This is a genomic window from Bacillus sp. LH1, assembly GCF_057924895.1.
On sequence record NZ_CM175007.1, the window covers coordinates 4,666,292 to 4,775,000 of the forward strand.

The window sequence follows — 108,709 nt, forward strand, 5'->3', positions numbered from 1 at the left end:
GAAGAAAACTTTTCTTGTTTCAAGAAAATCGCAAATGCAGTTGTAAAAATAGGTGAAATAGAAATGAGTAAAGAGGCATTTGTAGCGGATGTATATTTGACAGTTTCCATAAATAACGTTTGATACAGTACAATACCTACAACGCTAACGATAATTAATCTAGGTATATCCGTTCGCTCCATATAAACCGACTTTTCAATACAAAAGGTAAGGAGTAACAGAAGCGGTGCCGCCGCCATCATACGAAGTGCAGTAAACTCAATTGCTGTAAATTCTAAAAGTCCATACTTCGCAATTGTATAGTTAATCCCCCAAATAATAACAACACTTAAAATTAATAACTCAATTCCCCATCTTCTCATGCGTATCCCCTCCGCAAAGAAGATTATACAGAAAATTCAATCACATGTACATTTCATTATGTGAAAAAATCTTTTTATTATATGAAACGTTTTGGTAAATGAAATTATATCGGCGATTTTCTGAATATATCGGCGCAACTCCATTTATATCGGCGATTTCCCAAATATATCAGCGCAACTCCATTTATATCGGCGATTTCCCAAATATATCAGCGCAACTCCATTTATATCAGCGATTTTTTCAATATATCGACTTATCGACAATAATAGCGACTTATAAAATAAAAAAAGTGAGTCCAAAATACATTTTGGACTCACTCTTCCTTTACTATACTCGAACGTGTAATTTCATATTTGGATTATAAAACTGGCTTGGGCTCTTCAACTGAAAAGTTCCTCCACCTTCATGCCAATCAACCGTTAACTTATCGTCCATAAATACAAGCTTTGTACGATCAGCGATAAAATTCATTGTGCTTGATTCAATATCCACATCGCGCTCATCTTTCTCTGCTACAGCTACTAAATCGATGATTCCGCTCATAACACAACCGCAACCTTCATTATCATAAAATAACTTTATATATTTCGCTTCACTTGGAATCGTATCCATAATCTTTTTATATGCTGCTTCTGTTACAGTAACGTACATATGTTAATCTTCATCCTCTCTTCTCTTATCATTCATATATTGTATCACCATTTTTCTTAAAAGTTATATACAGAAAATTAAGACTAATATACAATGTATGTGATAAAGTTTCAGCAATCGAGCTTTTATGAGTAGTTCATGCAGGAGAAAGGATGTTTACTATCTGTGTTCAAACTACAACGATATCCCATGTTATTAGGTGTATTTAGTAGTTTCTTCATTTCTAGCGGAATGCTATTACAGCATGTACTTCCCTATTCTCCTTCTATTAGCTGGATTCTAGGTTTTATTTGTTTCCTATCCGCTTCTTATTTTGCTACGAAGAATACAAACAACTCATAAAGCAAGAATCATCTTAAGGAGGATTATCAAACATGCCAGCCTTAAAAAAAATAGAGCAATCACTCGATCACTTATTCCAAATTGAAAAATACGGAAAAGATAGTGCCTTTAGTCGATTTATCCCAGCCGTATATGATCCTATCAAATTTCCTTGGCAACAATTTTTCGAAGCAAATTTTGTAGATTTATTTAACGGCCTTATGATGCACGGATCTGAAAATGTAAACAAAGTATTTTTAGCTGTATTCCCTACAGATGACGTTCTTGAAACATTCATTTCACAATCCACACCCGGTGATTTACTCTTTATGCACCATCCCCTTGTAATGGAGTGCGGTGATCCGCTTGGAAGATCAGGCCGCGGTTTCATACCAATTCCTGAAAAATATTTGCAAGGAATGAAAGAAAAACAACTTTCTATATATACATGTCACGTACCAATGGATTTTCATCAAACAAATGGAACGAGTATTTCAATTGCAAAAGCATTAAACGCTACTGTAGTGGACGACTTTGCATATGGAGGTCCAGAACAAGAACCAGTTGGCCTTATTTGTGAAATAGATGAAACATCAACAGAAGCACTCCAAAAACATCTAAAACAACTCTTCCAGATTCCTTACACAGACTTCGAAGGTAAACGGCATGATTCCATCAAAAAAATCGCAATTATCGCTGGATGTGGCGATGTTGTATCTTTAATGAAGGAAGCAGAAGAAAAAGGTGCTGAAGCATATATTACAGGAGAAATCCATTGCCATATCGACAATGATTACGGCAGACATAAATACTCGCTCATTATGGATTATGTAAAAGAAACGAATATGTCTCTAATTGGTGTGTCACACTCTGCCTCTGAATATTTAGTGAAAGAGACATTGATGTATGATTGGTTTAAAGAGAATTTTGATGTGGATGTTATTTTACTTCCTCAGGAAAAATGGTGGCTCTAACACTACTTAATTCTCCTCCCGCTATCTTTTGAAATCTAGACACAAAAGACGATCTGCCACACAAAATTATAGAATTCATAATATATATATATTAGTTCTATTTTAAAAACTAGATTTTGAAAATATAGAAAGGAGAACATATATGTACCCACGTAATTTTTTTAGTTGCGATGGCAGACGCAACAGCGGTTCTAACGGAAATACTGGACCCACGGGGAACACCGGACCTACGGGGAACACCGGACCCACGGGGAACACCGGACCCACGGGGAACACCGGACCCACGGGGAACACCGGACCTACGGGTAATGCTGGACCTTCCGGAGCTGGTTTCCAAAGTACTACCACCTTTAGTCTAGCAGCGGCTCCCAACTATAAAAAAGGACAAGTTGTCACTTATACGGGCAGTGGCTATGTTGTAAAAAAAGATGCACCTCAAGGGTTTCCTAATATATCTCCAGATTATATCGTATTAGTAGAAAGTGGACCTACCGGTAGTACCGGGCCTACCGGCATCACTGGGCCTACGGGGAACACTGGACCTACGGGCATTACTGGACCTACGGGATCTGCCGATAGTGCTTCAGCAAAAAGTATTGTTTTTCAAGGAACAAATGCTGGTTTTCAACGTATAGCGGGTTCTCCTGGAATTGACTCCAATGTTATTCCATATGTCACTGCTGGAGCCGGTAGTATTGTCGGCTTTTCTGCGTCTATAAATATAAATAATTTACCTGCTGCTATTTATACGATTAATATTTGCAGAAATGTCCCAACAAACCTCACAACCCCTTCTTCTAGCTACATCCTATCTACTATTACCTTAACTACTACTGACAAAATTACCGGAACTATGGTATTTTCCATTAAACCAACGGATAGCGGAGCAGGACAAATTCAAGTATTTAATCCTACTCCGGCAGTAGGTCCCGCTACTGTAACTTGGACTAGTATTACAACTGGAAACCCAGTTGCAAGAGGAGATGCTATATCCCTTTATATTACCCCTGGAATTACTGCAAGTGCTGTATATTCTATTTTTCTAATTACCGATATATAGCAATTCATTTCATAAAAAAAGACCCGAGATTCGGGTCAACAAATAGAAATATAAATGAACTACAACAAATAACAGACAAAGCCATTATATATTTTTCATAGTAAAACATCCATTATTTTCTTTTTACACTATCAATATATTATTTTTCGTTATCGTCCTCTTTTTTAGAACGTCTACCTAAGAAGAACACAAAAACATCACTTCCAAATAAGTGATGTTTTTTGTAGTTAATGCAGTGGTAACATAACTTCAACCGTCGTTCCAACCCCAACTTCACTTTCAAAACTTATTTTACCGTTGTGGTCTTTAATAATTTTTTCTGTAACTACTAAACCTAGACCAGTTCCTGTTTCTTTCGTTGTATAAAAGGCTTCATTTAACTTTGGAATTTTATCTTTCGGAATGCCGCATCCCTCATCTTTCACTTGAACGATGATTCCATCTTTTACAGTAACTTTAATCGTAATTGTTCCGCCAACTGACATTGCTTCAATTGCATTTTTGATTAAATTAAAAAAGACCTGTTTTAATCGTTTTTCATCACATGTAATTGATGGTAAGTCTTTACTGTAAATACCTTGTATGTAAACTCCTTGTTTTAAAGCAGGCTTTTCCATAACTCGAATAACATAAGAGATAATTTCTTGTATGTTATGAGTTTCTGATTCTAGTGATTTAGATTTCTCAAATCCACTAAGTTCTGTAGCAATTATATGAATCCGATCTACTTCTTGTTTCATAATATCACTATAAATTTTATCCTCTGGATGCTTGTCTGCTTGTTTATTCACAAGTTTTTTTAAGTTTGCTAAAGGTCTTCTAATCTTATAACCAATAACCGTTGCCATCTTTCCAACAGCTGCTAGTTTTTCTGTCTGTTTTATTTCTTTGTCCATCATCTCAAGCGTACGAACGTAAGACTGAACCCTTAAAAATATAATCCAACATATGATAGTAAATACGCTATATAATGCCATTGGGATTAAAACGAGAGAAGATTGAATAATGATTCCTGTAAGAGCATACTTTCCGATAAGTATCGCTGGAACTAACCAGAAATATCTTTTATTCACAAAGATTGGTGCAAACAAAATAAAAAATCCTTCTACTATATTTCCACCGTCAAATTCTGCATCGCTACCATAATAAATCATAATGTTATGGATACAATCTAATACATTATAGCCAATTAGAATAATATACTTTACCGCAAAAGCATTCTTCCATTTCATAAAGTATATTCCAATGCAAAACAATACCACCATCAAAAAGTAAAGCCATAAACCTAAACCATCTTCAAACTCTCCTACACCTTCTTGCTCTCCACCGATTAACGGTACGATAAATTCATAGGCAAGATCATATACGAAAAATATAATAAAAAATAAACTTAAAAATGCTTTCAGCGCCTTTATTTCTTCATTTTTAAATATATAGCCTTTATTCATATGGTAACTCCTAGCTTTTCTTCCACTTGGATTTCAGTATTTCCACACTTCCTTGGGAGAATGATGTCTATTCTCGTTCCAGTATCTTTTTCACTTGAAATATGCAACTCACCAAGGTGCTCGGCGACAATTCGATTCGCTACCGTCAGTCCCAGACCAATTTTATCTTGTTTCGTTGTATAAAAGGCCTCTGTAACACGGGGTAAGTTTTCTTGCTTAATACCATGACCATTATCGATCACACTGATCATTACATATTCTTTCCCTTTATTTTCTAATTGTAAATGTAATATACCACCTTGTCCCATTGCCTCTAAAGCATTTTTTATCGTATATAAAAAGACTCCTCTTATTTTTCGTTCATCACATTCAACTTCTATTGTTTTTTCTTCCACATTAGAAATAAACTGAATGTTTAATTCATCTATTTTTTCACGAAGACTTGTTATTACTTGTAATACAATTTTTCCTACATCATGTTTCTTATAAATAGAAGGTTTGCATGTAGCAACTTCCATTAACTCACTTATCATATTATTCATATTTTCTATTTCAAAAATCATACGTTTATAAATAGGATCCTCTTCATGCTTCTCTCGTTGTAATTGCGTAAATCCTTTTAATGAAGCAAGTGGATTTTTAATTTCATGTCCAACCGTCGCTGCCATTTTTCCGATTACTGCTAATTTCTGTGATTCACTAGCAATCGCAATACTTTCCTTTACAGCTGAAAGATATTGTAAAAATCGGTTTAAAATGATATATGCAGCTATTAACATAAGTGTATACATAATAAGGAACATAAATGCTTTTACTTCCTCTAATACAAATAAATAAATTAAATATTTTCCTACAATAGAGGAAAGTAACAACACATAGAATTTTTTATTTAAAAATATAGGTACAAAGAAAATGAGAATAATTTCTATTATATTTGTCGCATCAAACGCCGCCTTATTATAAAAAACATACGAAAATATATTAGCGAGTTCTATCCCTATGTATGCAAATATCCATGCATATTTAACAAGATTTGCCTTCTCTTTTTTCATTAAATATATATTCACGCACAGTATTGCTACTCCGCAAATAACTTGCCATATTATATTGTATCCCTTATCCATTATTGATTTATCTTCTAATACGATTGCATAGAAAATTTGATATACAATAACAATGACATATAACACCCATAAAAGGATTTTTGCATTTCTTTCTTCTTCTTTATATGATAGAAAACTTTCTTTCACTTCAACACCCCTTCAAAATAATATCTCGAAGAATACCATTTATTATAATAAATGATTTTCATAGACAAACAAAGATAAATCGAACATTTGAGGAAAATCATGCCAACTACGCAATATCTTCATGCTATATACAAGCATAAAAAACATAAACAATAATACGTATATTATGGGAGGTGTTTTTTATGGATGGCAAAAAAAATAAAAAGACCGAACAACTCCAATCTTTCATGCGTGAAAATGAAGGAAAGGAGATGACAACAAATACAGGTATTAAAATTTCAAACGATGAAAACTCTTGAACTGCCAGTGATCGTTTCAGAACGATTAGGCATAGTGCAGGGAACGCCAAATGGACAGTGGGAAGTAAATGATACTTTCTTAACAGGCTCACCACTCCTTTATGATGGATTACTTCTTATCGGCGGAGAGATGGATGATCATTTTCTTAACAAAGCAAGTTCATTTGTCGTAGAATCATATAATCACTTTAAGCCGATTGGCTCCTTCCAAAACGGCTCTTCTATTATTCAATCTTTAAATATCGAAGGAAAGCCTGGTGTTCTAATAGAACAAGACCCTACGAGGCTAGCAAATGAATTTATTAAAGCTATGACAAAACAACGCTTTTGGGATAGAGCATATTCATAAAACAGGGGGAAATTTATGTTTGTTACTGTCGAGAAAGATGTGCATATTTTTGTGCAAGACGTTAATCCTGGTCCAGGTAGTAAGACTGTTTTCTTCGTTCACGGATGGCCTTTAAATCATCAAATGTATCAATATCAACTCAATGTTTTACCAGAGCATGGCTTTCGCTGTATCGCCATGGATATACGAGGGAATGGGCAATCTGATAAGCCATGGACTGGTTACACGTATGATCGATTAGCCGATGATATCGCAATTGTTCTGGAAGCACTTCAAGTAGAGAACGCTACATTAGTCGGTTTCTCAGTTGGTGGTGCTCTTTCTATTCGCTATATGTCTCGCTATAATGGGCGCCGCATTTCTAAGCTCGCATTAATTGACGCTGTCTCCCCCTCTTTCATTAAAAATCAAGAGTCCCCTTACGGTGTACCGAAAGAACAAGCAGATGCTCTCATTAATCAAATGTATGCTAATTTACCAAAATTTTTAAATGATGTATCTTTATCCTTTTTTAATAGAAACTTAGGGGCTGCAACCCTTGAATGGTTTTCTTATCTCGGTATGCAGTCCGCTTCTTATGCCCTTATAAAAATTTTACAAGCAGCTGCAAATGAAGATGTAACGAAAGATTTAAATAAAATTAACGTCCCAACAAAAATCTTCCACGGCGTTCACGACCAACTAATTCCTTACAAAAGTGCCGAGCTTACGCAACAACGAATTAAAAATTCTCAGTTACATGCTCTTACAAATAGTGGTCATGGTTCACCAATCGATCAAGCGGATGAATTAAATAAAGAACTGATAAAATTTTTACATGCATAACAACTGCAATACAAGAACGAAAGTTAATACAATCGATTTTTCACAAAACATAAAATTCACATATTTCTCACAAATACACAAATAAAACGATTACATTTTCATATATACTAAATGTACAGGTAATACTCCCTAAACCCAGCTTGTCTGGTTACCCCGTTAAATACTATGAAAAAAGAACTTGTATCGTTATACAAGTTCTTTTTGTTTCTTTTATTTAAAGAGGATATCTTTACTATATTGATTTCCAACGAGTAAATCATATTGAAGCATTTTATATTGCTCTAACATTTCTTTTTGTTTCTTTGTTAAATCATTGATTACTTCTCCATTTTTATCAACTTTTAATTCATCTCTAAGCACTGGTATTTCCTTGTAAAGTTCCGATAAAAATTGATAAAATAAGGATTTATTTAATCCTGCATAATCAAAAATAAGATTAGAAAAATGAATTGGGCTTACTAAACCTAAATTATCATTTGGCATATCAAAGTTTGCATACATTAATAGCGGTGTTTGCGCCATGGCTAAACGTTCATTCGGTGTTTTTTCATTCGTTATATACCCATTTTCTTTATAAAAAGATTTATTTGTTCCTAATGATGGAAGATGATCTCCAAAGAATACTAATAATGTAGGTCTATCAAAATTATCTAGTTGCTCTATTAAATATTGAAGAGCCTCATCTGAACGTCTTAATCCTTCTGTATACGTCTCTAATTCTCCCTTTGAGTCTTCATTTTCTAGACCGCTAATTTCGATTAGGTTTTCACCAAATCGGCCCTCTGTAAATGGAAAATGATTTTGCATCGTAACTGCATGAATAAATGTAGGTTGTTTTTGTTTCTCTAACTCAGCAATTATCTCTTTACTCATCGCTAAATCACTAATATAATCTCCATCAATATCCACATTTTCCATCGTGTCCTCTGCATTAAACTTATCAAACCCTAACACCTTATATACATCATCACGTTTAAAGAATGTGCGACCAAATGAATGAATTGCACTTGTATAATAACCTTCTTTTTTCAACGCCGTAGGGATTGATGGAATTTCTTTCTTATTTGTAATAACCTGCTGATATGGTATAGAACCTGGCTTTAACAAACTCATTGAATAACTTGTTAATGCCTCAAATTCAACGTTCGCCGTATTTCCCCCAAATGTAGGAGAAATAGTTTGTCCACCAGGAAAGTTTTCTATATAATGATGTAAATTTGGTACAGGATCTTCACTAAAAGAAAGGTTAGTTACTTTCGTCGGATCCCAAAACGATTCACTCATTACAAAAATAATATTCGGTTTCTCTTTTTTCTTTTGGCTCCCTATATTTCCACTATATTGTTTTTTTATATCGTTTGCTATTTGAAGCATATTTTCTTTAGAATAATTTTTTGGTTTTTCCATAACTGTTGTATCTAAATTGCTAATAAACCCAAGTACAAAACCATTTGAAGCATAGTTCTCATTTTGATTCCACAAAACAAAATCTACACCTGATTTTTGAAATACTTTATTCATAAATGTATTCGCAAAATTACCGTACGCATATAGAACAAAAATAGATCCTACTACTAATAAGGCTCTTATTCCTAGATGAATCTTTACATTTTGAATATACCTTCTCATATATATCCCTGCTACAATACAAGCTACGATACTTAAGATAATGACAAAAATATAACTCCAACTAAAATAGTCCATCACCATCGGTATAACAGATTGCATATGCGTAATTTGTGTAAAATCAGAAGGATATAACGGATCACCTCTGAAAATAAGCTTCAAATAATTCACAATACATAAAATGACTAACGTACAGCTCGTTAAAACCATACTTAGAAAAACCTTACCTATTAAATTATATACAAGAATATATATTGCATAAATTACTACAAAACTTAATATAAACTGCATATTATAAAAGTAAATCCAATTCATTGCCTCTATGAAACTCATATTAACTTGCATGACAATATAAAATAACGCTACTGTATGAGCTAGCAAAAATAATATAAAATGCACTCGTAGGGATGCTCTAAGTATAGACATCTCTTTTTTATTGAAATGCGTAATATAAAACGTTATGCCCCATATGAAAATCATCATAACACTTAAAACAAGCTTTTGATTTAAATGATCTTTCATCATGTCTAAATTGAAAACCTTTAAAATCATAAACAGCATAGTTATTACTAATAAAGTCACCATACTACTTATAATGCTAGAAATTAATATATTTCTTTTTGGAAGATGAAAAAGTGTAGAACCATACTTCAATTCATTCCCTCGTTTCTATGTCTTAATTTCCCCCGCATCGAAAGAACTATTTCTATTAAAATAACATATATTACATATTTCGTCTGCATACTTGTTTCTATCATAAATGTATTGTCTTAATATTCCCTTAATCAACAGTTAAATTGTGGCATACAAATTACTCATTCTTGAAAAACTTAATTTCAGCATTCCACTTTATGATATAATAACTATGTTTTGGAAATCCTTAATACTATTAAAGATTTCACATAAAAATACGAAAGAATTAATAAAAAAGGAGTTGCTCATTTTTGCTTACTAAGTTTAAGAGTTTGCCTAAAGCGGTATATGTAATTTTGGCGCTTTCTTTCCTGTTGCACGTTTTTTGTTTAGTAAAACAGCCAGGATTAGATGGAGAGTTAGTCAAAGTAACATATGGTGCAAATGATGCCTTTAACTATTCGTTAACAGCTGAACAACTATTAAAACATGGTGTATTTGGTTATGTGTATTTAGAACCTAGTGAAGTTCCAGGAAAAAATGCATATATTACACCAGGTCAGCCATTACTATTAGCTGGCGCTATGATTATTTCTGATATTACATCAATTCCTTACTATTACGTAGCAACTGTTATTAACATGATCATGAACCTTTGCACAGTGCTATTAGTATTCTTAATAGGAAAAGAATTGTTCGAAAAAAACATTTATGGAATTGTTGCAAGTATTTTATATGCTATTTATCCAAGTAACTATACATACTTCCGTACATTGCTAACAGAAGTTCCATCCATATTCTTATTGGCGTTATGTGTATATGTATTTGTTCTCGCATGGAAATACAATAAAGTGAAATTCCATATATGGTTTGGAATTGTCGTTTCAATTTTACTTATGTTCCGTCCAAATCCAGCTCCAATGATGCTCATTCCTGTTCTTGTTGTGTTATTTACATATGGATTTAAAGACTCCATTCGAATCGGATTGTTATGGTTTATCGGACCTTTCTTTATTATTGGCGCATGGGTTGTTCGTAACTACTTAGCACTCAACCAATTTATTTTATTCTCAACCCAAGGTGCAGATCCACTAATTGCCGGTGCAGATCCATTTAATAAAATTGGATATGAAAATATAGTAAATGAAATGAGAGCTAAAGGCTTAGATGACAAAGGTGCATACGCAAAAGAATTAATCAAGAACGGATTTAAGACGGACTTCACTTATTGGTTCTCTTGGTTCACTGTCGGTAAAACAATTGAATTATTCAAAACAGCTCCTGCTGTAGACCAATACCGTATTCACAACTTTATGCAACTATGTCATAGAGTGTTTATCATCGGTACATTCTTGAGCAGCTTCTGCTTCATGCTAAATTCATTTAAACATAAACGCGTTATGATGCTAGTAGCAAGTTCTATTATTTACATTATCTTCTCAAACTTATTCTTAGCAATTAATCGCTATGGATTTTTCATTAATCCTCTTATGTGCTTAATTCTTGCATACGGATTAATTCACATTGTGCAGAAACTTCCATTCTTTCGCACTAACCAAGCATAATAAGAAAGAGGTCGTCCACCGTTGGACGACCTCTTTCTTATTCCCTACACTTTACACACGGCCAATTTGTCCATTCTGTAATTACACTTTAATTCCGTATGTATGTGTTTCTGTATTTGTCAAAATATCTTTCACAACACTACTCACTGTTTTATGTATAAATGCAAGTTTTTTACAACTATTACTATAACGAAAAGAACCCGCCACAAGACAGGTTCTTTTCGTTATTTTATGATAAAAGAGAAGATGATTAGCATGTGTATTATATAAAAGGAAGCAGCCATATTTTCCATACGATACATACGAGTACTGTAACTACAAAATCAAAAAAAATCTAATCTCGGGCCTTTTTTCATATTCATATGTAGCCACATATGAAATCATTTTATTTTTGTATATTTATGGATGTTTTTCTTTGCAAATTGGTAAATAAGCATTTGCATGATAAAAAATCCGGCCACAAAAATAAATAATAAGATGAGAAATCCAATCACAAAATTCCTCCTATTTTTGTAGCGTTTTTTCTACTATCCGATTTTTCAAAACCCACTCTTCAAACTGGGCACTTCCAAATTCCCAGCTAAGATCGCGAGCATGTACAGAAAAAACGTAATGACCAGCATATTCGTCCATAAATCTCCCTAACTCTACATCGTCTTTCTGAATACCGTATACTCCAAAATTAAAATACACATCCCATACGTCTTCATTCTTTCTCTTATAAGCAATCGATTCCATATCACATTCTGTCCCGAAATAATCAAGATGTAAATGTACGCTATCATCGTATTCGTACTCCATTTTATCACCCCTTATATTTGTACTTCTTTACCACCAAAAAAATTCCTGCTATCTACACTCACATATGGGCGATTACCTACATATCATGCTTGTAGAGTGACTTCTAGGAGGTGTTATATAGTGAAAAAATTAATCGCGATTTTTTGCATCATGTTACTAGCTGTTTTTACTTTTGCTGCTTGTAGTAGTAAAAAAGAAGGTACGAAAGAACAAACTCAAAACATTCGCGTCGGCGAAGTTACCCATTCTCTCTTCTATGCCCCATTATATGTTGGGGTTGAAAAAGGATTTTTTAAAGATGAAGGACTAAATATTGACCTACAAACAACAGCTGGTGGCGATAAAACGATGACCGCCCTATTATCTGGCGGAATTGATATTGCTCTCGTCGGTTCTGAAACGTCTATTTACGTTCATCAACAAGGAGCGAAAGACCCTGTCATTAACTTTGCACAGCTTACACAAACAGATGGGACATTTTTAGTTTCACGTAAAAAACTAGACTCTTTTAATTGGAATGACGTAAAAGGTGTTACATTTTTAGGACAGCGTAAAGGCGGCATGCCGCAAATGGTTGGGGAATACGTTTTAAAGAAAAATGGCATTGATCCTCGTAAAGATACGAACTTAATTCAAAATATCGAGTTTGCTAATATTGCAAATGCCTTCGCATCTGGTACTGGAGAGTTTGTCCAGCTCTTTGAACCGACTGCAAGCATATTCGAAAAAGAAGGTAAAGGTTATATCGTCGCTTCATTCGGAAATGAATCTGGTACTGTTCCTTATACAACATTCATGGCAAAAGAAAGTTTCTTAAAGAAAGATAAAGCTGCTGCTGAAAAGTTCACACGTGCGCTCTATAAAGCACAGCAATGGGTTGATACACATAGTCCAGAAGAGATTGCTGATGCTGTTTCCCCGCTATTTAAAGACACTTCAAAAGACATTACAGTAAAAGTAATTGAACGGTATAAAAAGCAACATTCTTATGCGACAAATCCACTACTAGATGCGGAAGAATGGAAACAGCTCCAAACGATTATGAAAGACGCTGGTGAATTACAAAAAGAAGTCCCACATGAAGCGCTCGTCAATACAAAAATTGCCGAAAGCGTTATTAAGAAATAGAGGCGAAGTGTATGAGTTTTTTACAAATACGTAACGTTTCTCACTGCTTTTTTGCAAAAGAGAATGCCAAACTTATTCTTGAAGATATGAGCTTACAAGTGGAAGAAGGCGAATTTATTTCTATACTCGGCCCAAGTGGTTGCGGTAAAACAACGCTCCTCTCAATCATTGCTGGGTTACTTGATCCAATTGATGGTATTGTCTTTTTAGATGGTGAACCAATTACAACGAAAACATCATCTATGGGATATATGTTGCAGCAAGATTACTTATTCCCGTGGAAAACGATTGAAGAAAATATTATGCTTGGACTTCATATTCGAAGGATTTATGATGAACAAATGAAAGAACATACTTTAAATCTTTTAAAGCAAGTCGGTCTACATGGGGTAGAAAGACAATATCCTCGTGAACTATCCGGCGGTATGCGTCAACGTGCTGCTCTCGTTCGAACGTTAGCAACTGATCCGAAAATTTTATTACTAGATGAACCATTCTCCGCACTCGATTATCAAACGAAATTAAAACTAGAAGAACTCGTTTTCAACTTACTAAATAAATATAAGAAAACATCACTACTTGTTACTCACGATATTGAAGAGGCGATTGCGATGAGTGATCGTATTTATTTACTTCAAGCGAATCCTGGAAAAATCGCGAAAACCTTTATCGTCCCGGAAAGTATCCGTTCTTTATCACCGTTAGAAGCACGCCATCACTACGATTTCCCAGCCCTCTTTCAAGATATATGGAAGGAGCTGGAACGACTTGGATAATATAAAACAACTACATGAACAATTTCGAAAGAAAGAACGCAGGCGTGCTTGGATTGCTCGCTCACTACAGCTTTTACTACTTATTCTTTTCTTTGCACTATGGGAAATAGCTAGCAAAAAAGAATGGATTGATCCTTTACTCTTTAGCTCTCCTTCGAGTATTTGGGATCTCTTCTTAACGAAATGGATCGACGGTTCACTTTGGGTCCACATATGGACGACATTGCTGGAAACAGGAGTAGGCTTCATTCTCGGAACGGTACTCGGTGCTATTATTGCCACGTTTCTTTGGTGGATGCCACTTCTAGCCCGCGTACTTGATCCTTACCTCGTCGTCCTAAATGCAATGCCAAAAGTTGCACTCGGTCCAATCATCATCGTTATTTTCGGTCCAAACATTTCATCTTCTATCGCAATGGGAGTAATCATTTCCATCATCATTACCATTCTCGTTATTTACAGTGCATTTCAAGAAGTCGATTCTAACTATATAAAAGTGATGGACACATTTGGCGCAAATAAATGGCAATGTTATAAGCAAGTCGTTCTCCCTGCATCCTTTCCAGCAATTATCTCAACGTTAAAAGTAAATGTTGGTTTATCCTGGGTTGGTGTTATTTTCGGAGAACTTCTCGTTTCCAAACAAGGACTTGGCTACTTAATTAGCTACGGATTCCAAGTCTTTAACTTCACACTCGTCTTACTTAGCGTACTACTCACATGTGTTCTTGCAACTCTTATGTATGTATTTGTTGAGGCATTTGAAAAAATTCTAATTGGAAAAAGAAAAAGAAGCTGACTCAAAACAGTGCGCTATAGTCAGCTTCTTTCTTTTACCTTTTATCACACATTTTCGTTTCATTTGTAATGTTTCCATCCGCAACCGTAACTGTATGGAAACAGTCTTTCACACGTACTGTAACGACATTATCTTTTCGATCTATCACATGATAATCATTAAACTTTTCATTCAAAGCACTACGAATTTGCTCCCCTTCAAAAATCGGAAAACCGTGAGACATTACCCAAATGAGACCAGCAACAGCAAGAATCGTTTTCATACGTTTCATTACCTCCTCGAGAGTAAACTTATAGTCCCTACAACACGCGCATTATAATTGTGTCTAAATTGTGACATTTTTATACTAATTCTCTTTTGTGCCTCCAGTTCCTTCTTCTTTTTGATAAAAATACAGAATTTTCAATTTTATCAACATAAGAAAAAACGCAAAGAATTAAAAATTCTTCACGCTTTTCTTTAACGAAACTATATCGAAAGCATAACTCACATTAGTCTCCACTTTGTTGTTCTATCGTTTTCGAAACATCATATAATCCTGACAGCACTTCCGCTCTCATTTTTACAAGCTCAGGGAACTGATAGAAGAAAGCAATTTTCTTATATTTTAACTCTGTTCCTTCTTTCACTTTTTTTGAATCTTGTAAAATGAACGCTGTAAATGTATCTGCGATATCTTCCGTTACATTTGTTGTTCCATATAGCGATACAAAATCATCATGCTTTTCTTTATAAAATTCAATTTGTGCCTCTTCACTTTCTTCTACTTTCTTTTCTGTCCACTCTTGCTCAATTGGTTTCCAAAATTCATTATAAAATTGGTTAATATACGAACTTTTTCTCACACATCCATTTTTCACGAACACCGTTTTACATTTATTTCGATATGATGAAATGTCTTTCTCTTCATCAAACGCCTCTAAATACTTTCTATCCACTGGTACTTGTTTATGTCCAATCGTTAATAGGTGAGCCGTTTCATGAATTAATGTTTTCATCACTTCATCTATATTCACCCCAGAATCAAGCACGTCTAAACTAAGCACCCAATCTCTCGGGTCATCTATACTTGGCATGACATGGGCAACAACGCCATCATAACCATCCGTTATTAGACCAAATCCTGTTATATTCTCACGATATTTCACTGGGACGAGAGTGCGATACATGTCCCATAAAGTTTCATGATACTCTCTATCTTGTCGCTGACTTAACAAATCATCTTTTGCTACTTCGTCATCTGCAAAAACTTTATTCAATCTCTTACGATCCAATCTCTCAAAATAAGGATCTACAATTTCATCATCATCGATATAATAAGAAGCTAAAAAGAAGTAATTGTCATCCTCTTCTTTTTTCTGTTCCGCCTCTTTCATATTCATACTTTCATACTCTTCTATGTCATAATCCTCTACTTTTTCAAGTTCTGAAAGTTCCTCTATCTTTTTATATACTTTTTGTAATGTTTTATCTCCTATTTGCGTGCACTCTTCTTCTGTTTTACAAATTTCTTTTTCTTTCGTAACCTCGATAGCACTATCGCATCCTGCAACTAAACTGCTTGCTATAATACAACACACTAACTTGCCATACAGTTTCTTCATACAATCCCCCATTATTCCATTCTACAAAATATCATAATCATTTTTTTGCGAATATGCGATAATTAATTATAAAAACTCCAAGGAGGCTTCTCATGATTCGTGCAATCTTATTCGACTTAGATGGAACACTATTAGATCGGCGCCAATCTTTAGAACAATTTATTTATGAGCAATATAATCGCTTCTCCTCACATTTGATGAGTATAGAGAAATCAGAGTATTGTTCTCGATTTCTTGAACTCGATAATAATGGCTATACGTGGAAGGATAAAGTATATGCTACTCTCCTTTCCGAATACAACATTACTACTTTAACGCAAGAGCAACTACTACACGACTATATTACAAACTTCCAACATCATTGTATTCCTTTCAAAAACACGCATGAACTACTTCAACAGTTAAAACAGTGAAACATTAAAATTGGTATTATCACAAACGGTTTTACTGAATTTCAGATGAGCAACCTTCGAGCACTACATATACATACGTATACAAACACCATTCTCGTTTCAGAAGCTGAAGGAATTAAAAAACCTCATCCTGAAATTTTCGAACGTGCTTTGCAAAGACTAGATGTGAAGGCAGAAGAATGTCTTTATATTGGAGATCATCCAGAAAACGATGTGCTTGGTTCTGAACAAGTAGGGATTCTTGGTGTTTGGAAAAAAGATTCGTTTTGGGGTGATTTTAAGCATTCACGTATCGTAGATGATTTGTTGGAGGTGCTTTCGTTTTTAGAGGTGGAGGTGGAGATAAAAATACAATAATAGTAATTAAATTATATCAACAATTTTCACAATATATTGATTTACCGACAAAAAATAATAAGAGGAGGCAGTTGTTCAAAAACGCCTCCTCTTATTATTCATATACTGTAAACTGCGGTTTACTCGGATGATCTTTTACTAGCGCATCATCTGGAAACTTTGAAACTTTTTGATATACGGCAATGTCGCCGATACACCCTGCTGTTAGTAGAATTCCTAAAAATGAGAGTGGCTCCAGATTCATAGCTAATCCCAATACAATTGGCAAAATTCCAGTTGGTAAAAACGGAAGCATTAACACTTTCTTCATTTGCTTTACTGTAACCGCCTGTTTAGAATGAGCATATGCAACACCTAATTTCCAATTAACGCCCCATTTTAGTTCACTCCACGGAACACCTCCGATATAGCGAAAGCCAATTAAATGTATCGCTTCATGAATACAAACGAGAACAATCATTGCGATAATAAAAAGAAACATCGTTAATAATGTAACTTCGACTTGAACCCCACCTGAAAGAAATATATGCAAATAACCAATTCCAACCGACAAAGCAATTATTATAAAAAATAAAGAAAAGTTTAATTTAACCATCGAAACAGTAACAGTCGTTTCTTTTCTTTTATCCATCTTCCCCCTCCTAAAATGTAAATATATCTTTACAAAATTGTATAATATCCCCAAAATAATGTAAAGATATGTTTACATTTATTCTTACATACAAAAAAAAACCGGCTACTTTACTTTGTAAAACAGCCGATTTCTTCTATATGTTTCATCGTACGCGCTAATACGTCATCGCGCATTATAAAGCTAAATTTTCTATTCGTTTTAATGTTGTCAGGAATGTCTTTTAATAAAACAGACCCTTTCGTTTCTTCGTAATGCGTATGTTCTTCTACCGCACTAATTGTTGCAAAATAAATGTTTTTAATGATTATTTTGTCTTTTCCAGATACTTTGTATTGTCCTAAGTAAGTTAAATCAGAAACTATGCCGCCGGTTTCTTCATGAACCTCTCGAACTGCCGCTTCTTCCGGTGTTTCCCCTAGTTCTACTTTACCACCTGGAAATTCAAGACCGCGACGTAAATGATGCGTTAATAACCATTGATCCCCGTACCGGCATACAACCCAAACATGCTTTGGCTCAGGAGAAAATGGATAACGTTCAAACGATAATTGTACAGTGTTGTGGTAATAATCTTTAAATTTGTACATGCCATTACTCCCCTATTGATGGTTACAAGTTTTTCCTACCACAAATTGTAGCATATTCTCGCTTTTCTGCATAATATTATCCAATTACAATCCATTGATTATTCCCATTTGTGCGACTAATTCTTTCGTCTCATGATTTCCTAAATCGTAAATCATTTTATATGCTTTTTGTAGTTGTTCATCATATCGGTCATTATTTGAATCGTGATGATACTCAACAAATGGAACGTGGGAGCGTACAAATGACCCTAAATCTTCTACATATGCTTGATCAAAGTGCTCTCTTAATTCCGTAATTTCCTCATCATTTGCGGAAATCTCAAAATTATACGTATCCGCCGTCTTCACTTGTGAAATTTGACCGTTTCCTATTGATATATAATATGTTTTTTTCGTCTCCATGTAACACCCTTCTTTCATCCTTTTATTTTCTATTGTTTTCATCAATTACAAAATTATGTAAAATAAAGAAAAGGAGGGATTTTATGTTCAAAATATTAATTATCGGTATTATCATCGTCCTAATCATCCTCGTACTCTCCGTCATGACAATTAATAAAGGCTATGCTTATAAACATTCCGTCGATAAACTAGAAGACAATCCTTATACAAAAAAGAATAAGGAGAATTCCTAATATGCTTCGTATACTTCGCATCATAGTAGCACTCACTGTGATCGTTATGTCGGCAATTGGATTATATACAGGTCAAAATAATTCTTTACCTCTTTCACAATTTCTATTAGGGGCTTTAATGTTTCTCATCGCATTTGAACAAATAAAGAAAAGGGAATCAGCAACTGGACTTATTTGTATTATTGCCGGTGCTTTCATTTGGATTGTTCTCATTATTACCTACATAAAATAGAGGAGGTCTTTTATGCTAAAATGGGGACGGATTACTTTATCACTTATTGCCTTATCTATAGCAATCTATGGATTTTTTACTGGTAATAGAGAAATAATCCCTTATATGTTCATCTTTTTAGGAGGTATGGCCCTCACCATAAGTTTAGAGGAAATATTAAAACAGCAAACAGGAGGTAGTGTGCTCGCTCTACTAGCAGGAGCCGCTGCTTTATTTATTGGTTTCACAGAAATATTCTAGTAAATGGTCTAAAGGGGGCTATACGATGCTAACTCTAACTATATTACGGATTTTTTTAGCATTTTTCATGCTTCTCTTACTCACTCTAAGCACTTATGTCCATTTTACCGATAATTTTTCACTTCTCCCATACGTACAATTTATTCTCAGTTGTTCCTTTATTCTTCTAGGAATTAATGAGTATCCCGTATTTTTTCGTTTCTAGTCTCATATTCTTCTTTTTAATATCAAACTCTTTCGCTACATGTAGAATAAAATTTCGATCAATTTAGCATTTATAATTATTTTCTCTCAGTAACTATTTCTTTCTACTTAAGGGGGATTCCATGTTAAAAAACATTCAAATTATAATCGCCACTATCGCTCTTTCTCTCGCCCTATTTAGCTTCTTTGCAAACTTCACTATTCTTTTACCTTACGTGTTTATCCTTTTAAGTATTATGTTTATCCTTTTTGGAATTGATGAAATGAAGAAACGGGAAAAAGCAAAAGCATTTGTTTATTTTCTCGGTTCTGCCTTTGTTTTATATGTTGGAGTATCTAATATATTTTCATAAAAAAGAAGAGTATGTTCGCTCTTAGTACAATAAAAAAACTGCCCTTTCACAGGCAGTTTTCCTTTTTATCCAAACACTTTCTCAAGTTCATCTTTATCTTGGCTTAACCAGAAGTTCATTAAGCGTTGCGCTCCTTCTAAGTCGTGAAGCTTCGCTTGACCACATTGTGTTTCATTTGCAGCTGGAATTTCTGTAATTTGAACCGCATCTTTTAATGTTAGTTCTAATAAATCAATGATTTCTCGTACTGTCGGTGTTCCGCTTACTACAAGATAATATCCTGTTTGGCAGCCCATCGGTGAAATATCGATAATATCAAAATGCGGATAACGATCAATATATTTACGTAAATTAAATGCTAATAAATGCTCTAACGTATGAATAACATCTGGTTTCATTGCTTGTTTATTCGGTTGGCAGAAACGAATATCAAATTTATTTACAATACCGTCACTACCTACATTGTGAACTCCGCAATGTCTTACATAAGGTGCCTTTACAATCGTATGATCTAATTCAAAGCTTTCTACTGATGGCATACAACATCTCTCCCGCTTTTAATTTAATTCCGTTATATCCAATATGATATAACGGAAATGCACATTAGTAAAGTATTATGTACAGTCGTGCTATAATACTTTAAGAATATGCTGAAAAGGAGACCGTTATGAAACAGATTTTTATTGGGATTATACGCTTTTATCAAAAATTCATTTCTCCGATGACACCACCAACATGCCGTTTTTATCCGACTTGTTCTCATTACGGATTAGAGGCGTTTCAAAAACATGGTGCACTCAAAGGTTTTTGGCTTACTTGTAAGCGTATATTAAAATGTCACCCTTTCCACCCGGGAGGATTTGATCCTGTCCCAGATAAAAAGGATGACAAAGTAAATTCTTAATTGTCGTAACCATTCACAACTAAATCTAATTTTCCTGTTTCAGGATCGATAACAAGACCGTGAACAGGTACTTCTTCTGGAAGTAACGGATGGTTGCGAAGTATCGATACGCTATGTTCTACACTTTCTTCTACACTAGAGAACCCTTGTAGGAATCTTTCTAAATCGATTCCAGAATAACGGAGTGTATCTAATTTCTCATTTGTTATACCGCGCTCTTTCATCTTCTCAATTGTACTGCTTGCCTGAATTTTTGCCATACCGCAATCGTGGTGACCAACTACACAAACTTCATCAGCACCAAGTTCATATACAGCAACTAAAATACTACGCATAATACTTCCGAATGGATGTGAGATAACAGCTCCTGCTACCTTAATAATTTTCACATCACCGTTACGCATATTCATTGCTTTTGGTAATAATTCAACAAGACGAGTATCCATACAAGAGATAATTACCATTTTTTTATTCGGGAATTTTCCTGTTTCATACTCTTCGTATTTTTTCTCTTCAACAAATTTCTCATTGTACTGCAAAATCTCTTCTAATGACTTCATAGTAAGGAACCCTCTTTTCTCTCATTTACACTACATAAATAGTGTACCAAAATATGAAAAACTCAAAAAGGATATCGCTTTATAGTAAAAATAAGATATTTTCAGATAATCGACATAATTCTTTCAAAATATACACACAGCTTTGTAACAAGTTTCACATACTTTAAACGTATTTTCACTATAAACTGATTGTAGATAATGTAAAAAAGGAGTGAATATTTATTATGTCCGACGTTCTGTTACTGAGTCGTTTTCAATTTGCAATTACTATTTTTTATCACTTTTTATTTGTACCTTTGACAATCGGACTTGTCATTTTAGTAGCATGTATGGAAACTCAATACGCCCGCACATTGAATCCAACATACCGCAAAATGGCAAATTTCTGGGGTAAATTATTTACAATTAACTTCGTAATGGGGATTATAACCGGGATTACAATGGAATTCCAATTTGGAACAAACTGGTCTGAGTACTCCAAATATATGGGAGACATTTTCGGATCACCTCTCGCAATCGAAGCACTTGTTGCCTTCTTCTTAGAATCTACTTTCATGGGAATATGGTTATTCGGTAAAGACAAAATTTCACCAAAGTTCCGTGCCTTCTGCATGTGGATGGTTGCACTTGGAACAAATATTTCCGCCCTTTGGATTATTACAGCAAACGGCTTTATGCAAAACCCTGTTGGCTACGTAGTACGTAACGGCCGCGCTGAATTAAATGATTTCTGGGCACTCGTTACGAATCCATACGCTTGGAATATGTTCTTCCATACTGTAGTTGGTTGTTATATTGTTGGTGCTTTCTTCGTTATGGCAATTAGTGCCTATCACTTATTACGTAAAAATGAAGTTGAATTCTTCAAAAAATCATTTAAGTTCGGCTTAATGTTAGGCTTATTCGCCGCAACAATTACACCGTTTATGGGACATCAATCTGGTGTATCAGCGGCTAAATATCAACCCGCAAAAGGAGCTGCGATGGAAGCAGTTTGGGAAACCGGAAAAGGACAAGGCTTCTCAATTGTTCAAATTCCTGATGTGAAAAACGAGAAGAATTTTGAATTCCTTACGATTCCAAAACTCGGAAGCTTCTTCTATACAAACTCATTTGATGGCGAAATTGTTGGTTTAAAGGATATTCCGAAAGATGAACGTCCAAATGTTAACCTCGTGTATTATAGCTTCCGCTTAATGGTTGCACTCGGTATGTTCTTTATGGCATTAACTTGGTATGGCTTCTATTTAAACCGAAAAGGAAAACTAGAAAACTCAAAACGTTATTTAAAAATTACAATATGGTCTGTCTTACTTCCTTATATTGCGATTAACGCAGGATGGATTGTCGCTGAAGTAGGTCGCCAACCATGGACAGTATATAAACTAATGCGTACAGCAGAATCTGTATCGCCTATATCTGTCCCGCAAATTTGGTTCTCATTAATTAGTTTAATTTTATTCTACACTTTACTTTTAATCGCAGATGTATACTTAATGCTGAAGTTCGCGAAAAAAGGACCTGCCGCATTAGAAGAACCTGCTACTGAGGGAGGTGTGGCTCATGTCTCATGATATGCTTGCAATCATCTGGTTCGGTTTATGGGGCGTGATTTGGACAGTTTACTTCATTCTTGACGGGTATGCACTTGGTAACGGAATGATTTTTCCTTTCGTTACGAAAGATCGACAAGAACGAAATCAATTACAAGAAGCAATTGGCCCGTTCTGGGGCGGTAATGAAGTATGGTTAATTACAGCTGGTGGCGCAACATTTGCTGCCTTCCCAGTCACATATGCTAATATGTTTAGTTATTTATATACACCGTTATTCTTAGTATTACTTGCACTATTTGCTCGTGCCGCTGGACTGGAATTCATGCATAAAGATGATTCACCAATTTGGCAAAAAACTTGTAAATGGGCATTTGCAATTGGCAGTTTCTTAATCGCCTTTTTATTCGGTGTTACATTTGCTAACTTGTATTACGGACTACAAATCGGAAAAAATGGCTATGAAGGAAATTTACTTAGCTTACTAAACCATTACGGTATTTTAGGAGGGTTGTTCTTCACTGCTATATTTGTCGTATCCGGTGCCCTTTGGGTCATGATTAAAACGACTGGTGAAGTATCTGATCGTGCTTATAAAATCGCAAGGCCATTTTCAATGGCAGCTGCTATCATTTTAGCTATCTTCTATGTAGCGACTGCTAATCGAACAAACTTATTCCAAAACTTTACGGAATATCCGGTACTATTCATTCTTCCAGTACTTGCAATGCTAATGAGTGTACTCGCACTAATTATGGTGTACAAACATAAAATTGGCCTTGCCTTCACATTCGTTTGCCTAACAATCGCAATGTTTATGACAACTGGCTTTGCAGGTATGTTCCCAAGAATGTTACCATCTCGTATTAACGATGCATACAGTACAACGTTATACAACGCAGCCGGTAGTCAATTAAACTTAAAAATTATGTTCTTCGTTGCAATGGTCATGGTACCAATCGTTATTGGATATCAGCTTTGGAGCTACAGTATATTTAAAAATAAAATTCATAAAGACTCTGCTAAAGGGTATCACTAAGGTAAAAAAAGACACTTCATTTGAAGTGTCTTTTTTATACGTATGATTTTCGATAAGATGTTATATTTCTAATCTAACAACTATACTACAGAAGAATCATTAACAGCTCACAGCTAGATTGTATCATAGGGCAATTTCATCATTTTATGCAATTTTACATACTGTACTATAAAGTAAACTGTATCCCCTGATCATTCGCATCATTATCCCATACATCAGCTGTACTAATCCCGCTAAACGTTTGTACTTTCATTCCTGTATTTGATGATCCCGATCCATTATAAGCCTTCGTCTTTTCAATCGGCTGTACGTTATATTTGTCACCTACATTAATTGTTCCATTGCAGTTTTCAATAATAACACCTTCCACAACTGCCGGCATTTTGTCACCCACTTTCATTTCTTTACTTTTATTTTATGAAAATCGCCTAGAAAAATAGCATGTTTCAATAAGAAAAAGCACTCAATTTGAGTGCTTTTTCTTTAAGCATAAAGACAAGTTTGGAGACAGTTGACTTCTTCAAAATTTTATTAGGGGTAATATTTTGAAAAAGAAAGCCTTTCATATGTAGGTTAACACCACTGGAATATATAGTAAATTGATAATATTTATACGGAAGATTGCTAATGTTTAGTATAGATAGTTTACACTATGCTAACAGTGTAAACTATCTATACTAATAAAAAAAGGTGCCTTCAAAAAAGACACCTTTCAAAAACAGACACTATAAAACAGAATTATTTATTGTTATACGATTGTTAGATACAAAAAGTAGAGGGAAATGTTTGTATGAAATTCTGCTTTATAAAGTCTGTCTACAACTTATATTGTAATCCTCTTCATTTGAAAAAAAATATAATATGCACAATTGCATACAAAAAGAAAAAGCACTCTACTGAGTGCCTTTTCAACCATTTTACTTTTAATATATCGCTTTGAATATATTGTAACATACGTATCTATATATTTTATTGAGAAAATTCAAAATCCTTTTTCTTTCATTTTCACTTATAAAATCATGTAATATAAAAGGTATGTCAAATTCTTATACAAGTTGAGGTGTACTATATTTATGATGTATTTCGGAATTATTCCTCTTATATTATTTATTATTTTTCTTATCTCATATTTAAAAGATCCGCGAAAAATAATAAACGGCTTTTTATTTAATGCCTTTATCTGTTTTTTCCTTCTTTTTTGTGTGATTGTATCATTGAACTCAGATAGTGATGTCCTACGCTACATTATATTTTTACCTTTTTTAGCACTTCTCATTATGCTTCCTTTCGGTATTGTTGCTTTAATGTTTGGGCTATTTCTTAATGCTAGAATTTTAATGAAGCGAGAAGGACGACGGTTCACTAACTGTTTAACACTCCTTGCTGCTTTAGGGATGTTATTCTTTATGTTACTCCCTATTATAAATCCAGCAAGTTTGGTTTCATCGCATTTAGAGCCTATTTTTGCAGCTATTTCTCTTATAAGCATATATTTCTTTATACACTTATCTAACTTCTTAAGTGCATATTTTTTATACCAATTCAACAGACCAAGACGTAATCAAGATTTCATCATCGTTCTTGGTAGCGGCTTAATTAATGATAAAGTACCACCTTTACTTGCAAGCCGCATTAATAAAGCGATTGACTTCTATTGGAAACAAGCCGCTGTTAATACACCACCAACAATTATTTTTTCTGGTGGACAAGGTCCAGATGAAGGTCTTCCAGAAGCGGAAGCGATGCAAAGTTACGCTGTTGAAAAAGGAATTCCTCTTGAACATACAGTCCAGGAAAATCGCTCTGTAAACACATATCAAAATATGCTGTTCTCTAAAGAAATTATGGATTCTTTAAAACCAGAAGGTAAATATAAAAGTATTTTTACAACGAATAATTTCCACCTTTTCCGTGCTGGTATATATGCAAGACAAGCCGGTCTTAATAGCCAAGGAATCGGATCAAAAACTGCATTTTATTACTGGCCTAACGCAATGATCCGTGAATATGTTGCGATTGTCGTAATGGGACGCAAGCGCCATATGAAAATATGTGGAACTATTTTAGGTTTCGCTTTATTCGTATCAGTACTTAGTTTTATATTTTCTTAATAGCATCCCATCCTTTGAAAGGATGGGATTTCTTATACTGATTTCAAAAATATTTTAAAGATAATATGGTGATAATATTCCCTGCATACATCCATTAAAGGAGAATTTTTTCAAATTAAATGTTAAAATAAAATTTAGGTGTGAATTACGTAACAAATAAGAAACTAGTTTGAAACGAGGAAATTACATGGAGAAAATTATCAAAAACAAGCCCAATAAGCTAAGAATTGCTTCAAAAGCTTTGATGATTATTATTGGGGCATTTATCACAGCGTACGGATTAGAAGCAGTATTAATTCCAAATAACGTATCAGACGGTGGTGTAACTGGTTTAAGTATCGTTAGTTCAAGATTATTTGGATTGCCATTAGGAGCTCTAATCGCAGTTATTAACATTCCTTTCGTTTGGTTAGGGTATAAGCAAATCGGTAAAAGCTTTGCGATTTATTCTATTATCGGAATTGCTTCATTAGCAGTAGGTACCGTTGTCATGCACGGAATACCAGCTATTATTGAAGGCGATACATTATTAGTTACAGTTGTTGGTGGTATTATCATCGGTTTTGGTATGGGACTAGCATTACGTAACGGTGGGGCATTAGATGGAATCGATATGCTTGCTGTATTGCTTTCTCGTAAGTTACCATTTGGAACGAGTGACCTTATTTTATTCTTAAACATGTTCGTATTTATTTTCGTATCAACGGTATTCGGCCTGCAAGGAGCTATCCTTTCGGCAATTGCTTACTTTATCGCTTCGAAAGTGATTCATATCGTTGAAGTTGGTTTAAGTGGTTCAAAAGCATTTAAAATTATTACAAAAGAGCCTGAATTAATGGTAGAAACAATTCGCGATCGTTTAGGCCGAAGTGCAACATATAACGAAGTATACGGTGGTTATTCAAGAGAGAAGTTTAAAGAAATTTCATGTGTAATTAACCGTTTAGAAGAAAGTAAAATGAAAGAACTTATTAATGAAATCGATCCACACGCCTTTATTACAGTTTATGACGTAGCAGAAGTAAAAGGCGGTAACTTTAAGAAACGTGATATTCATTAATCGTTATGAAAAAGAGGGTGTGCCAAAATTTTGGCACACCCTCTTTTTATTATTAAGTTGCTATCGTTGTCAGTTTTTGTCGGTAAGTCGATATATTTCAATAATCGCTGATATATTTTTACTTCCTCCCTTATGCCTAAATCGTACCACATGAGAGGAATTAATTCCCATAACAAAAAAAGACCAAAAAGCAAATTCCACTTTTCGGTCTCTACACTATCTTCTCTTCGTAATTTTTCCTGAACCACCGACCCTCGTTTTCGGAGGAGATGTATTCCTTGGCGGCGTTTTAATAGATGATTTTGGCTTCACATCTGATCCGCTTGAACCGCCTGGTGTTTTTGTAATTTTACCCTTGCTTCCAGTAGAAGGTGGGGGCGTCGTATTACTTCCTTTTTCAGTAATACTTCCCTTATCACCTACTGATGGTTTCGAATCTACATTATCGCCTCGCTTAATGATAGACCCTTTCCCTTCCTTCGTAATTGGAGGTGGGGTTTTCTTTTCTTCTTTTGTAGGTGGTCTCTCTGGAATAACTGGTTTATGATTTTGTCTATCGTTATATCCTCGATAATCACCGTATGATGATTTTCGTGAGCCGAATATATCGTTTAATATGCTACCCATAATATATCCTTGCAAGAAGGACGGTTGGTAATTTTGACGGACAAATTCTTTATTACTTATTTCAATTAACGTATCAGATGGTTTCTCTTTATCCTTTTGCAGGTTATAAATCTTATCAGAATAAACGAGGAACATTTGATTTTCGTCTTCTTTAGATGCTTGCTGCGGTTCTCTTTCATTAATGAGTTCCTTTGCGACTTCAGGAACTGACCGATTGGCGGCCCTATACACGTAAGATTCTTGTTTACCTTCCTTGGCAACAGATTCAAGTGGATAACGGTCTTGAATCGACTTTGTCTGCCCGCCTTGACAACCTGATAAGGCATAACCAGCAACAACAAGTAATATAACGATAGCAAGTATAGGGATCACAAACGATTTAATCATGGTAAACAATCGGTTTGACATGATTACGCCCCCTTACGTTGCTCTTATAATTTGTACATCAGCAGGAATGATTGCTTCTCCCTCATACATCATTGTGCGACCATTTTGCCATTCAATACGCAATAATTTTCGATTATCTGATTGGAATTCCCATATATACTGTTCTTCTGAAGCTGAGAATGGAGTTTTTCCCATCACAACAACACGTCCGTTATATTGTTCTTCCATATGATACTCGGTATCATCCATTTCAATTGTCGTCGGAATTTCATCAATTGAATCTAAGCGACCATCAATTGGAGTATATAATTTGTAATACGTATTTTCTCGGTCTTCAATTTTTAAATAACGAATATCTTTTCCATCTTGCAATGTCAAAACAATTTCCTTACGCGAATGCATACTCGTTTTCCCAATTAATTCATACATAACTAATGAAACTTCAATCATATCGCCAGGAGCTAACGTTAAAAGACTCTTTTCCGGCTTCGGTGGCTCTGGGCTTTTCATTATATTTTTAATTCGTTTAAATAAACTCATGATCTACCCCTCCTTTTCTCTTTATAAACAAGCACCTAAAATTAGTGCACCAACAATATGTAATGATCCGGCTAACATCGCATGTGCAACGCTACCTTCTTTCGTACCTTCTTCTAAATCAAGACCAGACATTTTCTTTAATACGAATTCGATAAACATTTCTACCACTAATAAAATAACGAAAGAAACTGCTGATGCAAGAAGTGCTTGCCATAAATCATTTGCTTTCGTTATCGATTGAGATAAAATGTACCCTTGTGCAAATAATTTCATAATAAAACGAGTTGTTACAGCTGTATTTCCATTTTTGATTTCTTTTAAATCATTGTATTTTGTAAAAATTGAATCAACCCACATAATTGCAAATAAAAGTACTGCACTCGCTCCAGTCCATACAAGCATGGCAACTACATTCATCCATGTCATTGCAAAACCTCCTCTAAAATATAATAGAAAACCGACATGAATATATTTAGACATGTCGGTTCATTTGTCTTTATTCTATATTATTTCTCATACTGCTTCATAATACGAGCTAATTCATCGTCAACAGCAGAATTTTTGTTTAAGCTTGCGAATTCATCATCTAATGATTTTTCTTTCTTATAAACTTCACCGCTTGCTTCCGCTTCAGCCTCTAATTGAAGGGCTTTCTCTTCCATACGGCTTAAACCAGCTTTTGCTGAATTTGAATCAAATCCAGACATCGCCTGATTAATATTTTTCTGTGCTTTCGCAGCATTTACACGTGCTACAAGTGTTTCACGTTTATTTTTCAGCTCTGTTAATTGCTTACGCATTTCTTCTAGCTTTAGGCGCAGGTTATCAGCAGCAGCTTTATTTTGCTCGTAGCTTGCTTTATACTCATTCATTTTTTGCTCTGCATTTTGTTTTTCTTCTAATGCACGACGCGCAAGATCTAAGTTATTAGCTTGAACAGCCATATGAGCCTGCTCTTCACGTTTTTTCACAAGTGCTTCTTGCTCTTCAAATAATATTTTGAATTTCTTCTCAAGTGCGATTTGAGCTGCTACACTTTTCTCAGCCTCTTGTACATCGGCTTGCATATCGCGTAAATATTGATCAGTCATCTTAACTGGATCTTCCGCTTTTTCAATTAACGAATACACATTCGACATTGTTAAATCTCTTAATCGTTTAAATACAGACATCTAAATTCCTCCTATGATATACCTCATATTTCAAATTCACTACTTGGAAAACTGAAAAATCTCCCTTTACAGTAAAGAATATTCATTTTACAGCCTATGTGTTTATTATAACAAAACTAATATGTCCTTACATGTTATTTCCAAAATACATCCATTATAATATGACATTCTATATACAATATTGTATTTCTAATATATTCTCATTATCCCTCTTTGAAATTAACTTACTTTTGTGCAATTTCACTAAATTACATAAGTGTAATGTTACTGTAAGCTAACTCGATAGTTGCATTCCGATATTTCTTATACACTAATACCAGAAGCAACAAACAAGCTTCTTCACATGTAAGCACTAATACAAAAATTGTATTTACTATAAAACATATAAAAGGAGAAATCATCATGAAAAAATTAATAGGAATCGGATTAGCAGCAGCAATTTCACTTGGAGCATTATCAGGTTGTTCTTTATTAGGAGAGAAAGCGAACGGCTTTGTACTGTACGGATCAGAAGAACAAGTTCAGCAAATTACAGATAAAAACAAAAAAGAAGTGAAAGAAAAAGACTTCTATAAAATGAAAATGACAACATTAGATGGTAAAAAAGTTCTTGTAATGGATAAGAAAACTGGTGAAGAACTAGTGAAAAAAGAGTTACTTAGCAAAATTGATGAAAAAGACAACACGAAACCACTTGATAAATTACCAGCTGTAACAACAGAACAAGGTGTATTATTTGCAAAAGAAAAAGTAGAAAATGCTGCACTTGATGGGGCAAAATTAAAATATGAAGGCAACACAATTATCGGAAGTGGTCGTGCATATACAGATATGTATGCGATTGTCGATGACGCAACTTACAGCAATGTAAAAGGTGATGAAAAATCTGTAGGTGTATTAAAATTTGATAAAGACCCAAGTAAAGAATTCCCTGGTTACAAAGGCGTAGAAGCTTCTCAACTTGTAAAAATTAAAAAGTAAAACAAAAAAGCTTTGCGAAATTCGCAAAGCTTTTTTCTATTTATTATGAGCAATTTGCTCCATATCCGGGCTACAAGTTTGCGACTGACATGACTTATTTAAAGAACATGCCGCGCATTTTCCTTTTTTACTTCTCTTTACAAAATTAACTAACGTATATGCTGCATAACCAAAAATGATAGCTCCAATTATAATATTGACCATCATCACAATACATCTCCTTCTAGAATCCGAGTAAGGATCCAACTTGGTATATAATGAGCGTTAATACATAAGCAACTACGAGTGGATAAACGACTGAGAAAATCGTCCACTTCGCTGATCCTGTTTCACGTTTAATAACAGCTACCGTCGCTAAACACGGAACATATAATAAAATAAAGAACATAAATGCATAAGCTGATAATGCTGTATAATGTGCTCCCATTACATTTCCAAGCACATCTTCTTTAACTGCATAAATAATTGCCATTGTAGAAACGACAACTTCCTTCGCTAAAAATCCTGTTAAAAGGGATGCTGCAGCTTGCCACGTTCCGAAGCCGAGCGGTGCAAATAGTGGTGCGATAAATCCACCAATCATCGCTAAGTAACTGTCTCCCATATCAACGCCAAATCCTGATGGACCTGCATAGTTTAATAACCAAATGACAACCGAACCACCAAAGATGAATGTACCAGCTTTACGAACAAATCCTTTTCCTTTCTCCCACGTGCTTAGCCATAATGTTTTTGCTTGTGGCACACGGTAAGGCGGTAATTCAATTACGAAAATAGACTTTTCCGCTTTCAAAATTGTAAGAGACATAATTTTTGTAACTAATAACGCAAGAACAATCCCTGCAACATATAAAGAAAATACAACAGTCGCCTGACTATGCGGGAAAAATACGCCCGCAAATAATGCATATACAGGTAATCGTGCTGAACAAGACATAAATGGTGTTACTAAAATGGTAAGTAAACGTTCTTTTTCCTGTTCAATCGTTCTCGCAGCCATGATACCTGGAACGTTACATCCAAAACCGATAATCATCGGAATAAAAGCTTTTCCGTTTAAGCCGAAAAACTCCATAATTCTATCCATAACAACTGCAATTCGCGCCATATACCCTGAGTCTTCTAATAATGAAATAAAAAAGAATAGTGCAAAGATTTGTGGTACGAATACTAATACAGCACCAACACCGGCAATAATACCTTCTGTAACTAGTGCTTGAATAAAATCAGAAGCTCCAATACTTGTAAGTCCAGCCGTCACCCAATCCGTAAGCTGGCCACCAAAAAACTCATCTAACATATCCGATAAAGGTGTACCAATCCACGTAAACGTAACCTGAAAAATAAAAAACATAACTGCTAAAAAGATTGGAAGTCCTAAAATTTTATGTGTAATTAATCTATCAATTTTTTCTGAAAAAGGAATTTTTCCTTCTTTCTCATGCTTCATAACATTTGTTTTTAACTTTTCAATATACGCTTCACGAGTTTTGTAAATGTGCTCTTCTAACGTACAATCAAGTCTTCCTTCTAAGCGAGATCGAATGGCTATGAGTTCCTTATAAATTGGTAATGCTTTCATTTCTTTTTCTACTACTTCGTTATTGCTTAAAAATTGAAGTGCTAACCATCTCGGATGCTCGTAATTCGCTGTCTCTAAAAGAGCAATTACTTCTCCAATTCCTTCATCCATTTGTACACCATATGAAATAAGGAATGGCTTTTTCTCTTTTTTGTCATTTTCTTTAAGAGTCGTAAGCAGTTCTTCACAGCCTTTTCCACTTCTTGCAACAACAGGAACGACTGTTACACCTAATAGCTCTGATAATCGTTTTACATCAATGACAATTCCTCTTTGCTTCGCCACATCAACCATGTTTAAACCAATTGAGACTGGCTTACCAAATTCAAGTAACTGCAACGTTAAATGCATATTTCTTTCAAACTGCGAGGAATCTACGATATTTAACATATGATTAAATTCTTCTGTTAATAGAAAGTTTGTTACAACACCTTCATCACGTGAAACTGGATTTAAATCATAAACACCTGGTAAATCAATTAATGTTCCTTGTCTATCTTTTAATTTACCAACCTTTTTTTCTACTGTTACACCGCTCCAGTTTCCTACGTATTCATAAGAACCAGTAAGTGCATTAAATAATGATGTCTTCCCTGTATTCGGATTCCCTAGCAAAGCTACCTTATTCACGCTAATTCCACCTTTATCATTTTCGCGTCACAATGACGAATACTAATTAACTGTCCACGACACTCCAATGTACAAGGACCTTTGAACATCGCTTTCTGTTTCAGGCGAAGTTCGCTTCCTTCAGCAAGACCGAAAGCAGCTAGTCTACGCTTTAATAGCTGATCTAAAGACTGAATACTTTTTACTAACACTTTCTCTCCAATTTTAATATCTACTAAGCTCATAACCTTCCCCCTCAGAAGAGAATGATAATTATTTTCAAAAAAATTATACCACACCCAATTTCTCTTGTACTATACCCTTTTGCTTCATATTTATTAACATTTCGCTACAATTCTATTTCAATTATTGTCATACTGTATTCGTTTGCCATTCTCATCCATTTCGCTTACAATAAACAATAACAAATAAAGAATTTCGTTATCACTGGGGGAGCCATGCCGCTGAGAGGGAACACTTCGTTCCGACCCTTCGAACCTGTTAGTTAATGCTAACGCAGGGATTGTGCAAACGTCCGAAATACATACCTCATTTTTATTTACGTATTTCGTATCCTCCTATGATATCTATTCTTTTTTGTACAACTTGGATTTAGGGGGAGACAACATGCGTAACACCAATTTACAAGCGATGATCGAATCTGCTATTCTTGCAGCCTTCGCCATGATTATCGATATTTTACCATTATCACTTAAACTTCCAACAGGCGGTTCTATCTCATTCGCTATGATTCCTATTTTTATTATTGCTTACCGCTGGGGCTTTAAATCAGCTTTCTTAGGCGGTTTAGTTTGGGGACTATTACAAATTGTCGTGGGAGATGCTTATATTTTAACACCTGTTCAAGCATTCATTGAGTACTTCATTGCCTTTGCTTTTATCGGATTTGCTGGCTTATTCTATCGTCCAATTCAAAAAGCACTTTTAACATCCAATGAAAATAGCTTAGAACAATCAAATTTAGGTAACCGTAAAGACAAACATTCATCAAAACAAAATCAGGGTAAGAAAGTCCTTGCTTATATTATCCTTGCTACATTTATCGGTAGCTTTGCTCGCTATTTCTGCCACTTTATTGCCGGCATTATTTTCTGGGGACAATATGCGCCGAAAGGTCAATCAGCTGTGTTATATTCATTAATCGTAAATGGAAGTACAATGCTTGGTTCTTTTATTTTATGTACCGTTTTACTTATATTTTTATTTATCACTTCACCACGATTATTCAAAAGCATCAGTGCTTATCAAATGAATACACAAAAAAAGGGCGCTTAATGAGCGCTCTTTTTTCATATCGTAATATCAATTAAAAATACAATAAATGCGCAAAAGAAAATAAATACCATTATACTTAGCCAATTGCTATGCACGGTTCATCGACTCCTTACATAACCTCATATTCTAAACAAATTATACTGATTAAAAATAAAGATTAGGTAAAGATAATATGAAAATAAATTAAAAAAGCATAGATCATATTGTCTACGCTTTTTTCGGTAAATAGAAATAAAATAATACACCATCTTCTGTATTTTCTGCCCCATATTCAGCATCATGTAGTTCTAAAATATTCTTTGAAATAGCAAGCCCAAGCCCCGTCCCACCTTGTGAACGCTGACGAGCTGTATCCACGCGATAAAAACGATCCCAAATTTTATCTAATTGCTCTTCTTCAATATGAGTACCTTTATTTTCAATGCACACTTTTATACGATTCTTCTCATCTATTGTAGAAATAATAATATCCTCTTTATTTGGTGTATATCGTATAGCATTCGTAATGAAGTTCACGATGACTTGTTCAATCCGGCCTTGATTTGCAATCACTTCAAATGAACTTATATTTTTATGAATATGAAGTTCTTTTTTCTCTATTTCCACAGATAGATGTTCACATATACCTTCAATTACTGTATCAATATAAAACGAATCTTTTTTCATTTTATATGTACCAGATTCAAATTTAGCTAACTCAAGCATATCCAAAATTAACGTATCCATTTTGTCTACTTCTCTCTCCATTGCCTGAAAATAATACTCTTTTTTATGTTCAGCTACCCCATCTTTTAAAATAGAAATACAGCTTTTCATAATACTTAGCGGTGTTTTTAATTCATGTGAAACACCAGAAATGAATTCTTTTCGCGTCTTTTCTAACTTTCTTTCCTTTTCAATATCTTCTTCTAACTGTCCAATATGCGAATGGAGTTTATTTGATAGCACATTAATATTTTTCGATAAATCTCCAATTTCATCTTTCGAAGTAATCGGTATTTTTTCTGTGAAGTCTAAATGCGCTATTTTCTTTGTTGTATCATTTATTTTCAATAATGGCTTTGCAATTTGTTTTGAGTAATAGAACGAAGCTAGAAAAATAAGAACGACTACAAATGCAATGATATAGATATAATAATCTTGCACCATTTGTACAGCTTCATCTACCGGCTGTAAAGAAGCCATCGCATAAATATATGTTACCGATCCGTCTTTTTCTTTTATTGGTTTCATTAATAATTTATATTTTATATCATTCTTTTCGTAGTCTATTGTCTTTGTTGAATACTCTATTTGATTACTCTCTTTTAGTAACACATCCGTTTGAAATTCTTTTATACTATCCAAAAATAAAGTGTTTTTATAAATTGGATTTACGGGGCCTTTTACATCTGGAAACTGTACTTTCGTAACACGCCCTCCTATGTAAACATCTGGTTCTTGAGCAGCTTGCTCCCGAACAGCCGGCTTCTTTTCCTTACCAACTTGTTCCACAGCTGCTTTCTTTTTCTCCTCATTTAATTTACTCATTTTCTCATTAAATGCTTTTTCTAACGGTTTATTAGATCCGCTTAAATTCTGCTTAGATAAAGAAAAAGAGAATGGAATAAAACTATCTTCTTTTCTCACTCCAGAAAAATAAATTTCTTGCCCTAAAAAATGCTCCGATAATTTATTATCAATCTCCTCTATATTGACGAGATTGCCTAAAGGAATTTTAAATATTTGTTGTCCAAAGCTCTTTTGTTGCCTACGATCTATCGTTACCTCAAAATAAAAATCATCTGCATGTTTTAAATTCCCGTTCTTATCTAATGTCGTAATCCACGTATTATTTTCTCTTAAAAAGTCTTGCTCTAGTTTCTGAATTTCTTCTGCATTTCCTGCATGATTTAAATAGTTCTTCTCAAAGGAATTTAAATTCACTTTAATATCTTCCACTTTTCGATTCGCATAATATTGTTTAAAAAATATCGTTTGTCCAATAAATATCGTCGCTAAAATTAACATGCATAATGCTGTTGTAAGAGTAAATAATTTTAGAACAATCCCTTTTCTCATATATTCCCCTCAAATTTATAACCAGTTCGTACTACAGTTGTAATATACTTTGCTTTCTCTCCTAATTTATTTCTTAAATTACGAATATGGCTATTCACCGTTCGATCATCGCCAGCAAATTCATATCCCCAAATTCTTGAAATGAGTTGCTCTCGCGTTAAAACAATTCCTTGATTTTTCATGAAATACGCTAATATTTCAAATTCTGTATGCGTTAAATTAATATCGGTTCTATCTACCGTAACAGTGCGAGACGGAAAATGAACGTGAATACCGTGAATTGATAATGTATCATCTTCATTCTCTAAAAGTTGCTTTGTCACTTTTCTGCTTTCTAATAACCTTTTCGCTCTTGCTAATAAAATTGGCGGACTATACGGCTTCGTCACATAGTCATCTGCCCCAAGTTCAAAACCGAGTAACGTATCGTCTTCATCTACGCGCGCCGTCAGCATAATAATAGGCACCTCGGACGTCTTTCGAATTCTTCGGCAAACAGACCATCCATCGAGTTCTGGCAACATAATATCTAAAATAACTAAATCAACCTCTTCTTCTTCAAATACAACTAAAGCCTCTTTCCCGTCCCTCGCTTCAAACACTACATATTGCTCACTTAAAAAATAATCTTTTAATATTTCACGTAATATGTCTTCATCTTCAACAATTAAAATATTTTTTGACATAATTTATATATCCCCCTCCCGCTTTCAGAAACTATAATTTCACTTTGAATAACTGCCAGTTAACTTCGCCTCGATAATATATCTATCTGGTGCATTCCCTATATAATTAAATGGGTAACAAGTTGTCAGTGTTAATATCGGTTCTTCTTTTTTTATAATAACAGTACGATCATCCGCATGAGTAATCCATGTCTTTTGAATTTCATATGTGTACGTTTTATTATCATACTCTAAAACAAGGGTATCCTTTTCTTTCAACTCTCCTAAATCTGTAAATACAGTATCTCGATGTCCACTTAGTACAGTATGTCCCCCTCCAGATGGAGTTGTCGTTAAATCACTAACGAACATACCCACTCCTTTTTTCAAAGTCGTATCATCCGCTCCCCAATATATAGAAAACTTCTTCTTTATTTTTGGTATGTTTAACATCGCTACCTTTTCTCCTTCTTTATGTTCTGTTTGAGAAGAAGGCACTTGAGAAGTTACAGGTGTTTCACGAGAAAGTTGAGTATCTTGTATATTTTTAAGACTCTTTATTTCTTCTGCAGTTAATTGCCCGGCAGAGCTTCTTCCTTTATACCATTCCACAGCATAATAGGATCCCATGAATAGCCCTATAGCCATCAATATGATACCGATATAATTGAGTAACTTCATTCTTCATTCCTCCATGCCAAAAATGGTAGGAGTAACCTACCATTTTTAATATATGAAATTATCCGATTCTTTATAGGAAAATATTTTATTTACGCTTTAATCTTATTGCGACGATTCAAACCAAATAATGTACCTACCGCTACAAGACATGCACTTAATCCCATCATTGCTACATTATTTGATGCTGTATTTGGTAATTTTTCACCTTGTACAACTGGCTTTGCTACTTCTTTTTTAGCTACTTCATTCTTTTGCTCGGCTTTTATCGCTGCTTCTTTTTTTGCCATATCGTTTTTTAACTGTTCTTGCGCTATTCTCTTTTTCTCTTCTTCACTTTTTTTCTCAACTTTTATTGCTTCCTCTTTTTTAGCCATATCACTTTTTTCTTGTACTTGCGCTGCTTGCTTTTTCTCCTCATCACTCTTTTGCTGTTCCTTAATTGCTTCTTCTTTTTTAGCTTTATCTTGTTGCACTTGTGCTTCTTCCTTTGTTACTGTTCCAGTATCTGCACTCGCTACTGAAGAATATCCTACTGCTAAAAGTGCCATTGCACAAATTGGTAATAGTCTCTTTTTCATTTTCATTCTCTCCTTATATTTTATTCTCATCAACTCGCACCGGATGTATTACTAGAATAAGTAAGAGATATAAATATAAGATGCAGATGAAATATATTTCATTTAAAGATTTCATTGTAGAAAAAGAAAAAAACATCGCAATATGTACGATGTTTTTTTCGGGTGTGTGTCTCAATTATTTACATGTTACTTTCGCGTGATTTGGAAGTAGAACGGGCTGGAGCGATAACTAATTGTCTCGGCTCAGTTTTCTTGAAGTGATTTTTGACGTTACACTTACGACGTTGAACAACCCACGCTTTAATAGGGTTTGTTAAAATAATCTTTTGCTCTTCGTTAGGGGCCTCTTCTTCAAACCTACAACTCTCGCTCCATTTATTCCATTTCATTGTAAATTTAGAAGAAGAATGATCATCTTCACGATCAAACAAGTGCAAAAAATCCATTTTTCCATCTAGCATTACGGTGTTACTAGTCGCTAAAAAAGAAAAGGTCGTCCAGCGTTTCTCCATGCCCTCCTACTCCTTTTTCACATATAGAGTGCCTAAAACTTAATTTACCTAAAATATGCTTGCCTTTTACCTTACACCCATAGTTTATCCAAAATGCTATTATGCAACTATCGATTTGCCTTACAACTACCTTACATTTTTGTAAGAAACAAAAAAACCTTCACTCTATATAATGAAGGTTTCTTACTTTTTATCTATATGATCTCTCATATCATCAAGTCCAGCTTCTTTTAGCTGCGACATCATACCGTGCGAAATTGCTCCTAACACTAAAGTCATTCCAATTAATGAAATACGAATCGCAGGTACATCAATTACGTAAGCCAACAGGCCAAGAACAATTGTTAAAAGTAATGCTTTTATAAATGTTACACTTGTGTACTGTTTCTTCTTCATCATATTCACCCTTTATGGAAGCGTTTTCTTAATATAATTAGTATATCATATCATCAGATGATTTTGTCGTTATCTTTGTAAAAAATTACTATCTCCTTTGACTTTTTCTATTCTATCCTTTACAGTCGAAATGTTCGCAAGTTTTACACTGTAGGAGGATTACAATGAATATTGAAATAAAAGACACTTTAATTTCTGAAGAACAATTACAAGCAAAAGTTAAAGAATTAGCACTTCAAATCGAACGTGACTTTGAAGGAGAAGAAATCGTAGTTATCGCAGTATTAAAAGGTTCATTCGTATTTGCTGCTGATTTAATTCGTCACATCAAAAATGATGTAACAATTGACTTTATTTCTGCATCTAGCTACGGAAATCAAACAGAAACAACAGGAAAAGTGAAACTACTAAAAGATATCGACGTAAACATTACTGGGAAAAACGTAATTGTTGTAGAAGATATTATCGATTCTGGTTTAACACTTCATTTTCTAAAAGACCACTTCTTTATGCATAAACCAAAGGCACTCAAGTTCTGTACATTACTTGATAAGCCAGAACGTCGTAAAGTAGACTTAACAGCTGAGTATGTTGGCTTCCAAATTCCAGACGAATTTATCGTTGGATACGGTATCGACTGTGCGGAAAAATATCGTAACTTACCATTTATCGCTTCAGTTGTAACGGAATAATATAATAAAATAAACTTTCATCAATTACTGGTGGAAGTTTATTTTCTATCACAATTCGTAAAAGACAAAGGGAGAGAAAAAAATGACAAAGACAAAATTTGAAAAAGTACTCCTCATCGTAAATCCGAAAGCTGGACAAGGTGACTTACATACAAATTTAACGAAAATCGTACCACCTCTTGCCGCAGCTTTTCCTGACTTACATATCCTTCATACGAAAAAGCAAGGTGATGCAACAAAATATTGCCAAGAGTTTGCTAGTAAAGTAGATTTAATTATCGTCTTTGGTGGTGACGGCACTGTATTTGAATGCACAAATGGCTTAGCACCTCTTGAAACTAGACCTACACTTGCAATCATTCCAGGCGGAACTTGCAACGACTTCTCTCGCACACTTGGCGTTCCGCAAAACATTGCAGAAGCGGCAAAACTTATTACAGAAGAACATATAAAACCAGTTGACGTTGCAAAAGCAAATGGACAACATTTCTTAAACTTCTGGGGGATTGGTCTCGTATCTGAAGTATCAAACAATATCGATGCAGATGAAAAAGCAAAGCTTGGTAAAATCGGTTACTATTTAAGCACAATTCGAACTGTAAAAAATGCTGAAACATTCCCAGTAAAAATTACTTATGACGGACAAGTATATGAAGACGAAGCTGTCCTTGTCATGGTTGGAAATGGTGAATATCTTGGTGGTATTCCATCCTTTATTCCGAACGTAAAATGTGATGACGGAACACTTGATATTTTCGTAGTCAAATCAACAGGTATTCAAGCATTTAAAGATTACATCGGAAAGAAACTATTCGAGGATTCAAATGAAAATGACATCTTCCACGTAAAAGCAAAATCCATTCATATTGAAACGAAAGAAGAAAAAGAAGTAGATACAGATGGAGAAAGTTCGCTTCATACACCTTGTCACATTGAATTATTACCAGGACACTTTACGATGATTTATAATCCTGCGGTTGTGTAAAGAAAAAAACGAGTGCTAGCACTCGTTTTTTCTCTTCTAATCTAGCTATGTCTTTGAATCATTTCTTGTATTTCTTTAACTCTCTCTAAAGTAATTCCATTTCTTTGTTCGATTGCTAAAGGATGCTCGGTTGGCTCTAATTCAACATACGGTGCCGTTCCAACTTCTCTTATATGTACATTTGTTTTTAAATTTAATGTTTCTGGATAAACTGGCATTTCTACAGATAACCACCCAAAATAAGGATCACTATTTTCTCGGCCTCTCTCATCCCACTTTTCTAATACTTCATCATAACTTTCTTTACTAAGTGATACCCAAACAGTCCATATGAAGTTTTCGTGGTAGTCAATGATAGGAATCTCTAAACAACCTCTAATAAAGTAATGCTCATCGTCCATTACGCAAAGTTCTGATGTTAAATGGAAGCGTTCCTCTCTTTCATGGGGCGCTACCTCGTAATAATAATATGGTGCTTCACTTCCGTAGCATAGAGGTAGTGCAAAACGATGCATTTGTACTTTTTCTCCGGATTTTCTTCTTCTTTTCATTTATTATTCTTTCTCCTATCCTTTTCAGTCACAATCAAACGCTACCCAATTTCTCCAATGCGTGTTAGAATCCTTCTTCACAATAATACGTGGATCTTTCTTCTCTATTGCAGCGGCTACTGATTGGAAGAATTCATTTTCACTTACTTTTTCGTCTTCAACATGTTTCCATTCTTCCGTTTCATACGCTAGTTCCCAATTACCTTCTAAACCGAACTCTTCTAAAATCTCTTCTTTACTCCACCATAATAATGTTCTAACTTCTTCATTAGTAGCAAGCATACGCATAAAGTATGTTGGATAATGCTCTGTCGTTTGTACTTCTATTCCATTATTTATATAATCCTCTTCTGTAAATTCATATTCAAAATGCTGCTCACGAATTTTTAAACTGCCGTTATAAATATTCGGCATAAATTCACCTTCATCATTAAATAACTCATAATTGCCATCATTTAATTGTAAAATGCAATCATCACCCATTGAATGAGTAATTCTATCTCCATATACTTGAATATCATTACATACACCTAATGAACCTACACCAACAAGTTGAAACACCATTAACCAATCCTTAGTATCTTTAAAGAAAAGAGAGAATTTCACTTGCGAAATATCCATATATTCATTATCAAAGGCAGGAAATTCATAGTTACTTTGCTTTTTATCTAATAGTTTTAAAATATCTTTTTGCATATGTATCATCTTCACCCCGATATAAACAAAAATATTTTTTTAATTTCACTAGAGTATAACATAACCATACTTACCTGTGACATTCTAATAAAACTACTAAAAAATAGAAGAATGGCTTGTTTGCATACTCTAGTTCTTTTTATGTACAATGAAGGAAAGAAGTACCTTCATATAAGGGAGAGGACAAACTTTGTTCAACCAACAGTTAGTTAATTTACGCATTGATTTTGCATTTAAACAATTGTTTGGTACGAATGGTAGCGAAGATATTCTAATTGCATTTTTAAATGCTATGTTACAAGAGTCTTTAGAGTCGCCCATTGCTTCTCTACAACTAGAAGATCCACATTTACACAGGGAATATGAAGAGGATAAGTTATCTATTTTAGACATTTCAGCGACATTAGACACAGGAACAAAAGTTAATGTAGAAATACAACTCAATAATAATCACGATATGGTTAAACGCAGTTTATATTATTGGGGAAGGCTATACACATCTCAACTACAAAAAGGGATGCCCTACAGTGCACTTCACAAAACCATCACCATAAACTTACTAAACTTCGCAATGTTTTCGGAACACCCAGCCTTCCATACAACGAGCGTATTATGGAATACACAACAAAAAAAAATCCTGAGTGAAGACATAGAAATCCACATTATAGAAATTCCAAAGTTAACTGAACAATGGCATGAAGAAAAAGTAAATCCGTGGAAAGATCCATTTGTTCGTTGGCTTTTATTGCTTTCAGCAAATGAGGATGAGCACTTAACTAAACTATTGGAGGATATTGCTATGAACCAAGACCCTATTTTACAAAAAGCAATAAATAAATGGGAACGTATGAGTCAGGATTCTTCTTTCCGACAAGCCTATGACGCAAGGGAGAAAGTTTTAATGGATGAAGCAGCAAAATTCGCCCATGCAGAGACAGAAGGAATTAAAAGAGGAATGGAACAAGGAATTAAAAAAGGCATTGAAAAAGGTATTGAAAAAGGCATTGAAAAAGGCATTGAAAAAGGCATTGAAAAAGGCATTGAAAAAGGCATTGAAAAAGGCATTCAACAGGGGAAAATTCAAATGATTAAAAATATGTATGATCTTGGTATACCACTTGAAACGATTGCTAAGGCAAGTAAATTAAGTTTGCATGAGATTGAACATATTTTAGGACATAAATAGTCATAAAAAAAGAGCTTGAATAGTTTCAAGCTCTTTTTTATCAACTCTCCTCAATATCATCCAATTGAGTCTTATAACATTCATCACACTCTGGCCTCGTAGGAAGAATCCCTCTTTCATCAGGTAATAAAACCCTCAAAACTTCTCGATCCATCTCTACGAAAGACTTCATAATAATGGGATATCCTTCAATAATATTCGTATACTCAATCCCTTGTTCAAACTTTTTTCCGCTCTTTATTTCTTCTATTATGGTACAAAAAACACTATGCGCGACTTCAGGATCCATATTTAATGCTATTTGTAAATCTTGATGATTAAAGTTATCTCTTAGACCATGTGTATGATAATTAGCATGGATGCCATCAATATCTTCTGCTAATATGCTATGCATGTACCATCCATACTCTTGTAGCATATTTTCTTCCCATTCATCTGCATCCTCTTCTAAATCTTCATCAAACAAATTCGGATCATACCACACGTCCTCGTAATCTCCAGCAATTAAAAATCTCCAACCAGGTGGTAACCCTAAATACTTCTTTATTTCAGGTGCCCATTCATCAATATGTTGAACGTGTAAAGGAAGAAAGAAATCTTCTTCTGTCCCCATTTCTTCACCAGCCCAAATGTACCAACCTGTCGTTCCGTTTTCTATAGGCATTCGTAACCCATTAATCGGAGCGATACCATCTTTCACATTTTGCGCTATTCCTAATTTCAAGTCATTCGGAGATTCTACATACTCCGCTTTATATTTATCACATATACTCCTCTGTTCTTTTATGTATTTTTCCATCCTTTTAGCACACTCCCCAATTTTTGAAAGATAGATTTCTTTGCCGAAGCACTCTCTAACTTCCATACCCCACACGGATTATAAAATGGATCCTCTTGTTCATAACACTTATCTATATAATGAGATAAAAGATACACTGGAGCATCTTCTGTGAAACTAATTGTATCTCCATCTTTCAAATTAGGTTTTTCCAATATATTATGTAGGTTAAAATCATTTAATAAATCTACAGCTACTTCCGGATCTATCCCTCCGTCTAAAACAACGTCTGGTAGATTAAATGCTTGCATTCCACATGAATAGTAACCGTCCTCTTCATCTCCAACTAAAGTTACAAGGTGCGAATACATCGGGAATATTTCCTTATTCTCTGCAAGCTCTTGCCATTCTTCTTTCGAATAAGCCACACCTGCTGTTTCAACTTTTAAAGCAAGTCCCCCTGCATTTAAAAGTTCCATTCCTACATCAATTACTTCTTGTAATCTCTCTTTATCGTCAACTTTGGCAATAACATACACTATATAAGTATGCTTCTCCAACTCCTGAAGCAATTCTTCATCAAAACGCTCACCACCTGCATAGAAGAAAGCCTCTCTCAAAGAAGGGTCTTGTTCATATATATCAATTTCAAAGCCAATCTCTTTCTCCTTATGGTGCATAACATTTCCCGCTAATATATAGTTACTTTTACTCACAACTTCTTGTATTAATTCTGTTCTATCTTTCCATAAACCAGGTACTCCAATAACGATTTGTGTCTCCATCATATGCACTCCAATTCTCATCTATTTTCAATCTATTCTTTCAATCTTCCAAACTAAATTAGCTGGGATATCTTTCTCTAAAAAGGTTAACATCCATACAGTTTTTCCTTTATCATTCATCAGTAGCACTTTATGATTTAACTTCCAAGCCACTTCACTAACATGATGAAACATCTTATACATATCTTCTTCTCTAATAAGCTTTTCCTTTTTGATTAACCGCCTCGTTCTATACTCTCTTATTTCTAAGTACACGTCAGCATAAGCCACTTCATGCTGACATGTTATACTACATACGTATTTTTTATTCGGACTACTCTTTTTTATATATACGAACTCGTTTCTATAATTCAATTCTAGTATCTTATTCTTCACTTTTTCTAACTCTTCTATATCCCAATCATATTTCACAGCTAAACGCTTCATTTCAACATGAACGATTTGAAGGGCTAATTCTTTTTTCTCTCTATCTGATAAATATGGAAAACCCTTCACACTCTCATACTCCACAAAAACATTCATATATTCAGGGAAAATTCTATATTTCTTCTCCCACTCATCGAGTAATGAAATATCATCCACACAATGAATCAAAATCCCTTTCTCATAATCCATTCTTAACTTTGGCATATGTCGACAATATAAAGAAGTAATACTGCTCGTCTCTTTACCAAAAGAGATGTCTTCATCGTAGTTGCTTGTAGATGTTAACTGTAATGCCTCTATGTTTCTGGTATGCTCTTTTACTTTTAGAAAACTCAATTGTATATCTCTTATAACCGGCATTTGCTCTCTCCTCTTCGCAATACAACTATGAAATATCTTTGTTAATACGCCTTAATCAATTTCAAGCCAGCCCATTCCCATAGAAAGAAATAACAGTCCGATTACCAAAAAGAGACCCCCAGTTAAAAAATAGAATGGCGCTCCGTGCAATGGATCACTAAATAACTCTATCAAATTTCCAGCTACTACTTTCCATTTCTCTCTCTTTGAATTTTTTTCTTTTAATTCTTTTACAAATCGATAAATACTGAAACTGATTAAAGTGATACCAATTAATAAACATCCTGCTATGATAAGAATTTCCAAATGTAACACTCCATTTAAATACCATTTTCATGCACACCTCATTTTAACTAAAAAAAGCGAAAGAGAACATAATTTTCACTATGCTCTCTTTCGCTTTTTCAAAAACTGTATACCTTATTTTCATTTACTAACAATCCTGAAATAAGAACGAACTGTTAAGCAATAATAACCAATATAAATAACACTATACACCCCGATGCTAATTAGTAACGGAACTGCAATTTCATACGGAATAACTGTCGCTAATCCTTTGAGCGCAAATAAAGTGTGTAATATACCAACTACTAAAGGAATAAAGAAGATAAATCTCATTTGCTTCGCAATGGCTTTTTTCATTTCTGTTTTCGTGACACCGAGTTTTCGAAGAACGATGTAACGTTCACGATCTGCATGTGCTTCTGTTAATTGTTTGAAATAAATAATAGAGCCTGTTGCAAGTAAAAATACAAGTCCTAAGAATATACCACTAAACATCATTAACCCTGACGTTTCAATACCGCTGCGGAATATTGTATAGAAGTCACTGAATTGCTCTCTTCCTTCTGCATCTTCTTCCGATATTACTTTCTTTAATTTCTCCGTTAATACTTTACTATTTCTTTCGTCTTTCACATCAATATTTTTCACAGTATGAGAGCCAATTGTCTTCTTTGCTTGCTCATACACTTCATCCGGAACGACAACTAGAAGTTCATATAAGTTTGTAATGTTTTTTGCTTGTACATCTTTCACTTGTACTGGTGCTACTTCTTCAATTGGGAAGGTAGCTTTTCGATTTTTATATACGCCACTATCTCTCTTACCTTCACTGTACATGCCATCAAATGCATACAATTCGTTCTTCTTTAAACCTAAAGTTTCTTCATTTAAATATTTTGCGATTGTATTAAATGATGATTGTGCGATAAGTTCTGTTGTTCTTGATTGTAATGAAGTGCCATCACTGTATTCTCCTACTACTTTTACCGTCTCTAATTCATATTGATGAATGACTTCATTCTGTCCTTCTTTTAAAATCTCATTTACTTTACGATCTAATTCCATATCTTTCTTTTCATAAGAATAACTAACTGGATGATATTTCTTCGCCTGCATATATGTGTTGTAATACATCGTTACAGAAGTTCCAACCGCCGTTAACGTTACTGCGCTTAATACGGCAATTGTTGCTAACGATTTTGCATTTCCTTTAATGCGGTATAGTAACTGAGACGTCGTAACCATTTTCATTCCGTTATAAAATGCGGATTTTTTATTTCGCACTCTTTTTAATACAAAAACGGTAAAGAACATAAATAATAAATACGTTCCAAGTACTGTCGCTAATAAAATGTAAAGTGCAAGGGGCATAAAGTTATCACCGCTCACATTTTTTATAGCCGTTACTGACAAGAAATAACCTGATCCAATTAATAATAAAGAAATGAAAGCCATTATTTTCGAACCTTTTGGCATGACTTCGCCTTCGTTATCTGCACGGAATAGCTCGATTAACTTAAATTGATAAATAACGCGGTATCCTTTAAACGATGTGTATAAAATGATGAGACAAAAAATAACTGTTGTATCTATAACCGCTCCAACTGGTACTTCAAAATGAACATTTACATGTAGCTCTAACATATTTAAAAGTAGCTTTAGGAATCCTTTTGAAAGTAAACTACCTATTACAATTCCGATTACTAACGATGATAAACCCATTAACATGTTTTCATAAAAAAGCATTTTACCTATTTCTTTTTTTCGAATACCAAGTAAAGAATAAACACCTATTTCTTTCTTACGCTTTCGTGTAAAGAAATCATTCGAATATATAATAAATATTGCAACGAAAATAATAAGCATTACACTCGCAAGCTGGAATCCTCGGCCGATGTTATCTCCAGCTTCACTTATTTGTGAATTGTATTGAAGCGCCTTAAACGTAAAATAAATGACGATGCTAAAAATCATGGAAGCAAAGTATATAAAATAATCTTTAAAATTTCGTTTTATATTACGAAGGGCGATGCTAGATAAGCTCATTTGTCGCACCCCCAGAGATTGAAGACATCATATCAATAATTTGTTGGAAGAACTGTTTTCTTGTCATCTCTTTGCGATGTAATTCTTTATATAACTTTCCATCTTTAATAAATACAACTCGTTTACAATAACTTGCCGCAAACGCATCATGCGTTACCATTAAAATCGTTACAAGATCTTTTTCATTTAATGTCTTCATACTTTCTAATAAATCCGTCGCTGACTTCGAATCAAGCGCACCAGTTGGCTCATCTCCAAAAATCATACTTGGATTTGTTACAATCGCTCTTGATGCCGCGCAGCGTTGTTTTTGTCCGCCTGAAGCTTCATACGGATACTGATTTAAAATATGATCTATCCCAAACTTCTTTGCAATCTCCTCAACGCGAGATTCTACTTCTCTCGCCTTCACCTTTGATAAAGCAAGTGGCAATGCAATATTTTCTCGCACTGTTAACGTATCTAATAAGTTATAATCTTGAAAAATAAATCCTAAATGATTACGGCGAAAAAGTGCCAATTCATCATCATTCATCTTCACAATATCTTTTCCATCAATTAAAATCTCACCTTTTGAAGCCGTATCAATAGTAGAAAGTACATTCAAAAGTGTCGTCTTACCAGAACCAGACGGTCCCATAATACCGACAAACTCTCCTTCTTTCACTTGCAGTTGAATATCTTTCAACGCTTCAAACGTATTCCCGCCTGTATCATATATTTTCGAAATCCCTTTCGCTTCTAACATTGTTTTCATCTATTTGTACCTCCTGTTATAATTCGTGATGTTCTCTTTAAGCAACAGAATTCAGTATAGATACATTTTCTTAACAAATAGTGACGGGGTTTCTTAATATTTTCTTAAAAAGAAAAATCCAAAACCACATAAAGTGATTTTGGATTTAATATAGTTAAAATATTAAATTACATTTCGAACAAAAAGGAGCCGAATTCCCTTTTCTAATTTTCGCATCACATTTTGGGCAATATACATATCGCTCTTCTATCATTTGTCGCTCTATCATATGTAAGGATACTATTCTCATACTGCACATAATCCCAATTAATATAAGGCTAACAATGAGTAGCATACCTCTCGCCCTCCCCCTTTATCATTTTACCATAAAACAACAAACCCGATTCTCTCATCTAGAACCGGGTTTATACTTACAATCCTAACTTCACCTTCGCGCCATCAGGAATTATTTCTTCTTCTATTTGTACCTTATCGTGCACAGACTTTCCTCTCGTAATTACATGCCAGTAGGAACCTTTTTGCAATGTATCCACTCCATCAATTGTTATCTCTTTTTCGTTTCCATCCTTATCATATGTGTTCACTGTGTATGCACGGCCTTTATTTCCACCTAAATCTTTTCCATCGTTATCAATTACCGCATAACGATATTCTAATTTAAGAAACGGATTCATGGAATCTACTGTAGCACTCCCATTTAACAAATATGCCGCTCCTGCTATGATGACAAGTAATGATCCTAAAATAAATCTTTTCATCTATATTCCGCCTTTCATTATGTTTTTCTATAAGACCTTTCTAAGTATAGAGAGCATTTCTTAATAAAAACTCGTGCGGTTTCTTAACTTTTTCTTAATGTCACAGGGCTTTGCATCAGCACTTCGATAAATAAAGCCATATTAATAATAAAAGGAGGCTGCCGCCTCCTTTATTTACTCATCACTGTATTTCTTTTTTGTCTGTAAAAATAAAACACACTCACAATCAATGCAATACTCCCGCCAAAATACAAACCATACTCTATCGCAGCTGCTACAATCCTTTCAATATGTTGTCCAAATAAAGAACCGAGCACAAAATAAACGAGTGTCCAAACAAATCCTGTCGTATAAGAATACAATGCATACGTCTTAAATGACATGTTATTCATTCCAACTAAATACGGTACGATATGTCTTACAACTGGTATGAAATAGCTTGTAACTAACGCGTACTGTCCGTATTTATCAACCATTTCTTGTGATTTCATCAAATACTTCGCTTTTTTCTTTTTCACTAATTTATGGAGTACCTTCGTTCCAAAAACCTTCCCTAATATATATCCTAAAGAAAGCCCTGATACAACACCTAAATATGTTAATACGAATGAAGGAACAACACTTAATATACCTACTGAAGATACGAAACCACCACTCATAACAATCATTTCATCTGGAATTGGCATACCGATAATCCCTAACCATAAACAGAAAAATAAAGCCCAATAACCGTATTGTTCAATATAAGATAATAATTCATGTAATTCCATTATGCATATGCTCTCCTTAGTTCTTTTTTGCAACTAAAGACGTAGGCTGGCGGGAAATTGAGCCATACTTTTTCTAGTGTAATTTCAGGGAAGAAATGCTGTATAAACCCTTTTTTCACAAGTGAATATTGAAATGTAATGAACTCACCATTCTCATGTATCGCTTCCATCGCATTATTTAAAATGCGCTTTGAAACTTCTTCTGGTAAAGAAGTGAAAGGCAACCCTGATAAAACGTAATCAATGCATTCTATATTGAGCTCCTCCATATACTTCTTTATATTTTCAGCTGAACCGTGTACAACAATGACATTCTGCTCATCTTTAAACTTTCTTTTTAATTCTTTGAAAAATACTTCATTAATTTCAATAAGAAGAAATATCGTTTCCTTCTTTTTTCTCTTCATAATCTCTTTCGTAAAAACCCCTGTGCCAGGCCCTAACTCTACAATACATTTCGCTTTATTAAAATCAATTACATCGACCATTTTCTTTGCTAATATTTTTGAACTTGGCGCAATTGCACCAGTATGTTTTGGATGCTTTATAAATTCATGTAAAAATGTAATGAGCTGCATGTAAACCTCTCCTCATTCGTTCGATAGTTTTTAACTTGTGTCTAAGTATAACTATCGTTTCTTAATAAAAATTGAGGAAGTTTCTTAAGATTTTATGAAGAATAAAAAAAACAGCTATCGCGTGTAGCGATAGCTGCCCCTTATTACTTCGCACTCACGATCTTATAATAAGAACGAACCGTTAAGAAGTAATATCCAATATAGATGACACCGTATACTCCAATACTAATGAGAAGAGGAATCATAATTTCAAATGGTAATATATTTGATAAACCTTTTAGTGCAAATAAACTGTGTAAAATACCGATTACTAACGGAATAGCGAAGATAAAGCTTACTTGTTTTGCGATAGCTTTCTTCATTTCTTGCTTCGTTACACCAACTTTATGAAGGACAATGTAACGATCACGGTCAGCACTTGCTTCTGTTAATTGTTTAAAGTAAATGATTGAGCCTGTTGCTAATAGGAATACTAATCCTAAGAATAACCCAATAAACATCATTAAGCCTGTCGTTTCAAGCCCCATTTGGAATCCTGTATAGAAATCGTTAAATGGTTTTAAAACTTCTGATTCTCCAGCTGGCATAATGCTTGCTAATTTTGCTGTTAACTCTTTACTATTTCGCTCACCTTTTACATCAATATTTTTTACAGTACGCGTTTCGTTTACTTGTTTCACTTGCTCATATGTTTTATCAGGAACGATTACAAATAGTTCATTTAAATTTGTAAGGCTTCTATTATTTACACCTTTAATTTTTAATTCTTTTGACTCATTTCCAACAGGGAATACAGCTGTATTTCCTGTATAAAGAGGACCAAAATCAAGTTTCTCAATATATAAGCTATCATATACGAAAGCTTCATTCGCACTCAAATTTACAGGTTCTACATCTAAATGTTTCACATGTTTATTAAAGCTTGATTGAGAAATAAGCTGGTACTGATTCGTAACATTATAGTGTGTGTTCAGAACTTGATCAGCTCTTTCACCTTTAAATGTTCCTTTCACAGGAATCATTTCAACTTCTGATTCATATGTGACTGGGTGATTATTCTTCTCTCCAGCAAGTATTTCATTTACTTTTTTATCTAATGCTGCATCTTTTTTCTCATAGGAATAACTATACGGCGCAGCAACTTTTGATTGCGTAAATGTATTGTAATACATCGTAACTGACGTACCAACCGCTGTTAATGTAACTGCACTTAAAATAGCGATTGTCGCCAATGATTTCGCATTTCCTTTAATACGATATAGTAACTGCGATGTCGTTACCATATTCATACCATTATAAAATGCTGACTTATTATTTCTTGCACGTTTCAATACAAATACTGTGAAGAACATGAACAGTAAATAAGTCCCTGCTACTGTCGCTAATAAAATATATAATGCAACGACCATAAAGTCTGCATACATAACTGCTTTCATGTACATTAGCGCTAAAAAATAACCTGAACCGATTAAGAAAACTGAAATTAATGCCATGGTGACAGATCCTTTTGGCATTGCTTCTCCTTCACGTTCTGCACGGAAAAGTTCAATTAACTTAAAGCGATAAATTAAACGATATCCTTGAAGTGATGTATATAAAATAATCACAAAGAAAATAATTGCTGTATCAATAATAGCAGCCATCGGTACTTCAAAATGAACATTTAAATTTAATCCCATCATATTTACTAATAACTCAAGGAATAATTTCGAAAGGACACTACCAATCGCAATCCCGATTACTAATGACATTAATCCCATTAACATATTTTCATAAAAGAGCATTTTACCAATTTGTCTTTTACGAATACCTAATAACGAATATAAGCCAACTTCTTTTTTACGTTTACGTGTAAAGAATCCGTTCGAATATATAATGAACACCGCTACGAAAATGATAAGCATCACACTGGAAACTTGGAACGCTCCGCTAATCTTTTTAGAAGCTTCTGCTGCTTTTTCCATTTGTGAATTATATTGCAGTGCTTTAAATGTAAAATAAATAACGATACTAAAAATCATAGATGCGAAATATACAAAGTAGTCTTTAAAGTTCCGCTGTATGTTGCGGAGGGCAATGCTAGATAAGGTCATCAGCCATACCTCCAGAAATAGAAGACATTACGTCAACAATTTTTTGGAAGAACTGTTTACGCGTCGATTCACCGCGGTGCAATTCTTTATATAGTTCACCATCTTTAATGAAAATAACTCGTTTACAATAACTTGCTGCAAATGCATCATGCGTTACCATTAAAATTGTTGAGTTATCATATTCATTTAATGACTTCATACTTTCAAGTAAATCTGTTGCAGATTTAGAATCAAGCGCTCCAGTTGGCTCATCCCCGAAAATCATACTTGGATTCGTAACGATTGCACGTGATGCTGCGCAGCGCTGCTTCTGTCCACCAGATACTTGATATGGGAACTGACTTAAAATATGATCAATGCCAAATTTCTTTGAGATTTCAAGAACGCGGCGATCAATCTCACTCGCTTTCACCTTTGATAACGCAAGTGGTAAAGCAATATTCTCTTTCACTGTTAATGTATCTAATAAGTTATAATCTTGGAAAATGAAGCCTAAATGATCGCGGCGGAATAATGCTAACTTATCATCATTCATTTTCACAATATCTTTTCCATCAATTAAAATTTCACCGTTCGTCGCATTATCAATTGTAGAAAGAACATTTAGTAAAGTCGTCTTACCAGAACCAGAAGGTCCCATAATTCCAACGAACTCACCTTCTTTTACTTGTAAGTTAATACCTTTTAACGCTGCAAATTTATTACCACCCGTGTCATATACTTTTTCAATATTTTTTGCTTCTAATACTGTTTTCATCTCGACATCCCTCATTTCTTCTATTCTCTATTTTCAACTATATACACTCTCTACTCTTGCCACTATCGATGTTTCTTACACAAACATGACAGTTATGTAAGGCACATAAGTAAAGAAATCAAAAAGTTAACGTAATGAATTAAAGTACTTTGTTACTATAACATTGGGATATCATACCATCCATTCATTCTCCTTACAGGAACATTACAATTTTGTAAGGTAAAAAATGCACCTACAAAGTTGTGCACGAAATGTCGGATGGAGCTATTTCGTTCCTGCTATTCTATGTACAGAGGAGGTCATAATATGGATTCACTTAAAAATATGAATGCTGCAATGCGCTATATTGAAGATAACCTTACGAATGAAATTGATTTTAAAGAAGTTGCGAGGCTAGCTCTTTGTTCTGAGTATCACTTTAAAAGAATGTTTTCGTTTTTAGCAGGTATATCACTATCTGATTATATTCGCTGTAGACGTCTTACTCTCGCTGCCTTTGAACTAAAAAACAGCAATGTAAAAGTCATTGATATCGCTATAAAATATGGATACAACTCACCAGATTCATTCGCTCGTGCATTTCAAAACTTGCACGGTATAACACCTTCAGAAGCCCGAAATAGTAGCCATTCTTTGAAGGCTTATTCACCAATGACCTTCCAATTATCCATTCAAGGAGGAAATGAAATGAATTATCGAATTGAAGAAAAAGAGCCATTTCGAATTATAGGTATTACAAAACGAGTACCAATCGTTTTTAACGGTGTAAATGAAGAAATTGCTTCTATGTGGAAAAGTTTAAACCCAGAGTCTATTCAAACATTAAAATCCCTTTCGAACATTGAACCTACTGGAATTATTAGTGCTTCTACTAATTTTTCTGAAGGAAGAATGGAGGAAAAAGGAGAACTTGATCACTATATTGGAGTAGCCACAACAAAGGATTGTCCAGAGCAATTCGCGCAACTTGAAGTCGCAGCTTCAACATGGGCTATATTTGAAGCTGTCGGTCTATTTCCTGATGCATTACAAAATGTGTGGGGGCGTATTTATTCTGAATGGTTCCCTTCTTCGAACTATGAACTAGCGGAAGGACCGGAAATATTGTGGAATGAACAGAAAGATATATCTTCTCCAAACTTTAAAAGTGAAATTTGGATACCGGTTTTGAAGAAGTGATAAAAAAAACAAAGCTGCTCTTCCCTAAAAGGAAAAGCAGCTTTATTTACATTTTTAGTTCTTTTTTATAAGCAATATATGAATATCCCATCGTTAATCCTACTGCACCAATAATAATTCCAACCATTACGAAAGATTTCCACGCCACTGGTGCAAAAACACTTAAAATCATAATGATCCCCAATGCAACAAACACCTTTCCGCTAAAACGGTGCGTTTTTCTCCACACTTCTTCGTTACTTAATGTCCACGGTGTTTTTATACCTACAAAGTAGTTTGGTTTACATTGTGGTAAATAGTTTCCGATGGCTATAAATAAAATACCCACTAATAATTCCGGCACGCGATTAATGAATAAATTGTATCCTAATCCACTTGTAATAATATCTATATTCCCTACAAATAGTAGCAGTAGTATCCCGTTATTCATCATCATAAAAGCTTTAGAAAACTTCTCGTAGTTCGCTTTCTTTGGATCAATCTTTGGTAACACGTTTAGAAAAATATATAAAACAATCATAATTCCAACCATAGAAAGCATTCCATACAATTTAGAAGAATATCCATCTACTTTACCGCCGCTCCAATGCGTTGCAATTGTATCCGGTAAATGTGGCCAAGCAAACGCCCAAGCTAAACAAGTTATAACAATTAATAAGATTGCAAAAAGATGCTTTTTCATTTCCCCTCTTCCCCCTTATTCGTAAATGTAAACACCCAAGTCAATAAATCTTGAAAGACCGTTGTGTTTAAAGAGTACATAACGAATTGCCCTTTCTTTTCATCTTGAATAAGTTCAGCATTTTTAAGTGCATTTAAGTGGTGTGAAATACTTGGTTTTGTCATATTGAAATGTTCAGCAATCTCACCAGCGGTTAGATCGCCTTCTTTTAATAAGTCTAAAATTTTTCGCCTTGTTGGATCTGCTAATGCTTTGAATGCTTGATTCAATGTCTTTCTTCCTTTCGATAATTAGACATTTAGATATTTATCTAAATATTAAACCAATTACTGTTATTTGTCAATTTCATCCAGCGCCCTTTTTACTTTTCTCACTTTTAACCTATACTGTTTACTAGCTTATCTTTCAACATAATGAAAAGACTTGAAACACATGATACACTATAGCTACAATTGTTTTTTTGAGGAGGAATATACATATGTATAAAATTTTAATCGTTGAAGACGATCCAAATATTTCATCATTACTGCAATCTCACATTCAGAAGTACGGTTATGAGGCTGTGGTAGCGGAGAATTTCGATGATATTATGGAATCGTTTAACGCAGTGAAACCACATCTTGTTTTACTTGATGTAAACTTACCGAAATTCGATGGTTTCTACTGGTGCCGTCAAATTCGTCATGAATCTACTTGTCCAATTATTTTCATTTCAGCGCGTGCTGGTGAGATGGAACAAATTATGGCAATTGAAAGCGGTGCGGATGATTACATTACAAAACCATTCCACTACGACGTTGTAATGGCAAAAATTAAAGGACAATTACGCCGTATTTACGGTGATTATGCACCAAATATTTCTGAACGTATCGTTGAAGTAGAAGGTTTAAAACTATTCCCTGAACGTCCAGAAATTCATTTTGGATCTGAACAAGTTCTTTTAACGAAGAAAGAGGCAATTTTAGCAGAAATGTTATTATCTAAATTCCCTCGTACAGCGAGCCGTGAAGATTTATTAGCTGCGCTTTGGGATGACGAAAGTTTCGTTGAGGAAAATACATTAAACGTAAACATTACACGTCTTCGTAAAAAGTTTAATGAGCTTGGCATTGAGAACTCTATTGAAACAGTACGTGGACTTGGATATCGCTTTAACGCAACTTGGAGTGAATAAGCATGAAGCTATTTTTACGTGATCATTTTGCATTTTTTCTACTGTACGTATTAAACTTCGGTATCATTTTCGTTCTTTATGATGCAGTAGACGGATTTCAAAATAATAAATTTTACTTCGTCGTTTTAAGTTTATACTTATTTATTTGTTTCCTCGCTTATCGTTACGTTCGCAATCGTAGAATGTACCATAGATTAAGTGAGCAACCAGAAAAAATGGAAGATGCGTTTATTGAAAGAGCAACTGCTCCGATGCCTCACGGTGTCAATGAACTCGTACGTACGCAGTACCGTCTATTCCAAAAAGAACTACAATCGTATGAAGTAAAACAACAAGAACATCAATTATTCATTAACCATTGGGTACATCAAATGAAGACACCTGTTTCTGTTATGCAGCTTATGGTGCTAGAAATGGAAGACGAGCATTTAATTCCAAAGTTTAAAAAAGAATTAGAGCGTCTAAACCAAGGACTTGATATGGCTTTATACATGGCTAGGTTAAATAACTTCCATGAAGATTTCCATGTCGAGACGATTTCATTAAAAGATACGGTAACAAAAAATATTAACGGATTAAAAGAACTATTCATTCGTAATGGTGTCTTCCCTGTTTTAGAAGTCCATTCTGATTTAAAAGTTGCTTCTGATGCGAAATGGCTAAAATTTATCATCTATCAGTTAATGACAAATGCTGTTCGTTACTCTGGGGAACGCGGAAAGAAAGTATTCTTATCTGCTTACCGAAACGGAAAAGATATTATTTTAGAAGTTCGCGATGAAGGTGTTGGTATTCCACAAGAAGATATTCGAAGAGTATTTGAACCATTTTACACTGGGAAAAACGGTCGCGCATTCGGAGAATCTACTGGTATGGGCCTTTATATTGTAAGTAAAATTTGTGATTATTTAGGTCACTCTGTCAAACTAGATTCTGAAGTTGGTAAAGGAACGACGATTAAAATCATCTTCCACAACGCTGCAAATAATCAAGCAGAACATACGGAGAAGGTGACCGAAGCATGATCGTAACATATGCAAGCAAAATGTATGAGAACTCACTCTCATACATTTTTTGCAATACAACTACTTCTATATCTTCTAGCCGGAGGTATAATCTATGACATTTTGGCAATTTGCATTTAAAAACGTCACGCGCAACTCAAGAGCTTATTTTGCTTACTTTGTAAGTAGCTCCTTTTCCATTGCTGTGTTCTTTTCGTTTGCTGTTTACTTATTCCATCCGAAATTACAAAACTTTGACATGACCTCTGAAATTTCAGGATTAATGATATTTTCAGAAGTAGTAATTGTATTTTTCTCTTTCTTCTTTTTACTATATTCCATTGGTACTTTTTTAAAAGTTAGAAAAAAACAATTTGGTATTTTGACCATTTTAGGAATATCGAGAAAACAATTACATCGTCTTATTTTTATGGAGAATATGTTAATCGGGATTTTATCTATCTTTTTCGGCATGCAGTTTGGAGTTGTTTTTTCTCAATTTTTCTTATTAGTAACAGCCAAACTTACCCATGTTCCAGGAATATATTTATACGGGCCTACTAACGCGTTTATTTTAACAACCATTGTTTTCCTTAGTCTTTTTATCATTGTATCTGCATTCACACCAATGCTTATTCGTACAAAAAAAGCAGTACACCTTTTAAAAACAAATGGTGGAAAACAAAAAGAAAGAAAACCATCCATACTTGTTTCATTATTTGGTGCGATTTGTTTATTTGGTGGTTATGCGTTAGCTGGAAATCCTAAATATTTCGTATCAGTAAGCCCGCAAATCGGTGTTATATATATGGTTTCAAGTATTTTCGTCATTCCAACGCTCGTTACAATCGGAACATATTTTTTCTTTTCTCAAATTAGTTTCTTACTTATTTATATTTTAAAGAAAAGAAGAAAGTTTTATATGAAACGGATTAATATGCTTTGGATTTCGGATTTAGCGAGCCGTATTCGAACGAATATTAATATGCTGTTTATTGTAGCGATGCTATCTACAATTGCTTTCACAATGATTACGTTTCTATATGGATTCGGGAAATTTATTAAGCTAGAGGTGAATAGAACTTCTCCTTTTCCAATTTCTTATTTTTCTTATGATGCGAACCCTTTTGTTACAGAGCATTTAAATTGGCTTGAGCAACAATTACAAAAAGAGCATTTCCCCTATCAAAAAATAAAAGCTGATATATATGAAACACCACTAAAAGAAGATAAAGATATAGCTATTTATAATGACGTATACGCAATTAAGCAAAGTGACTATAACAAACTTGCAGATTCTTTACGAATGAAACAACTATTTATGGATGATAACGAAGCATATGTGCTAACAGGGACATCTTATAACACCATATTCAACGAATTTGAGCAAAGCTACAAAAGAGATTACATTACACTCTCTAGTACAAATACGAAATTACGAGTGAAAGGCTATGAGCATGTGAATGCAATTCCATCTGGCTTTTCATATCAAACGATAGTTTTGCCTGATGTTATCGTAAATAACTTACCTAGCACCGTAAAGCATATATCAGCATACAATTACAAAATTCAAAACTGGGAACAGACATATGAAATTGCTGATAATTTTATAGAAAAAGTGCAAAAAGATCGAAATAAATCCCAGTATGAAGGACCTCTTATTCGTTCCTTTGAATCAGCAGGATCGTTATACAAAATAACATCAGGCAGTGCTGCATTTTTCCTAATTGGGACCTTTTTAGGAGTTATTTTCTTCATTGGAGCTGGTAGCGTTCTTTACTTTAGAATGTATACGGATTTGACGAACGAACAAGAGAAATATATAACGATTTCTAAAATCGGTGTAACAGATACAGAGATGAAACGATCTGCAACCATTCAACTTAGTATTTTATTTTTCATTCCGTACATTATGGCATCCATTCATACAATGTTTGCAACAAAAATGCTACAAGATGTAATTGGTTTATCTCTGTTCAAAGAGGTTTCAGCCGTTCTTATTATTTTTGGATTCGTTGAAATCGTGTTTTTCATATTCATTCGTTCACTTTATATGCAAAAATTATCACAATACACGAGTGGACAAAATATTTAAAACAAAATTGATGAAAAGAGTATTTCTTATGCTCTTCTCATCTTCACCCTATCAGGAGGTTCAGGTGAATGACATTTTGGCAGTTTGCATTTAAAAACGTGACGCGGAACGCCAGAGCTTATTTCGCCTATTTTGTAAGCAGTGCGTTCTCCATCGCAATCTTTTTCTCATTTGCAGTTTATTTATTTCATCCTAAATTGCATATGACAGACGTGAATTATTCTCTGAACATATTAATGACAATTTCAGAAGTTGTCATTGTGTTCTTTTCATTTTTCTTTTTACTGTATTCAATCGGGACCTTTTTAAAAGTACGAAAAAAACAGTTCGGGATTTTAACAGTACTTGGCATATCTCAAAAACAATTAAAGCGACTCATATTTATAGAAAATATGTTAATTGGTGCTCTTTCTATATTTTTTGGCATTCAACTTGGAGTTGTCTTTTCACAGTTCTTTTTATTAGTTACCGCCAAAATTACACACGTACCTGGTTTATATTTATATCCGCCTACAAGTGCTATCGTTTTAACTATCATCATCTTTCTTGGGCTCTTCATTCTCGTATCATCTTTTACACCGATGCTCATTCGTACGAGAAAAGCCGTACGTCTTTTAAAAGAAGGAACACAACAAAAAGAAAGAAAAGCATCCGTGCTCATCTCTCTATTTGGTGCGACGTGTTTAATATGTGGATATGCGTTAGCCGCAAATCCGTTGTATTTTATGTCGCTAGGTGACATCATTGGGCTTTTATACGCCGTCTCTAGTATATTTGTCATCCCATCGCTTATTGCAGCTGGAACATACTTTTTCTTTTCACAAATTAGTTTTTTACTTATTCGTATTTTAAAAACGCGAAGAACGTTTTATATGAAACGAATTAATATGCTTTGGATTTCGGATTTAGCAGCGCGCATTCGGACAAACATTAACATGCTCTTTATTGTAGCGATGCTATCAACACTCGCTTTTACAATGATTACATTCTTATACGGTTTTGGGAAATTTACAAAGTTTGATGCAATTAGACAAAACCCTTTCCCGTTTACGTATTTATCGCATACTGAAAATACATTAGCTGATGAACATTTAAACTGGTTAGAGCAGAAATTTAATGAAGGGCACTTTACTTATACAAAATTTAAAACGGATATATATGAGGTATCTTCAGCTGAAGATAACACGCAGCTCTATTACGCAATTAAACAAAGTGACTATAATGTACTTGCTAAAGCATTAAATTTGGAAAAACTCACGGTAAATAAGAATGAATCTTATATTCTTATGAAAGACTTAGATGATCAAGTTATTGGAACACTTCACAATGAAGAAAAGAAAAATACTCTTACACTTACTCAAAACAATTTACAACTACAAGTGAAAGAATATAAAAGTTATAGCCCATTCCCAAACAGCTTAATATACCAATTACTCATACTATCTGATGAAAATGTAGAAGCCTTATCCACAGTTTCCAAACAAATGAGTGTATATAACTTCAAAGTTACAGATTGGGAAAAAGCACATAATATCGGTTCATCGTTTATAACAAAAATCCATAACGATAATGCAGCTATTCAAGCAGAGCACCCACCTTTCCATGCAAGTGAAGCGAGCGATTCTCTATATAAGAAAAAACTAAATGTTGCCTCATTCTTCTTAATTGGTACTTTCTTAGGTGTTATTTTCTTTATCGGTGCTGGTAGTGTTCTTTACTTCCGAATGTATACAGATTTAACAAATGAGCAAGAAAAATATATAACGATTACGAAAATTGGCTTAACTGAGACTGAAATGAAACGTTCAGCGACAATTCAGCTTGCGATTCTTTTCTTCGTGCCTTACATTATGGCATCAATCCATACGATGTTTGCGACAAAGATGCTACAAGAAATATTACATCTCTCGTTCTTCGCTGAAATTACAGTCGTACTTATGATTTTTGGAACAGTTGAAATTTTATTTTTCCTTTTAATTCGTTCCTTTTATATGCAAAAATTATCACAACACATTAAGTTTTAAAAAGTAGAAAGGTGATTACTATGGAAGAAGTATTACACATAAAAAACGTCTCAAAAGTATATGAGGGAAAAGTCCCTCATACTGCTTTAAAAAATATAAATTTACACGTGGATAAAGGTGAATTCGTTGCCATTATGGGACCATCTGGTAGCGGGAAATCTACATTTTTAAACGTTATCTCTACAATCGATTCTCCGACTTCTGGTGATGTCGTGATTAACGGAAAAAAACCGCACACATTTCGTAGAGAGAAGTTAGCTATTTTCCGCCGCCAAGAGTTAGGATTTGTTTTCCAAAACTTTAACCTACTAGATACACTAACAATCGGTGAAAATATCGTACTACCTTTAACATTAGATAATGTTCCATTAAAAGAAATGGATGAAAAGCTTGATAACATTTCAAAAAAGCTTGGAATTGATCATATTTTGGACAAGCGTATTTTTGAAGTTTCCGGGGGACAAGCACAGCGTACCGCAGTAGCACGTGCTGTCATTCATCATCCTTCACTTCTACTTGCCGATGAACCGACAGGAAACTTAGATTCAAAAGCGGCAATTGACGTAATGGAGCTATTTACGAAATTAAATAAAGAAGAAGATGCAACGATTTTAATGGTTACCCATGATCCGTTTGCAGCAAGTTATTGTAACCGTGTTATTTTCATTAAAGATGGAGAGCTTTACAATGAACTACACCGCGGATTGTACCGTGAGAAATTTTATCAAGAAATATTAGATGTTTTAGCATTATTAGGAGGAAGACGTGGATGACATTTTGGCAATTCGCATTTAAAAATGTCTCACGTAATTCGAAAGCATATTTCGCCTACTTTGTAAGTAGTGCGTTTTCTATCATGGTTTTCTTTTCATTTACTGTATACGCGTATCACCCGCGGTTACAAAGTGTACAAAGTTTCCAAGAACGTGATCCTCTAATGAACTTAGCTAGTACAGCACAGCTTGTGATTGTTATGTTCTCGTTCTTCTTTCTCTTATATTCAATTGGAACATTTTTAAATGTACGGAAGCAGCAATTCGGGATACTCACCATTCTCGGTATCTCACAGAGACAATTAAAGAGACTGTTATTTACTGAAAATATGATAATCGGGATATTGTCTATCTTTATCGGCATTCAAGGTGGACTTGTATTTTCTAACTTTTTCTTATTAGTCACTTCGAAATTAACAAACGCGAAAGGTCTCTATTTATATTGGCCAACAGAAGCGATTATCGTTACAACCGTAACGTTTATCATCTTATTTTTAATCGTTTCTACATTTACACCAATGTTTATTCGTACTCGAAAAACAACGAAGCTTATTAAGGGCGTTAACAAAGAGAAGAGCGAAAAAAAACCATCTATACTGATTTCACTATTTGCTTTAACTTGTTTAGGACTATGCTATTATATTGCTGGTTATCCGCAAGGCTACATAACGGAAAAAAATGCACAAAATGGATCTGTATTCTTAATTATGCTATCTATTTTACCGCTTGTAGTAGTTGGGACGTATTTATTTTTTTCACAAACATTTCTTCTCTTTATCTATATTTTAAAGAAACGAAGAAAGTTTTATTTAAAACAAATAAATATGTTATGGATTTCAGATTTAGTTTCTCGTACACGCAGTAATATTAATGTACTCTTTATTGTTTCTATGCTATCTGCACTTGCATTTACAATTATTATCGGGTTATTTGCTGCAAACAATAATACGAAAGCACCCATACTAGAACGATATCCAATACCATTCACCTATACATCAGAAGGTGTTAATGCATTTGAACAAAAGCATATTACTACGATTGAAACTGAACTTACAAATGCTAATTTTCAATATGACAAATATAAATTTACCGTTTTAAAAGATACAGCTTCAAAAGAATCAATTGCCATTATGAAAATGAGTGATTATAACGCAATAGCACAGCAATTAAACAGACCAAAAATCACTCTCGATTCTTCACAAGTTTATAATATTTCTCGCTATTCACCAGTGTTATTAAATCTCGTGTCTAACCCATTTGCGAAGCAGAACACGATTACACTTGGCTCTAATAAAAAGGAATTTCAAATTAAAGGTTTTATTAATAGAGGAATTGAGCCTCCCTTTGCATTACCTCACTTAATTGTGATGCAAGATGAAGTAATTGAAAATATGATTCCTCATATTGAAACAATTACAGTCTATAACTACTTCGTGGAAAATTGGGAAAATGCAATTGTCCCAACAAAAAATATATTAAAAAGCTTAAATCATGATGCAGAAACCTTGTATGAAGCACATAAAAATGAAGAAGATTTCATTAAACCATTTTATATTTATACAGCTACGGATGAACTCGTTCATAGTAAAGGAAATGCAGTCGCTCAATTCTTTATTTGGGCATTTCTCGGCTTTATTTTCTTTATCGGAGCAGCTAGTGTTTTATATTTCCGTATGTATAATGACTTAACAACTGAAAGACAAAAGTATATTACGATTACAAAGCTTGGCTTAACTGAATCAGAAATGTTTCGCTCTGCAACGATTCAATTAGGAATTTTATTTTTCGTTCCTTATGTCGTTGCTGGTGTTCACACATTATTTGCAGTTAAGTTTTTACAAAGCATGTTTTCTTTCTCCTTATTAAAAGAGACATGTATCGTACTCACCTTTTTCGGGATTATCGAGATCATTTTCTTCTTCTTAATCCGTTCTCTTTACATTAATAAATTATCACAGCATATAAAAATATGAATAAAATAGCCTTGTGCAATATGCACAAGGCTATTTTCAATAGTTTTTAATAATTAGCAGCAATATCCGCCGTAGCCGCCAGCATAACCGCCGTAACCACCATAACCACAACCGCCGCCTCCGCCGAAGCAGCTAGCACCGATGATAATTAATAAAATAAACAATACGATTAGAAGCGCAAAACCGCCTCCGCAACCATGTCTGCGGTTACAATCATCATGTCTGTGTTCACACTTTTCGCTCATTACCCTATTCCTCCTTTAGTATCATTCATAACAAGTTCACCTTGCTCTAAATGAGGGGATTCCATTTATATTATGTTTTCAGGGCGAATAAGAAGCTTGGCTTACCTAAAAACGGGCTTGTTTTAGGAATTGGGCTTTATTAAAAAGCGAATGAGCCTTATCCAGATGTAAGCATAAAACATTTGACATACTCTTAATTTCTTACTAATATTTAATTGAATGACCAATCAATTTTTTGATTATACATTCAAATCATATAAATTAGGAGTTGAATAGCGTGACTGATTCTTTTATTGCAGAGGCTAGGCGTGAACAAATTATTCTTGCATGTATTGATACATTAGAAGAGGTTGGATATAACAACTTAAGCTTAACGAAGGTAGCAAAAAAGGCTAAGATTAGTACCGGACTTATTTCTTATCATTTTAATGATAAGCTTTACCTTATGAATCGCACATTACAATTTTTAGTTGCCAAGCAACATGAATTTATTAGTAATCGAGTGCTATTAGCTCAATCTGAAATAAATAAACTAGAGGCTTTTATTGAAGCGCATTTGGCTTATCAAGAAACTCATTACAAAAATAATATTGCCTTAATTGAGATTGTCTTTAATGCAAGAAATGAAGAGAACGTTCCTTATTACAGAATCGAAGACGACGAAGAGGAGGATGCTCTTAGAACGATGTTATTAGATATTTTGAAGACTGGTCAACAAAATGGCGTGTTTTCCGATTCTTTCCAAACCGACACATTAGCTTCATTTATTTTAGGAGCAATCGAAGAAAGAATGCTGAAGGCAAATTCATCTATATCCATAGAAAATTACTCAGATGAGCTCATAAAAATGGTGAAGAAACTCACTGTTTAAAACATGCCTTGATTAAAAAAATATATATGAAAGGATGAACTACACATGAAAAAGGCATCTGTCATTGGATTAGGTTTTTTAGAAAAATTACTTGCTATAGTAAGCCCAATCCTTTTAGGAATTATTGGATATTTTTCACCTAAATTAATAGAGATTATAAAAAAGATTCCTCTCTTTTCTGATTCAAAAATTATAGAACTTTTAAATTTTATTAATCCCTTCTGGCTTCCTATTATCCTCATGCTAATTGGTGTTATTGCAGGAATTTTATTTTCTTTAATTATTTATAGTGAAGCTTTAAAAATGAACATTACTTCGGAAAGCATTCACGTGAATAAGGACGATCAAAAGAAACAAATCACCAGATTAAATGTAAAAGCCGTTTTTGTAGATAAGCGTCAAGTGGTTATCATTGATCAAGAAGACCGAGAATGGTTACGTGAAACATCTGACATTACCCCAAGCAAAATTAAAGATACTTTCTTAATGCACGGCTTCCCCTGGGTGGAACAAGATCCTTATAAACATGAGTATAGCTTATGGAAATTAGAGGATGAGCGATTTAATAAAAGCATAAATACTATTTTGTATGAAAGACGCAATGCCCTTCGAGAAGGAAACTCTAAAAAAAAGAAGCATTTACGCAAAGATTTGAATGAGCTAGGAGTCTTTGTCAAAGACGATGGAGAAGATCAGTATGTCCGTTCCATTAAGTAATAGGACAATAGAAAAAAGATATAAAAAGCACCTTGCCCTGTATATTTGTAAGTAACTACGATCAAAAAATAGCAAAACCCACAGAGAAATTGAATTTCTCCTGTGGGTTTTATTAATTAAAATGGACTTTTCTCCCTAAAGAAACATATTCAACACAAGCGCAAAACCAAATGCAATAAATGATAACAATGTCTCGAGTACCGTCCACGTTTTAAACGTTTCCTTCACCGTCAAACCTAAATACTCTTTTACAAGCCAGAACCCTGCATCATTTACGTGAGAAAACATTAATGAACCTGCACCGGTTGCAATAACGAGAAGCTCTAAATTCACACCAGACATGTGCTGAATAACTGGTGAAACAATCCCTGCTGCTGTCGTTAATGCTACTGTAGCTGAACCTGTTGCAATTCGAATTAAACCAGCTACCATGAAAGCTAATACGATTGGTGATAACGAAATATGTTCTGCCATTTGTGCAATAGCTGTTCCAACGCCGCTTTCAATTAATATTTGTTTAAATCCACCGCCTGCACCAATTATTAAAATAATAGAACCGACAGGCAATAAACTTTCATCTGTTAATTTTTTAATCATCTTTTTATTAATACCTTGTTTGATACCAAGTAAATAAAATGCTGCGAAACATGAAATAAGTAAGGCGATTACTGGACTTCCTATAAACACGAAAAATTCAGTCAATTTTTTCGGTAATGAAATATATGGTGCAACTACTGATAAAATCATCAATACAACTGGTAGTAAAATAATAAAGAATGAAACTTTACGACTTGGCAAATCAGTTGAGACAGTCGTAACTCGAATAAGCTCTGGTTCATTTTCAGGTATAACCCTTTTATGTACCCACTTTGCAAATATCGGTCCTGCGATAATGGCTGTTGGTAACGCGATAATTAATGAATATAAAAGTACCTTTCCTAAGTTCGCGTTATAAATACCGATTGCTGTCATCGCCCCTGGATGCGGAGGCACGAGCCCGTGAACAATAGATAATCCTGCAATGACAGGTAACGCAATTAATAATATATTTTGCTTCGTCGTTTTTCGAATGGAAATAACAAGTGGTAATAAAATGACGATCCCCACTTCAAAAAACACTGGAATCCCTATAACAAATCCTGCAAATAACATAGCCCAAGGTAGTTTCTTTACACCGAAAAATCGAATAAAGAAATCTGCCACTTGCATGCCGGCCCCTGAATCGGACATCATTTTCCCTAAAATTGTTCCGAGAGCTAAAATACCAACTAAATGCCCTAGTACACTACCAACACCAGTTTCATAGGCAGTCACTATTTTCGTTAAGTTCAGTCCAGACATGATAGCTAAAAACAAACTCGCAACTGTTAAACTAATAAATGCATGCCATTTCCACCATGATACCCCTAAAATAACAATCGCAATTGCAAGTAACGTGACGATTAATAAGTATATATCCATCTCCCATTCTCCTTACTTTATAAAAAAAGAGGGAAAATCCCCTCTTTTTTATACGTCATAATTCACTACATAATGCTGCATTTCTGTATTGTAGTAGCCTTCGCTATATTCAATTACTTCGCCAACTTCATCGTAAGAATAACGCATGCGTTTTAATAGCGCTGTCCCCTCTTTTTCACCTAGCGCTTCTGCAACGAAACTAGGCGCGAGTCCAACTGCGAATTCATCTCTGAAGTTTTCTAAATGAATACCTCGGTCTTCAACTAAATCATAAAGCGATTGCAAGTCAAAATCCGATAAATCTGAACTTGCCATTCCTGCTGAGAAATAGTGCGTATAATGAATGTACGGTGCATCATTTAACGTATATAAACGTTCAATACGAAAACTCTCCTTACCGAATAATCGAAATGGCACTGTTCCTTCTTCATTCTGCACAATTTCTGCTTTTAGCAATTTCTTCTGTACTTTATATCCTTCTTCCACTAACACTTCAGTAAATTTCTTACCCTTTGACAGTTTTGTCGCAGAAGTATTGCGGATGACTTTCGTTCCTTTACCGCTTTTCTTTTCCAAATATCCTTCTTGAGCGAGTTCTTTAATCGCATTTCGCACTGTAATTTTACTCACTTTGAACTCTTCTTCTAACTGCGGTTCGGAAGGGATATTCGTATGAATCGCATATACACCATGCAATATTCGATCACGAATAATATTTTTTATTTGCAAATATAATGGTCCTTTTTTTCTCGTTACGTTCACCGTTACACCCACTACCTTTCTACATCACCTACTGATGCCGTCATTGCCCGAAGTATATCCTTCTCTGATGACATTGGCGTATCACCGACGATTGTATGTGCTAGCATTCCAGCTGCTGACGCAAATGAAACAGCTTTCTCTGGTGCGAACTCCTTTATCTCGCCATGAATAATTCCGCTCGTATAAGCATCTCCAGCACCTATTCTATCATATACAGAAAACGTAAGTGTTTTTGCAAAAGTGAACGTTCCATCTTTACATATAAACCCGCGAAGCGAATGTGTATTATCACTGTTAATAGAGCGATGAGTACCAGCGATTGTAGCGATATGATACGTTTCAGCTACCTTTGGAATAAGATCAACAAGTTGCGCCTCTCGCTCCGTTTCTTCGGTTTTTATTCCTAAAACAAACATTGCATCTTTTTCGTTCATCATAACGATATCAGCAAGTCCCAGCATTTCTTCATAATGCGGTTTTGCCTGTTCATATCCGTCTTCTCCCCAAAGTGATGGACGATAATTACAATCAAAAACGACGGTTCCTCCGTTTTCTTTAACTGCTCTCGCTAAAGACTTCATATGATGGCGCACCGTATCATTCATCGCAAGTGTAATACCGCAAAAATGAACGATATCAATTTCCTTAGCAATTTCTTCAAATTGGTATATCTCTTCAGACGCCGTATTGAAGCTACTTTCTAGTCGATTCGAATACGTAACGCGGCTTGCACGTGCACCGAATCCATTTTCTAAAAAATACATACCTACATATTTACCACCTCTTGAAACAAGAGAAGTTTGAATTCCTAACTTTTGAATGTAAGATACAGCTGCATCTCCAACCGAATTTTCCGGTAAAGTTGAAATAAGAAGCCCTTCATGCCCTAAGTGAGAAAGTGCCGCTACAACGTTCACACCTGTACCTGAAAATGAGTAATTTAACGTGTTAGCTTGCGACAACAATTCATATCCAGGTACTTGCAGGCGCATCATTACTTCGCCGAACGCTGCAATTTTCTTACGCATATTGATCAACTAGCTTCTTCACGACTGCTAATAATTCACGCACATCTTCTACTTTCGTGTTACCAGTTTCTTTATCAATAATAGAAGAGTACACGTGCGGGATAACTTGCTCTACATTTGCCTCAAGCGCAATACGTACAATTGTTTCGAAGTTTTCTTTATCAATTCCGCCTGTTGGCTCTAATGCGAATTCTTCTTCCGCACAAGCTTTCGCAACTGCGCGATATTCTTCTTCATAGGCTAGCCCTTTCATCGGGAAGTACTTCAATGAATTTCCGCCCATATCACGTACAAGTGCAATCGCTGTTTTAATTGGAACGATTGCTTTTTCTTCTCCAGCCGCACTAATTGGGCCAGTAGAAATATTTACGTAACCTACTTTTCCTGTTGGCGATACTAAACTATTAATCCAGCTATCTTTTTCGCCAAGATTTGCACGTGTCGCTCCAACTGAAGGAAACACTTGGTTAATATGGCTACCAGGATAATGCTTCGCAATTTCAGCCACAACTGCCGCTTGGCGATTATCTCCTGCGCCTAGTCCGATTGATACAGCGTCATCAATTTCTTTTCCATATGCTTTCATAGCTGTAACAGCTTCTTCTACTGTTGGATAGTCTTTTGATAACACTCCCACTACTACATAACCTTCTGCTGCTTCAAAAATATCTTTCGCATTTTCTATATTGTTTGCCAATACATTTAATGCTACGCGGCCTTTATAAAAACGTTTTTGAATGTTTGTCATTTTAGTTTCCCCCTACAATTTCTCTCATTTTTTCTTCAATTACATGTATGTCATCACCTTGAAGTGGACGTGGATCGATATCAAAGAACCCTTGTCTTACTCCGTAATCACGTGTGTAAATTGCAATTTCCCCGTCGCGTAATGCAGCCACAACGTCTTTTGCCGATTTATTTAACTCTTTTTCGTTAATATGAATACGTGCTCTAAAGATTGCTCTTCCAGCTTCATCTTGAACGATCGTTACATTTACACCATTTAATTCTTTTAGCGGCATAAGTACTTGTAGCAATTCTTTTTCTTGCTCGCTCTTATCTTCTTTTACTCCGTACTCATCAAGTGCTTGAAGTAAACCAAAAGTTGTTTCTTTCCCAACTTTCATGCTTCTTCCGATACAATGTAATTGCACTTTCAGCCATTCAATATACTTTCTTTTACCGCCCACAATACCAGAAGTAGGTCCTTCAATTGCCTTTGAACCGCTATAAATAGCAAGATCTGAATACTTCACATATTTTTGAATGTCTTCTTCAGCTGCTGCATCCACGATAAGCGGTACGTTATTTCGCTGCGCAACTTCCCATGCTTCTTCAACAGAAATCATATTTTTTTGCACTGCATGATGTGATTTCACATACAGAATCGCTGCTGTATTTTCACCAATTGCATCTTCAATATGCTCTGCTTTCCCTTCATTTGCATAGCCAACTTCTACAAGTTTACCGCCGCCTAAGTAAATCATCGTTTCAACAGGAGCACCGTATTGAACGTTATGACCTTTTAACATAATCACTTCGTTTTTCGCGATTACTTCTTGATGAAGTCTTTCACTTTTACGGCGATTTCCTTCTGTAACGATACCAGCGATAGAAAGCGCAATTCCGCTCGATGCTGAATTCACAACGACCGCTGCCTCTGAATCTAGAATTCTCGCAATATGGTCTCCTGCTTTATCTACTAAATCAGCAATTTCCACATAATTTTGTCCACCATGTTTCATCGCATCCATTACCGTATCTGTAGGAGCAGATACACCTAAAATACTCATTCTACCGCTCGCATTAATTACTCTTTTTAATCCGTACTTAGCATTCAATGAATGACCCATTAATTACAACCCCTTTCGTATCAATCCTTCTTTCAGCAATGCGCTGATCCCCTTCTGAATCAATTAACGTAACCTTCTCATCTTTAACCGTAAATAAAGTTAAGTTTGCAATATCTCCTTCTTGAATACGGCCAAGCTCTGGTTTCTTAAGCCACTCTGCCGCATTTTTCGTAACCGCATCAATCACTTCTTCTAGCGGATAACCTAAGTAAAGGAATTTCGAAAGAACATGAGCCATACTATACACTGGACCGTGTATACGGTTCTTTCGGTAAATATCTGTACTAATTGTATGAAAGGCAATACCGTGACGCTTCGCTGCTTCTGCTACTTTAAAAGAAAAACTAGCATTACCGTGACCAACATCTAAATGTACGCCGCGATTCACTGCATCTAGTAACACAGGTAGCGGTTTTCCTTCTTCATCAAATAAATTATTTTCTTTCCCGTTTAAGTAATGTGTAATAACATCATCTTTTTCTAAAAGAGGTACAACTTCCTCAATGCGAGGAGGCGCTGAACCGATATGTACCATAATCGGTAATGATGTTTCACGGGATAAAGAGCGCGCTACATGCAGCGGTTCAATTCCACTATCACAAACGACGCTTTTACTCATTCTCGCCTTTAACCCAACGATTACATCTTTATACTTTTCTACTGCTTCTATTACTTTCTCTTTATCTATCCATTCCATATTGGATAATTCATCAATTCGTTTCAAACCGATGCGAGAAATATTTAAAAAGGCAAATAAATTTGTCTTTGCCTGTTCTCTACTTTTTACTAAATCTGCAATGCGATCAGCTCCGCAGCTACCCGCATCAACAATTGTCGTTACCCCTTGCTTAACGCCAATTTCATCCACTTCATCGCCATACGGATCAAACTCTGGAAAAGCATGAACGTGTAAATCAATCCAGCCACTCGATACGTAAGTACCAGAGCAATCAAGAACCTTTCCACCCTCACCAGCACCAGCTTTCGTCACCTGTGCGATTTTATTATTTTCAATTACAATGTCAATCTCTTCCCCGTTCACACGTTTCACATTACGTAGTACGAATCGTTCTGTCATTGTACTTCCACCCTTTTCTATAAGAAGCCATAAGAATACGCTTACATTAAAGTTTCATTTTTATATCTCTTTCACACGTTTAGCGTAACACAAAAAAAGGGAGAAGTAAATATAACGTTATAATGTTTAAAAGCGAATAAAAAGATGCTCCTCCAAAATGCTAATAGTATAGGAAATTATATCAACGATTTTTTGAATATATCTATCATAACTTACAATATATCAACGATTTTTCAATTATATCTACCGTAACTCACAATATATCAACGATTCGACAAAGAATATCGATTTACCGACAAAAAACATCAATCCCTTTCTTATATATACGAAGAGGTTGCTCCAAACGGAACAACCTCTTTCTCTATTCCTGAACCGTCACAATAACCCCATCCATATTGTTCCCGGAAATTTCATACTGCTTGTTTGCTGGCACGTTCACTTTCATATTCTCAGAAACTTTATAATAAGAAACAGTATATTTCTTACCTTCGACTTCAGTTGAAATCTCTTTTTCCTCTTTTAAAAACTCTAAATATTCCTCTAGTGTGAAATTCTTTTTTTGCATAATTGCGCTATGAGGTAAGCCTACATAACGTATATGCCATGGCTCATATTGAATGCCTGTAATGTTACTTTTATTTTTCGGATAACGTAATACAAAGCCATGCTTCCATACGTTCTCTTCAATCCATTTTCCTTCAGGCGCTTTCTCCATTTTCTTTTGAGTAGACCCAATGTCCAGTGATAATCCTAAGTTATGTTCACTGTATCCTGCTGGAAGTGCATAATCAGATCCCATTTTTTCATATAGCTGTTTTTGCTCTTGGAAATCTCTATAGCCACTACTAATCAAAAAATGGTTAACACTTTCTTTTCCAGCCGCATCGACAACGTTCAAAAACTTTTTCACAACATCCTTTGATAAACGAAGATTTCTATCAAATATTACATAGCCTCTCACTAATTCACTATTATGATTTACATTTATAATATCAGACCTAATACTATCTTTTTTTACTGGGTAATCCCTGTTAACTAATAATAAATCGCCCTTATAAATTTGTTCCTTCGTAATCTCTTTCCCATCGGTGTTTGCCGCCTTTACTAGCTCATCTTTCCCGACAATTTTAACGTCGATTTCCTTTTGAAATAACGGTGATATATAAACGCCTACACATACTGTGCATACTATAAAAAAAGAAATAAATACCCACTTTTTCATTTCTAGTTCCTCCTTAACGTAACTTACGTATAGAATAGAAAAAACTATTAAAATAAAAAGTGGGGTAAAGTTTAAATTTTTATTAAATTGTTACATTCTCGTCTTTTGGCAATCGTACTTCAAATATCGTTCTAACTACATTGCTCTCAGCAGAAATCGTACCGTTATGTTGCTCGACAATATTTTTCGCAATAAATAGTCCAAGGCCTGTCCCGCCACGGTTCTCAGTTCTTGCTTTATCACCTGTATAGAACATATCAAAAAGATACGGTAAATCTTCTTCCGGGATGCTATCTCCGTAATTCATAATTTGTACGACAACTTCTCCATTATCAACATACCCATTCATATCAACAAATTGTCCATCATAGCCGTAACGAACGGCATTTGTTAACAAGTTTTCAAATACTCTAGCTAACAATTTTCCATCACCGTGCATCGGTAAATGAGGAGCCACATTCAATCTAGCTTCTAAATGATGTTTTTCTAATAACGGATACAATTCCTCCTCTAACTGTATAAGCAACTCACTTATATCAATCGGCTTTTTATCCAGATTTAGCATGCCATAATTCATACGTGTAATTTCAAATAGCTCATCAATTAAACTTTCCAGTCTTTGCGATTTTGTATATGCAATTGTGGAGAAATGTTTAATTTGTTCTTTTGTTAAATTTTCATCTTTAAGAATTAAATCTAAATATCCTAACACGGATGTTAATGGTGTTCTTAAATCATGAGCTAAATTCACAACAAGCTGATCTTTACTACTTTCAGCAAAGTCTCCTCTTTCAACAGCTTCTTTTAACTTTTCACTTGCAACATTTATTTCACGCGCGATATTTCCAAACTCATCATTTGATGAAACTTGAACTTTATTCGTAAAGTTACCGTTCGCAAGATGATGAATCCCATTAGAAATTTCATCAAAGTATTTTAAATACGGTTTTGTCAAAAAGAAGAAAAAGATAATAGATAACGGAATAAAGAAAATTAAAAAGAAATTAATGTCTCCAAATTCCCTTACCATTGACCTAAATTGTGCTAAAGGCTCTTCGTAGCGAACCATCGTTTTATAATACAGCTGCAATCCTTTATAAATTATATAAGTTACAGTTGCTGCAAGTACCATACTTAACGCAAATAAGGCAATCATTTTAAATCGAAAACTTTTCATCATATTAGCCATTAAAAGTATAACCTACTCCCCACACTGTTTTTATTAATTTATCCTTTCTTTTATCTTCTCCAAGTTTCTTCCGCAACGTACGAATATGTACCATTACTGTATTTCCACCTTCATAATAATCGTCTGCCCATACGTGCTGAAAAATATTTTCTACATTGTACACTTTCTTCGGATGACTCGCTAATAAATATAAAATATCAAACTCTTTCGGCGTTAATTCAATTTGCTCACCATATACATCAACCGTCCTACGCTCGGGATTAATTACGACTCCGCCTAGTTCTAAAGCAGATTTACTCTCCGCTACTTTCGGTTGATTTAACGTAAAAAACCTACGCAGTTGTGCATTTACACGTGCAACTAATTCAATCGGTGTGAAAGGCTTCGTCATATAATCATCCGCGCCTAGTACAAGACCTGTCACCTTATCAAAGTCCGAAGTTTTCGCGCTTAAAAAAATAATCGGCATATGATGTTTCGTACGAATTTGACGCGTCACCTCATACCCATCCATTTTCGGCATCATAATATCTAAAATTACCAAGTCGATTGGCTGCGTTTCAATAATATGAATTGCCTCTTCTCCATCAGCTGCTTTCACGACGTGGTACCCTTCTTTTTCTAAATGTATCTCAATTAAATCAGCAATTTCTGCCTCATCATCCGCTATTAAAATTGAAATGCGCTTCATTTTACTCCCCCTTTTTCATTCCATTTTTATACGCTCGATTGTAAACTAGTCTATCCAATTTGTACAATACAAAAAGGCTACTCGTTAGAGTAACCTTGGTAAATAAAATTATATCAGCGATTTTCCAATTATATCGACCGTAACTCAAATTATATCAGCAATTATTGAAATATATCGACTTACCGACAATGAACGACAAAATCCTCTCGCTATTTGCGGGCATCCTAATGAAACTTCCATTTACCGCTCAAACACAATCCGCTGCTTCGTAATTTCTTCCAATCTTCCGCGATCTACTTCATACTCAGCATCAACGCTTTGCGGCACCATCACTTTCCCGCCCTCAAGCATCACTTCCGGCCAAATAATATCCTGCTCCCAATGTCTACTAGAAGCAGATATATCTCCTGGAATCGTAAAGTTAGGCAATGACGCAAGAGCAACATTTTGCGCTCGTGAAATCCCCATCTCTACCATACCACCGCACCAAACGGGTACGTTATGTTCCATACAATAATTATGGATTTGGATTGATTCTGTTAATCCGCCCACTCGCCCTGGTTTAATGTTCACAATTTGGCAGCTGCCAAGCGTAATCGCAACGCGTGCATCTTCTAAACTATGAATACTTTCATCTAAACAAATCGGCGTTTCAATTTTCTTTTGCAATTCTGCGTGATCAAGAAAATCGTAATCCGCTAACGGTTGTTCAATCATCATTAATTGGAATTCATCTAGTCGTTTCAGCCTCTCCGTATCCCCTAATGTATATGCTGAGTTTGCATCAGCCATTAACGGGATACCTGGGAACTCTTTACGAATCTCTTTCAATAATTCGTAATCATGCTCTGGCTTTATTTTCACTTTAAAACGCTCGTATCCTTCTTCCGCGTACTTCTCGATTTGTTTTAACATAACTGGAATCGTATTAAGGCCAATTACAACGCCGACTTCAATTTCAGACTTCGTTCCGCCAAGCAATGTCGCTAACGATTTCTTTTGACGCTTCGCATATAAATCCCAAACAGCCCCCTCTATTCCGGCTTTTGCCATTCGGTTTCTTTTTATATGTTGAAATAGACCCGGTACCTCATTCGGATGAGAAATTTCAGCCTTTAATAAATCAGGTATTAAAAAGTCTTGCAGTACATGCAGCGCTGTCTTCACCGTTTCTTCCGTATACCACGGTTCAGAGAATGCAACGACTTCCCCAAATCCAATGTACCCGTCCGTATCCTCTAATTCAATAACGATACTCTCACGCTTTTCGTAAGTCCCGTAGCTTGTAGCAAACGGGATTACGAGTGGCATTTCCGTTATATACAGTGTCGCTTTTTTTATTTCCACCTACATCTCCTCCACTAATTGTCTTAACTCTCGTCTTAACAATTTTTTCGAAGCGTTACGTGGTAATTCCTCTAAGAAACATGCTTTCTTCGGCACTTTATATTTCGCTAATTTCTCCTCGCAAAAATGAAGAATTTCTTCTTCTGTTACCGCCCCGCTTTTCACAACAAAAGCAGCTGGTACTTGTCCCCATTTGTCGTCAGACATACCGACAACGCCAGCTTCCGCTACTGCCGGATGGGAGAGTAACACTTCTTCAATTTGAGCTGGGTATATATTCTCTCCGCCAGAAATAATTAAATCACTGCGGCGATCTAATACGTATAAAAACCCTTCTTCGTCTAAATAACCGAGGTCGCCAGTATGAAGCCATCCGTTTTGAATAGTCTCTCGCGTCGCATCTTCACGGTTAAAGTAACCGCCTGTTACGTTCGGTCCTTTTACTACGATCTCGCCTTCTACTAACGGCGGTACTACTACGCCATCTTTTTCAATACGAAGTTGGCACTGAAATAGTGGTTTTCCAGCTGATCCTACTTTCGTTAACATGTAATCTGCGGATAACGTACAAATTTGCGAAGATGTTTCTGTCATACCGTACGTTTGATATACAGGAATTCCTTTTTCTACACATGCTTCTAATAGTGGTTTTGGCGCTGGTCCTCCGCCAAGTAACATGCATCGTAAAGAAGATGGATATGTCTCTGCCCCAAGTCGCTCTAATAAATCAGTTAACATTTTAGAAACGACAGAAATAATTGTTACTCCTCTCGTTTGAAGTGCTTTATGAATAAAATCAGCATCATATTTCGGAACAAGTAAAATACGCATGCCATACATAATGTTTTTCATTAAAAGAGATAGCCCGCCAACATGGAACATCGGCATGCAGGCTAACCAACAATCATCATCACGAAGTCCTAAATTAAGCGACGAACCGACTGCGCTTGCCCAATGATTGCCGTACGTTAAAATAACGCCTTTCGGTTTGCCTGTCGTCCCAGACGTATAAATAATTGTCATCGCTTCTTCTAAAGAAAACTCTTCTTGTATAGAGGCTTCCTCTTTTGGTCCATTCATCACTTCGGCTAATGAATAAACAGGAACATCTTTAGCATCAAAATCTTGATCCGTTACTAAACAAACAACTTCAGCATCATCCATTTGCCAAAGTAGCTCTTCTCTTGAAAGACGCGTATTTAAAAGCACAGCTACTGCACCTACATAAGATAGGGCGTGAATAACTGTAATCATCTCCATACCATTTTTCATCAGAACAGCCACCTTTTGCCCTCGCTCCACTCCAACATGCGTGAGGTGTTCACAAACAGATACTACTTTTTCATGCAGCTCCATAAAAGTAACTTTCTCTTCCTCTATTTCAATTGCAGTGCGATCTGGTGTTAAAAATGCACGTTGCATTAACCAATTTGGTATCGTCTCCATCATTCATTCTCCTTTCATGAAAGAAAGAGACTTGATATGATATCAAGTCTCTTAGTTGTTTTGTTTCCGGTTTGGTCTTATCCAGCTACGCCTCCTAGCCCCTTCCGTCTAAGAACCTTCCGCACGAGAAAGTAAAAAACACTTTCTGTGCGAAAGAACCTTAGCCTACGAGGCTAAACAGTCGGCTCCGCTTTTAAAACATCCAGCTACAGCAGCTAGAATGCTCGGTGGCTGCACTTCTTCCTACGAGGCAAAAAGCGCCTCTACGTCAGGAGTTCCAACGCCCTCTTGTTCTAAGCAAGCCGCTTCCGCTTTTGGTTTGATCACGGGAAACGAGGGAATTGACCGAAGTCCGGACTGCGTTTTTCTTTGAATGCGTCGCGACCTTCTTTTGCTTCGTCAGTTGTGTAGTACAATAACGTTGCATCTCCAGCTAGTTGTTGAATACCAGCTAGACCGTCTGTGTCTGCGTTGAATGCAGCTTTTAGGAAACGAAGTGCCATTGGGCTGTTTGCTAAAATTTCTTGTGCCCATTGTACTGTTTCTGCTTCAAGCTCTTCTAATGGTACTACAGTGTTTACTAAGCCCATATCAAGTGCTTCTTGAGCATTGTATTGACGGCATAGGTACCAAATTTCGCGAGCTTTCTTGTGGCCTACCATACGAGCTAAGTAACCAGCTCCGTATCCACCGTCAAAGCTTCCTACTTTAGGACCTGTTTGTCCGAATACAGCGTTGTCTGCAGCGATTGTTAAGTCACATACGATATGAAGTACGTGTCCTCCACCGATTGCATAACCTGCTACCATTGCGATAACTGGTTTAGGAATTGCGCGAATTAGACGTTGTAAGTCTAATACGTTTAGACGTGGGATTTGGTCATCACCTACATATCCGCCATGACCGCGAACTTTTTGGTCGCCGCCAGAACAGAATGCACGTCCACCTTCACCTGTTAAAATGATAACGCCAACATTTGCATCATCACGAGCTTGTGCAAAAGCGTCGATTAACTCCATTACCGTTTTTGGGCGGAATGCGTTATGTACTTCAGGACGGTTAATCGAAATCTTTGCGATACCATTGTATGTTGAATAAATAATATCTTCGTAATTGCCTTCTTTTACCCATTCAATAGCCATTACAACTACCTCCTTGTATATTTCTGATTTCACCTATAAGCGTGGCTTCCTTCTTGCTGAAAAAAGTATCACTGCATAGTTTTTAGAAATCCCTTTACTATTGTATCAAACTTTTCCGGTTGTTCCACATGAATTGCATGGCCAGCACCATGAATTTTGACAAATTTCGCATCAGACATGCATTTTTCAATATTTTTTAATATACGAAAGAACTTTTCATCATACTCTCCGTTCATTAAAAGAACAGGTATTTTTAAGTTTTTCAGCTCATCCCACCATGAAGGCTGAGCCCCCGTTCCCATGCCCCGCAAGCTATTTGCGAGCCCTTTTGGGTTGTTAGCAAGTCGTTCTTTTCGCACCGCTTCTTGTACGTTTTTTGCTAAACGTTTTTGCGTTTCAAAAAGCGGAATATTTTCCCACATGGATACAAAACTTTCTATGTCTTCTCGCTCAATTTTATCGGCAAGTCGATCATCTTTTTCACGACGTTCTTTTCTATCTGCTTCGTTTTCGAACCCAGCTGTACAATTTTCTAATAAAAGAGAGTGTACATAATCTGGATATAGACATGCCATCGTAATCGCCAATCTACCGCCCATTGAATAGCCAAGTATATGTGCTTTTTCAATATGAAGGTAATCTAATAGTTCTTTCATTTGCAATGCCACATTTCGGATATCATAATGCGCAACATCTTCAGGACTCTCCGTCTTTCCGTGCCCAACAAGATCAACTACAATAACTTGAAACTGCTCACTCCATGAAGAGATAAAAGAACGCCACGTTTCCATGCTTCCCGTAAAACCATGAAGAAGTAGAAGTGGTTCCCCGCTTCCGACTACTTCATATTCATACGATACACCTTGCAGCGTTACTTTCATTTTGATTCACCTTGTAAAGATGTAGTAATTACGTCCATCGTTTTTGCCCATAATGTACGGTGCAATGTTAAGTTCTCATCACGATTCGTACAAATTTCCACAACGTGTAAACCTTCTGTCGTCGTTCCTTTTCGAACTTCTTCTCGGAATTGCTCCCAACCATTTACACGGCTAAATGAACCGCCGTACATTTTGACAACATGCTCATAATCAAGTCCAATTGGTGTTCCAAATAATGATTCAAAATGTTCCTTTTTCTCATACTGTGGTAAGAATGAGAAAATACCCCCACCATCATTATTTACAACGACAATTGTTATATTTAATTCATGTAATTTCGCTGCTAACAGTCCATTTAAATCGTGATAAAATGATAAATCACCAATTACTAATACAAGTGGGTCGCAAATAACGCTTGCTCCTAGAGCTGTCGAAATGATTCCATCAATACCATTTACACCACGGTTTGCCATCACATGGATGTTTTTATCCGATGTGAAGAAGAATGAGTCTGTATCACGAATTGGCATACTATTGCTCGCAAATAACGTTGCGTCTTCTGGTAATACGCGCACAATATCTGTAATAACCTTTCCTTCAAATGCAGTTTCATATGTTTCCATTTCACGAAGCGTTTCCTTCGTTTTTTCGTTTATATGTTGCCACATTAGGGACCAATCATTCTTTTTCATAACTGGCATTTTTTCTATTAATGCCTTGCAGAATTCAATGTCACTTGCTTGCACAACTTCTGTCGCAACAAGAGCTGGATCTCTCCATTGTCCTGATTCATCGACAACGATATGAACTGCTTTTGTTTGTTTTTTTATGAACTGCGTTAATGATTTAGAAACAGGCATACCACCAAAGCGAATTAAAACGTCCGGTTTCCATGTTTCTTTTAACTTTTCATTTCGTAAAAATGTATCATAACAGTCAATTACCATCGTTTTATCGTGGTGTCCGCTACGAATATTAGAAAGTGGGTCTGCTAATATAGGATAGCCAGTTTTTTCAGCTAGTTGCGTTGCAAACATTGCAATTTCTGCATGACTATCATCTCCACAAATAATAAGCCCCTTTTCCATATGTGAAAGGCGCCCTACAAGAGAATCTACATATTCACTCGGCATCACCGCGTTTCCTTGCTGAACTACTCCTGTATATTCACTACGTCCTTTATCCCATAAGCTTTCTAGTGAGAAATCAGGGATAAGTGGCTCGCGAACTGGAAAATTAAGATGAACAGGACCCTGCGGCGCTAAACAAGCATTTGCTACTATACGCTGCGTCGTCATACGAGCGTAATGATACATCGCTTCACTTGCTTCTGGCAGTGCCATCTCTGTAAATTGTTTCACAAAAGTACCGTATAAATTAAATTGATTCATTGCTTGTGGTGCACCAACATCTCTTAATTCATGCGGTCTATCCGCTGTTAAGACGATAAGTGGGACCCTTGAATGAAAAGCTTCACATACAGCTGGATAATAGTTCGCTGCTGCTGTTCCTGACGTACATAATAATGCTACTGGGCGTTTTTTTGCTTTCGCAATACCGAGCGCGAAAAATCCTGCTGATCTTTCATCCACATGTAAATATGTGTTCATTCCTTCGTGTTGTTCCATTAGTAAAGCAATCGGCGTTGACCGTGAGCCTGGACTAATGACAACATCACATACATCTAGACGCGTCAGTTCATCCACGAACGCGCCTAAATAATATGATAATGCTTCTATATGATTGTTCATTTCATTAATTCCTCCAAAGCACCAAGCATCGGTCTAAACTTCAAACTTGTTTCTTCATATTCAAGCTGCGGGATTGAATCAATTACAATACCACAACCGGCAAATAAGGATGCTTTCTCGCCGTTTAATAATCCGCAGCGCAGCGCAACCGCAAATTCACCATTTCCTTCATCATCTATCCAGCCAATCGGTGCACCATACAACCCTCTGTCTAACAATTCAACATCACGGATCAGTTTCATCGCTTCCAAACGAGGTGTCCCGCCAAGAGCTGGTGTTGGATGTAATTCTTCTACCATTGTTAAAAGACTCGCATCGCCTTTTGCTTCTACAGGCGTATATAAGTGAATTAAGTTTTTCGTTGTTAATAAACCTGGGCTTTCCGGAATATTAACGTATTCGCAATGTTCATTTAGTACCGAGCGGATCATGTTAACAACATACCCATGTTCAGCTAAATTCTTTTCATCATGAAGAAGCGCATTACTATTTCGCTTACTTTCTTCTATAGAATGACCATGACCGATTGAACCCGCAAGACACATCGATGTAAATTTCTCATCTTCTTTGCGAATTAATCTCTCAGGCGTCGCTCCTAAGAAGCATGCTCCTTTATAATCAAAAGAAAATACGTAACAATCCGGTTGACCAATGCGAAGTGCTTCTAAAACAAGAGCAGAATCAATCGAATGATTCATCTCTACTTTTAGTTCCCTCGCCAATACAACCTTCTGCACGTTACCCTGCTTCATCTCATCTTGTACTTTTTCAATTGCTTTCATCCAGCCTTTCGGATCCACTTCTACTTTAGAAATAACAGTCAATTTCGATCCGTTTAGCGCACATTTACTCTCTCCCAAAATCTTCTCTTCTAAAGAAATCATTTCGTTAGAAAGAGTTTCTGCACAATCTGTTGCTGAAACAAATGTATTCATCGTTAACCATGCTTTTTCATTTTTTACAGTTAATAAAAATGCTGGTAGTGAAAATGTCGTATCTTTAAATTCTTTCCATAGGTCCGTTTTCTCTTTTTCTGGATCAAATGAAAAACCACCAAATAAAAGCGGACCCGTTCCAAATTCATATTCATCTCTTTGGACAAATGCATTCTCTTTTACTTTCTCCCACTCGTCGCGAGCGGTTTGAAAGCGCTTATGAGAAGAATTTGCTATAGTGAAAACAGAGCCAATTCCTGCAAATATTACATGCTGAGCCGGGTCTGCAAAATAACATCTATTTTCGAATGAAATCCTTTTTCCTGCTGCATAGAACAGAAGCGGATCCACCCAGTCTATTTGTTTTACAAAACTAACCAATGTTTTTTCGTTAGTTGCACGCTTGATAGCTGCAATAAGAACTTCTTGCAAGCCTTTTTGTTTCGTTTGAATCACAATTGTCTCCCCCCTATGGGCGAAAAATAGTCATAATTACGCTTGATTTTAAGATACACCTCAAACGAAAGGCCTGTCAACGTTTAGCATTTCTGAGAAATTCACCTTCTCTTCCTAGAAAATAAACGTTGACACTAAATGATGCTTTTTCTACACTTAGTTGTGTACAATATGTGACCAAAGGAGGATTCAACATGGAAATGAACGTCAAAACGAATTCCTCTCCTACGGCGCCAAAGCCAAGTAAGCAAACAGGCTGGCGCATCTGGTGGAGTTTACTACGTCCCCATACATTAACAGCCGCTTTCGTACCTGTTTTCATCGGAACAGCATATTCGATGCAGGTCGGAGGTATAAATCAAATACATCTTCCTCTTTTCCTTATGATGCTTCTTGCTTGTCTTCTCATTCAAGCAGCAACAAACATGTTTAATGAATACTTTGATTATAAAAGAGGACTCGATCACGAAGGTTCAGTTGGTATCGGCGGCGCTATCGTTCGCGATGGCATTCAGCCAAAAACAGTGCTTAACTTAGCATTTGGATTTTTCGGCATCGCAATACTATTAGGTGTTTATATTTGTATAAATTCTAGCTGGTGGCTTGCTGCAATCGGTCTTGTTTGTATGGCCGTTGCTTACCTTTATACAGGTGGCCCACTTCCAATTGCATATACACCATTTGGAGAGTTGACAGCCGGATTATTTATGGGTGTCATTATTATTGGGATTTCATTCTTTATTCAAACTGGAACTGTAACATCAGAAGTCATTTTACTATCTATTCCAAGCTCCATTTTAATTGGTGCCATTTTACTAGCCAATAATATTCGTGACTTGGATGGCGATAAAGAAAACGGTCGTAAAACGTTAGCAATTCTCGTTGGACGCGAGCGAGCGGTTGGTGTACTTGCTTCGATGTTCATCGTTTCCTACATTTGGACAATTGCTTTAATTATCGTGGGCATCGTATCACCATGGATGCTTATCGTATTTTTAAGTGCGCCGAAAGCATTTAAAGCGACGAAAGGCTTTATCGGCAAAAGCATTCCGATGGAAATGGTACCTGCGATGATTGCAACAGCAAAAACAAATACAATCTTCGGTTTCCTAATGGGAATCGGATTATTACTTGGATACTTTCTATAAAAGGAGCTGCTTATGCGGCTCCTTTTTCATATCTAAAATTCATCTCATAATTCCTACTCTCAACGCTCATACTATGTAAAGAAACTGAATTGTAGGAAGGTGGACGACTATGTTAACTCCACAACAAGTAGGTCAATTTAAATCCATTTTAGAAAAACAAAAACAAGAACTAGAGCAAACGATACAAACTCATGAAAATACAGATCGTGCTTCTGAACGTGACTCAGTAGGAGAACTGTCTAGCTATGACAACCATCCAGGTGATATGGCTACAGAGCTATATGAACGGGAAAAAGACTTCGGGCTTATTGAACTTTGGCATAAACAGCTTGAGGACACGAAACATGCCTTGCAAAAAATAGAAGCGGGTACGTACGGCATTTGCGAAGTGTCTGGCGAAGAGATTCCATTTGAAAGATTGGAAGCAATGCCGACTGCTACAACATGCATCCAGCACGCGACAAATAAGTTAAATATGAATACACGACCAGTTGAAGAAGAAGTGTTGTCTCCTTCTTTCCACAAGCATGATGAGGACAATTCTGTTGAGTACGATGCGGAAGATGCGTGGCAAGATGTCGCAAATTATGGAACATCTGAAACGCCGTCTGATTTAGAAAGACAAGATTCAAAAAACTATAATGGCATGTATGTAAATAGTGAAGAAAACGTAGGCTACGTGGAGGATTTTGAAAACTTTATCGGTACGGATATGTACGGGAAAAACCCACAAGTTTTCGCTACAGAAGAGCATGAAGAATATGAACAAATGCTTGATGATTTTGAAGAACGTACCTTCAAAGGTGAATTATCTTCAAATGAATCTAGTTCCAAAGAATAAAAAAAAGCATTCCGAAAATCGGAATGCTTTTTATCGCTAGCTAATTAGTTTTTTGTAACGTTAGCAGCTTGTGGTCCACGGTTACCTTCAACGATTTCGAAAGAAACTTCTTGACCTTCTTCTAAAGTTTTGAATCCGTCACCTTGGATAGCTGAGAAGTGAACGAATACATCGTCTCCACCTTCAACTTCGATGAAACCGAAACCTTTTTCGCTGTTGAACCATTTAACTTTACCTGTTTGCATGTCATGTACCTCCTAAATAAAAATGAAACTATGAATCCACATGAAAAGGTGGATATAAAGGACATGAATGTATAACAAGCTTACAGCCTTTAATTCAACGTGCTTTATTTCCGTACCACATTATGTAGCTCAATAGTGATTTCACTATATCACGCTATATCCAAAACGTCAAATGAGAACACTTTCATTCCACCATTTTTTTATAATTTTAATATAATGTTGAATTTCCATATTCATATATTATCCCACCATTTGTGGACAGCTTGATTGGCGGGAGCTGATAATCAGTTTTGGCTGGTTCCACTTTATTTGAAAATTAACAAAACTAAAGTATTCTAATCCTATTAAATTCTGTACAATATAAGTATCTATTACATACGAGGTGAAAAAAATGAGAGCACACGAAATCGAGTATAAGTTATATGGCGATGATATGCAGTTTGTTGAAATTGAGTTAGATCCAGAAGAGAGCGTGATTGCAGAAGCTGGCGCAATGATGATGATGGAAGATTACATAGAAATGGAAACAATCTTCGGTGATGGTTCTGGCCCATCTGGAGGTTTATTCGGAAAATTAATGGGCGCTGGTAAACGTCTCGTTACAGGCGAAAGTATGTTTATGACTGTATTTACAAATACAGGTCACGGCAAGCGCCACGTCTCATTTGCTGCTCCTTATCCTGGTAAAATTATTCCTGTAGATTTAACAGAGTATCAAGGAAAAGTAGTTTGTCAAAAAGATGCCTTTCTTTGTGCCGCAAAAGGTGTTTCCATCGGAATTGAATTTACGAAAAAAATAGGAACTGGTTTCTTCGGTGGTGAAGGTTTCATCATGCAGAAACTTGAAGGTGATGGCCTTGCTTTCATGCACGCAGGTGGAACTGTATATAAACGTGAATTAAAACCTGGTGAGAAACTTCGCATTGATACAGGTTGTCTCGTTGCTATGACAAAAGACATTAACTATGATGTCGAGTTCGTTGGTAAAGTAAAAACAGCTCTATTTGGCGGCGAGGGTTTATTCTTCGCAACATTAGAAGGTCCTGGAACAGTTTGGATTCAGTCCTTAACACTTAGCCGCTTAGCAGCACGTCTTACAAGCCCAGCAGCGCAAAGTACTGGCGAAGGTAGTGTATTAGGTGGACTTGGTCGTTTATTAGATGGGAAAGAGTAAACTGTGCCCTTATGTAGGCATGGCCATCAACTAATAAAATAATAAAATTAAAACACCCTTGCTTGCAGTAATGCAGTGAAAGGGTGTTTTAATTTACGTCTACAAACGAGAAAAAGCAGTTAAAATAAAGTAATAAGGTTTACTTCAGGAAAATAAGGTATATTATATTTGTTGAATAGATTCTCTTTAGAGACAAGAAAAGTAGGTGAACAAAGTGGGAAAATATCAATTGGATTCCAAAAGTCAGGTAGCTGTGGCAAAGTTCCATGAAAAACAGAAACCTGCCAAATTTGATAAAAAGCAACAACTTGAAAAATTGCGTACGGAGTATTTGAAAAAGAAGCAAAAACAAACAGATAAATAATACGTTTTGTTTTTCAAATTTTTCTGTATATAGTGTAAACAAACACAAGAAAATAGGTAAGTTATTCATCGTTCAAATATATACAGGCTATTTTTTCAAACCTCTTACTTATGCAACTAACGCATGCGTCAGTTCATTAAGAATAACTAAAAAAGCCGATTCCTTGAGATGAAAAAGAGTAAACAGTGCCCTTATCAGGCACTGTTTTATTTTGACCTTATAATTTCCTCCACTGATTTAGATAAGCGATACAAGCTATTCCCCACCTCCAAAAGAATGAATCAAGTTCCTCACTGCATATATTAAACTATACTTTTTCTTAAGGAGGGCTTCCTTAATGCGTACTCCTTTATCCTTTGATAAAGACACTGCCATACTGTTAGCTTCTTGTTGTGAGTTAACGTATGAACAATATAAACAAAATGGCATTTTCGAAATACCAGATGGTTTTCAATATGTACAAGGGTTTCAAGGAAAGGCCATTCAAACAACAGAATGGTTCGGATTTATATTAGAATCTGAGGATACAATTATTGTTGCCTTCAGAGGCACTCAAACAGATCCAGATTGGATTATTGATTCTCTCGTCAATCAAAAACCTTATCCTTATGCTTTAAATGGCGGAAATGTCCATAACGGTTTTCTCTCTATTTATGAGTCTTGTCGTGATTCTATTATGGATATGCTCGTATCATTGCCAGCACATAAAAAACTGCTAGCTACTGGGCATAGTCTAGGTGGCGCGCTTGCCACATTACACATATTAGATGCACGTATAAATACTGCCTTCGCACAGTATGGACTTTATACATTCGCTTCTCCAAAAGTAGGAGATATCGCTTTTCGAAATTATTATAAACTACAAGTAGCTAGTAGCTTTCGTTTCGTCAACTTGTTCGATGTCGTCCCACTTCTCCCTCCCCGAAACATAAATTTTAATGATCATGATTGGGAGTATGCACACGTCCATCACAACATGACATTTACAAAAAACACAAAATCCATTACAAATAATCATTCCATTACAACATACAAAACATGTCTGACTTCTCATTTTTAACCAGTAAACAATTGGAAATAAAATATTCGTATACTATAATAATGTATGAAGTTATTTTTGGATGAGGGGACCTTACATGTTAAAATTTATCTTCGCACTTTTTCTTATTGTAATTTTTACGGTTACAGGTTTCTTTACATTTTCATACTTTGCGACAGGAGAGTATGATGGGGCAGGTATCATATATACCACTGTTCCATTTCTTTCTTAAGCAAAATAAATAAAACGAGCTTAATTTTATTAAGCTCGTTTTATTTATTAATATCCATTTTATTGGTAAATCGATAATATATCTCCCAATATAGCAACCTCTTTAAAACTGTTTAACTGCATTACCGATACCCCAAATTTCATTACTGTACTGCAAAATCGTTCGATCGCTCGCAAAATGACCAGACTGTGCAATATTTAAAATAGACATTTCTAGCCACTTCGTTCGGTTCTCATAAGCTCTACCAACAGCTTCTTGTCTTTCAGCATACGGACCAAAATCTCGCAGAACGAAATATTCATCGTTTTGAATAACGAGAGAATCGTAAATTGCTTCAAATTCAGCTCCCGATTGTGCAAAGAAACCATTTGTTAATTGATCAACTATTTTTTTAATGTGCCTATTGTGGTGATAATAATCACTTGCACGATACCCACCATTTTGATAGTAATGAAGAACCTCTTCGGCCGTTAAACCGAAAATAAAACAGTTATCCTCACCGACCCGGTCTTTTATTTCAACGTTAGCACCGTCTAGCGTTCCGAGTGTAATCGCACCATTCATCATAAATTTCATATTACCTGTTCCCGATGCTTCTTTACTCGCCGTTGAAATTTGTTCACTTACATCCGCTGCTGGGAATATATCTTCAGCTAAAGAAACTCGATAGTTTTCTAGAAAGATAACTTTCATATATTGACTGACATACGGGTCATTATTTACTTTTCTTGCGAGTTCATTTATTAATTTAATAATTTTTTTCGCGTAATAATAGCCAGGTGATGCTTTCGCTCCAAAAATAAAAGTACGCGGATAAAATGTAAAACTAGCATCCTCTTTCAAACGGTTATACAAATATAAAATATGAAGAACATTTAATAATTGTCGTTTATAAGCATGTAATCTTTTCACTTGCACATCAAAAATAGAATTTGGATCAATGGTAATCCCCATTGTATTATGAATACGCTCCGCTAAAATCTCTTTACGCTCTTGTTTTACCTCTGCAAATTTCTCTTGGAAACTCGCATCATATTGAACTAATTGTAGCTCTTGAAGCTTAATCGGTTCTTTCTTCCACTCCGTTCCAATCGCCTCTGAAATGAGATTTGTTAACTGTGGATTTGCTTTCATAAGCCAGCGCCTATGAGCAATTCCATTCGTCTTATTATTAAACTTATCTGGATAAAATTCATAAAACAATCGCATTTCCCGCTGCTTTAATATTTCCGTATGAATTTTTGCTACACCGTTTACGCTATGGCTACCGACAATCGCTAAATGAGCCATTTTCACAAGGTCATGTGCAATAATCGCCATTGCTTCAATACGATCCCACTCATACGGATACTGTTCCCACAGTTCATGACAGAAACGTTCATTAATCTCTTCAATAATCATATAAATTCTCGGTAATAACGGTTTAAAAATGTGAATTGGCCACTTTTCGAGCGCTTCTGATAACGTCGTATGATTCGTATAAGAAATCGTCTGCGTCGTTATGTGCCAAGCTTCTTCCCATGCTAACTTTTCTTCGTCTAGTAAAATACGCATCAGTTCCGGAATTGCTAAAACCGGATGTGTATCGTTAATGTGGATCGCAATTTTTTCATGTAGTTGACGAAGGTCACCATATCTTTCTCTATGCATTCGAACGATATTTTGCAAACTTGCTGATACGAGGAAATACTGTTGTTTTAAACGAAGTATTTTTCCCTCATCATGCGTATCATCTGGATATAAAAACTCCGATACAGCCTCTGTTTCACGCTTATATTTCAAAATATCTTTGCAGTTTTGCGGGAAAGGAACTGGTTCAGCATTCCAAAGTCTAAGTGTATTTACAGTACTCGTCTCATAGCCAACTACCGGCACATCATATGGCACGGCCATAATGACTTCTGCATTTGTATGCCTAAACTCTAAACGCCCGTCAATTTCTAGCGGTTCAACACTGCCGAAATAACTTACTTCTACAGCTTGATCATACCTTCTTACTTCCCATACGTTTTCATGAAGAAGCCACTGTTCTGGAAATTCAACTTGATAACCATCAACAATTTTCTGATCAAACAAACCATGTTTATAACGAATTCCACAGCCGTGTCCTGGTAAGTTTAAAGATGCGAGTGAATCGAGAAAACAGGCTGCTAAGCGTCCAAGCCCACCATTACCAAGGCCTGCATCTGCTTCCACTTCTTCTAACTCTTGTAATGAAATCCCTAGTTCAGATAACCCCTGCTCGCATACATCTCGAATACCTAAATTCAAGATGTTACTTCCAAGCAAACGTCCAAGCAAAAACTCAATAGACAAGTAATACATTTGCTTTTTCTCTCCGGATCGATAACTCTCGTTCGTTGCAATCCATTGACTATTCATATACTCACGTACCATATGGCCGAGTGTATTATATTGATCACGAGTTGTAGAATCTTTAAAACTTTTACCATACATCGTCTCTAACTTTTCTAGAAAAGTTGATTTAAAACTTTCAACATGAGTAAACATTTTTTCACCACCTACATGTTATTCCATGAGACTTTTATACAATTCCTTATAAGCAAGAGCCGATTGCTCCCAGCTATAATCTTCAGTCATCGCTTGTTTTACAAGCTGCTCCCACACTGGTTTATCATGATAGAATTCAATTGCACGATGAATCGTATGCAGCATGTCATGTGCATTAAAATTCGTGAAACTGAAACCATTTCCTTCTCCAGTTTCTTCATCATAAGAATGTACCGTGTCGTTTAACCCACCTGTTTCTCTTACAATTGGAATCGTACCGTATGCTAATGCGATAAGTTGTCCAAGTCCACACGGTTCAAACAGCGATGGCATTAAAAACAAATCGCTTCCCGCATACACTTGGTGAGCTAATTCTTCATTAAATCCGATATAAACTTTTACCTTCTCCGGATACTCATATGCCATCCACTCAAAGAATTGCTCATATTCCGAATCACCTGAACCTAAAATAATACATTGTACATCTTCTTCCATTATTTCGCGGAATACAGTACGTACTAAATCAAGACCTTTTTGCTTCGTTAATCTCGTTACCATTGAAATAATTGGTGTATCCTCTTTTTCTGGCAAACCAAAATAACGCTGCAAGGCGCGTTTATTTTCACTCTTTTCATATAATGACTCTGCATCATACTGGGCCTTAATATACGAATCCGTTTCTGGATTATATACGCTCGTATCAATACCATTTACAATGCCGCTAAGCTTATCATTATATTTTCGCAGTAATCCATCTAACTTCTCACCGAAAAATTCATATTGAATTTCTTCTTTATACGTCGGGCTCACCGCTGTAATTTGATCCGAAGCAATAATACCGCCTTTCATAAAGTTTACGTTTCCATAAAACTCTAGCTGCTCACTATGAAAATATTCATCACCAAGCTCTAACAAGTCGTACATCACTTCAGGAGGAAATACACCTTGGAACTGCAAGTTATGAATCGTATATACCGTTTTAATACGCTCATATAACGGGTTATCTTGATACTTTTCACGAAGTAAGAAATTAACCATAGCCGTATGCCAATCATGGCTATGAAGAACATCCACTTCAAAATCAAGGTGCGGAATACACTCTAACACTGCTTTTGAGAAATAAGAAAAACGCTCTCCGTCATCGTAATGACCATACAGAGAATCTCTCTTAAAATAATATTCATTATCTATTAAGTAATACGTAATTCCGTCTTGCTCACCTTTTAAAATTCCACAATATTGATTTCTCCACCCAAGAGGGACGTTAATTACTTTATGTAACGTACATCCATCTCTTAACTTTTGCGGAATGAGACTATAATTCGGAAGTATAATACGAACGTCCACTCCTAATTTTTTTAGCTCTTTTGGGAGCGCACCCGCTACATCAGCTAATCCTCCCGATTTCACAAACGGTACACATTCTGATACTGCAAATAAAATATTCACTTGTTGTCCCACTGCGCGAAAAGTTTTTATTACTCCTCTTGCAGCTTCCTCCCTTCGAGTTTTCATTTAAATTAAAACTTTAATCAGTGGAGGAAAAAGCCCCCACTGATTCTTTAGGAATAACTATTAATCGTACTGTTTTGTACGCTTCCTTTTTCTACAACATACGGCTCATCGGCGCTTCCTTTTAATACGACACCGTCGCCAATTTTCACGTCTTTATCAATAATAACACCGTCTATTATACAGTTATCTCCAATTTGGCTCTTTTGCATAATAATACTGTTACGAATAATTGAACCTTTTCCAATTTTAACCGAACGGGAAACAACACTGTTTTCGACTTCCCCTTCAATAATACTGCCATTTGCAATCATTGTATTTTTCACGACTGCACCCTTTAAATAACGAGTTGGTGGCTCATCTTTTACTTTCGTAAAGATCGGTGCTTCTTTCTTAAATAATTGCTTCCAAATAGCAGGTTGCAAAATTTCTAAGCTATGTTTATAGTAACTTTCAATCGAGTCAATAATTGCTACATATCCAGTATGTTCATATGTAGCAATGTGTAATGATTTCCCGCGCTTTTCTCTCACTACATCAAATAAACTGTATTGTTCCACACCTTTATATGACTCAAATAAGTCTAACAATAATTGTTTCTTTAACACGTATGTTTGAAGCGAAACCCCTTCATGGCAAACTTCTGTAATATCAGCTGCCGTATGTATATGTCGCTCTAACACCGCTTGAAAATTTAATGCTGTTACGAGATGGCTATTCGTAATAACAACGTACTCTTCTCTGCTTCTTAGAAAATAATCAATATGTCTTCTAAAGTGTGCAAAAGACCCAAATTCATCTTGGTCACATTGGCAGTTTGGCGGGAATAAAAATAGTCCGTCTCGTTTTCTATCTAAATCCCACTGTTTTCCTGAACCAACATGGTCCATTAACGAACGATTTTTATGGCTTGTAAAAACTGCCACACTATGAATACTAGAATTCACCATATTTGAAAGCATGAAATCAATGAGTCGATAACGGCCCCCAAACGGTAACGCCGCTAGTGAACGATGCCCTGTTACTTTCTTTAAGGAAGGAAAACTTCCCGTTGCATTAATAATTCCTAACATTTTTTCTCCCATTCATTTCATCCCCCTTTTCTATTTCCCTTCAGCAATTAATACTACATCGTCAACATTCTTTTCTGGACGAATGATTGTTCCATCTTCGATAACCATTTCTGATCCAACAATCGCTCTTTCAATCACAACATTTTTACCAATCTTAGCCCCTGGCATAACGACAGAATCAATCACCATACTTCCTTCTTCCACCGTCACTCCTTGGAATAACACAGAATGCTTCACGTCCCCTTCAATGACGCATCCTTCGTTAATAAGCGATTCTTCTACTTTCGCCTTTTCAGCAATATATTGAGGCGGTTCGTTTGGATTGACAGAGTAAATACGCCAATTACGATCGTTTAAATTCAGTGATGTTTCATCGCGAAGCAAATCCATATTCGCTTCCCATAAGCTCTTCACCGTTCCAACATCTTTCCAATATCCTTCAAACGGATACGCCATTAACTTCTTCCCTTCATCCAATAAAAGCGGAAGTACGTCTTTTCCGAAATCGTTACTAGATTCAGGGTTTCTTGCATCCATCTCTAAATACTCTTTCAAAATTGACCAATTAAAAATATAGATTCCCATTGATGCAAGATTACTTCTTGGAAATTGTGGTTTCTCTTCAAACTCAACAATCTCCATTTCTTCATTTGTATTCATAATGCCAAAGCGACTCGCTTCATCCCAAGGTACTTCAATAACAGAAATGGATACGTCCGATTCTTTCTCAATATGGTAATCTAGCATCTTACTGTAATCCATTTTATAAATATGGTCGCCTGATAAAATAAGAACATACTCTGGTTCATATTGACTTAAATAGTTTAAGTTTTGATAAATGGCACTTGCCGTACCTGTGTACCACTTCACACCTGAAGACTCCGCATAAGGAGGTAATACTGTGACTCCACCGCTTACTCGGTCTAAATCCCATGCATTGCCGATTCCGATATAATTATGAAGTTCTAGTGGTTGATATTGCGTTAAAATCCCAACCGTTTCAATACCAGAATTTGCGCAGTTACTTAGCGTAAAATCAATAATGCGATATTTACCACCAAATGGAACAGCTGGCTTGGCTAAATTTTTTGTTAATGCACTTAATCGACTACCTTTTCCCCCTGCTAGTAACATTGCTACGCACTTTTGTTTTTGAGCCATCTTGTTTTTTGCTCCCCTTTCTCGTCTTCACTGGTCGTAATATGGATACGCCAAATGGTGGAATTGTAATCTCTACATGTGCTGCTTGATTATGGTACGGTTCTAGAATCGTCTTAAGACGTTTCTTATTCACTTGCCCCGAACCGCCATATTGCTGTGCATCACTGTTTAAAATCTCGTTATAATACTCGAAATCTGGTACACCTACTTTATAGTTTTCATATGTAGCTTTCGTAAAATTACATACGATAACTAACGCATCCTCTTGTTTATCCCCTTGGCGGATAAACGAGAAAATACTTTGCTCGTTATTATTAGCATCAATCCACTGAAAACCTTCAGGCGAATGATCAAGCTGCCAAAGTGGTTTTGAGCGCTTATACAATGCTATGAGCTCTTTAAAGTAATCATGCATATAACGATGCATTTCAAAATCATGTAAATTCCAATCTAAATCTTCAAGGTCTTTCCACTCATCAAACTGTCCGAATTCCCCTCCCATGAAAAGTAATTTCTTTCCTGGGTGAGTAAAGAAATATCCATATAATAAACGAAGCTGAGCAAACTTATCCCAGTAATCACCTGGCATTTTATTTAATAACGACTTTTTCCCATGAACGACTTCATCATGAGAAAGCGGTAATATGAAGTTTTCAGAGTACGCATATAGCAAAGAAAACGTCATTTTCTCATGAATGTGTTTCCTATATTCAGGCGCACACTCCATATATTTCAGCACGTCATTCATCCAGCCCATGTTCCATTTGTAATTGAATCCAAGCCCACCTTCATACGTTGGAGTTGTTACAAGTGGCCAAGCTGTTGAATCTTCTGCCGTCATAAGAAAATCTTCATCCTCTGCAAACACTGCTTCATTCAACTCTCTTAAAAATGAAACAGCATGCTCATTACTTTGCTCTTGTCCTTCTTTATTCCAGTACAACATGTTCGCAACTGCATCTACTCTGAAACCATCAATATGGAAATATCTCATCCAAAATAACGCATTTGAAATTAAGAAATTACGTACCTCTCTCTTTCCTAAATCAAAATTGACAGTTCCCCATACTGGATTTTCTTGTACATCTTTATCTTTATATTCATAGGTCGGTGTGCCATCAAACAAATATAAACCGTGAGCATCTTTACAAAAATGCCCCGGCACCCAATCTAAAATGACACCGATTCCATATTTATGACATTCGTCGACAAAATACATTAAATCATGCGGTGTACCAAATCTACTCGTCGCTGCATAATATCCCGTTCCTTGATATCCCCAAGAACGATCATATGGATGCTCAACAAGCGGCATAATTTCAATATGTGTAAATTGATGTTCCACCACATATGGAATGAGTTCTTCTACCATTTCCCTGTAAGAATACAGTGTTCCATCTTCTTTCTTTTTCCAAGAACCAAAATGCAATTCATAAACTGTCATCGCTTCTTTATAAATCGATTTTTTCTTTTTCTTACGAGTCCAGTTTTTATCATTCCATTCATATCCCTTTATATCAAAAACTACAGATGCCGTATTCGGTCTTACTTCTGCATATACAGCATACGGATCTGCCTTTAAAATGACGTCACCAGCCAACGTTTCAATCGCATATTTATATATTTCTCCTTCTTCAATATGCGGTATAAACAAGGACCAAATGCCTTCTTCTGTCACTTGTAGCATTTTATGTTGCTCATAATCCCACTCATTAAAATCTCCAACAACACTCATTGCTTTCGCATGAGGAGCCCACACTGTAAATCGTACCCCTTGAATCTCATCTTCCGTCACAACATGTGCGCCAAAGATGTTATAACTTTCATAGTACTTTTCTGTATGAAACTCATCTCGTTTCACTTCTTCACAATTTATTACACTCAATATGCTCACCTCACTTAGATGACAGAATTTTTTATACTTTAACTATTTCTGCGAAAAACTGCAATACCCTTGTTAATTTATAAAAAATATTCGTTTTTTTCTTAAAAACGTTAGTTTTTCTTCACATTTCCGTGTAAAATATCGAATTTTGACGAATATTCATTGAAAACGCTTTATTATCCTTCTATATTTTTATCAATTATTTTTTCTCAACCTTTATTTTATTATGTTTATCCTATTTTTCATGCTATTTTCCACTCAAAATCAAAACAAAATAATCTGTCATAAAAAAAATGTTTCTCAATATTTTTTGTCACAATTTTATTGAAATGCGAAATTCATAAGCATATACTTGTTCTCAATAAAGAACATTGTTCTTTCGTAACTACAATTCATAGCGGACTACTATGTTTACTTATTTATCCTTGTTGCGAACGGTTGCTATACAAATTTAACTAGGAGGCTTTCTTATGTCATTAAAACAAAAAGTAGGAATGGGAGTTATCACCGCTTCACTTGGCTTATCCCTTACATTCGGCGGTGTATTCGCCTATTTCAGTGATTCAGAAACATCAAGTAACTCATTTCAAGCTGGAACACTAGATCTTTCTATTAATCCAAGTGTAATCGTTAATGTGAAAGATTTAAAACCAGGTGATTTTATTGAAAGGAACTTCAAGCTTGAAAATACAGGTACATTGGATATCGCAAAAGTAGCACTTGAAACATCATATGAAGTTACAGATGCAAAGCAAAATAATGACGGTGAAGATTTAGGTGATCACATTATCGTCAAGTTTCTAGTAAATGATGGACAGCCATCTAATCCAAACGATGATCATGAGATTGTGTGGGAAACAAAACTATCACAATTAAAAACTATGAAACCTGAAGATGTCGCTACGTCTCTAGAACGTCATAACTTAATAGATGGTATTAAATCTGGTGAAACAGATTACTTACACGTCCTCTTCTCATTTGAAGATAACGACCAAGATCAAAATAAATTTCAAGGTGATTCCCTGCAGCTAAACTGGACATTCCATACTGAGCAAACGGCTGGCGTGGAGAAATAATTTTTAAAAATATAAATTACCGGAGGCCTATAAATGAAAAAGAAAAATCGTTTTGTTACCGGAATTGTAACAGCTGGCGTTTTGTTTTCAACTGCTATTCCGTTCAATGTACTTGCTGAAAGTCCTATTAACCAAATTGAATCTTCAAATGCTCATTCTATATTATCTAAGCTTTCTAAAGAACAACGCCTGGCATTACAAACGGTAGATGCCAACCCTGGTTTTACAATTTCACCAGATATTAATACGAGTAGTTCTGAGCCTGTAAATATCATCGTAGAATTTCAAACTGCTCCAGTAAAGATTAATGAATTAAAACAAAAAGAAAAAGGATTACAGTCTGCTCCTGAAAATATAAAAGCACGTATTGATCAAGAACATGAAGAATTCGAAAAAGGACTAAAACGTCTTTATCAATTCAGCCCATCAGTAAAATCAGGAAACTTCCAGTCTGTACAAATTAAACGTTCTTATAAGCATGCGATAAATGGTGTTGCGATGACATTACCAGCAAATACAGTAGAAGAATTGTTACGAATTGGCGTTGTAAAACGTATTTGGAAAGATTACGAAGTGAAATTAAATTTACCAAAACAAGCTGAGCAAAAAGCGCCTCAAAAACTAACAGATAGCATCCCGCAAATTGGAGTAGATAAGTTACATAGTGAGGGCATTACCGGAAAAGGAATTAAAGTTGGTGTATTAGATACAGGTATTGATTACAATCATCCTGACTTAAAAGACGTATATAAAGGCTATCGCGCGAAACCTGGTGAGGACTCTAGCAAAGTAGACCTAAACTCAGTAAAGGGTTGGGACTTTATTAATAATGATGCAGATCCAATGGAAACTACTTATTCAGAATGGCAACAATCTGGTGCTCCTGAATTTGATAACCGTGGTTCTTCCTTCTACACAGCCCACGGCACTCACGTAGCAGGTATCGTTTCTGCCCAAAAGAAGAACCAATCTGATTCAGCAGTAAAAGGTGTTGCACCTGGCATTGAACTGTATAACTATCGTGTACTCGGACCATACGGAAGTGGAGATAGTTCAGGTATTATCGCTGCAATTGATAAATCCATTTCTGACGGTATGAACGTTATTAACTTATCGTTAGGTGATGATAGCAACAATCCTCTTGATCCAACATCTATCGCTGTTAATAACGCGATGCTTTCAGGCGTTGTTACAGTCGTTGCTGCTGGTAACTCTGGACCGAATCCATCAACACTCGGATCACCAGGTGCTTCGCCATTTGCTATTACGGTTGGAGCCAGTGATAGCTCTATTTCCTTACCGAAACTATCAGGTCATGCTGGACAATTACAATTTCCTAACCTAATTCTATTCGGCAAAAACTTCACTGATAAAATAGAAGATTTCAAGGGACAAACTTTACCTATTGAATATGTAGGAATTGGTACGCCTGACGAGTTTAGTAAAAAAGATGTAAAAGGAAAAATCGCTCTCGTTGCACGCGGTACACTGTCATTTGATGAAAAAATTGCTAATGCAAAACAAGCAGGTGCAAAAGCCGTTATTATTTATAACAATGTGGATGGAGAAATTCCTTTCTACGTTGGCGAAAGTACAAAATACATTCCAGCATTCCGCCTAACGAAAGAAGAAGGTGAAAAACTAAAAGCTCAAATCGAACAAGGTAGCACCTCCTTAACTCTCGATGAAATTAATTACATTCAAACAGAAGGCGATCATCTTGCAGACTTTAGCTCACGCGGTCCTGTTACAGCAAATGATGATATTAAGCCTGATATTACAGCGCCTGGTGTCGCTATCCTTTCAACAGTTCCTGAATATATTAACGACCCGCAAGAGGGTGAAAACTACGCTGTTTCCTATGAGCGTATGCAAGGAACATCTATGGCTTCTCCTCATATCGCTGGCGTTGCTGCTCTAATTTTACAAGAACACCCAGACTACTCTCCGTTCGATGTAAAAGCGTCTCTTATGAACACAGCTAATGATTTAAAAGAAAAATATTCCGTATATGAAGTTGGAGCTGGGCGAGTAGATGCTTACAACGCCGTTCGTACAGAAACAAGCTTTAAAGTATTAGATACGACACAAACTGTTGTAAATGATGAAGTAATTGAAGTACCCGAAGAAACTGGATCTATTGCATTCGGTAAGTTTTATCAAAAAGACGGTGAAGCTCTTGAACAAAAACGAAATATAAAAGTAACTAATCATAATAAACAAGAGAAAAAAGAATTTAAAACAGAAATTTCTTATACACCAGCATCGTCTACTATTAACGATGCTGTCGCAAACGGTGTAAAAATCTCTGCTCCAGAAACAATTACTCTTGATGCTGGCAAAACAGGTGAAATTGAAGCAAAAATTAATGTTCCAGCCGGTGTGAAACAAGGCCGATATGAAGGGTACATTCATATTACGAACACAAAAAATAAAGAAGAAACATATCAAATCCCATTCTCTATTCGTGTATCAGAGCCTGGTATTGAAAATGCAATACTATCAAGAAAAGCAATTTCAACTGATACATCTAAATTCAATCCATACGGTGAATCGTATGTTCACGGAGCATTCCAATTAAACAGCGAACTTGAAACGTTAGATCTTATCGTAAAAGATTCCAAAACAAATAAAGCTCTTGGCTTCATTGGAACATTAAACACGAGTGGCCTAAAAACTGATGTGTATTACTACTTAGATTCATTCTTTAATGGAAAAGTGTATCCTTTTACAAATGATCCTGCAAAACCAATCGGTGATGAGAAAATCAACTTACCAGAAGGAGACTACACCATTGAGTTTGTCGGTTATGATAAGGCTGGGAAAGCACGTGTAAAAGGTGATTATGTTGTAATTGATAATACACCACCAGAAGTGAAATTAACTGGATTAAAACCTGGTATTTACGAGTTAAATGAAGAAAATTATACAGTAGAAGATGGCAAAAAAGCACTATGGATTAAAGGAAATGTATACGATTCAAACGTTGATTACTTAAAAGGAAAAGGATTAAACATTACGCAAGAAGCGAATGGCGTTATGTACTATGACTATTCTCCATACTTGCATAAGTTTTTACCGATTAATGCAAATGGCGACTTTAAAGTTGGCATTACACCTGACTCCTTCAGAACGGAAGGTCCAATGAACACAGGCGTATATATTTTCGATTATGCAACTGCAGGTCCTGACTATCCAAACGGTGTAAATAACTACTGGTTTATCCCGCAAGGTGCTCAATATGCAAAAACTAGTTACGATAAAAAAGAATTATATAAAAATGACGAGTTCACAGTAACACTAAACGCGAAACACGTAAAACAATTTGTTGCTGGGCAATTTAATGTAAACTTCCTAGAGAAGAACTTCAAATTTGCAAATGCGAAATTTAATCCTGCTTTTGAAAAGCTACTTTCCCAAAAAGGGGTAACCGCAAAAGTAAATGAACCGAAACTAGAGGCAGGCTCTGTTACAGTTGGCGGAGCTATCGATGACAAAAATTTTGCTGGATTAGATGGTGATTTCCCGTTCATTGATGTAACGTTCAAAGTAGAAAATGATGAGTTTTATGAAGCAAACGCTCAATTAGAATCACCAATTTTTGTTTACTGGAAACAAGGTGAATCAGAACCAAATAGAATGCGTGTACTTCAAGATCAAACATTCTCAGTTATGTCCTTAAACTCATTAGTAGAAGGAAATATTAAACCTGGTGCATTCTTAAATGAACGCGGATATTTAGATGAAAAGTTCGATTATACAAAGCTTGGCGTAAAAGTATATGCGACTGATTCTTACCGTCATAAGTTTGAAGGCTCACTAGATAAATACGGATACTTCAAACTAAATGGACTTCCAGTTAATAAACGCGACTATAACTTATATGTAGAGGTGCCAGGACATTTAACAAGCCGCCTAACAACGAAACTTGGTACTGAAAAAGACGGTAAGTTGCTTGGCCAATATTATTATGCAAGACCTGACGAAAACCTTGCCGGCGATGTAAATGGTGATAAAGTAATCGATATTAAAGATGCTGAAATCATTGCTAGCAACTATGGTAAAAAAGGACTAACTGTAAAAGACGGAGATCTTAATAAAGATGGTATTGTCGACGAAAAAGATATTCGCTTCGTTGAAAAGAACTTCTTGAAAAAAGGGCCAGATGCATCTAAGTCACAAACACCTGTAGAAAAATCAAAAAGCGGTACACTGGCAGATATTTTAAAGAAATTAGGATTAACGCCTAAAAAATAATAAAGTGAAACTTTAATCAATTGAGGTTTTACTGCCCGGCAAATAGCGGAATAATAAAGAGCACTCTACGTAAAATAGAGTGCTCTTTTTCTATAAACGACCCTTATCCAGCAAAAGGGGTATATTGGGGATATACAAGGGAAACCGGAAAAGGAATTTATATTAAATTATATAAGTTCAGAGGTAAGAAGCAGTTTCCCACCTCTGAACTATTTAGCAATTATTATAGTACTGGTGCCATTGTTTCTTTTAATACTTTTACAGAATGAGCGAACTTCGCTTTTTCATCTTCATTTAGCTCAAGTTCTACGATTTCACGTACACCTTCGCGGTTAATTACAGCTGGAACACCTACGTAAGCATCTTTCTCGCCGTATTGACCTTCAAGGTATGCAGATACAGTTAATACGCTGTTCTCGTTGTTTAAGATTGCTTTAGTTACACGAAGTAGTGACATACCGATTCCGTAGTAAGTTGCACCTTTACGCTCGATGATATGGTAAGCTGCATCACGTACGTTTTCGAAGATTTTGTCTAAGTCTTCTTGTTTGTACTGTTCGTTGTTAGCTAAGATTGTTTCTAATTTTTGTACACCGATAGTAGCGTGGCTCCATACTGGAAGTTCAGTGTCACCGTGTTCACCAACGATGTAAGCATGAACGTTACGTGGATCTACATCTAAGTAGTCACCTAACATGTAACGGAAACGAGCAGAGTCTAAAGTAGTACCAGAACCGATTACGCGCTCTTTCGGTAAACCAGATTCTTTCCAAGTTACGTAAGTTAAAATATCAACTGGGTTAGTTGCGATTAAGAAGATTCCATCGAATCCGCTATCCATAATGCCTCGAACGATTTGTTTAAAGATCTTTGTATTTTTCTCAACTAAGTCTAAACGAGTTTCACCTGGCTTTTGTGGTAACCCAGCAGTGATAACAACTAAATCTGCATCTTTACAATCTGCATAGCTACCGCTCCAAACTTTTGTTGGTGATGGAGAGAATGGTACCGCATGGCTTAAGTCCATTGCTTCCCCTTCTGCTTTTGCTTCATTAACATCTACTAATACGAATTCTTCAGCTACACCTTGGTTGATCATTGAGTAAGCGTAACTACAACCTACAGCTCCTGTTCCTACTAATACTACACGATTGATACCTTTTTTCATGGTAATTTCCCCTCTCTATTGTTCACATATATTTTTTTATGATTGTTTAAGTAATTAATTAAAATACTAATTTAATGTTGTTTAACTTCTTTACATTCATATTGTAGCACGTATTATTGTGAAAAAGTTCACAAATTATGACCTATTTGTGAACTTTTTCACATAGAGTGTAAAGTTATTGGAATAGGTGTGGAATCCATTTCAATGGAGGCGTTTTCTTTAGATTGTGAAAGGGATTTTCTTGTGGTTTTTGTCGGTAAGTGAAATTATACCAGCGATTTTTAGAATATATCGACCGTAACTCCAAATATATCAGCGATTATTAAAATTTATCGATCGTAACTCAAATTATATCAGCGATTTTTGCAATATATCGACTTACCGACAAAACTCGACAATACTGACAACATAAAAAAGCTGTCTTCAGTAGATCACAGCTATTGAGAGAAAGCAGCTTCTTCTATATATTATTTATTTTCCACAGTAGCTCCCAGATGCATTTTCATCGGTTTCTCCAAGTGTAGGAGGCTACAGCCATACAGCTGGGGTAAAAGTTCAAGTTGAAGTTAATTCCTTCATATTCATACAGGTCCAAATAATTAACATGATTGTATTTACGGCTCTCTATGTACCCAACTGCAACAGCGAATACTTCATATTTCTTCTATTGCATAAAAAAGCAGACTATCCAAAGTCCATTTTTATACAACAAAAAAGAGATAGCAGATTATGCTATCTCTTTTAGTATGACCCGTACGGGATTCGAACCCGTGTTACCGCCGTGAAAGGGCGGTGTCTTAACCACTTGACCAACGGGCCAGTTCTGGCAGAGAAGAAGGGATTCGAACCCTCGCACCGCGTTCGCGATCTACTCCCTTAGCAGGGGAGCCCCTTGAGCCACTTGGGTACTTCTCTATAAATATGGCTCCGCAGGTAGGACTCGAACCTACGACCGATCGGTTAACAGCCGATAGCTCTACCACTGAGCTACTGCGGAACAATTATGGTGGGCCTAAATGGACTCGAACCATCGACCTCACGCTTATCAGGCGTGCGCTCTAACCAGCTGAGCTATAGGCCCATAATTGAAAAGCGGGTGAAGAGAATCGAACTCTCGACCAGAGCTTGGAAGGCTCTTGTTTTACCACTAAACTACACCCGCATTAAATTGTAAATGGTGAGCCATGAAGGACTCGAACCTTCGACCCTCTGATTAAAAGTCAGATGCTCTACCAACTGAGCTAATGGCTCATTTTGAAAGTGGTGCCGACTAGAGGACTTGAACCCCCAACCTACTGATTACAAGTCAGTTGCTCTACCAATTGAGCTAAGTCGGCTTGCGTTTTCAAAATGGTGGCTCGGGACGGAATCGAACCGCCGACACGAGGATTTTCAGTCCTCTGCTCTACCGAGCCTTTATGTAAAAATGGCGGTCCCGACCTGGGTCGAACCGGCGATCTCCTGCGTGACAGGCAGGCATGTTAACCACTACACCACGGGACCATTTGGTTGCGGGGACAGGATTTGAACCTGCGACCTTCGGGTTATGAGCCCGACGAGCTACCGTGCTGCTCCACCCCGCGATGATAAAATATTTACTTTAGAAAAAATGGAGGAGGTAGAGGGATTCGAACCCCCGCGCGACTCTCGCCGCCTGTCGGTTTTCAAGACCGATCCCTTCAGCCGAACTTGGGTATACCTCCGAGATATATACGTCTAATGGTGGACCTTGTAGGACTCGAACCTACGACCGGACGGTTATGAGCCGTCTGCTCTAACCAGCTGAGCTAAAGGTCCTTTATGGTAGCGGCGGAGGGGATCGAACCCCCGACCTCACGGGTATGAACCGTACGCTCTAGCCAGCTGAGCTACACCGCCATAAATGATATTAATATAAGTGGAGCCTAGCGGGATCGAACCGCTGACCTCCTGCGTGCAAGGCAGGCGCTCTCCCAGCTGAGCTAAGGCCCCATGTTTTTTAGGAATATCGGGAAGACAGGATTTGAACCTGCGACCCCCTGGTCCCAAACCAGGTGCTCTACCAAGCTGAGCCACTTCCCGTTAATAAAAGCGCGCCCGAGAGGAGTCGAACCCCTAACCTCTTGATCCGTAGTCAAACGCTCTATCCAATTGAGCTACGGGCGCATATGGTGCCGAGGGCGGGGGTCGAACCCGCACGGTGGTCACCCACCGCAGGATTTTAAGTCCTGTGCGTCTGCCTGTTCCGCCACCCCGGCATGTCATATTGAAAATTGGAGCGGAAGACGGGATTCGAACCCGCGACCCCAACCTTGGCAAGGTTGTATTCTACCACTGAACTACTTCCGCAAGACATGTATGAGTTATTTAATTAAAAGTGCGGGTGAAGGGAGTCGAACCCCCACGCCAAAGGCGCCAGATCCTAAGTCTGGTGCGTCTGCCAATTCCGCCACACCCGCATATTAATTTATTTAAGAAAAATGGGGCGACTGATGGGAATCGAACCCACGAATGCCGGAGCCACAATCCGGTGCGTTAACCACTTCGCCACAACCGCCATGATTTCTGGTGCCGACTAGAGGACTTGAACCCCCAACCTACTGATTACAAGTCAGTTGCTCTACCAATTGAGCTAAGTCGGCTAAATGGTGGAGGATGACGGGATCGAACCGCCGACCCCCTGCTTGTAAGGCAGGTGCTCTCCCAGCTGAGCTAATCCTCCATTTGCCTGGCAACGTCCTACTCTCACAGGGACAAGGTCCCAACTACCATCGGCGCTAGAGAGCTTAACTTCCGTGTTCGGTATGGGAACGGGTGTGACCTCTCTGCCATCATTACCAGACTGTATTCATTTAAGACAAGAATTATTATAACTCATTTACTTTCGAAAGTCAACAAGTTTTTTATATTCTTTCAAAACTAGATAACATTGCTTCATATTATATGGTTAAGTCCTCGATCTATTAGTATTCGTCAGCTCCACATGTCACCATGCTTCCACCTCGAACCTATCAACCTGATCATCTTTCAGGGATCTTACTAGCTTACGCTATGGGAAATCTCATCTTGAGGGGGGCTTCATGCTTAGATGCTTTCAGCACTTATCCCTTCCGCACATAGCTACCCAGCTATGCCCTTGGCAGAACAACTGGTACACCAGCGGTGCGTCCATCCCGGTCCTCTCGTACTAAGGACAGCTCCTCTCAAATTTCCTACGCCCACGACGGATAGGGACCGAACTGTCTCACGACGTTCTGAACCCAGCTCGCGTACCGCTTTAATGGGCGAACAGCCCAACCCTTGGGACCGACTACAGCCCCAGGATGCGATGAGCCGACATCGAGGTGCCAAACCTCCCCGTCGATGTGGACTCTTGGGGGAGATAAGCCTGTTATCCCCGGGGTAGCTTTTATCCGTTGAGCGATGGCCCTTCCATGCGGAACCACCGGATCACTAAGCCCGACTTTCGTCCCTGCTCGACTTGTAGGTCTCGCAGTCAAGCTCCCTTATGCCTTTGCACTCTACGAATGATTTCCAACCATTCTGAGGGAACCTTTGGGCGCCTCCGTTACACTTTAGGAGGCGACCGCCCCAGTCAAACTGCCCACCTGACACTGTCTCCCGGGTCGATAAGACCCGTAGGTTAGAATTTCAATACAGTCAGGGCGGTATCCCACCAGCGCCTCCACCGAAGCTAGCGCTCCGGTTTCAATGGCTCCCGCCTATCCTGTACAAACTGTACCAAAATTCAATATCAGGCTACAGTAAAGCTCCACGGGGTCTTTCCGTCCTGTCGCGGGTAACCTGCATCTTCACAGGTACTATAATTTCACCGAGTCTCTGGTTGAGACAGTGCCCAAATCGTTACACCTTTCGTGCGGGTCGGAACTTACCCGACAAGGAATTTCGCTACCTTAGGACCGTTATAGTTACGGCCGCCGTTTACTGGGGCTTCAGTTCAGAGCTTCGCTTACGCTAACCCCTCTCCTTAACCTTCCAGCACCGGGCAGGTGTCACCCCCTATACTTCGCCTTACGGCTTCGCAGAGAGCTGTGTTTTTGCTAAACAGTCGCTTGGGCCTATTCACTGCGGCTTTCCGTTAAGAAAGCACCCCTTCTCCCGAAGTTACGGGGTCATTTTGCCGAGTTCCTTAACCAGAGTTCTCTCGCACACCTTAGGATTCTCTCCTCGCCTACCTGTGTCGGTTTGCGGTACAGGCACCTTTTATCTCGCTAGAAGCTTTTCTTGGCAGCGGGGAATCAAAGACTTCGCTCCATAAGGAGCTTCCCCATCACAGCTCAGCCTTTACGATAAGCGGATTTGCCTACTTATCAGCCTAACTGCTTGGACGTGCACAACCAATCGCACGCTTCTTCTATCCTTCTGCGTCCCTCCATTGCTCAAACGATAAAGAGGTGGTACAGGAATATCAACCTGTTGTCCATCGCCTACGCCTGTCGGCCTCGGCTTAGGTCCTGACTAACCCTGAGCGGACGAGCCTTCCTCAGGAAACCTTAGGCATTCGGTGGACGGGATTCTCACCCGTCTTTCGCTACTCATACCGGCATTCTCACTTCTAAGCACTCCACCAGTCCTTCCGGTCTGACTTCACTGTCCTTAGAACGCTCCCCTACCACTGATACCATTGGTATCAATCCGCAGCTTCGGTGGTGTATTTAGCCCCGGTACATTTTCGGCGCAGAGTCACTCGACTAGTGAGCTATTACGCACTCTTTAAATGGTGGCTGCTTCTAAGCCAACATCCTAGTTGTCTAAGCAACTCCACATCCTTTTCCACTTAATACACACTTTGGGACCTTAGCTGGCGGTCTGGGCTGTTTCCCTTTTGACTACGGATCTTATCACTCGCAGTCTGACTCCTAAGGATAAGTCATTGGCATTCGGAGTTTGACTGAATTCGGTAATCCGATGAGGACCCCTAGTCCAATCAGTGCTCTACCTCCAAGACTCTTACACTTAAGGCTAGCCCTAAAGCTATTTCGGGGAGAACCAGCTATCTCCAGGTTCGATTGGAATTTCTCCGCTACCCACACCTCATCCCCGCACTTTTCAACGTGCGTGGGTTCGGGCCTCCATTCAGTGTTACCTGAACTTCACCCT

Annotated in this window: 105 protein-coding genes, 22 tRNA genes, 2 rRNA genes, 4 pseudogenes and 1 riboswitch (2 of these 134 cut by a window edge); of the genes and pseudogenes, 41 read left to right on the top strand and 92 right to left on the bottom strand. The window is 36.2% G+C overall.

Annotation, left to right across the window (positions count from 1 at the left end):
- Both ACX9TM_RS24140 and ACX9TM_RS24145 read right to left on the bottom strand, forming a co-directional pair.
- Nucleotides 1-362: the start of a DMT family transporter gene (locus ACX9TM_RS24140; RefSeq protein WP_001255411.1), read on the bottom strand. The gene continues 544 nt to the left of window position 1, outside the view; the window shows 362 of its 906 coding nt (coding positions 1-362); the start codon lies at nucleotides 360-362; its stop codon lies off the left edge, out of view.
- Nucleotides 363-690: 328 nt separating this feature from the next.
- The gene (locus ACX9TM_RS24145) at nucleotides 691-1,014 is read right to left on the bottom strand and encodes an iron-sulfur cluster biosynthesis family protein (RefSeq protein WP_000289570.1); all 324 of its coding nucleotides are present in this window, start codon (nucleotides 1,012-1,014) and stop codon (nucleotides 691-693) included.
- A gap of 374 nt (nucleotides 1,015-1,388) precedes the next feature.
- Here ACX9TM_RS24145 and ACX9TM_RS24150 point away from each other — a divergent pair, with 374 nt between their 5' ends.
- Nucleotides 1,389-2,309, top strand: a complete 921-nt coding sequence (locus tag ACX9TM_RS24150) for a Nif3-like dinuclear metal center hexameric protein (protein ID WP_050279545.1) — start codon at nucleotides 1,389-1,391, stop codon at nucleotides 2,307-2,309.
- Between the two features lie 142 nt (nucleotides 2,310-2,451).
- On the top strand, nucleotides 2,452-3,369 hold the full coding sequence (locus tag ACX9TM_RS24155) for a collagen-like domain-containing protein (protein WP_050279546.1): 918 nt from the start codon (nucleotides 2,452-2,454) through the stop codon (nucleotides 3,367-3,369).
- A gap of 227 nt (nucleotides 3,370-3,596) precedes the next feature.
- Here the strand turns inward: ACX9TM_RS24155 and ACX9TM_RS24160 are convergent, their stop codons facing one another.
- Nucleotides 3,597-4,817 (bottom strand): ATP-binding protein, encoded by a 1,221-nt coding sequence (locus ACX9TM_RS24160; protein ID WP_001032628.1) that lies wholly within the window; start codon nucleotides 4,815-4,817, stop codon nucleotides 3,597-3,599.
- A complete protein-coding gene (locus tag ACX9TM_RS24165; protein ID WP_000664892.1) occupies nucleotides 4,814-6,067 on the bottom strand; it encodes an ATP-binding protein in 1,254 nt (417 codons plus the stop codon). Before ACX9TM_RS24165 ends, ACX9TM_RS24160 begins: the two co-directional genes overlap by 4 nt.
- 182 nt (nucleotides 6,068-6,249) lie before the next feature.
- Between ACX9TM_RS24165 and ACX9TM_RS24170 the strand changes: the two genes are divergently transcribed.
- From ACX9TM_RS24170 to ACX9TM_RS24180, 3 genes and pseudogenes are all read left to right on the top strand, one after another.
- Nucleotides 6,250-6,366: a hypothetical protein gene (locus ACX9TM_RS24170; protein WP_002182974.1), complete on the top strand. Its 117-nt coding sequence runs from the start codon at nucleotides 6,250-6,252 to the stop codon at nucleotides 6,364-6,366.
- Between the two features lie 4 nt (nucleotides 6,367-6,370).
- A pseudogene (locus ACX9TM_RS24175) lies at nucleotides 6,371-6,715 on the top strand (catalase); the annotation flags it as partial.
- Nucleotides 6,716-6,730: 15 nt separating this feature from the next.
- On the top strand, nucleotides 6,731-7,540 hold the full coding sequence (locus tag ACX9TM_RS24180; RefSeq protein WP_000498276.1) for an alpha/beta fold hydrolase: 810 nt from the start codon (nucleotides 6,731-6,733) through the stop codon (nucleotides 7,538-7,540).
- Between the two features lie 210 nt (nucleotides 7,541-7,750).
- Here the strand turns inward: ACX9TM_RS24180 and ACX9TM_RS24185 are convergent, their stop codons facing one another.
- A complete protein-coding gene (locus tag ACX9TM_RS24185) occupies nucleotides 7,751-9,820 on the bottom strand; it encodes an LTA synthase family protein (RefSeq protein WP_000873627.1) in 2,070 nt (689 codons plus the stop codon).
- A gap of 290 nt (nucleotides 9,821-10,110) precedes the next feature.
- On the opposite strand from ACX9TM_RS24185, the gene ACX9TM_RS24190 reads away from it, so the two are divergent.
- Nucleotides 10,111-11,364, top strand: coding sequence for a glycosyltransferase family 39 protein (locus ACX9TM_RS24190; protein ID WP_000956221.1), 1,254 nt, complete (start codon nucleotides 10,111-10,113; stop codon nucleotides 11,362-11,364).
- 81 nt (nucleotides 11,365-11,445) lie between these two features.
- Here ACX9TM_RS24190 and ACX9TM_RS24195 read toward each other — a convergent pair.
- From ACX9TM_RS24195 to ACX9TM_RS24205, 3 genes and pseudogenes are all read right to left on the bottom strand, one after another.
- A pseudogene (locus tag ACX9TM_RS24195) lies at nucleotides 11,446-11,517 on the bottom strand (DUF2196 domain-containing protein); the annotation flags it as partial.
- Between the two features lie 109 nt (nucleotides 11,518-11,626).
- Nucleotides 11,627-11,858: pseudogene (locus tag ACX9TM_RS24200) on the bottom strand (hypothetical protein).
- Between the two features lie 10 nt (nucleotides 11,859-11,868).
- Complete coding sequence (locus ACX9TM_RS24205) at nucleotides 11,869-12,165, bottom strand: DUF3986 family protein (RefSeq protein ID WP_000455579.1); 297 nt, start codon at nucleotides 12,163-12,165, stop codon at nucleotides 11,869-11,871.
- Nucleotides 12,166-12,285: 120 nt separating this feature from the next.
- Here ACX9TM_RS24205 and ACX9TM_RS24210 point away from each other — a divergent pair, with 120 nt between their 5' ends.
- Genes ACX9TM_RS24210 through ACX9TM_RS24220 form a run of 3 tightly spaced genes read left to right on the top strand, consistent with a single transcriptional unit; the run spans nucleotide 12,286 to nucleotide 14,868 of the window.
- Entirely contained in the window at nucleotides 12,286-13,293 is a 1,008-nt protein-coding gene (locus ACX9TM_RS24210) for an ABC transporter substrate-binding protein (RefSeq protein ID WP_000733145.1), read from the top strand.
- Between the two features lie 11 nt (nucleotides 13,294-13,304).
- On the top strand, nucleotides 13,305-14,069 hold the full coding sequence (locus ACX9TM_RS24215) for an ABC transporter ATP-binding protein (RefSeq protein WP_000009036.1): 765 nt from the start codon (nucleotides 13,305-13,307) through the stop codon (nucleotides 14,067-14,069).
- On the top strand, nucleotides 14,062-14,868 hold the full coding sequence (locus ACX9TM_RS24220; protein ID WP_000368771.1) for an ABC transporter permease: 807 nt from the start codon (nucleotides 14,062-14,064) through the stop codon (nucleotides 14,866-14,868). Before ACX9TM_RS24215 ends, ACX9TM_RS24220 begins: the two co-directional genes overlap by 8 nt.
- 34 nt (nucleotides 14,869-14,902) lie before the next feature.
- Here the strand turns inward: ACX9TM_RS24220 and ACX9TM_RS24225 are convergent, their stop codons facing one another.
- Together ACX9TM_RS24225 and ACX9TM_RS24230 are read right to left on the bottom strand one after the other, a co-directional pair.
- Nucleotides 14,903-15,130 (bottom strand): hypothetical protein, encoded by a 228-nt coding sequence (locus ACX9TM_RS24225; RefSeq protein ID WP_000849112.1) that lies wholly within the window; start codon nucleotides 15,128-15,130, stop codon nucleotides 14,903-14,905.
- Nucleotides 15,131-15,359: 229 nt separating this feature from the next.
- A complete protein-coding gene (locus tag ACX9TM_RS24230) occupies nucleotides 15,360-16,472 on the bottom strand; it encodes a hypothetical protein (protein WP_063220437.1) in 1,113 nt (370 codons plus the stop codon).
- Between the two features lie 92 nt (nucleotides 16,473-16,564).
- Between ACX9TM_RS24230 and ACX9TM_RS24235 the strand changes: the two are divergent.
- Nucleotides 16,565-17,242 (top strand): annotated as a pseudogene (locus tag ACX9TM_RS24235) (HAD family hydrolase).
- Nucleotides 17,243-17,336: 94 nt separating this feature from the next.
- On the opposite strand, the gene ACX9TM_RS24240 reads toward ACX9TM_RS24235, so the two are convergent.
- The 3 genes from ACX9TM_RS24240 to ACX9TM_RS24250 form a co-directional block, all read right to left on the bottom strand.
- Entirely contained in the window at nucleotides 17,337-17,873 is a 537-nt protein-coding gene (locus tag ACX9TM_RS24240) for a DUF3267 domain-containing protein (protein ID WP_000361294.1), read from the bottom strand.
- Between the two features lie 110 nt (nucleotides 17,874-17,983).
- Nucleotides 17,984-18,463, bottom strand: a complete 480-nt coding sequence (mutTA, locus tag ACX9TM_RS24245; protein ID WP_000276385.1) for an antimutator 8-oxo-(dGTP/GTP)ase — start codon at nucleotides 18,461-18,463, stop codon at nucleotides 17,984-17,986.
- 84 nt (nucleotides 18,464-18,547) lie between these two features.
- Nucleotides 18,548-18,865, bottom strand: coding sequence for a hypothetical protein (locus ACX9TM_RS24250; RefSeq protein ID WP_000448409.1), 318 nt, complete (start codon nucleotides 18,863-18,865; stop codon nucleotides 18,548-18,550).
- 83 nt (nucleotides 18,866-18,948) lie between these two features.
- Here ACX9TM_RS24250 and ytzI point away from each other — a divergent pair, with 83 nt between their 5' ends.
- The 4 genes from ytzI (at nucleotide 18,949) to ACX9TM_RS24270 (ending at nucleotide 20,127) form a co-directional block, all read left to right on the top strand.
- Nucleotides 18,949-19,098: a YtzI protein gene (gene ytzI / locus ACX9TM_RS24255; RefSeq protein WP_000472794.1), complete on the top strand. Its 150-nt coding sequence runs from the start codon at nucleotides 18,949-18,951 to the stop codon at nucleotides 19,096-19,098.
- Nucleotide 19,099: 1 nt separating this feature from the next.
- Nucleotides 19,100-19,330: a DUF3953 domain-containing protein gene (locus tag ACX9TM_RS24260; RefSeq protein WP_000944458.1), complete on the top strand. Its 231-nt coding sequence runs from the start codon at nucleotides 19,100-19,102 to the stop codon at nucleotides 19,328-19,330.
- 12 nt (nucleotides 19,331-19,342) lie between these two features.
- Nucleotides 19,343-19,570, top strand: a complete 228-nt coding sequence (locus ACX9TM_RS24265) for a DUF3953 domain-containing protein (protein ID WP_000922253.1) — start codon at nucleotides 19,343-19,345, stop codon at nucleotides 19,568-19,570.
- 326 nt (nucleotides 19,571-19,896) lie between these two features.
- The gene (locus ACX9TM_RS24270; protein WP_000916668.1) at nucleotides 19,897-20,127 is read left to right on the top strand and encodes a YczI family protein; all 231 of its coding nucleotides are present in this window, start codon (nucleotides 19,897-19,899) and stop codon (nucleotides 20,125-20,127) included.
- 65 nt (nucleotides 20,128-20,192) lie between these two features.
- Here the strand turns inward: ACX9TM_RS24270 and luxS are convergent, their stop codons facing one another.
- Complete coding sequence (gene luxS, locus ACX9TM_RS24275) at nucleotides 20,193-20,666, bottom strand: S-ribosylhomocysteine lyase LuxS (RefSeq protein WP_001141371.1); 474 nt, start codon at nucleotides 20,664-20,666, stop codon at nucleotides 20,193-20,195.
- Between the two features lie 128 nt (nucleotides 20,667-20,794).
- Here luxS and yidD point away from each other — a divergent pair, with 128 nt between their 5' ends.
- Nucleotides 20,795-21,031: a membrane protein insertion efficiency factor YidD gene (yidD, locus tag ACX9TM_RS24280; RefSeq protein WP_000809334.1), complete on the top strand. Its 237-nt coding sequence runs from the start codon at nucleotides 20,795-20,797 to the stop codon at nucleotides 21,029-21,031.
- On the opposite strand, the gene ACX9TM_RS24285 is transcribed toward yidD, so the two are convergent.
- The gene (locus ACX9TM_RS24285) at nucleotides 21,028-21,591 is read right to left on the bottom strand and encodes a beta-class carbonic anhydrase (protein WP_000838169.1); all 564 of its coding nucleotides are present in this window, start codon (nucleotides 21,589-21,591) and stop codon (nucleotides 21,028-21,030) included. The two genes, yidD and ACX9TM_RS24285, sit on opposite strands and share 4 nt — an antisense overlap.
- Before the next feature lie 224 nt (nucleotides 21,592-21,815).
- On the opposite strand from ACX9TM_RS24285, the gene cydA reads away from it, so the two are divergent.
- Both cydA and cydB read left to right on the top strand, forming a co-directional pair.
- Nucleotides 21,816-23,165 carry a cytochrome ubiquinol oxidase subunit I gene (cydA, locus tag ACX9TM_RS24290; protein ID WP_001286188.1) on the top strand — a complete coding sequence of 450 codons (1,350 nt, stop codon included), beginning with the start codon at nucleotides 21,816-21,818 and terminating at the stop codon, nucleotides 23,163-23,165.
- On the top strand, nucleotides 23,155-24,183 hold the full coding sequence (gene cydB / locus ACX9TM_RS24295; protein WP_000017662.1) for a cytochrome d ubiquinol oxidase subunit II: 1,029 nt from the start codon (nucleotides 23,155-23,157) through the stop codon (nucleotides 24,181-24,183). The genes cydA and cydB overlap by 11 nt, the downstream gene beginning before the upstream one ends.
- A 166-nt stretch (nucleotides 24,184-24,349) precedes the next feature.
- On the opposite strand, the gene ACX9TM_RS24300 is transcribed toward cydB, so the two are convergent.
- Entirely contained in the window at nucleotides 24,350-24,583 is a 234-nt protein-coding gene (locus tag ACX9TM_RS24300) for a spore germination protein (RefSeq protein ID WP_002001299.1), read from the bottom strand.
- Nucleotides 24,584-25,256: 673 nt separating this feature from the next.
- Between ACX9TM_RS24300 and ACX9TM_RS24305 the strand changes: the two genes are divergently transcribed.
- Nucleotides 25,257-26,294 (top strand): YdcF family protein, encoded by a 1,038-nt coding sequence (locus tag ACX9TM_RS24305; protein WP_000990094.1) that lies wholly within the window; start codon nucleotides 25,257-25,259, stop codon nucleotides 26,292-26,294.
- Between the two features lie 187 nt (nucleotides 26,295-26,481).
- On the top strand, nucleotides 26,482-27,354 hold the full coding sequence (locus ACX9TM_RS24310) for a YitT family protein (RefSeq protein ID WP_000411246.1): 873 nt from the start codon (nucleotides 26,482-26,484) through the stop codon (nucleotides 27,352-27,354).
- A 216-nt stretch (nucleotides 27,355-27,570) separates the two neighbouring features.
- Here ACX9TM_RS24310 and ACX9TM_RS24315 read toward each other — a convergent pair whose 3' ends face one another.
- The 4 genes from ACX9TM_RS24315 to ACX9TM_RS24330 all read right to left on the bottom strand — a co-directional run bounded on the left by ACX9TM_RS24315 (nucleotide 27,571) and on the right by ACX9TM_RS24330 (nucleotide 30,080).
- Nucleotides 27,571-28,389 (bottom strand): DUF4247 domain-containing protein, encoded by an 819-nt coding sequence (locus ACX9TM_RS24315; protein ID WP_000071199.1) that lies wholly within the window; start codon nucleotides 28,387-28,389, stop codon nucleotides 27,571-27,573.
- A gap of 12 nt (nucleotides 28,390-28,401) precedes the next feature.
- Nucleotides 28,402-28,908 carry a DUF4178 domain-containing protein gene (locus ACX9TM_RS24320; RefSeq protein ID WP_000051745.1) on the bottom strand — a complete coding sequence of 169 codons (507 nt, stop codon included), beginning with the start codon at nucleotides 28,906-28,908 and terminating at the stop codon, nucleotides 28,402-28,404.
- A gap of 21 nt (nucleotides 28,909-28,929) precedes the next feature.
- Nucleotides 28,930-29,334, bottom strand: a complete 405-nt coding sequence (locus tag ACX9TM_RS24325) for a DUF350 domain-containing protein (RefSeq protein WP_000220087.1) — start codon at nucleotides 29,332-29,334, stop codon at nucleotides 28,930-28,932.
- 80 nt (nucleotides 29,335-29,414) lie between these two features.
- Nucleotides 29,415-30,080 carry a PspA/IM30 family protein gene (locus ACX9TM_RS24330; protein ID WP_000110281.1) on the bottom strand — a complete coding sequence of 222 codons (666 nt, stop codon included), beginning with the start codon at nucleotides 30,078-30,080 and terminating at the stop codon, nucleotides 29,415-29,417.
- 402 nt (nucleotides 30,081-30,482) lie between these two features.
- Here ACX9TM_RS24330 and ACX9TM_RS24335 point away from each other — a divergent pair, with 402 nt between their 5' ends.
- Nucleotides 30,483-31,061 (top strand): lipoprotein BA_5634 family protein, encoded by a 579-nt coding sequence (locus ACX9TM_RS24335; RefSeq protein ID WP_065382044.1) that lies wholly within the window; start codon nucleotides 30,483-30,485, stop codon nucleotides 31,059-31,061.
- Between the two features lie 36 nt (nucleotides 31,062-31,097).
- On the opposite strand, the gene ACX9TM_RS24340 is transcribed toward ACX9TM_RS24335, so the two are convergent.
- The 3 genes from ACX9TM_RS24340 to ACX9TM_RS24350 are packed head-to-tail and all read right to left on the bottom strand — an operon-like array spanning nucleotide 31,098 to nucleotide 33,497.
- On the bottom strand, nucleotides 31,098-31,268 hold the full coding sequence (locus ACX9TM_RS24340; protein ID WP_000989598.1) for a FeoB-associated Cys-rich membrane protein: 171 nt from the start codon (nucleotides 31,266-31,268) through the stop codon (nucleotides 31,098-31,100).
- A 16-nt stretch (nucleotides 31,269-31,284) separates the two neighbouring features.
- The gene (feoB, locus tag ACX9TM_RS24345) at nucleotides 31,285-33,273 is read right to left on the bottom strand and encodes a ferrous iron transport protein B (RefSeq protein WP_001044840.1); all 1,989 of its coding nucleotides are present in this window, start codon (nucleotides 33,271-33,273) and stop codon (nucleotides 31,285-31,287) included.
- Nucleotides 33,270-33,497, bottom strand: coding sequence for a FeoA family protein (locus tag ACX9TM_RS24350; RefSeq protein WP_000060512.1), 228 nt, complete (start codon nucleotides 33,495-33,497; stop codon nucleotides 33,270-33,272). Before ACX9TM_RS24350 ends, feoB begins: the two co-directional genes overlap by 4 nt.
- Nucleotides 33,498-33,691: 194 nt before the next feature.
- Nucleotides 33,692-33,793: riboswitch (TPP riboswitch) on the top strand.
- A gap of 86 nt (nucleotides 33,794-33,879) precedes the next feature.
- Between ACX9TM_RS24350 and thiT the strand changes: the two genes are divergently transcribed.
- Nucleotides 33,880-34,548, top strand: coding sequence for an energy-coupled thiamine transporter ThiT (gene thiT, locus ACX9TM_RS24355; protein ID WP_001246587.1), 669 nt, complete (start codon nucleotides 33,880-33,882; stop codon nucleotides 34,546-34,548).
- Between the two features lie 207 nt (nucleotides 34,549-34,755).
- On the opposite strand, the gene ACX9TM_RS24360 is transcribed toward thiT, so the two are convergent.
- The 6 genes from ACX9TM_RS24360 to ACX9TM_RS24385 all read right to left on the bottom strand — a co-directional run bounded on the left by ACX9TM_RS24360 (nucleotide 34,756) and on the right by ACX9TM_RS24385 (nucleotide 39,444).
- Nucleotides 34,756-36,609, bottom strand: coding sequence for a sensor histidine kinase (locus tag ACX9TM_RS24360; protein WP_063220434.1), 1,854 nt, complete (start codon nucleotides 36,607-36,609; stop codon nucleotides 34,756-34,758).
- Complete coding sequence (locus tag ACX9TM_RS24365) at nucleotides 36,606-37,295, bottom strand: response regulator transcription factor (protein ID WP_000041856.1); 690 nt, start codon at nucleotides 37,293-37,295, stop codon at nucleotides 36,606-36,608. Before ACX9TM_RS24365 ends, ACX9TM_RS24360 begins: the two co-directional genes overlap by 4 nt.
- A gap of 39 nt (nucleotides 37,296-37,334) precedes the next feature.
- Nucleotides 37,335-37,955 (bottom strand): class D sortase, encoded by a 621-nt coding sequence (locus tag ACX9TM_RS24370; protein WP_000771595.1) that lies wholly within the window; start codon nucleotides 37,953-37,955, stop codon nucleotides 37,335-37,337.
- An 89-nt stretch (nucleotides 37,956-38,044) separates the two neighbouring features.
- Nucleotides 38,045-38,533 carry an LPXTG cell wall anchor domain-containing protein gene (locus ACX9TM_RS24375; RefSeq protein WP_000746703.1) on the bottom strand — a complete coding sequence of 163 codons (489 nt, stop codon included), beginning with the start codon at nucleotides 38,531-38,533 and terminating at the stop codon, nucleotides 38,045-38,047.
- 179 nt (nucleotides 38,534-38,712) lie between these two features.
- Entirely contained in the window at nucleotides 38,713-39,045 is a 333-nt protein-coding gene (locus ACX9TM_RS24380; protein WP_000415613.1) for a hypothetical protein, read from the bottom strand.
- Between the two features lie 183 nt (nucleotides 39,046-39,228).
- Complete coding sequence (locus tag ACX9TM_RS24385) at nucleotides 39,229-39,444, bottom strand: hypothetical protein (protein WP_002001286.1); 216 nt, start codon at nucleotides 39,442-39,444, stop codon at nucleotides 39,229-39,231.
- A 161-nt stretch (nucleotides 39,445-39,605) separates the two neighbouring features.
- Between ACX9TM_RS24385 and hpt the strand changes: the two genes are divergently transcribed.
- Nucleotides 39,606-40,133, top strand: a complete 528-nt coding sequence (gene hpt, locus ACX9TM_RS24390; RefSeq protein ID WP_001019295.1) for a hypoxanthine phosphoribosyltransferase — start codon at nucleotides 39,606-39,608, stop codon at nucleotides 40,131-40,133.
- 82 nt (nucleotides 40,134-40,215) lie between these two features.
- The gene (locus ACX9TM_RS24395; RefSeq protein WP_000167893.1) at nucleotides 40,216-41,118 is read left to right on the top strand and encodes a diacylglycerol/lipid kinase family protein; all 903 of its coding nucleotides are present in this window, start codon (nucleotides 40,216-40,218) and stop codon (nucleotides 41,116-41,118) included.
- 41 nt (nucleotides 41,119-41,159) lie between these two features.
- Here the strand turns inward: ACX9TM_RS24395 and ACX9TM_RS24400 are convergent, their stop codons facing one another.
- Together ACX9TM_RS24400 and ACX9TM_RS24405 are read right to left on the bottom strand one after the other, a co-directional pair.
- Nucleotides 41,160-41,669 (bottom strand): DUF2199 domain-containing protein, encoded by a 510-nt coding sequence (locus ACX9TM_RS24400; RefSeq protein WP_000830214.1) that lies wholly within the window; start codon nucleotides 41,667-41,669, stop codon nucleotides 41,160-41,162.
- 24 nt (nucleotides 41,670-41,693) lie between these two features.
- Nucleotides 41,694-42,365, bottom strand: coding sequence for a DUF7003 family protein (locus tag ACX9TM_RS24405; protein WP_001168101.1), 672 nt, complete (start codon nucleotides 42,363-42,365; stop codon nucleotides 41,694-41,696).
- A 190-nt stretch (nucleotides 42,366-42,555) separates the two neighbouring features.
- Between ACX9TM_RS24405 and ACX9TM_RS24410 the strand changes: the two genes are divergently transcribed.
- Entirely contained in the window at nucleotides 42,556-43,551 is a 996-nt protein-coding gene (locus ACX9TM_RS24410; protein ID WP_065381956.1) for an Rpn family recombination-promoting nuclease/putative transposase, read from the top strand.
- A gap of 40 nt (nucleotides 43,552-43,591) precedes the next feature.
- Here the strand turns inward: ACX9TM_RS24410 and ACX9TM_RS24415 are convergent, their stop codons facing one another.
- The 12 genes from ACX9TM_RS24415 to ACX9TM_RS24470 form a co-directional block, all read right to left on the bottom strand.
- Complete coding sequence (locus tag ACX9TM_RS24415) at nucleotides 43,592-44,350, bottom strand: DUF4262 domain-containing protein (protein ID WP_000417362.1); 759 nt, start codon at nucleotides 44,348-44,350, stop codon at nucleotides 43,592-43,594.
- Nucleotides 44,335-45,114: a DUF4261 domain-containing protein gene (locus tag ACX9TM_RS24420; protein WP_063220432.1), complete on the bottom strand. Its 780-nt coding sequence runs from the start codon at nucleotides 45,112-45,114 to the stop codon at nucleotides 44,335-44,337. The genes ACX9TM_RS24415 and ACX9TM_RS24420 overlap by 16 nt, the downstream gene beginning before the upstream one ends.
- 27 nt (nucleotides 45,115-45,141) lie before the next feature.
- Complete coding sequence (locus tag ACX9TM_RS24425) at nucleotides 45,142-45,900, bottom strand: hypothetical protein (RefSeq protein WP_016125892.1); 759 nt, start codon at nucleotides 45,898-45,900, stop codon at nucleotides 45,142-45,144.
- Nucleotides 45,901-45,951: 51 nt separating this feature from the next.
- Nucleotides 45,952-46,206, bottom strand: a complete 255-nt coding sequence (locus tag ACX9TM_RS24430) for a hypothetical protein (protein WP_000404317.1) — start codon at nucleotides 46,204-46,206, stop codon at nucleotides 45,952-45,954.
- Nucleotides 46,207-46,326: 120 nt separating this feature from the next.
- Nucleotides 46,327-48,231 carry an ABC transporter permease gene (locus tag ACX9TM_RS24435; RefSeq protein ID WP_063220431.1) on the bottom strand — a complete coding sequence of 635 codons (1,905 nt, stop codon included), beginning with the start codon at nucleotides 48,229-48,231 and terminating at the stop codon, nucleotides 46,327-46,329.
- Nucleotides 48,218-48,988, bottom strand: a complete 771-nt coding sequence (locus ACX9TM_RS24440) for an ABC transporter ATP-binding protein (RefSeq protein WP_000855634.1) — start codon at nucleotides 48,986-48,988, stop codon at nucleotides 48,218-48,220. Before ACX9TM_RS24440 ends, ACX9TM_RS24435 begins: the two co-directional genes overlap by 14 nt.
- 154 nt (nucleotides 48,989-49,142) lie before the next feature.
- Nucleotides 49,143-49,322, bottom strand: coding sequence for a hypothetical protein (locus ACX9TM_RS24445; RefSeq protein ID WP_000924676.1), 180 nt, complete (start codon nucleotides 49,320-49,322; stop codon nucleotides 49,143-49,145).
- Nucleotides 49,323-49,398: 76 nt separating this feature from the next.
- A complete protein-coding gene (locus tag ACX9TM_RS24450) occupies nucleotides 49,399-49,746 on the bottom strand; it encodes a YxeA family protein (protein ID WP_000819387.1) in 348 nt (115 codons plus the stop codon).
- A gap of 170 nt (nucleotides 49,747-49,916) precedes the next feature.
- On the bottom strand, nucleotides 49,917-50,516 hold the full coding sequence (locus ACX9TM_RS24455) for a DedA family protein (RefSeq protein ID WP_000418945.1): 600 nt from the start codon (nucleotides 50,514-50,516) through the stop codon (nucleotides 49,917-49,919).
- Nucleotides 50,516-51,094: a class I SAM-dependent methyltransferase gene (locus ACX9TM_RS24460; RefSeq protein ID WP_001176064.1), complete on the bottom strand. Its 579-nt coding sequence runs from the start codon at nucleotides 51,092-51,094 to the stop codon at nucleotides 50,516-50,518. The genes ACX9TM_RS24455 and ACX9TM_RS24460 overlap by 1 nt, the downstream gene beginning before the upstream one ends.
- A gap of 143 nt (nucleotides 51,095-51,237) precedes the next feature.
- Nucleotides 51,238-53,187 (bottom strand): ABC transporter permease, encoded by a 1,950-nt coding sequence (locus ACX9TM_RS24465; RefSeq protein ID WP_065381955.1) that lies wholly within the window; start codon nucleotides 53,185-53,187, stop codon nucleotides 51,238-51,240.
- Nucleotides 53,174-53,944 (bottom strand): ABC transporter ATP-binding protein, encoded by a 771-nt coding sequence (locus tag ACX9TM_RS24470; protein WP_000859655.1) that lies wholly within the window; start codon nucleotides 53,942-53,944, stop codon nucleotides 53,174-53,176. Before ACX9TM_RS24470 ends, ACX9TM_RS24465 begins: the two co-directional genes overlap by 14 nt.
- Nucleotides 53,945-54,250: 306 nt before the next feature.
- Here ACX9TM_RS24470 and ACX9TM_RS24475 point away from each other — a divergent pair, with 306 nt between their 5' ends.
- Entirely contained in the window at nucleotides 54,251-55,123 is an 873-nt protein-coding gene (locus ACX9TM_RS24475; protein ID WP_000377716.1) for an AraC family transcriptional regulator, read from the top strand.
- Nucleotides 55,124-55,169: 46 nt separating this feature from the next.
- On the opposite strand, the gene ACX9TM_RS24480 is transcribed toward ACX9TM_RS24475, so the two are convergent.
- Together ACX9TM_RS24480 and ACX9TM_RS24485 are read right to left on the bottom strand one after the other, a co-directional pair.
- The gene (locus ACX9TM_RS24480) at nucleotides 55,170-55,805 is read right to left on the bottom strand and encodes an SdpI family protein (protein ID WP_065381954.1); all 636 of its coding nucleotides are present in this window, start codon (nucleotides 55,803-55,805) and stop codon (nucleotides 55,170-55,172) included.
- Complete coding sequence (locus ACX9TM_RS24485; protein WP_001070523.1) at nucleotides 55,802-56,074, bottom strand: autorepressor SdpR family transcription factor; 273 nt, start codon at nucleotides 56,072-56,074, stop codon at nucleotides 55,802-55,804. The genes ACX9TM_RS24480 and ACX9TM_RS24485 overlap by 4 nt, the downstream gene beginning before the upstream one ends.
- 209 nt (nucleotides 56,075-56,283) lie before the next feature.
- On the opposite strand from ACX9TM_RS24485, the gene ACX9TM_RS24490 reads away from it, so the two are divergent.
- The 6 genes from ACX9TM_RS24490 (at nucleotide 56,284) to ACX9TM_RS24515 (ending at nucleotide 64,848) form a co-directional block, all read left to right on the top strand.
- Nucleotides 56,284-56,979: a response regulator transcription factor gene (locus ACX9TM_RS24490; protein ID WP_000276738.1), complete on the top strand. Its 696-nt coding sequence runs from the start codon at nucleotides 56,284-56,286 to the stop codon at nucleotides 56,977-56,979.
- 2 nt (nucleotides 56,980-56,981) lie between these two features.
- Nucleotides 56,982-58,004: a sensor histidine kinase gene (locus tag ACX9TM_RS24495; protein ID WP_000765341.1), complete on the top strand. Its 1,023-nt coding sequence runs from the start codon at nucleotides 56,982-56,984 to the stop codon at nucleotides 58,002-58,004.
- A 94-nt stretch (nucleotides 58,005-58,098) separates the two neighbouring features.
- The gene (locus ACX9TM_RS24500; protein ID WP_000145051.1) at nucleotides 58,099-60,078 is read left to right on the top strand and encodes an ABC transporter permease; all 1,980 of its coding nucleotides are present in this window, start codon (nucleotides 58,099-58,101) and stop codon (nucleotides 60,076-60,078) included.
- Nucleotides 60,079-60,146: 68 nt separating this feature from the next.
- Nucleotides 60,147-62,102, top strand: coding sequence for an ABC transporter permease (locus ACX9TM_RS24505; protein WP_000145009.1), 1,956 nt, complete (start codon nucleotides 60,147-60,149; stop codon nucleotides 62,100-62,102).
- 20 nt (nucleotides 62,103-62,122) lie between these two features.
- A complete protein-coding gene (locus ACX9TM_RS24510; RefSeq protein WP_000393250.1) occupies nucleotides 62,123-62,875 on the top strand; it encodes an ABC transporter ATP-binding protein in 753 nt (250 codons plus the stop codon).
- Nucleotides 62,872-64,848, top strand: coding sequence for an FtsX-like permease family protein (locus ACX9TM_RS24515; protein ID WP_000144951.1), 1,977 nt, complete (start codon nucleotides 62,872-62,874; stop codon nucleotides 64,846-64,848). Before ACX9TM_RS24510 ends, ACX9TM_RS24515 begins: the two co-directional genes overlap by 4 nt.
- A 53-nt stretch (nucleotides 64,849-64,901) precedes the next feature.
- Here ACX9TM_RS24515 and ACX9TM_RS24520 read toward each other — a convergent pair whose 3' ends face one another.
- Nucleotides 64,902-65,093 (bottom strand): YjcZ family sporulation protein, encoded by a 192-nt coding sequence (locus tag ACX9TM_RS24520; protein ID WP_001290392.1) that lies wholly within the window; start codon nucleotides 65,091-65,093, stop codon nucleotides 64,902-64,904.
- 277 nt (nucleotides 65,094-65,370) lie between these two features.
- On the opposite strand from ACX9TM_RS24520, the gene ACX9TM_RS24525 reads away from it, so the two are divergent.
- Nucleotides 65,371-65,964: a TetR/AcrR family transcriptional regulator gene (locus ACX9TM_RS24525; protein ID WP_000132248.1), complete on the top strand. Its 594-nt coding sequence runs from the start codon at nucleotides 65,371-65,373 to the stop codon at nucleotides 65,962-65,964.
- A gap of 45 nt (nucleotides 65,965-66,009) precedes the next feature.
- A complete protein-coding gene (locus ACX9TM_RS24530; protein ID WP_000710350.1) occupies nucleotides 66,010-66,681 on the top strand; it encodes a YqeB family protein in 672 nt (223 codons plus the stop codon).
- A gap of 135 nt (nucleotides 66,682-66,816) precedes the next feature.
- On the opposite strand, the gene gntP is transcribed toward ACX9TM_RS24530, so the two are convergent.
- The 15 genes from gntP to ACX9TM_RS24605 form a co-directional block, all read right to left on the bottom strand.
- Nucleotides 66,817-68,142, bottom strand: coding sequence for a gluconate permease GntP (gene gntP, locus ACX9TM_RS24535; RefSeq protein ID WP_000356167.1), 1,326 nt, complete (start codon nucleotides 68,140-68,142; stop codon nucleotides 66,817-66,819).
- Nucleotides 68,143-68,190: 48 nt separating this feature from the next.
- Nucleotides 68,191-68,916, bottom strand: a complete 726-nt coding sequence (locus tag ACX9TM_RS24540; RefSeq protein ID WP_000539278.1) for a GntR family transcriptional regulator — start codon at nucleotides 68,914-68,916, stop codon at nucleotides 68,191-68,193.
- Nucleotides 68,916-69,932 carry a sugar kinase gene (locus ACX9TM_RS24545; protein ID WP_001227516.1) on the bottom strand — a complete coding sequence of 339 codons (1,017 nt, stop codon included), beginning with the start codon at nucleotides 69,930-69,932 and terminating at the stop codon, nucleotides 68,916-68,918. The genes ACX9TM_RS24540 and ACX9TM_RS24545 overlap by 1 nt, the downstream gene beginning before the upstream one ends.
- Nucleotides 69,925-70,680: a 2-dehydro-3-deoxy-phosphogluconate aldolase gene (dagF, locus tag ACX9TM_RS24550; RefSeq protein ID WP_065381953.1), complete on the bottom strand. Its 756-nt coding sequence runs from the start codon at nucleotides 70,678-70,680 to the stop codon at nucleotides 69,925-69,927. The genes ACX9TM_RS24545 and dagF overlap by 8 nt, the downstream gene beginning before the upstream one ends.
- Nucleotide 70,681: 1 nt before the next feature.
- On the bottom strand, nucleotides 70,682-71,785 hold the full coding sequence (locus tag ACX9TM_RS24555) for a DgaE family pyridoxal phosphate-dependent ammonia lyase (RefSeq protein ID WP_023523247.1): 1,104 nt from the start codon (nucleotides 71,783-71,785) through the stop codon (nucleotides 70,682-70,684).
- A complete protein-coding gene (locus ACX9TM_RS24560; protein WP_000139930.1) occupies nucleotides 71,763-72,863 on the bottom strand; it encodes an amidohydrolase/deacetylase family metallohydrolase in 1,101 nt (366 codons plus the stop codon). The genes ACX9TM_RS24555 and ACX9TM_RS24560 overlap by 23 nt, the downstream gene beginning before the upstream one ends.
- Nucleotides 72,864-73,224: 361 nt before the next feature.
- Entirely contained in the window at nucleotides 73,225-74,085 is an 861-nt protein-coding gene (locus ACX9TM_RS24565; RefSeq protein ID WP_000759406.1) for a D-Ala-D-Ala carboxypeptidase VanY, read from the bottom strand.
- An 82-nt stretch (nucleotides 74,086-74,167) separates the two neighbouring features.
- Entirely contained in the window at nucleotides 74,168-75,274 is a 1,107-nt protein-coding gene (locus tag ACX9TM_RS24570; RefSeq protein ID WP_000002604.1) for a sensor histidine kinase, read from the bottom strand.
- Nucleotides 75,267-75,965: a response regulator transcription factor gene (locus ACX9TM_RS24575; RefSeq protein WP_000822489.1), complete on the bottom strand. Its 699-nt coding sequence runs from the start codon at nucleotides 75,963-75,965 to the stop codon at nucleotides 75,267-75,269. The genes ACX9TM_RS24570 and ACX9TM_RS24575 overlap by 8 nt, the downstream gene beginning before the upstream one ends.
- Before the next feature lie 240 nt (nucleotides 75,966-76,205).
- Nucleotides 76,206-77,312, bottom strand: coding sequence for an o-succinylbenzoate synthase (menC, locus tag ACX9TM_RS24580; RefSeq protein ID WP_000403318.1), 1,107 nt, complete (start codon nucleotides 77,310-77,312; stop codon nucleotides 76,206-76,208).
- Nucleotides 77,313-78,758, bottom strand: a complete 1,446-nt coding sequence (locus tag ACX9TM_RS24585; RefSeq protein WP_065382419.1) for an o-succinylbenzoate--CoA ligase — start codon at nucleotides 78,756-78,758, stop codon at nucleotides 77,313-77,315.
- Nucleotides 78,759-79,081: 323 nt separating this feature from the next.
- Entirely contained in the window at nucleotides 79,082-79,900 is an 819-nt protein-coding gene (menB, locus tag ACX9TM_RS24590; protein ID WP_000963881.1) for a 1,4-dihydroxy-2-naphthoyl-CoA synthase, read from the bottom strand.
- Nucleotides 79,901-79,968: 68 nt separating this feature from the next.
- Nucleotides 79,969-80,781: a 2-succinyl-6-hydroxy-2,4-cyclohexadiene-1-carboxylate synthase gene (gene menH / locus ACX9TM_RS24595; RefSeq protein ID WP_065382418.1), complete on the bottom strand. Its 813-nt coding sequence runs from the start codon at nucleotides 80,779-80,781 to the stop codon at nucleotides 79,969-79,971.
- Nucleotides 80,778-82,532, bottom strand: a complete 1,755-nt coding sequence (menD, locus tag ACX9TM_RS24600; RefSeq protein WP_033696567.1) for a 2-succinyl-5-enolpyruvyl-6-hydroxy-3-cyclohexene-1-carboxylic-acid synthase — start codon at nucleotides 82,530-82,532, stop codon at nucleotides 80,778-80,780. Before menD ends, menH begins: the two co-directional genes overlap by 4 nt.
- The gene (locus ACX9TM_RS24605) at nucleotides 82,529-83,923 is read right to left on the bottom strand and encodes an isochorismate synthase (RefSeq protein ID WP_000616738.1); all 1,395 of its coding nucleotides are present in this window, start codon (nucleotides 83,921-83,923) and stop codon (nucleotides 82,529-82,531) included. The genes menD and ACX9TM_RS24605 overlap by 4 nt, the downstream gene beginning before the upstream one ends.
- 194 nt (nucleotides 83,924-84,117) lie before the next feature.
- Here ACX9TM_RS24605 and ACX9TM_RS24610 point away from each other — a divergent pair, with 194 nt between their 5' ends.
- Both ACX9TM_RS24610 and ACX9TM_RS24615 read left to right on the top strand, forming a co-directional pair.
- Nucleotides 84,118-85,071, top strand: coding sequence for a 1,4-dihydroxy-2-naphthoate polyprenyltransferase (locus ACX9TM_RS24610; protein WP_000425766.1), 954 nt, complete (start codon nucleotides 84,118-84,120; stop codon nucleotides 85,069-85,071).
- 109 nt (nucleotides 85,072-85,180) lie between these two features.
- Complete coding sequence (locus ACX9TM_RS24615; protein WP_000957396.1) at nucleotides 85,181-85,912, top strand: yteA family sporulation protein; 732 nt, start codon at nucleotides 85,181-85,183, stop codon at nucleotides 85,910-85,912.
- Between the two features lie 44 nt (nucleotides 85,913-85,956).
- Here ACX9TM_RS24615 and cspD read toward each other — a convergent pair whose 3' ends face one another.
- Nucleotides 85,957-86,157, bottom strand: coding sequence for a cold-shock protein CspD (gene cspD / locus ACX9TM_RS24620; protein WP_001193054.1), 201 nt, complete (start codon nucleotides 86,155-86,157; stop codon nucleotides 85,957-85,959).
- Nucleotides 86,158-86,548: 391 nt separating this feature from the next.
- On the opposite strand from cspD, the gene ACX9TM_RS24625 reads away from it, so the two are divergent.
- From ACX9TM_RS24625 to ACX9TM_RS24640, 4 genes are all read left to right on the top strand, one after another.
- Nucleotides 86,549-87,331: a TIGR00266 family protein gene (locus ACX9TM_RS24625; protein WP_001201257.1), complete on the top strand. Its 783-nt coding sequence runs from the start codon at nucleotides 86,549-86,551 to the stop codon at nucleotides 87,329-87,331.
- 214 nt (nucleotides 87,332-87,545) lie between these two features.
- Nucleotides 87,546-87,695: a hypothetical protein gene (locus tag ACX9TM_RS24630; protein WP_000521639.1), complete on the top strand. Its 150-nt coding sequence runs from the start codon at nucleotides 87,546-87,548 to the stop codon at nucleotides 87,693-87,695.
- A 337-nt stretch (nucleotides 87,696-88,032) separates the two neighbouring features.
- Nucleotides 88,033-88,755, top strand: coding sequence for a lipase family protein (locus tag ACX9TM_RS24635; protein ID WP_001260111.1), 723 nt, complete (start codon nucleotides 88,033-88,035; stop codon nucleotides 88,753-88,755).
- Between the two features lie 76 nt (nucleotides 88,756-88,831).
- Nucleotides 88,832-88,966, top strand: a complete 135-nt coding sequence (locus tag ACX9TM_RS24640; RefSeq protein ID WP_000911075.1) for a hypothetical protein — start codon at nucleotides 88,832-88,834, stop codon at nucleotides 88,964-88,966.
- A gap of 102 nt (nucleotides 88,967-89,068) precedes the next feature.
- Here ACX9TM_RS24640 and glgP read toward each other — a convergent pair whose 3' ends face one another.
- The 5 genes from glgP to glgB all read right to left on the bottom strand — a co-directional run bounded on the left by glgP (nucleotide 89,069) and on the right by glgB (nucleotide 97,108).
- Nucleotides 89,069-91,477: a glycogen phosphorylase gene (gene glgP / locus ACX9TM_RS24645; protein ID WP_065382157.1), complete on the bottom strand. Its 2,409-nt coding sequence runs from the start codon at nucleotides 91,475-91,477 to the stop codon at nucleotides 89,069-89,071.
- Between the two features lie 18 nt (nucleotides 91,478-91,495).
- Nucleotides 91,496-92,926 (bottom strand): glycogen synthase GlgA, encoded by a 1,431-nt coding sequence (gene glgA, locus ACX9TM_RS24650; RefSeq protein WP_023901191.1) that lies wholly within the window; start codon nucleotides 92,924-92,926, stop codon nucleotides 91,496-91,498.
- A gap of 113 nt (nucleotides 92,927-93,039) precedes the next feature.
- Nucleotides 93,040-94,074: a glucose-1-phosphate adenylyltransferase subunit GlgD gene (glgD, locus tag ACX9TM_RS24655; RefSeq protein ID WP_000504168.1), complete on the bottom strand. Its 1,035-nt coding sequence runs from the start codon at nucleotides 94,072-94,074 to the stop codon at nucleotides 93,040-93,042.
- An 18-nt stretch (nucleotides 94,075-94,092) separates the two neighbouring features.
- Entirely contained in the window at nucleotides 94,093-95,223 is a 1,131-nt protein-coding gene (gene glgC / locus ACX9TM_RS24660) for a glucose-1-phosphate adenylyltransferase (RefSeq protein WP_000057619.1), read from the bottom strand.
- Nucleotides 95,171-97,108 carry a 1,4-alpha-glucan branching protein GlgB gene (gene glgB, locus ACX9TM_RS24665; RefSeq protein WP_000111405.1) on the bottom strand — a complete coding sequence of 646 codons (1,938 nt, stop codon included), beginning with the start codon at nucleotides 97,106-97,108 and terminating at the stop codon, nucleotides 95,171-95,173. The genes glgC and glgB overlap by 53 nt, the downstream gene beginning before the upstream one ends.
- A 470-nt stretch (nucleotides 97,109-97,578) precedes the next feature.
- Here glgB and ACX9TM_RS24670 point away from each other — a divergent pair, with 470 nt between their 5' ends.
- Nucleotides 97,579-98,184 (top strand): CalY family protein, encoded by a 606-nt coding sequence (locus ACX9TM_RS24670; protein ID WP_065382158.1) that lies wholly within the window; start codon nucleotides 97,579-97,581, stop codon nucleotides 98,182-98,184.
- 33 nt (nucleotides 98,185-98,217) lie between these two features.
- Complete coding sequence (locus ACX9TM_RS24675) at nucleotides 98,218-102,441, top strand: S8 family serine peptidase (RefSeq protein WP_063220422.1); 4,224 nt, start codon at nucleotides 98,218-98,220, stop codon at nucleotides 102,439-102,441.
- Nucleotides 102,442-102,664: 223 nt separating this feature from the next.
- On the opposite strand, the gene ACX9TM_RS24680 is transcribed toward ACX9TM_RS24675, so the two are convergent.
- The 25 genes from ACX9TM_RS24680 to ACX9TM_RS24800 all read right to left on the bottom strand — a co-directional run.
- Entirely contained in the window at nucleotides 102,665-103,609 is a 945-nt protein-coding gene (locus ACX9TM_RS24680) for an L-lactate dehydrogenase (protein WP_000715338.1), read from the bottom strand.
- A 747-nt stretch (nucleotides 103,610-104,356) separates the two neighbouring features.
- Nucleotides 104,357-104,428, bottom strand: a tRNA-Glu gene (locus ACX9TM_RS24685).
- Nucleotides 104,429-104,433: 5 nt separating this feature from the next.
- Nucleotides 104,434-104,524: transfer RNA gene (locus tag ACX9TM_RS24690), tRNA-Ser, on the bottom strand.
- A gap of 7 nt (nucleotides 104,525-104,531) precedes the next feature.
- Nucleotides 104,532-104,606: transfer RNA gene (locus tag ACX9TM_RS24695), tRNA-Asn, on the bottom strand.
- 7 nt (nucleotides 104,607-104,613) lie between these two features.
- Nucleotides 104,614-104,690: transfer RNA gene (locus tag ACX9TM_RS24700), tRNA-Ile, on the bottom strand.
- A 10-nt stretch (nucleotides 104,691-104,700) separates the two neighbouring features.
- A tRNA-Gly gene (locus ACX9TM_RS24705) sits at nucleotides 104,701-104,771 on the bottom strand.
- A gap of 13 nt (nucleotides 104,772-104,784) precedes the next feature.
- Nucleotides 104,785-104,860: transfer RNA gene (locus ACX9TM_RS24710), tRNA-Lys, on the bottom strand.
- Nucleotides 104,861-104,870: 10 nt separating this feature from the next.
- Nucleotides 104,871-104,946, bottom strand: a tRNA-Thr gene (locus ACX9TM_RS24715).
- A 14-nt stretch (nucleotides 104,947-104,960) separates the two neighbouring features.
- Nucleotides 104,961-105,024 (bottom strand) — tRNA-Phe (locus ACX9TM_RS24720).
- A gap of 12 nt (nucleotides 105,025-105,036) precedes the next feature.
- Nucleotides 105,037-105,112 (bottom strand) — tRNA-Asp (locus tag ACX9TM_RS24725).
- 3 nt (nucleotides 105,113-105,115) lie between these two features.
- Nucleotides 105,116-105,192, bottom strand: a tRNA-Met gene (locus ACX9TM_RS24730).
- A gap of 27 nt (nucleotides 105,193-105,219) precedes the next feature.
- Nucleotides 105,220-105,312: transfer RNA gene (locus ACX9TM_RS24735), tRNA-Ser, on the bottom strand.
- 17 nt (nucleotides 105,313-105,329) lie between these two features.
- A tRNA-Ile gene (locus tag ACX9TM_RS24740) sits at nucleotides 105,330-105,406 on the bottom strand.
- Between the two features lie 4 nt (nucleotides 105,407-105,410).
- Nucleotides 105,411-105,487 (bottom strand) — tRNA-Met (locus ACX9TM_RS24745).
- Nucleotides 105,488-105,507: 20 nt separating this feature from the next.
- Nucleotides 105,508-105,580: transfer RNA gene (locus tag ACX9TM_RS24750), tRNA-Ala, on the bottom strand.
- Nucleotides 105,581-105,596: 16 nt separating this feature from the next.
- A tRNA-Pro gene (locus ACX9TM_RS24755) sits at nucleotides 105,597-105,670 on the bottom strand.
- 10 nt (nucleotides 105,671-105,680) lie between these two features.
- Nucleotides 105,681-105,754: transfer RNA gene (locus ACX9TM_RS24760), tRNA-Arg, on the bottom strand.
- Nucleotides 105,755-105,757: 3 nt separating this feature from the next.
- Nucleotides 105,758-105,846, bottom strand: a tRNA-Leu gene (locus tag ACX9TM_RS24765).
- A 16-nt stretch (nucleotides 105,847-105,862) separates the two neighbouring features.
- Nucleotides 105,863-105,937, bottom strand: a tRNA-Gly gene (locus tag ACX9TM_RS24770).
- A gap of 29 nt (nucleotides 105,938-105,966) precedes the next feature.
- Nucleotides 105,967-106,047 (bottom strand) — tRNA-Leu (locus ACX9TM_RS24775).
- Between the two features lie 22 nt (nucleotides 106,048-106,069).
- A tRNA-His gene (locus ACX9TM_RS24780) sits at nucleotides 106,070-106,145 on the bottom strand.
- Nucleotides 106,146-106,154: 9 nt separating this feature from the next.
- Nucleotides 106,155-106,230, bottom strand: a tRNA-Thr gene (locus ACX9TM_RS24785).
- A gap of 4 nt (nucleotides 106,231-106,234) precedes the next feature.
- Nucleotides 106,235-106,310 (bottom strand) — tRNA-Val (locus ACX9TM_RS24790).
- Between the two features lie 4 nt (nucleotides 106,311-106,314).
- A 5S ribosomal RNA gene (gene rrf / locus ACX9TM_RS24795) occupies nucleotides 106,315-106,430 on the bottom strand.
- A gap of 101 nt (nucleotides 106,431-106,531) precedes the next feature.
- Nucleotides 106,532-108,709 (bottom strand): 23S ribosomal RNA (locus ACX9TM_RS24800) (it continues 744 nt past the right edge of the window).

Coding starts and splice junctions, on each gene's coding strand:
- ACX9TM_RS24145 (WP_000289570.1), bottom strand. CDS start 1,014: ATGTACGTTACTGTAACAGAAGCAGCATATAAAAAGATTATGGATACG.
- ACX9TM_RS24150 (WP_050279545.1), top strand. CDS start 1,389: ATGCCAGCCTTAAAAAAAATAGAGCAATCACTCGATCACTTATTCCAA.
- ACX9TM_RS24155 (WP_050279546.1), top strand. CDS start 2,452: ATGTACCCACGTAATTTTTTTAGTTGCGATGGCAGACGCAACAGCGGT.
- ACX9TM_RS24160 (WP_001032628.1), bottom strand. CDS start 4,817: ATGAATAAAGGCTATATATTTAAAAATGAAGAAATAAAGGCGCTGAAA.
- ACX9TM_RS24170 (WP_002182974.1), top strand. CDS start 6,250: ATGGATGGCAAAAAAAATAAAAAGACCGAACAACTCCAATCTTTCATG.
- ACX9TM_RS24180 (WP_000498276.1), top strand. CDS start 6,731: ATGTTTGTTACTGTCGAGAAAGATGTGCATATTTTTGTGCAAGACGTT.
- ACX9TM_RS24205 (WP_000455579.1), bottom strand. CDS start 12,165: ATGGAGTACGAATACGATGATAGCGTACATTTACATCTTGATTATTTC.
- ACX9TM_RS24215 (WP_000009036.1), top strand. CDS start 13,305: ATGAGTTTTTTACAAATACGTAACGTTTCTCACTGCTTTTTTGCAAAA.
- ACX9TM_RS24225 (WP_000849112.1), bottom strand. CDS start 15,130: ATGAAAACGATTCTTGCTGTTGCTGGTCTCATTTGGGTAATGTCTCAC.
- ACX9TM_RS24230 (WP_063220437.1), bottom strand. CDS start 16,472: ATGAAGAAACTGTATGGCAAGTTAGTGTGTTGTATTATAGCAAGCAGT.
- ACX9TM_RS24240 (WP_000361294.1), bottom strand. CDS start 17,873: ATGGATAAAAGAAAAGAAACGACTGTTACTGTTTCGATGGTTAAATTA.
- mutTA (WP_000276385.1), bottom strand. CDS start 18,463: ATGTACAAATTTAAAGATTATTACCACAACACTGTACAATTATCGTTT.
- ACX9TM_RS24250 (WP_000448409.1), bottom strand. CDS start 18,865: ATGGAGACGAAAAAAACATATTATATATCAATAGGAAACGGTCAAATT.
- ytzI (WP_000472794.1), top strand. CDS start 18,949: ATGTTCAAAATATTAATTATCGGTATTATCATCGTCCTAATCATCCTC.
- ACX9TM_RS24260 (WP_000944458.1), top strand. CDS start 19,100: ATGCTTCGTATACTTCGCATCATAGTAGCACTCACTGTGATCGTTATG.
- ACX9TM_RS24265 (WP_000922253.1), top strand. CDS start 19,343: ATGCTAAAATGGGGACGGATTACTTTATCACTTATTGCCTTATCTATA.
- ACX9TM_RS24270 (WP_000916668.1), top strand. CDS start 19,897: ATGTTAAAAAACATTCAAATTATAATCGCCACTATCGCTCTTTCTCTC.
- luxS (WP_001141371.1), bottom strand. CDS start 20,666: ATGCCATCAGTAGAAAGCTTTGAATTAGATCATACGATTGTAAAGGCA.
- yidD (WP_000809334.1), top strand. CDS start 20,795: ATGAAACAGATTTTTATTGGGATTATACGCTTTTATCAAAAATTCATT.
- ACX9TM_RS24285 (WP_000838169.1), bottom strand. CDS start 21,591: ATGAAGTCATTAGAAGAGATTTTGCAGTACAATGAGAAATTTGTTGAA.
- cydA (WP_001286188.1), top strand. CDS start 21,816: ATGTCCGACGTTCTGTTACTGAGTCGTTTTCAATTTGCAATTACTATT.
- cydB (WP_000017662.1), top strand. CDS start 23,155: ATGTCTCATGATATGCTTGCAATCATCTGGTTCGGTTTATGGGGCGTG.
- ACX9TM_RS24300 (WP_002001299.1), bottom strand. CDS start 24,583: ATGAAAGTGGGTGACAAAATGCCGGCAGTTGTGGAAGGTGTTATTATT.
- ACX9TM_RS24305 (WP_000990094.1), top strand. CDS start 25,257: ATGATGTATTTCGGAATTATTCCTCTTATATTATTTATTATTTTTCTT.
- ACX9TM_RS24310 (WP_000411246.1), top strand. CDS start 26,482: ATGGAGAAAATTATCAAAAACAAGCCCAATAAGCTAAGAATTGCTTCA.
- ACX9TM_RS24315 (WP_000071199.1), bottom strand. CDS start 28,389: ATGTCAAACCGATTGTTTACCATGATTAAATCGTTTGTGATCCCTATA.
- ACX9TM_RS24320 (WP_000051745.1), bottom strand. CDS start 28,908: ATGAGTTTATTTAAACGAATTAAAAATATAATGAAAAGCCCAGAGCCA.
- ACX9TM_RS24325 (WP_000220087.1), bottom strand. CDS start 29,334: ATGACATGGATGAATGTAGTTGCCATGCTTGTATGGACTGGAGCGAGT.
- ACX9TM_RS24330 (WP_000110281.1), bottom strand. CDS start 30,080: ATGTCTGTATTTAAACGATTAAGAGATTTAACAATGTCGAATGTGTAT.
- ACX9TM_RS24335 (WP_065382044.1), top strand. CDS start 30,483: ATGAAAAAATTAATAGGAATCGGATTAGCAGCAGCAATTTCACTTGGA.
- ACX9TM_RS24340 (WP_000989598.1), bottom strand. CDS start 31,268: ATGATGGTCAATATTATAATTGGAGCTATCATTTTTGGTTATGCAGCA.
- ACX9TM_RS24350 (WP_000060512.1), bottom strand. CDS start 33,497: ATGAGCTTAGTAGATATTAAAATTGGAGAGAAAGTGTTAGTAAAAAGT.
- thiT (WP_001246587.1), top strand. CDS start 33,880: ATGCGTAACACCAATTTACAAGCGATGATCGAATCTGCTATTCTTGCA.
- ACX9TM_RS24360 (WP_063220434.1), bottom strand. CDS start 36,609: ATGAGAAAAGGGATTGTTCTAAAATTATTTACTCTTACAACAGCATTA.
- ACX9TM_RS24365 (WP_000041856.1), bottom strand. CDS start 37,295: ATGTCAAAAAATATTTTAATTGTTGAAGATGAAGACATATTACGTGAA.
- ACX9TM_RS24370 (WP_000771595.1), bottom strand. CDS start 37,955: ATGAAGTTACTCAATTATATCGGTATCATATTGATGGCTATAGGGCTA.
- ACX9TM_RS24375 (WP_000746703.1), bottom strand. CDS start 38,533: ATGAAAAAGAGACTATTACCAATTTGTGCAATGGCACTTTTAGCAGTA.
- ACX9TM_RS24380 (WP_000415613.1), bottom strand. CDS start 39,045: ATGGAGAAACGCTGGACGACCTTTTCTTTTTTAGCGACTAGTAACACC.
- ACX9TM_RS24385 (WP_002001286.1), bottom strand. CDS start 39,444: ATGATGAAGAAGAAACAGTACACAAGTGTAACATTTATAAAAGCATTA.
- hpt (WP_001019295.1), top strand. CDS start 39,606: ATGAATATTGAAATAAAAGACACTTTAATTTCTGAAGAACAATTACAA.
- ACX9TM_RS24395 (WP_000167893.1), top strand. CDS start 40,216: ATGACAAAGACAAAATTTGAAAAAGTACTCCTCATCGTAAATCCGAAA.
- ACX9TM_RS24400 (WP_000830214.1), bottom strand. CDS start 41,669: ATGAAAAGAAGAAGAAAATCCGGAGAAAAAGTACAAATGCATCGTTTT.
- ACX9TM_RS24405 (WP_001168101.1), bottom strand. CDS start 42,365: ATGCAAAAAGATATTTTAAAACTATTAGATAAAAAGCAAAGTAACTAT.
- ACX9TM_RS24415 (WP_000417362.1), bottom strand. CDS start 44,350: ATGGAAAAATACATAAAAGAACAGAGGAGTATATGTGATAAATATAAA.
- ACX9TM_RS24420 (WP_063220432.1), bottom strand. CDS start 45,114: ATGGAGACACAAATCGTTATTGGAGTACCTGGTTTATGGAAAGATAGA.
- ACX9TM_RS24425 (WP_016125892.1), bottom strand. CDS start 45,900: ATGCCGGTTATAAGAGATATACAATTGAGTTTTCTAAAAGTAAAAGAG.
- ACX9TM_RS24435 (WP_063220431.1), bottom strand. CDS start 48,231: ATGAGCTTATCTAGCATCGCCCTTCGTAATATAAAACGAAATTTTAAA.
- ACX9TM_RS24440 (WP_000855634.1), bottom strand. CDS start 48,988: ATGAAAACAATGTTAGAAGCGAAAGGGATTTCGAAAATATATGATACA.
- ACX9TM_RS24445 (WP_000924676.1), bottom strand. CDS start 49,322: ATGCTACTCATTGTTAGCCTTATATTAATTGGGATTATGTGCAGTATG.
- ACX9TM_RS24450 (WP_000819387.1), bottom strand. CDS start 49,746: ATGAAAAGATTTATTTTAGGATCATTACTTGTCATCATAGCAGGAGCG.
- ACX9TM_RS24455 (WP_000418945.1), bottom strand. CDS start 50,516: ATGGAATTACATGAATTATTATCTTATATTGAACAATACGGTTATTGG.
- ACX9TM_RS24460 (WP_001176064.1), bottom strand. CDS start 51,094: ATGCAGCTCATTACATTTTTACATGAATTTATAAAGCATCCAAAACAT.
- ACX9TM_RS24465 (WP_065381955.1), bottom strand. CDS start 53,187: ATGACCTTATCTAGCATTGCCCTCCGCAACATACAGCGGAACTTTAAA.
- ACX9TM_RS24470 (WP_000859655.1), bottom strand. CDS start 53,944: ATGAAAACAGTATTAGAAGCAAAAAATATTGAAAAAGTATATGACACG.
- ACX9TM_RS24475 (WP_000377716.1), top strand. CDS start 54,251: ATGGATTCACTTAAAAATATGAATGCTGCAATGCGCTATATTGAAGAT.
- ACX9TM_RS24480 (WP_065381954.1), bottom strand. CDS start 55,805: ATGAAAAAGCATCTTTTTGCAATCTTATTAATTGTTATAACTTGTTTA.
- ACX9TM_RS24490 (WP_000276738.1), top strand. CDS start 56,284: ATGTATAAAATTTTAATCGTTGAAGACGATCCAAATATTTCATCATTA.
- ACX9TM_RS24495 (WP_000765341.1), top strand. CDS start 56,982: ATGAAGCTATTTTTACGTGATCATTTTGCATTTTTTCTACTGTACGTA.
- ACX9TM_RS24500 (WP_000145051.1), top strand. CDS start 58,099: ATGACATTTTGGCAATTTGCATTTAAAAACGTCACGCGCAACTCAAGA.
- ACX9TM_RS24505 (WP_000145009.1), top strand. CDS start 60,147: ATGACATTTTGGCAGTTTGCATTTAAAAACGTGACGCGGAACGCCAGA.
- ACX9TM_RS24510 (WP_000393250.1), top strand. CDS start 62,123: ATGGAAGAAGTATTACACATAAAAAACGTCTCAAAAGTATATGAGGGA.
- ACX9TM_RS24515 (WP_000144951.1), top strand. CDS start 62,872: ATGACATTTTGGCAATTCGCATTTAAAAATGTCTCACGTAATTCGAAA.
- ACX9TM_RS24520 (WP_001290392.1), bottom strand. CDS start 65,093: ATGAGCGAAAAGTGTGAACACAGACATGATGATTGTAACCGCAGACAT.
- ACX9TM_RS24530 (WP_000710350.1), top strand. CDS start 66,010: ATGAAAAAGGCATCTGTCATTGGATTAGGTTTTTTAGAAAAATTACTT.
- gntP (WP_000356167.1), bottom strand. CDS start 68,142: ATGGATATATACTTATTAATCGTCACGTTACTTGCAATTGCGATTGTT.
- ACX9TM_RS24545 (WP_001227516.1), bottom strand. CDS start 69,932: ATGCGTAAGAAAATTGCAGCGTTCGGCGAAGTAATGATGCGCCTGCAA.
- dagF (WP_065381953.1), bottom strand. CDS start 70,680: ATGACAAACATTCAAAAACGTTTTTATAAAGGCCGCGTAGCATTAAAT.
- ACX9TM_RS24555 (WP_023523247.1), bottom strand. CDS start 71,785: ATGGGTCATTCATTGAATGCTAAGTACGGATTAAAAAGAGTAATTAAT.
- ACX9TM_RS24560 (WP_000139930.1), bottom strand. CDS start 72,863: ATGACAGAACGATTCGTACTACGTAATGTGAAACGTGTGAACGGGGAA.
- ACX9TM_RS24565 (WP_000759406.1), bottom strand. CDS start 74,085: ATGAAAAAGTGGGTATTTATTTCTTTTTTTATAGTATGCACAGTATGT.
- ACX9TM_RS24570 (WP_000002604.1), bottom strand. CDS start 75,274: ATGGCTAATATGATGAAAAGTTTTCGATTTAAAATGATTGCCTTATTT.
- ACX9TM_RS24575 (WP_000822489.1), bottom strand. CDS start 75,965: ATGAAGCGCATTTCAATTTTAATAGCGGATGATGAGGCAGAAATTGCT.
- ACX9TM_RS24585 (WP_065382419.1), bottom strand. CDS start 78,758: ATGGAGACGATACCAAATTGGTTAATGCAACGTGCATTTTTAACACCA.
- menB (WP_000963881.1), bottom strand. CDS start 79,900: ATGGCTATTGAATGGGTAAAAGAAGGCAATTACGAAGATATTATTTAT.
- menH (WP_065382418.1), bottom strand. CDS start 80,781: ATGAAAGTAACGCTGCAAGGTGTATCGTATGAATATGAAGTAGTCGGA.
- menD (WP_033696567.1), bottom strand. CDS start 82,532: ATGAACAATCATATAGAAGCATTATCATATTATTTAGGCGCGTTCGTG.
- ACX9TM_RS24610 (WP_000425766.1), top strand. CDS start 84,118: ATGGAAATGAACGTCAAAACGAATTCCTCTCCTACGGCGCCAAAGCCA.
- ACX9TM_RS24615 (WP_000957396.1), top strand. CDS start 85,181: ATGTTAACTCCACAACAAGTAGGTCAATTTAAATCCATTTTAGAAAAA.
- cspD (WP_001193054.1), bottom strand. CDS start 86,157: ATGCAAACAGGTAAAGTTAAATGGTTCAACAGCGAAAAAGGTTTCGGT.
- ACX9TM_RS24625 (WP_001201257.1), top strand. CDS start 86,549: ATGAGAGCACACGAAATCGAGTATAAGTTATATGGCGATGATATGCAG.
- ACX9TM_RS24635 (WP_001260111.1), top strand. CDS start 88,033: ATGCGTACTCCTTTATCCTTTGATAAAGACACTGCCATACTGTTAGCT.
- ACX9TM_RS24640 (WP_000911075.1), top strand. CDS start 88,832: ATGTTAAAATTTATCTTCGCACTTTTTCTTATTGTAATTTTTACGGTT.
- glgP (WP_065382157.1), bottom strand. CDS start 91,477: ATGTTTACTCATGTTGAAAGTTTTAAATCAACTTTTCTAGAAAAGTTA.
- glgD (WP_000504168.1), bottom strand. CDS start 94,074: ATGGGAGAAAAAATGTTAGGAATTATTAATGCAACGGGAAGTTTTCCT.
- glgC (WP_000057619.1), bottom strand. CDS start 95,223: ATGGCTCAAAAACAAAAGTGCGTAGCAATGTTACTAGCAGGGGGAAAA.
- ACX9TM_RS24670 (WP_065382158.1), top strand. CDS start 97,579: ATGTCATTAAAACAAAAAGTAGGAATGGGAGTTATCACCGCTTCACTT.
- ACX9TM_RS24675 (WP_063220422.1), top strand. CDS start 98,218: ATGAAAAAGAAAAATCGTTTTGTTACCGGAATTGTAACAGCTGGCGTT.
- ACX9TM_RS24680 (WP_000715338.1), bottom strand. CDS start 103,609: ATGAAAAAAGGTATCAATCGTGTAGTATTAGTAGGAACAGGAGCTGTA.